107 protein-coding genes and 1 riboswitch are annotated in these 112,512 nt (G+C 65.2%); of the genes, 68 read left to right on the top strand and 39 right to left on the bottom strand.

The window, feature by feature from the left end; all coding sequences use genetic code 11:
* The first annotated feature begins 88 nt into the window (after positions 1-88).
* From BA190_RS14140 to BA190_RS14130, 3 genes are all read left to right on the top strand, one after another.
* Positions 89-949, top strand: coding sequence for a transporter substrate-binding domain-containing protein (locus BA190_RS14140; protein WP_156771514.1), 861 nt, complete (start codon positions 89-91; stop codon positions 947-949).
* A gap of 279 nt (positions 950-1,228) precedes the next feature.
* Positions 1,229-1,771 carry a GcrA family cell cycle regulator gene (locus BA190_RS14135; RefSeq protein ID WP_068288114.1) on the top strand — a complete coding sequence of 181 codons (543 nt, stop codon included), beginning with the start codon at positions 1,229-1,231 and terminating at the stop codon, positions 1,769-1,771.
* Between the two features lie 213 nt (positions 1,772-1,984).
* Positions 1,985-3,355, top strand: coding sequence for an RtcB family protein (locus BA190_RS14130; RefSeq protein ID WP_068288111.1), 1,371 nt, complete (start codon positions 1,985-1,987; stop codon positions 3,353-3,355).
* Between the two features lie 90 nt (positions 3,356-3,445).
* On the opposite strand, the gene BA190_RS14125 is transcribed toward BA190_RS14130, so the two are convergent.
* Positions 3,446-3,877 carry an N-acetyltransferase gene (locus BA190_RS14125; RefSeq protein WP_068288108.1) on the bottom strand — a complete coding sequence of 144 codons (432 nt, stop codon included), beginning with the start codon at positions 3,875-3,877 and terminating at the stop codon, positions 3,446-3,448.
* 11 nt (positions 3,878-3,888) lie between these two features.
* On the bottom strand, positions 3,889-4,836 hold the full coding sequence (locus tag BA190_RS14120) for an alpha/beta hydrolase (RefSeq protein ID WP_068288105.1): 948 nt from the start codon (positions 4,834-4,836) through the stop codon (positions 3,889-3,891).
* Positions 4,837-5,021: 185 nt separating this feature from the next.
* Here BA190_RS14120 and miaB point away from each other — a divergent pair, with 185 nt between their 5' ends.
* The 8 genes from miaB (at position 5,022) to trmB (ending at position 13,636) form a co-directional block, all read left to right on the top strand.
* Positions 5,022-6,458 carry a tRNA (N6-isopentenyl adenosine(37)-C2)-methylthiotransferase MiaB gene (miaB, locus tag BA190_RS14115; protein WP_082979728.1) on the top strand — a complete coding sequence of 479 codons (1,437 nt, stop codon included), beginning with the start codon at positions 5,022-5,024 and terminating at the stop codon, positions 6,456-6,458.
* 26 nt (positions 6,459-6,484) lie between these two features.
* Positions 6,485-7,519: a PhoH family protein gene (locus tag BA190_RS14110; protein ID WP_068288102.1), complete on the top strand. Its 1,035-nt coding sequence runs from the start codon at positions 6,485-6,487 to the stop codon at positions 7,517-7,519.
* On the top strand, positions 7,516-8,019 hold the full coding sequence (gene ybeY / locus BA190_RS14105; RefSeq protein WP_068288100.1) for an rRNA maturation RNase YbeY: 504 nt from the start codon (positions 7,516-7,518) through the stop codon (positions 8,017-8,019). The genes BA190_RS14110 and ybeY overlap by 4 nt, the downstream gene beginning before the upstream one ends.
* 11 nt (positions 8,020-8,030) lie before the next feature.
* Positions 8,031-9,170: a transporter associated domain-containing protein gene (locus tag BA190_RS14100; protein ID WP_068288097.1), complete on the top strand. Its 1,140-nt coding sequence runs from the start codon at positions 8,031-8,033 to the stop codon at positions 9,168-9,170.
* Between the two features lie 47 nt (positions 9,171-9,217).
* Positions 9,218-10,777 (top strand): apolipoprotein N-acyltransferase, encoded by a 1,560-nt coding sequence (gene lnt / locus BA190_RS14095; protein WP_156771520.1) that lies wholly within the window; start codon positions 9,218-9,220, stop codon positions 10,775-10,777.
* A gap of 230 nt (positions 10,778-11,007) precedes the next feature.
* Entirely contained in the window at positions 11,008-11,421 is a 414-nt protein-coding gene (locus BA190_RS14090; protein WP_068288091.1) for a helix-turn-helix domain-containing protein, read from the top strand.
* Positions 11,422-11,625: 204 nt separating this feature from the next.
* A complete protein-coding gene (metK, locus tag BA190_RS14085) occupies positions 11,626-12,822 on the top strand; it encodes a methionine adenosyltransferase (RefSeq protein ID WP_068288087.1) in 1,197 nt (398 codons plus the stop codon).
* A 121-nt stretch (positions 12,823-12,943) separates the two neighbouring features.
* Positions 12,944-13,636 (top strand): tRNA (guanosine(46)-N7)-methyltransferase TrmB, encoded by a 693-nt coding sequence (trmB, locus tag BA190_RS14080; RefSeq protein WP_156771519.1) that lies wholly within the window; start codon positions 12,944-12,946, stop codon positions 13,634-13,636.
* A 223-nt stretch (positions 13,637-13,859) separates the two neighbouring features.
* Here trmB and BA190_RS14075 read toward each other — a convergent pair whose 3' ends face one another.
* Positions 13,860-14,501, bottom strand: coding sequence for a TetR/AcrR family transcriptional regulator (locus tag BA190_RS14075; RefSeq protein ID WP_082979727.1), 642 nt, complete (start codon positions 14,499-14,501; stop codon positions 13,860-13,862).
* A 113-nt stretch (positions 14,502-14,614) separates the two neighbouring features.
* On the opposite strand from BA190_RS14075, the gene BA190_RS14070 reads away from it, so the two are divergent.
* Both BA190_RS14070 and BA190_RS14065 read left to right on the top strand, forming a co-directional pair.
* The gene (locus BA190_RS14070; RefSeq protein ID WP_068288084.1) at positions 14,615-15,076 is read left to right on the top strand and encodes an ABA4-like family protein; all 462 of its coding nucleotides are present in this window, start codon (positions 14,615-14,617) and stop codon (positions 15,074-15,076) included.
* Entirely contained in the window at positions 15,073-15,927 is an 855-nt protein-coding gene (locus BA190_RS14065; protein ID WP_082979726.1) for a hypothetical protein, read from the top strand. Before BA190_RS14070 ends, BA190_RS14065 begins: the two co-directional genes overlap by 4 nt.
* Positions 15,928-15,942: 15 nt before the next feature.
* Here the strand turns inward: BA190_RS14065 and BA190_RS14060 are convergent, their stop codons facing one another.
* Positions 15,943-16,449: a carbon monoxide dehydrogenase subunit G gene (locus BA190_RS14060; RefSeq protein WP_068288080.1), complete on the bottom strand. Its 507-nt coding sequence runs from the start codon at positions 16,447-16,449 to the stop codon at positions 15,943-15,945.
* Between the two features lie 241 nt (positions 16,450-16,690).
* Between BA190_RS14060 and BA190_RS14055 the strand changes: the two genes are divergently transcribed.
* Positions 16,691-17,368, top strand: a complete 678-nt coding sequence (locus BA190_RS14055) for an alpha/beta hydrolase (protein WP_082979738.1) — start codon at positions 16,691-16,693, stop codon at positions 17,366-17,368.
* A gap of 14 nt (positions 17,369-17,382) precedes the next feature.
* On the opposite strand, the gene BA190_RS14050 is transcribed toward BA190_RS14055, so the two are convergent.
* Positions 17,383-17,904 (bottom strand): MmcB family DNA repair protein, encoded by a 522-nt coding sequence (locus tag BA190_RS14050; protein ID WP_068288318.1) that lies wholly within the window; start codon positions 17,902-17,904, stop codon positions 17,383-17,385.
* 160 nt (positions 17,905-18,064) lie between these two features.
* The gene (gene rpoN / locus BA190_RS14045) at positions 18,065-19,594 is read right to left on the bottom strand and encodes an RNA polymerase factor sigma-54 (protein ID WP_068288073.1); all 1,530 of its coding nucleotides are present in this window, start codon (positions 19,592-19,594) and stop codon (positions 18,065-18,067) included.
* A gap of 221 nt (positions 19,595-19,815) precedes the next feature.
* Between rpoN and upp the strand changes: the two genes are divergently transcribed.
* The 4 genes from upp (at position 19,816) to BA190_RS14025 (ending at position 23,322) form a co-directional block, all read left to right on the top strand.
* Complete coding sequence (gene upp / locus BA190_RS14040; RefSeq protein ID WP_068288071.1) at positions 19,816-20,445, top strand: uracil phosphoribosyltransferase; 630 nt, start codon at positions 19,816-19,818, stop codon at positions 20,443-20,445.
* Between the two features lie 75 nt (positions 20,446-20,520).
* Positions 20,521-21,189: a response regulator transcription factor gene (locus BA190_RS14035; RefSeq protein WP_068288068.1), complete on the top strand. Its 669-nt coding sequence runs from the start codon at positions 20,521-20,523 to the stop codon at positions 21,187-21,189.
* Positions 21,189-22,514 carry an ATP-binding protein gene (locus BA190_RS14030; protein WP_068288065.1) on the top strand — a complete coding sequence of 442 codons (1,326 nt, stop codon included), beginning with the start codon at positions 21,189-21,191 and terminating at the stop codon, positions 22,512-22,514. The genes BA190_RS14035 and BA190_RS14030 overlap by 1 nt, the downstream gene beginning before the upstream one ends.
* A 226-nt stretch (positions 22,515-22,740) precedes the next feature.
* Positions 22,741-23,322: a tyrosine-protein phosphatase gene (locus BA190_RS14025; RefSeq protein WP_068288315.1), complete on the top strand. Its 582-nt coding sequence runs from the start codon at positions 22,741-22,743 to the stop codon at positions 23,320-23,322.
* Positions 23,323-23,344: 22 nt separating this feature from the next.
* Here the strand turns inward: BA190_RS14025 and BA190_RS14020 are convergent, their stop codons facing one another.
* The gene (locus tag BA190_RS14020) at positions 23,345-24,586 is read right to left on the bottom strand and encodes an aminopeptidase (protein ID WP_068288062.1); all 1,242 of its coding nucleotides are present in this window, start codon (positions 24,584-24,586) and stop codon (positions 23,345-23,347) included.
* A 333-nt stretch (positions 24,587-24,919) separates the two neighbouring features.
* Here BA190_RS14020 and dapD point away from each other — a divergent pair, with 333 nt between their 5' ends.
* Together dapD and dapE are read left to right on the top strand one after the other, a co-directional pair.
* Positions 24,920-25,786: a 2,3,4,5-tetrahydropyridine-2,6-dicarboxylate N-succinyltransferase gene (gene dapD / locus BA190_RS14015; RefSeq protein ID WP_068288059.1), complete on the top strand. Its 867-nt coding sequence runs from the start codon at positions 24,920-24,922 to the stop codon at positions 25,784-25,786.
* 54 nt (positions 25,787-25,840) lie between these two features.
* Positions 25,841-27,010, top strand: coding sequence for a succinyl-diaminopimelate desuccinylase (dapE, locus tag BA190_RS14010; protein WP_068288056.1), 1,170 nt, complete (start codon positions 25,841-25,843; stop codon positions 27,008-27,010).
* Positions 27,011-27,062: 52 nt separating this feature from the next.
* Here dapE and araD1 read toward each other — a convergent pair whose 3' ends face one another.
* Positions 27,063-28,061, bottom strand: coding sequence for an AraD1 family protein (araD1, locus tag BA190_RS14005; RefSeq protein ID WP_371260321.1), 999 nt, complete (start codon positions 28,059-28,061; stop codon positions 27,063-27,065).
* Between the two features lie 333 nt (positions 28,062-28,394).
* On the opposite strand from araD1, the gene BA190_RS14000 reads away from it, so the two are divergent.
* From BA190_RS14000 to BA190_RS13970, 7 genes are all read left to right on the top strand, one after another.
* On the top strand, positions 28,395-29,651 hold the full coding sequence (locus BA190_RS14000) for a cyclopropane-fatty-acyl-phospholipid synthase family protein (protein WP_068288050.1): 1,257 nt from the start codon (positions 28,395-28,397) through the stop codon (positions 29,649-29,651).
* Positions 29,652-29,846: 195 nt separating this feature from the next.
* On the top strand, positions 29,847-31,331 hold the full coding sequence (locus BA190_RS13995) for an MDR family MFS transporter (RefSeq protein WP_068288047.1): 1,485 nt from the start codon (positions 29,847-29,849) through the stop codon (positions 31,329-31,331).
* Positions 31,332-31,425: 94 nt separating this feature from the next.
* Positions 31,426-32,319 (top strand): acetylglutamate kinase, encoded by an 894-nt coding sequence (gene argB / locus BA190_RS13990; RefSeq protein WP_068288044.1) that lies wholly within the window; start codon positions 31,426-31,428, stop codon positions 32,317-32,319.
* 209 nt (positions 32,320-32,528) lie between these two features.
* A complete protein-coding gene (locus BA190_RS13985; protein ID WP_162275109.1) occupies positions 32,529-33,503 on the top strand; it encodes an ABC transporter substrate-binding protein in 975 nt (324 codons plus the stop codon).
* Between the two features lie 5 nt (positions 33,504-33,508).
* Entirely contained in the window at positions 33,509-34,540 is a 1,032-nt protein-coding gene (locus BA190_RS13980; RefSeq protein WP_068288038.1) for an iron ABC transporter permease, read from the top strand.
* Position 34,541: 1 nt separating this feature from the next.
* On the top strand, positions 34,542-35,576 hold the full coding sequence (locus BA190_RS13975; protein WP_068288035.1) for an iron ABC transporter permease: 1,035 nt from the start codon (positions 34,542-34,544) through the stop codon (positions 35,574-35,576).
* Between the two features lie 8 nt (positions 35,577-35,584).
* Entirely contained in the window at positions 35,585-36,385 is an 801-nt protein-coding gene (locus BA190_RS13970; protein WP_068288032.1) for an ABC transporter ATP-binding protein, read from the top strand.
* A 21-nt stretch (positions 36,386-36,406) separates the two neighbouring features.
* Here the strand turns inward: BA190_RS13970 and BA190_RS13965 are convergent, their stop codons facing one another.
* A complete protein-coding gene (locus BA190_RS13965; RefSeq protein WP_068288029.1) occupies positions 36,407-37,099 on the bottom strand; it encodes a bifunctional 2-polyprenyl-6-hydroxyphenol methylase/3-demethylubiquinol 3-O-methyltransferase UbiG in 693 nt (230 codons plus the stop codon).
* A gap of 169 nt (positions 37,100-37,268) precedes the next feature.
* Here BA190_RS13965 and BA190_RS13960 point away from each other — a divergent pair, with 169 nt between their 5' ends.
* On the top strand, positions 37,269-37,991 hold the full coding sequence (locus tag BA190_RS13960) for a pyrimidine 5'-nucleotidase (protein WP_068288026.1): 723 nt from the start codon (positions 37,269-37,271) through the stop codon (positions 37,989-37,991).
* Positions 37,992-38,131: 140 nt separating this feature from the next.
* Entirely contained in the window at positions 38,132-38,791 is a 660-nt protein-coding gene (locus tag BA190_RS13955) for an SH3 domain-containing protein (protein WP_068288023.1), read from the top strand.
* A 202-nt stretch (positions 38,792-38,993) separates the two neighbouring features.
* Here BA190_RS13955 and BA190_RS13950 read toward each other — a convergent pair whose 3' ends face one another.
* From BA190_RS13950 to dnaK, 3 genes are all read right to left on the bottom strand, one after another.
* A complete protein-coding gene (locus tag BA190_RS13950; protein WP_068288019.1) occupies positions 38,994-39,863 on the bottom strand; it encodes an SDR family oxidoreductase in 870 nt (289 codons plus the stop codon).
* 99 nt (positions 39,864-39,962) lie between these two features.
* Positions 39,963-41,099 carry a molecular chaperone DnaJ gene (gene dnaJ / locus BA190_RS13945; RefSeq protein ID WP_068288016.1) on the bottom strand — a complete coding sequence of 379 codons (1,137 nt, stop codon included), beginning with the start codon at positions 41,097-41,099 and terminating at the stop codon, positions 39,963-39,965.
* Positions 41,100-41,310: 211 nt separating this feature from the next.
* Positions 41,311-43,212, bottom strand: coding sequence for a molecular chaperone DnaK (gene dnaK, locus BA190_RS13940; RefSeq protein ID WP_068288013.1), 1,902 nt, complete (start codon positions 43,210-43,212; stop codon positions 41,311-41,313).
* Positions 43,213-43,610: 398 nt separating this feature from the next.
* On the opposite strand from dnaK, the gene BA190_RS13935 reads away from it, so the two are divergent.
* Both BA190_RS13935 and BA190_RS13930 read left to right on the top strand, forming a co-directional pair.
* Complete coding sequence (locus BA190_RS13935) at positions 43,611-43,949, top strand: helix-turn-helix transcriptional regulator (protein WP_068288010.1); 339 nt, start codon at positions 43,611-43,613, stop codon at positions 43,947-43,949.
* A complete protein-coding gene (locus BA190_RS13930) occupies positions 43,946-44,413 on the top strand; it encodes an SRPBCC domain-containing protein (protein ID WP_068288009.1) in 468 nt (155 codons plus the stop codon). The genes BA190_RS13935 and BA190_RS13930 overlap by 4 nt, the downstream gene beginning before the upstream one ends.
* 99 nt (positions 44,414-44,512) lie before the next feature.
* Here BA190_RS13930 and BA190_RS13925 read toward each other — a convergent pair whose 3' ends face one another.
* Positions 44,513-44,899: a methylglyoxal synthase gene (locus BA190_RS13925; protein ID WP_068288004.1), complete on the bottom strand. Its 387-nt coding sequence runs from the start codon at positions 44,897-44,899 to the stop codon at positions 44,513-44,515.
* 179 nt (positions 44,900-45,078) lie between these two features.
* On the opposite strand from BA190_RS13925, the gene BA190_RS13920 reads away from it, so the two are divergent.
* The 5 genes from BA190_RS13920 (at position 45,079) to BA190_RS13900 (ending at position 50,460) form a co-directional block, all read left to right on the top strand.
* Positions 45,079-46,089, top strand: a complete 1,011-nt coding sequence (locus tag BA190_RS13920; protein WP_068287994.1) for a BMP family protein — start codon at positions 45,079-45,081, stop codon at positions 46,087-46,089.
* Between the two features lie 292 nt (positions 46,090-46,381).
* On the top strand, positions 46,382-47,899 hold the full coding sequence (locus BA190_RS13915; RefSeq protein WP_156771513.1) for an ABC transporter ATP-binding protein: 1,518 nt from the start codon (positions 46,382-46,384) through the stop codon (positions 47,897-47,899).
* On the top strand, positions 47,896-49,068 hold the full coding sequence (locus BA190_RS13910; protein ID WP_082979724.1) for an ABC transporter permease: 1,173 nt from the start codon (positions 47,896-47,898) through the stop codon (positions 49,066-49,068). The genes BA190_RS13915 and BA190_RS13910 overlap by 4 nt, the downstream gene beginning before the upstream one ends.
* A 4-nt stretch (positions 49,069-49,072) precedes the next feature.
* On the top strand, positions 49,073-50,044 hold the full coding sequence (locus tag BA190_RS13905) for an ABC transporter permease (RefSeq protein ID WP_068287990.1): 972 nt from the start codon (positions 49,073-49,075) through the stop codon (positions 50,042-50,044).
* The gene (locus BA190_RS13900; protein ID WP_068287989.1) at positions 50,044-50,460 is read left to right on the top strand and encodes a cytidine deaminase; all 417 of its coding nucleotides are present in this window, start codon (positions 50,044-50,046) and stop codon (positions 50,458-50,460) included. The genes BA190_RS13905 and BA190_RS13900 overlap by 1 nt, the downstream gene beginning before the upstream one ends.
* Positions 50,461-50,611: 151 nt before the next feature.
* Here BA190_RS13900 and BA190_RS35920 read toward each other — a convergent pair whose 3' ends face one another.
* From BA190_RS35920 to deoA, 3 genes are all read right to left on the bottom strand, one after another.
* On the bottom strand, positions 50,612-50,749 hold the full coding sequence (locus BA190_RS35920) for a hypothetical protein (RefSeq protein ID WP_156771512.1): 138 nt from the start codon (positions 50,747-50,749) through the stop codon (positions 50,612-50,614).
* Between the two features lie 139 nt (positions 50,750-50,888).
* On the bottom strand, positions 50,889-52,103 hold the full coding sequence (locus tag BA190_RS13895; RefSeq protein WP_068287984.1) for a phosphopentomutase: 1,215 nt from the start codon (positions 52,101-52,103) through the stop codon (positions 50,889-50,891).
* Between the two features lies 1 nt (position 52,104).
* Positions 52,105-53,430: a thymidine phosphorylase gene (deoA, locus tag BA190_RS13890; protein ID WP_068287982.1), complete on the bottom strand. Its 1,326-nt coding sequence runs from the start codon at positions 53,428-53,430 to the stop codon at positions 52,105-52,107.
* A 326-nt stretch (positions 53,431-53,756) separates the two neighbouring features.
* Between deoA and BA190_RS13885 the strand changes: the two genes are divergently transcribed.
* The 4 genes from BA190_RS13885 (at position 53,757) to fabI (ending at position 58,516) form a co-directional block, all read left to right on the top strand.
* Positions 53,757-55,112, top strand: a complete 1,356-nt coding sequence (locus BA190_RS13885; RefSeq protein ID WP_068287979.1) for a caspase family protein — start codon at positions 53,757-53,759, stop codon at positions 55,110-55,112.
* 196 nt (positions 55,113-55,308) lie between these two features.
* A complete protein-coding gene (fabA, locus tag BA190_RS13880) occupies positions 55,309-55,815 on the top strand; it encodes a 3-hydroxyacyl-[acyl-carrier-protein] dehydratase FabA (protein WP_068287971.1) in 507 nt (168 codons plus the stop codon).
* Positions 55,816-56,257: 442 nt separating this feature from the next.
* Positions 56,258-57,484, top strand: a complete 1,227-nt coding sequence (gene fabB, locus BA190_RS13875) for a beta-ketoacyl-ACP synthase I (RefSeq protein ID WP_068287960.1) — start codon at positions 56,258-56,260, stop codon at positions 57,482-57,484.
* A 192-nt stretch (positions 57,485-57,676) separates the two neighbouring features.
* Positions 57,677-58,516, top strand: coding sequence for an enoyl-ACP reductase FabI (fabI, locus tag BA190_RS13870; RefSeq protein ID WP_068287953.1), 840 nt, complete (start codon positions 57,677-57,679; stop codon positions 58,514-58,516).
* A 137-nt stretch (positions 58,517-58,653) separates the two neighbouring features.
* Here fabI and BA190_RS13865 read toward each other — a convergent pair whose 3' ends face one another.
* The 3 genes from BA190_RS13865 to BA190_RS13855 form a co-directional block, all read right to left on the bottom strand.
* The gene (locus BA190_RS13865; RefSeq protein ID WP_068287950.1) at positions 58,654-59,436 is read right to left on the bottom strand and encodes a molybdopterin-dependent oxidoreductase; all 783 of its coding nucleotides are present in this window, start codon (positions 59,434-59,436) and stop codon (positions 58,654-58,656) included.
* Between the two features lie 11 nt (positions 59,437-59,447).
* A complete protein-coding gene (locus BA190_RS13860; RefSeq protein ID WP_068287943.1) occupies positions 59,448-60,065 on the bottom strand; it encodes a cytochrome b/b6 domain-containing protein in 618 nt (205 codons plus the stop codon).
* Between the two features lie 73 nt (positions 60,066-60,138).
* Positions 60,139-60,708: a fasciclin domain-containing protein gene (locus BA190_RS13855; RefSeq protein WP_068287940.1), complete on the bottom strand. Its 570-nt coding sequence runs from the start codon at positions 60,706-60,708 to the stop codon at positions 60,139-60,141.
* A 355-nt stretch (positions 60,709-61,063) separates the two neighbouring features.
* On the opposite strand from BA190_RS13855, the gene BA190_RS13850 reads away from it, so the two are divergent.
* The 7 genes from BA190_RS13850 (at position 61,064) to BA190_RS13820 (ending at position 68,416) form a co-directional block, all read left to right on the top strand.
* Positions 61,064-61,636, top strand: a complete 573-nt coding sequence (locus tag BA190_RS13850; RefSeq protein WP_245314718.1) for a sigma-70 family RNA polymerase sigma factor — start codon at positions 61,064-61,066, stop codon at positions 61,634-61,636.
* Positions 61,629-62,333, top strand: coding sequence for an anti-sigma factor domain-containing protein (locus tag BA190_RS13845; RefSeq protein WP_068287938.1), 705 nt, complete (start codon positions 61,629-61,631; stop codon positions 62,331-62,333). Before BA190_RS13850 ends, BA190_RS13845 begins: the two co-directional genes overlap by 8 nt.
* A gap of 318 nt (positions 62,334-62,651) precedes the next feature.
* Positions 62,652-63,656 (top strand): LacI family DNA-binding transcriptional regulator, encoded by a 1,005-nt coding sequence (locus BA190_RS13840; protein ID WP_068287935.1) that lies wholly within the window; start codon positions 62,652-62,654, stop codon positions 63,654-63,656.
* A 75-nt stretch (positions 63,657-63,731) separates the two neighbouring features.
* Positions 63,732-65,093: a sugar ABC transporter substrate-binding protein gene (locus tag BA190_RS13835; RefSeq protein ID WP_156771511.1), complete on the top strand. Its 1,362-nt coding sequence runs from the start codon at positions 63,732-63,734 to the stop codon at positions 65,091-65,093.
* A gap of 229 nt (positions 65,094-65,322) precedes the next feature.
* Positions 65,323-66,219 (top strand): carbohydrate ABC transporter permease, encoded by an 897-nt coding sequence (locus BA190_RS13830; RefSeq protein ID WP_068287932.1) that lies wholly within the window; start codon positions 65,323-65,325, stop codon positions 66,217-66,219.
* On the top strand, positions 66,212-67,054 hold the full coding sequence (locus BA190_RS13825; protein WP_068287925.1) for a carbohydrate ABC transporter permease: 843 nt from the start codon (positions 66,212-66,214) through the stop codon (positions 67,052-67,054). Before BA190_RS13830 ends, BA190_RS13825 begins: the two co-directional genes overlap by 8 nt.
* Positions 67,055-67,222: 168 nt before the next feature.
* Entirely contained in the window at positions 67,223-68,416 is a 1,194-nt protein-coding gene (locus BA190_RS13820; protein WP_068287924.1) for a glycoside hydrolase family 172 protein, read from the top strand.
* An 83-nt stretch (positions 68,417-68,499) separates the two neighbouring features.
* Here BA190_RS13820 and BA190_RS13815 read toward each other — a convergent pair whose 3' ends face one another.
* On the bottom strand, positions 68,500-70,671 hold the full coding sequence (locus BA190_RS13815) for an anthranilate synthase component I (RefSeq protein WP_068287923.1): 2,172 nt from the start codon (positions 70,669-70,671) through the stop codon (positions 68,500-68,502).
* Positions 70,672-70,981: 310 nt separating this feature from the next.
* On the opposite strand from BA190_RS13815, the gene BA190_RS13810 reads away from it, so the two are divergent.
* Genes BA190_RS13810 through BA190_RS13800 form a run of 3 tightly spaced genes read left to right on the top strand, consistent with a single transcriptional unit; the run spans position 70,982 to position 73,561 of the window.
* A complete protein-coding gene (locus BA190_RS13810) occupies positions 70,982-71,959 on the top strand; it encodes an aliphatic sulfonate ABC transporter substrate-binding protein (protein WP_371260322.1) in 978 nt (325 codons plus the stop codon).
* Between the two features lie 10 nt (positions 71,960-71,969).
* Positions 71,970-72,809: an ABC transporter permease gene (locus tag BA190_RS13805; RefSeq protein ID WP_068287922.1), complete on the top strand. Its 840-nt coding sequence runs from the start codon at positions 71,970-71,972 to the stop codon at positions 72,807-72,809.
* A complete protein-coding gene (locus tag BA190_RS13800; RefSeq protein WP_068287921.1) occupies positions 72,809-73,561 on the top strand; it encodes an ABC transporter ATP-binding protein in 753 nt (250 codons plus the stop codon). The genes BA190_RS13805 and BA190_RS13800 overlap by 1 nt, the downstream gene beginning before the upstream one ends.
* A 98-nt stretch (positions 73,562-73,659) precedes the next feature.
* On the opposite strand, the gene BA190_RS36580 is transcribed toward BA190_RS13800, so the two are convergent.
* Positions 73,660-73,836 (bottom strand): hypothetical protein, encoded by a 177-nt coding sequence (locus BA190_RS36580; RefSeq protein ID WP_202908468.1) that lies wholly within the window; start codon positions 73,834-73,836, stop codon positions 73,660-73,662.
* A 243-nt stretch (positions 73,837-74,079) separates the two neighbouring features.
* Positions 74,080-74,277, bottom strand: a complete 198-nt coding sequence (locus BA190_RS13795) for a hypothetical protein (RefSeq protein ID WP_068287917.1) — start codon at positions 74,275-74,277, stop codon at positions 74,080-74,082.
* Positions 74,278-74,528: 251 nt separating this feature from the next.
* Here BA190_RS13795 and BA190_RS13790 point away from each other — a divergent pair, with 251 nt between their 5' ends.
* Together BA190_RS13790 and BA190_RS13785 are read left to right on the top strand one after the other, a co-directional pair.
* Positions 74,529-74,771 carry a DUF3297 family protein gene (locus BA190_RS13790; RefSeq protein WP_068287914.1) on the top strand — a complete coding sequence of 81 codons (243 nt, stop codon included), beginning with the start codon at positions 74,529-74,531 and terminating at the stop codon, positions 74,769-74,771.
* The gene (locus BA190_RS13785) at positions 74,768-76,201 is read left to right on the top strand and encodes a DEAD/DEAH box helicase family protein (RefSeq protein WP_068287910.1); all 1,434 of its coding nucleotides are present in this window, start codon (positions 74,768-74,770) and stop codon (positions 76,199-76,201) included. The genes BA190_RS13790 and BA190_RS13785 overlap by 4 nt, the downstream gene beginning before the upstream one ends.
* A gap of 18 nt (positions 76,202-76,219) precedes the next feature.
* On the opposite strand, the gene BA190_RS13780 is transcribed toward BA190_RS13785, so the two are convergent.
* Positions 76,220-76,453: a tautomerase family protein gene (locus tag BA190_RS13780; RefSeq protein WP_068287905.1), complete on the bottom strand. Its 234-nt coding sequence runs from the start codon at positions 76,451-76,453 to the stop codon at positions 76,220-76,222.
* 137 nt (positions 76,454-76,590) lie between these two features.
* Positions 76,591-77,199, bottom strand: a complete 609-nt coding sequence (locus BA190_RS13775; RefSeq protein WP_068287903.1) for a LysE family translocator — start codon at positions 77,197-77,199, stop codon at positions 76,591-76,593.
* A gap of 124 nt (positions 77,200-77,323) precedes the next feature.
* Between BA190_RS13775 and gcvA the strand changes: the two genes are divergently transcribed.
* Positions 77,324-78,238: a transcriptional regulator GcvA gene (gcvA, locus tag BA190_RS13770; protein ID WP_068288300.1), complete on the top strand. Its 915-nt coding sequence runs from the start codon at positions 77,324-77,326 to the stop codon at positions 78,236-78,238.
* Here gcvA and BA190_RS13765 read toward each other — a convergent pair.
* The gene (locus BA190_RS13765; protein ID WP_068287901.1) at positions 78,220-79,386 is read right to left on the bottom strand and encodes a serine hydrolase; all 1,167 of its coding nucleotides are present in this window, start codon (positions 79,384-79,386) and stop codon (positions 78,220-78,222) included. The genes gcvA and BA190_RS13765 overlap by 19 nt on opposite strands.
* Positions 79,387-79,452: 66 nt before the next feature.
* Here BA190_RS13765 and BA190_RS13760 point away from each other — a divergent pair, with 66 nt between their 5' ends.
* Positions 79,453-80,085: a TetR/AcrR family transcriptional regulator gene (locus BA190_RS13760; protein ID WP_371260320.1), complete on the top strand. Its 633-nt coding sequence runs from the start codon at positions 79,453-79,455 to the stop codon at positions 80,083-80,085.
* 61 nt (positions 80,086-80,146) lie between these two features.
* Here BA190_RS13760 and BA190_RS13755 read toward each other — a convergent pair whose 3' ends face one another.
* Entirely contained in the window at positions 80,147-81,859 is a 1,713-nt protein-coding gene (locus BA190_RS13755) for an APC family permease (protein WP_068287898.1), read from the bottom strand.
* A gap of 352 nt (positions 81,860-82,211) precedes the next feature.
* On the opposite strand from BA190_RS13755, the gene BA190_RS13750 reads away from it, so the two are divergent.
* From BA190_RS13750 to BA190_RS13720, 7 genes are all read left to right on the top strand, one after another.
* Complete coding sequence (locus BA190_RS13750; protein ID WP_068288294.1) at positions 82,212-83,624, top strand: acyl-CoA dehydrogenase family protein; 1,413 nt, start codon at positions 82,212-82,214, stop codon at positions 83,622-83,624.
* Between the two features lie 161 nt (positions 83,625-83,785).
* A complete protein-coding gene (locus tag BA190_RS13745; RefSeq protein ID WP_082979720.1) occupies positions 83,786-84,322 on the top strand; it encodes a flavin reductase family protein in 537 nt (178 codons plus the stop codon).
* Positions 84,323-84,387: 65 nt separating this feature from the next.
* Positions 84,388-86,661, top strand: a complete 2,274-nt coding sequence (locus tag BA190_RS13740; RefSeq protein WP_068287895.1) for a DUF1989 domain-containing protein — start codon at positions 84,388-84,390, stop codon at positions 86,659-86,661.
* A 165-nt stretch (positions 86,662-86,826) separates the two neighbouring features.
* Positions 86,827-87,954 carry an aminomethyltransferase family protein gene (locus BA190_RS13735; protein ID WP_068288288.1) on the top strand — a complete coding sequence of 376 codons (1,128 nt, stop codon included), beginning with the start codon at positions 86,827-86,829 and terminating at the stop codon, positions 87,952-87,954.
* Positions 87,955-88,051: 97 nt separating this feature from the next.
* On the top strand, positions 88,052-88,657 hold the full coding sequence (locus BA190_RS13730; RefSeq protein ID WP_068287892.1) for a dimethylamine monooxygenase subunit DmmA family protein: 606 nt from the start codon (positions 88,052-88,054) through the stop codon (positions 88,655-88,657).
* The gene (locus tag BA190_RS13725) at positions 88,654-89,619 is read left to right on the top strand and encodes a PDR/VanB family oxidoreductase (RefSeq protein WP_068287891.1); all 966 of its coding nucleotides are present in this window, start codon (positions 88,654-88,656) and stop codon (positions 89,617-89,619) included. Before BA190_RS13730 ends, BA190_RS13725 begins: the two co-directional genes overlap by 4 nt.
* Before the next feature lie 128 nt (positions 89,620-89,747).
* Positions 89,748-90,788: a DUF3445 domain-containing protein gene (locus BA190_RS13720; protein ID WP_068287888.1), complete on the top strand. Its 1,041-nt coding sequence runs from the start codon at positions 89,748-89,750 to the stop codon at positions 90,786-90,788.
* A gap of 173 nt (positions 90,789-90,961) precedes the next feature.
* Here the strand turns inward: BA190_RS13720 and BA190_RS13715 are convergent, their stop codons facing one another.
* Both BA190_RS13715 and BA190_RS13710 read right to left on the bottom strand, forming a co-directional pair.
* Positions 90,962-91,426 (bottom strand): thioesterase family protein, encoded by a 465-nt coding sequence (locus BA190_RS13715; protein ID WP_068287885.1) that lies wholly within the window; start codon positions 91,424-91,426, stop codon positions 90,962-90,964.
* 94 nt (positions 91,427-91,520) lie between these two features.
* Positions 91,521-92,498, bottom strand: coding sequence for an L-carnitine dehydrogenase (locus BA190_RS13710; protein WP_068287878.1), 978 nt, complete (start codon positions 92,496-92,498; stop codon positions 91,521-91,523).
* Between BA190_RS13710 and BA190_RS37215 the strand changes: the two genes are divergently transcribed.
* The 3 genes from BA190_RS37215 (at position 92,497) to BA190_RS13695 (ending at position 95,172) form a co-directional block, all read left to right on the top strand.
* Positions 92,497-93,090: an ArsR/SmtB family transcription factor gene (locus tag BA190_RS37215; RefSeq protein WP_371260319.1), complete on the top strand. Its 594-nt coding sequence runs from the start codon at positions 92,497-92,499 to the stop codon at positions 93,088-93,090. The two genes, BA190_RS13710 and BA190_RS37215, sit on opposite strands and share 2 nt — an antisense overlap.
* A 110-nt stretch (positions 93,091-93,200) precedes the next feature.
* Positions 93,201-93,728 carry an SRPBCC family protein gene (locus BA190_RS13700; protein WP_068287874.1) on the top strand — a complete coding sequence of 176 codons (528 nt, stop codon included), beginning with the start codon at positions 93,201-93,203 and terminating at the stop codon, positions 93,726-93,728.
* Between the two features lie 556 nt (positions 93,729-94,284).
* Complete coding sequence (locus tag BA190_RS13695) at positions 94,285-95,172, top strand: DMT family transporter (protein ID WP_068287872.1); 888 nt, start codon at positions 94,285-94,287, stop codon at positions 95,170-95,172.
* A 3-nt stretch (positions 95,173-95,175) separates the two neighbouring features.
* On the opposite strand, the gene BA190_RS13690 is transcribed toward BA190_RS13695, so the two are convergent.
* The 4 genes from BA190_RS13690 to BA190_RS13675 all read right to left on the bottom strand — a co-directional run bounded on the left by BA190_RS13690 (position 95,176) and on the right by BA190_RS13675 (position 98,867).
* Positions 95,176-96,084, bottom strand: coding sequence for a DMT family transporter (locus BA190_RS13690; RefSeq protein ID WP_068287870.1), 909 nt, complete (start codon positions 96,082-96,084; stop codon positions 95,176-95,178).
* 158 nt (positions 96,085-96,242) lie between these two features.
* Positions 96,243-97,004: a precorrin-4 C(11)-methyltransferase gene (cobM, locus tag BA190_RS13685; protein ID WP_068287867.1), complete on the bottom strand. Its 762-nt coding sequence runs from the start codon at positions 97,002-97,004 to the stop codon at positions 96,243-96,245.
* 235 nt (positions 97,005-97,239) lie between these two features.
* Entirely contained in the window at positions 97,240-97,632 is a 393-nt protein-coding gene (locus BA190_RS13680; protein ID WP_068287865.1) for a cobalamin biosynthesis protein, read from the bottom strand.
* Positions 97,629-98,867 carry a bifunctional cobalt-precorrin-7 (C(5))-methyltransferase/cobalt-precorrin-6B (C(15))-methyltransferase gene (locus tag BA190_RS13675; protein ID WP_068287863.1) on the bottom strand — a complete coding sequence of 413 codons (1,239 nt, stop codon included), beginning with the start codon at positions 98,865-98,867 and terminating at the stop codon, positions 97,629-97,631. Before BA190_RS13675 ends, BA190_RS13680 begins: the two co-directional genes overlap by 4 nt.
* 20 nt (positions 98,868-98,887) lie before the next feature.
* Between BA190_RS13675 and BA190_RS13670 the strand changes: the two genes are divergently transcribed.
* Positions 98,888-99,631 (top strand): cobalt-precorrin-6A reductase, encoded by a 744-nt coding sequence (locus BA190_RS13670; protein ID WP_068287861.1) that lies wholly within the window; start codon positions 98,888-98,890, stop codon positions 99,629-99,631.
* 116 nt (positions 99,632-99,747) lie between these two features.
* Here the strand turns inward: BA190_RS13670 and cobJ are convergent, their stop codons facing one another.
* From cobJ to BA190_RS13635, 7 genes are all read right to left on the bottom strand, one after another.
* Entirely contained in the window at positions 99,748-100,497 is a 750-nt protein-coding gene (cobJ, locus tag BA190_RS13665) for a precorrin-3B C(17)-methyltransferase (protein WP_202908466.1), read from the bottom strand.
* Positions 100,494-101,237, bottom strand: coding sequence for a precorrin-2 C(20)-methyltransferase (locus tag BA190_RS13660; RefSeq protein ID WP_068287859.1), 744 nt, complete (start codon positions 101,235-101,237; stop codon positions 100,494-100,496). The genes cobJ and BA190_RS13660 overlap by 4 nt, the downstream gene beginning before the upstream one ends.
* Positions 101,234-101,863 carry a precorrin-8X methylmutase gene (locus BA190_RS13655; protein WP_068287856.1) on the bottom strand — a complete coding sequence of 210 codons (630 nt, stop codon included), beginning with the start codon at positions 101,861-101,863 and terminating at the stop codon, positions 101,234-101,236. Before BA190_RS13655 ends, BA190_RS13660 begins: the two co-directional genes overlap by 4 nt.
* 76 nt (positions 101,864-101,939) lie before the next feature.
* On the bottom strand, positions 101,940-103,295 hold the full coding sequence (gene cobG / locus BA190_RS13650; protein WP_156771510.1) for a precorrin-3B synthase: 1,356 nt from the start codon (positions 103,293-103,295) through the stop codon (positions 101,940-101,942).
* Positions 103,292-106,786, bottom strand: a complete 3,495-nt coding sequence (gene cobN / locus BA190_RS13645; RefSeq protein ID WP_068288282.1) for a cobaltochelatase subunit CobN — start codon at positions 106,784-106,786, stop codon at positions 103,292-103,294. The genes cobG and cobN overlap by 4 nt, the downstream gene beginning before the upstream one ends.
* Before the next feature lie 147 nt (positions 106,787-106,933).
* Positions 106,934-107,968: a cobalamin biosynthesis protein CobW gene (gene cobW / locus BA190_RS13640; protein ID WP_068287853.1), complete on the bottom strand. Its 1,035-nt coding sequence runs from the start codon at positions 107,966-107,968 to the stop codon at positions 106,934-106,936.
* Positions 107,965-108,348, bottom strand: coding sequence for a DUF1636 domain-containing protein (locus BA190_RS13635; protein ID WP_068287850.1), 384 nt, complete (start codon positions 108,346-108,348; stop codon positions 107,965-107,967). The genes cobW and BA190_RS13635 overlap by 4 nt, the downstream gene beginning before the upstream one ends.
* 107 nt (positions 108,349-108,455) lie before the next feature.
* A riboswitch (cobalamin riboswitch) is annotated at positions 108,456-108,674 on the bottom strand.
* A 95-nt stretch (positions 108,675-108,769) separates the two neighbouring features.
* Between BA190_RS13635 and BA190_RS13630 the strand changes: the two genes are divergently transcribed.
* The 3 genes from BA190_RS13630 to BA190_RS13620 all read left to right on the top strand — a co-directional run bounded on the left by BA190_RS13630 (position 108,770) and on the right by BA190_RS13620 (position 112,179).
* Positions 108,770-109,135: a hypothetical protein gene (locus BA190_RS13630; RefSeq protein WP_068287846.1), complete on the top strand. Its 366-nt coding sequence runs from the start codon at positions 108,770-108,772 to the stop codon at positions 109,133-109,135.
* Positions 109,136-109,529: 394 nt separating this feature from the next.
* A complete protein-coding gene (locus tag BA190_RS13625) occupies positions 109,530-109,985 on the top strand; it encodes a (2Fe-2S)-binding protein (RefSeq protein WP_068287843.1) in 456 nt (151 codons plus the stop codon).
* A 4-nt stretch (positions 109,986-109,989) separates the two neighbouring features.
* Complete coding sequence (locus BA190_RS13620) at positions 109,990-112,179, top strand: xanthine dehydrogenase family protein molybdopterin-binding subunit (protein WP_068287840.1); 2,190 nt, start codon at positions 109,990-109,992, stop codon at positions 112,177-112,179.
* Positions 112,180-112,512 lie beyond the last annotated feature (333 nt).

Genomic DNA, 112,512 nt, shown 5'->3' with positions numbered 1-112,512 from the left:
TAGCCAACTCCGAGAAACATCCGTGGACGCATCCATGGACCCCGCCGGAAAGTCCTGCCCGCCCCCGCTGCAATAGGAATATGGCCTGTTGAAATTCGGTGCCTTCTGGACGCTCTTGCTCGGACTGATGCTCGCCATCCCCGCCCATGGCGACGGCATGGCGGCCCCGACCTCCACCGGCCCCTACGGCCTGTGGGATCCACACCGGCGCCCGGAACGACCGGATCTGAAATCGGTAAGGCGGATCCGCTTCCTGACCGAGGACGATTTTCCGCCTTTCGACTTCCAGGGATCCAGCGGCGCCCTGGAAGGCTTCAATGTCGACCTCGCCCGCGCGGTCTGCCGGCAACTGAAGGTCCCTTGCACCATCCAGGCCCGGCGCTGGGACACCATCGTCGCAGCCCTGGAGGAGGGACAGGCGGATGTGATCGCCGCCTCGCTCGTGCCGAGCAAGGAAGCGCGCGAAAGGCTGCAGTTCTCCCGCCCCTATTACATGCGCCCTGCCCGCTTCGCCATGCGGCGCCAGGAGCCGCCACCGGCCCTCACGCCGAAGGGGCTGGCCGGTCGCCGCATCGGCGTCGTCGCCGACACGGCGCATGCCGCCTATGCCAAGGCCTATCTCAAGACCGCCAGCCTTGTATCCTTCGCCAATGACGCGGCGCTGCGCGAAGCCCTCAAGCGCGGGGAAATCGATCTTGCCTTCGCCGACGGCATCGGCCTGTCGCTCTGGCTCAACGGTTCGGACGCCGGCAATTGCTGCAGCTTTGCGGGCGCGCCTTATCTCGACGGCCACTTTTTCGGTGACGGTATCGGCATGGCCATGCGACGCGAGGACGGGGATCTCAAGCAGGCCATCGACTACGCCCTTTTCCAGATCTGGGAACAGGGCGTCTATGCCGATCTCGTGCGCCGCTGGTTTCCTGTCGATCCCTTTGCAGGCCTTCCGTGACGTAAACGGAAACCTGCACGCCCTCCGCTGTTACCGAAAAGACTCACTTTGTCGCCGAAGCTGGGGAAAACGCACCCCACGTCAGCAGGACTCTTGCGCGAGAGTCACTGCCTATTGTAGTTAAGGCTTCGTTAAGCACGACATCTCGTGCGGCGTCTCGTAACTCCTGTCAGCTCATGGCGTGCATGCGCAACGATGTTCTGTCGACATCGTGGCTGATGGGAAAGGATTCGGCGTAGCGAATTCGGGCGAAAACAAGGCGGAAGGCAGGAGAGGCTGATGCACTGGACAGACGAGCGGGTAGAACTTCTGAAAAAGCTGTGGTCAGAAGGTCTGTCTGCTAGCGCCATTGCCACAGAACTTGGCGGCGTCACACGCAATGCCGTGATCGGCAAGGTGCATAGACTCGGTTTGTCTGGCCGGGCCAAGGCGCCTGCGCCGGCACCACAGCGTCGCATCAAGCCCACGCGGGCTCCCTCGCATCCGCTCCGCACCCAGACCTCCGCGCCGGTGGTGCGGGGCAATACCGCCCTCGCTCCACAGATCATGCCGCTCGTCGCCATTGAAGAACGCCCCGAACCCGCCCTGCGCCCGGTCGAGGAAGTCGTCATTCCGATGTCCGAGCGCGTCACCATCATGGAGCTGCGCGAGCATATGTGCCGCTGGCCGCTGGGCGATCCCGGGCGTGAGGATTTCCGTTTCTGCGGCAGCCGCGTCGGGCCTTCCGGCCCCTATTGCCCCCATCATGCCTCGATCGCCTACCAGCCGGTACTCGACCGCCGGCGGGACCGCGACAAGGAGCGCCGCGCCGCCCGCGCCTGATCGCAGGATTTCATCCGATCCTTTCAAAGGCAGGGATTTCCCTGCCTTTTTCTTTGCGTCGTACTGGTACCTTTCCCAAAGGGAAATCGACTTGCTTTTAGCGGCGCATCGGCCTAAACGCCGGTCCGCCCCAAACTCTTGTTGCGCGGCGTTGCAAGACAACACACCGGAACCAGAGCTATGACACGGAATGTGGACGGGGCATCTCCCGACATGACCGCAACCACAGGCGCCATCGATGGCACGACGCTGATTGCCTGGGGCTTTCAGCCCGGCAGGTGGTTCGGCCCGGCCCTGGCCGAGGCCAATCGCCTGCGCCGGGCCGGCGCGGATGACGATACCATCTTCATCGCCCTGCAGGCCATGCAGCCGGTCGAGACCCTGCTGCGCACCAATGGCCTGCCCTATGGCATCTTCCTGGACGCCGAAGGCGAGCTCGAACGGGCCAACCTCGCCGCCGTGACCGCGCATATGGACGCGCTCATGCGGGTGCCGACCATCGTTGCCGGCGCCGTGATGCCCGACGCCTGCCCTTCCGGCACCGCTCTCGGAACCATTCCGGTCGGCGGCGCGGTCGCCTGCGAGGACGCCATTCATCCCGGCTTTCATTCCGCCGACATCTGCTGCTCGGTGGCGATCACCGTGTTTGCGCGCAAGGATGATCCCAGGCGCATCCTCGATGCCGTCCAGGCCGTGACCCATTTCGGCCCCGGCGGTCGCAAGGCGATGATCGTCCCGGATTTCGCGCCCGATATCGATGCCACGCTGCAGGCCAATCCCTTCCTGCACGGGCTCGGCAACATCGTGCTCGGCCATTTCGGCTCGCAGGGCGACGGCAATCACTTTGCCTATGTCGGCCATCTCGGCTCCAGCGGCCAGTCGGCGCTGGTGACCCATCACGGCTCGCGCGGACTTGGTGCCCAGCTCTACAAGCGCGGCATGGCCGCCGCCCGCAAGCACACCCAGATCGTGGCGCCGCGGGTGCCTGCCCATAATGCCTGGCTGAAGGCCTCGAGCGATGAGGGCCAGGCCTATTGGCAGGCCCTGCAATTCGCGCGGAGCTGGACCAAGGCGAGCCATTTCGCCATTCACGACCTGGCCGCGAGGTCGCTCGGCAATGCGGTGGCGGACCGGTTCTGGAACGAGCACAATTTCGTGTTCCGGCGCAATGACGGGCTCTACTATCACGGCAAGGGGGCGACGCCGTCCTGGCCCGGCTTCTCGCCGGACGATGACGGCCGCACGCTGATCCCGCTCAACATGGCCGAACCGATCCTGATCACGGCGCATCGCGACCGCAAGGAGGCCCTCGGTTTCGCTCCGCACGGGGCGGGCCGCAATCTCAGCCGCTCGGCCTTTTTGCGTCAGGAAAAGCCGGACCTGCCCGAGGGCATCGACGTGCGCTTCTATTGCGGCAAGGCGGATCTGTCCGAATTGCCGCAGGCCTACAAGAATGCCGCCGCGGTGCGGGCCCAGATCGACAAATACGGCCTCGCCGAGGTAATCGACGAGGTCCTGCCCTATGGCTCGATCATGGCCGGCGACTGGGAACAGGACGCACCCTGGCGCAAGAAGCGGAGTTGAGACTGCGAACTCGCCGGCATCTTGCCCGTTCCTGCACCCTTGCCTTTTCCGCGCGGGAAAAACGGACAAGATGCCGCGTGGCAGGCTGCATCATCGTTTCAATGGTTTCACCATCATGATGTTGGCATGTCCCCGCGGATAGTCCTCGATCGATGCCAGCCGCCGGAACCCGCACTTCTCGTAGAAGGCGGGCGCCTGGAAGGTGTGGGTCGTCAGCACGATCTGACAGCAGCCCCGACGGAGCGCCTCTTCTTCGGCCGCCGCCAGAAGGCGCACACCGAGCCCCTGCCGACGACGGTCTTCGGCAACCCAAAGCGTCTTGATCTCGCAGCAACCGCCCCAACTATGCCCGTGCAGCCCGGCATAAAGCTCTCCCTCGGCAGAGCGCAGCAGAATGGCCAGGATCCGTGCATCGCGGATGCCGGTGCGTTCGATATTGTCCTGGTCCAGCAGATCGTCGAGCCGCTGGAGATCCGAGGGAGCAGGATCGTCGAAAACCGAAATCGGGCCCTCGTCAGGCATGGACTTTGCCTTCAATGCTCGTTGAAGAAGGTGATCTCGTCGGCGAAGGCCTCCTGCGCCATTGGAAAGTCGAAGCCCTGGAAGACATGGCAGCCGCCCGGCCACAGCCTGAGCGTCGTGGCATTACCAGCCGCTTCCCAGCGTCCCGCCATGAACACGCTATCATCCAGCAGGGCGTCATAGGTTCCGACGGAGAACAGGGCCGGCGGCATGCCCTTCAGATCGCCATAGAGCGGGGAAACCTCGGGCGAGCGCAGATCGACGCCATCGGGCACGCAGGCCCGCACGAATAGCGCGATGTCGCGCGGCGTCAGGATCAGCTTGCCTCGGTCGAAGCTGCGCGCGCTCGGGGTCATGCCGAGATCGTAGCAGCCGGCGATGAGGTTGGCCCCCGCGAAGGGCGTGAGGCCATGCCGATCGCGCAGGCGCTGCAGCGTCAGCGCCGAGAGATGGGCGCCGGCGCTCTCGCCACCGATAAAGAAGCGCTTGGTGCGGAAACACCGGCTGCCTTCCGACGCCAGCCACAGCGCCGCCGCCTCGCAATCGTCCGGTCCGGCGGGAAAGGGGTGTTCCGGCGCTAGGCGATATTCCACCGAAATGCAAGCCATGCCGGTGGCCGCCACGATCTTCTCAAGGCTCTCGTCCTGGAAGTCGGATTGGTTGAACATCCAGCCGCCACCATGGATATGCAGATAGACGCCGGTCGGCGCCTCCGGCGCGATGATGCGGAGCGGCACCTTGCCCTGCTTGCCGTCGATCTCCAGCACTTCCGCCCGGGAGCTCTTGCCCTGTAGCGGGAAGATTCCCTTGCCCTGACGCCGGGTCTCGCGGATCAGTTCGGGCGGGAAGGACCACAGATCCGGCAGAGCGCTCATCTTGGCGATGATGTCGGCATTGAGCGCCGCCGTGGTCTCGGCCACGGCATCGGGAGCAAACACGGCAGGGTCGACAGAGGGCATGAGCTTGAATCGCCTTGATGGGATGGCGCACAGTGCCGGGAACCGGCAAGGTCGGCAAGGCCCCCACCTCCCCCCTCGGGTGGCCTTTCGCAACAGGAAGGACCCGGGCGCGGCAACTCAACCCTTCTCATCGGACCGGAAAACCGCTATCCCTAGCACCTTGAAAGGTGGCAATAGCGAGACCCATGATTCCTGACGAGACAGAGATCGAACGCCCGCAGAACCCGCATGGTGACGCCGGCTCCGGGGATGCTCGCGCCAAAACCGTCTTCATCAAGTCCTATGGCTGTCAGATGAACGTCTATGACAGCCAGCGCATGGCCGACACGCTGGCGCCGACGGGCTATGTGGAGACCACCAATCCCGACGAGGCCGACCTCGTCATCCTCAACACCTGCCATATCCGCGAAAAGGCCGCCGAGAAGGTCTATTCGGAGATCGGACGCCTGCGCGTGGCGCGCGACGAACGCCGCCGGCAGGGTGGCGACCTCAAGATCGCCGTCGCCGGCTGCGTCGCCCAGGCCGAGGGCCAGGAGATCCTCAGGCGTGCGCCCGCCGTCGACCTGGTGGTCGGGCCCCAGGCCTATCACCGCCTGCCGGAGTTGCTCGCCAAGGCGGACGGTACGGCCAAGCCCGTCGATACCGACTTTCCGGTCGAGGATAAATTCACCATCCTGCCGGCACCGCGCCGGGAGAAGACCCTGGCACGCGGCCCTTCCGCCTTCGTGACCGTGCAGGAAGGCTGCGACAAGTTCTGCACCTTCTGCGTAGTGCCCTATACGCGCGGTGCCGAGACTTCGCGGCCGGTCGCCGCCATCGTGGCCGAGGTCGAGCGCCTGGCCGATGCCGGCGTGCGCGAGATCAGCCTGCTCGGCCAGAACGTCAACGCCTATCATGGCGAAGGCCCGGACGGGCGCGCCTGGACGCTGGGCCAGCTCGTGCATCGCCTCGCCCGCATCGAACCGGTGGTGCGTCTGCGCTACACCACCTCGCATCCGCGCGACATGGACGACAGCCTGATCGAGGCCCATCGCGACCTGCCGGCGCTGATGCCCTTCCTGCACCTTCCGGTGCAGTCGGGCTCGGACCGCATTCTGGATGTCATGAATCGCAAGCATACAGCAACCGACTATCTCAGGCTCATCGAGAAGATTCGGCAGGCCCGGCCCGACATGGCATTTTCTTCCGACTTCATCGTCGGCTTCCCCGGCGAGACCGATGCCGATTTCGAGGCGACCCTGCGGCTGATCGAGGAGGTCACCTATGTGTCGGCCTATTCGTTCAAATATTCGCCGCGCCCGGGCACGCCGGGCGCAGGCATGACGGATCAGGTCGACGAAGCGGTAAAGGCCGCCCGCCTTGCACGGCTGCAGGCCCTGACGGAAAGCCAGCAGAAGGCCTTCAACCAGGCCAGCATTGGCCGCACCATGGATGTGCTGTTCGATCGCAAGGGCAAGCGCCCGGGCCAGATCGCCGGCCGCACTCCCTATCTCCAGGCCGTGCAGATCGAGGCGGATGACAGCCTGATCGGCACGGTGGCGCCCGTCGAGATCACGGCCACGGGCGCCTGGTCGTTGCATGGCGCACTATCCGGCGCCGATCTCCGGGAGGCCGTTGCTTGAAAGTGGACGAGGAACGACGGACACGCATGACAACGCAATCCCCATCCCTGCCGACGGCAGACACCACCGCGGAAATCGTCACGGCCTTCGAGGACAACCGGCTCGCCACGCTCCTCTTCGGCCAGCATGACCAGAACCTCGCCTTCATCGAGCGCAAGCTCGGCATCGAGGCGACGGCCCGGGGCAATCATGTCGCCTTGCGCGGCGCCCGGGATAGCGTCGAGCAGGCCAAGCGCGTGCTGGAGAGCCTGTATCAGCGCCTGCGCTCCGGCCAGCAGATAGCGCTGGGCGATGTCGACGGCGCCCTGCGCATGGCCGGCTCACAAGGCGTGCTGTTCACGCCGGAAGGCAAGCCGAAAGTGGCCACGACCGGCGGCGCAGCCTCCGTCGGCACCCGCAAGAAGACGATTGCCGCCCGTACCCCTGCGCAGGACGCCTATATCAGGGCGCTGCAGAAGCATGAGCTGGTGTTCGCCACCGGCCCTGCCGGCACCGGCAAGACCTATCTGGCCGTGGCCCATGCCGCGGCGTTGATCGAGAAGGGCGAGGCCGACCGGCTGATCCTGTCCCGCCCCGCCGTCGAGGCGGGCGAGAGGCTCGGCTTCCTGCCCGGCGACATGCGCGAGAAGGTCGATCCCTATCTCAGGCCGCTCTATGACGCGCTCTACGACATGATGCCGCCGGAGCGTGTCGAGCGCGGGCTGACCTCGGGCATGATCGAGGTGGCGCCGCTCGCCTTCATGCGCGGGCGCACGCTCGCCAATTCGGTGGTGCTGCTGGACGAGGCCCAGAACTGCACCTCGATGCAGATGAAGATGTTCCTCACGCGCCTGGGCGAAGGCTCGCGCATGATCATCACCGGTGATCCGACCCAGATCGACCTGCCGCCCGGCCAGAAATCCGGCCTGATCGAAGCGGTCGACCTGTTGAAAGACATCCCGGAAATCGCCATCTGCCGATTCAACGCTGCCGATGTCGTGCGCCATGAACTGGTCGCCAAGATCGTGCGGGCCTATGAGGCGAAGGATTCCAGCAAGCCCTCGGGCGAAGCCAAGTCATGAGCGATGCCATTACCATCGAGATCGCTCAGGAGAGCGATCTCTGGCAGGATGCCGATGCCATCGAAGCCCTGATCACGCGTGCGGTGGCCAGGAGCGTCGATGTCGCGGCACTTGCCCATGCACCGGGGGCCGAACTCTCGATCGTCCTGACCGACGATGCCTCCATCCGGCAGATCAATGCCGAATGGCGTGGCAAGGACAAGGCCACCAACGTGCTGTCCTTCCCGCAGGCCGTGGGAGACGCGATCGCAACGGCACCGATGCTGGGCGACATCATCTTCGCGCATGAGACGATCGCGCGGGAAGCCGAGGAATCCTCCGTGAGCTTTGCCGACCATCTCAGTCACCTCACCGTGCACGGCCTCCTGCATCTGTTCGGCCATGATCATTTGAACGATGCCGAAGCCGAGGTGATGGAAGCGCTGGAAGTTCGCATTCTTGCCGATCTCGGTATCGCCAATCCCTATGCCGACGCGCCCTTGTTGCGCGAAGCGAGCTAACGCGCAGAGCCATGTCCGACAGCAACGATCGAAGTAGCAGCCAAGCCAACACCTCCCAGGAGCCCCAGCAAGAGGGCCTATTCGGGCGGATCAAATCCGCGCTCGGGCTGAAATCGGCTCCATCCATCCGCGAGGATCTTGCCGACGCGCTGGAGAATACGCGCGCCGGGGAGGATTCCAGCTTCTCCCCGGAGGAGCGCGCCATGCTCAAGAACATCCTCGGCCTGCGCGGCAAGCGCGTCGACGATGTGATGGTGCCCCGGGCCGACATCGTGGCAGTACCGCTGGACATTTCTCTGGGCGACCTGCTCAAGGTGTTCCAGACGGCAGGCCATTCGCGCCTGCCTGTCTACAACGAGACGCTGGACGATCCGCGCGGCATGGTGCACATCCGCGATTTCGTGGCCTGGCTGGCGTCGAGAGCCGCCATCGCCGCACGCCGGAGCCGCAAGGTCCGTGAGAGCGACGCCGCCAAGGACGGCGAGGCTGCCAAACCCTCGCCCAAGGAAGCGGCCCTCGCCCTGGGCAACATCACCCTGTCGACGCCGCTCAGTTCGGTGAAGTCCCTGACACGGAACGTGCTGTTCGTACCGCCTTCGATGCCCCCGATCGACCTGCTCGCCAAGATGCAGGCCACCCGCACCCAGCTTGCTCTGGTGATCGACGAATATGGCGGCACGGACGGCCTGGTCTCGATGGAGGACATCGTCGAGATCGTGCTCGGCGACATCGAGGACGAGCATGACGAGGATGACGGCGACATGATCGTCGCCTCCGGCGAAGGCATCTTCACCGCCGATGCCCGCGCCGATCTCGATGACGTCGCCGCCGTCATCGGCCTGGAGATGCACGAGGACGAGATCGAGGCCGACGTCGACACGCTCGGCGGCTGGCTGGTGACACTGGCCGGCCGCGTGCCGGTGCGCGGCGAGATCGTGCAGGGACCGGGTCAGCTCGAATTCGAGATCCTCGACGCCGATCCGCGCCGGGTGAAGCGGGTCCGCATCCACATGGCCGGTAGCGGCATTACCCGGCCGCGCGATGGACGCAAGCGCGAGAAGAAAACGGCCTCTCCTGTCGGTGAAGCAATGACTGCGACCGGCGAGGAGCGGACCCCGGCGAACGAAACCAGCGGCGACGGCGCCACGTGATCGCTGCACTTGCGTCCCGTCTGGCCGGGCTGCGGGGCTGGCGACGCATGGCCGTCGCCTTCCTGGCGGGTGCCGTTGCGGCGCTGGCCATGGCCCCGTTCAATGCCTTTCCGGTGCTGGCCGTCAGTTTCCCGGTGGCGATCTGGCTGTTGGACGGTGTCGCCTTCCCTGCTCCGGAGAGTCCGCCCCGCCGTTTCTGGCGCAGCATCGGCTCGGCGGCTCAGCTCGGCTGGTGCTACGGCTTCGGCTATTTCCTGGCAGGCTTGTGGTGGATCGGCAATGCCTTCCTCGTCGATGCCGACCAGTTCGCCTGGCTGCTGCCCTTTGCCGTCATACTCCTGCCCGCTGGCCTTGCCTTCTTCCATGCCGCCGGGTTTGCGCTGGCGCGCCTGCTATGGTCGCGGGGGATTGCCCGTATCCTCGCCTTTGGCGTTGCCATGGCCGCTGTCGAATGGCTGCGTGGCCATATCCTGACCGGTTTTCCCTGGAACCTGTTCGGCTACGCCCTCGCCGAGGAACTCCATCTGGCGCAAAGCCTGTCCCTGATCGGGGCCTATGGGCTCACTCTCGTGGCGCTCATCCTGTTCTCCACGCCTGTCGCCTTGGTGCGGCGCGGCGGCTGGCGCTGGCCGGCCTTGTCCGTCGCTGTCCTGGTCGCGATGGCCGCCTTCGGCATATGGCGCCTCGGCCAGCATCCCACCGGCTTCGTCGACGGGGTGCAGCTGCGCATCATGCAGCCCGACCTGTCGCAGGATGCCAAGTTCAATCCGGCCCTGCGTAATGAAGTGCTGACGCGCTATCTCGCGCTGTCGCGCCGGCCGGCCGCCGACGGCAGCGACGGCCTTGCCAAAACAACCCACCTGATCTGGCCGGAATCGGCCTTTCCCTTTCTGGTCGCGCAGGATCCCGAGGCCCTCAAGGTACTCGGCGACCTGGTCGCGCCCAAGGCCGTGCTGCTGACGGGAGCCGGCCGGGCAGAGGAGAATCTCGATGACGGCAGCTGGCGTTTCTTCAATTCCCTGCATGTCATCGACGCCACCGGCACCATCATCGGCAATTACGACAAGGTGCACCTCGTCCCCTTCGGCGAATATCTGCCCTATCAGTCCGTGCTCGAATCCCTCGGCTTCGAGCAATTGACCAAGCAGCGCGGCGGCTTTTCGACCGGCCCCGGCCTGCGCACGCTCGACATTCCCAACGCGCCGCCCGCCGGCATCCTGATCTGCTACGAGGCGATCTTTCCGGGCGAGGTGATCGATCCGGCCAATCGTCCGGGCTGGCTGCTCAACGTCACCAACGACGCCTGGTTCGGCATCACACCGGGGCCCTACCAGCATTTCGCCGAGGTAAGGGCGCGGGCGATCGAGGAAGGGCTTCCCGTGGTCCGCGCCGGCAACAACGGCATTTCGGCCGTGATCGATCCGGTGGGGCGCATCGTCGCCAGCCTGCCGCTCGGCACCAGCGGCGTGCTCGATTCGCGCCTTCCCACCGCCTTGCCGCCACCTGTGTTTGCCGCGGCCGGCACCGGTATTGTTGCCGGATTGTTTCTGATTGCCTTAATCGGTGCAGGCCTTGGTTGCCGAAACCATCGCCGACAGCTGCGGTAACACATATTTGTTACATCAGCGCCAAGCGGAAAGCGCGAGACCGACTGGATTTTCCCGCATAAGGAGGTATAGTCACCCGGCTGGTTGCAGGATGCATTTGAACTACTTCAGATTGCGCTGCCGTAATTGTATCTCTGGCATATCGTGCTTCCGCCACGTTGCGGCCGCAATTCATTTTCAAATTCGTCGCTGTATTTTCAAATATTTACTAGTGATCTGGAGTTAATATTATGATCAAGAAAGTACCCAATCCCATTGATCAGCACGTCGGCAGCCGCGTCCGTATCAGGCGTGTCCTGGTAGGCATGAGCCAGGAGAAGCTCGGCGAGGCACTTGGCCTTACCTTTCAGCAGGTACAGAAATATGAAAAGGGCACCAATCGCATTGGTGCGAGCCGGCTGCAGCAGATCGCCTCGATCCTGGGCGTCACCATTTCCTTCTTCTTCGAGGGCCTTCCACCCGAGACCGGCGCCGTGCACACGGCTGAACATGCCGACGAGAGCGATACCTCGCACGTCATCGAATTCCTGTCGACCACCGAGGGTCTGCAGCTGAACAAGGCCTTTGCCCGCATCAAGGATCCGAAGGTGCGCCGCCGGGTCGTCGACCTCGTCTCCACGCTCAGCCAGGAACACGCTGCCTGAGCCACGGAACGGGCCCGAAGGCGCCCTTCTGGCTGCGCTGCATTCTGCTTGGTTTGGCAATATCGCCAGACTAGGCAGAGTGACGAAAAATCGCTCCAGCGTTCCTTTAAACGAACAAAACGTACGATTTGCCGCTTGACGACGAAGCCTCCCCTCGCCAAAACGGGATGATACCAAGTTCCATTTTGGCGTGGAGAAACATTCGTGTCCCGTTCCGACTATTTGTTTACCAGCGAGTCGGTCGCTGAAGGCCACCCCGACAAGGTCTGCGATCGCATCTCCGACGAAATCGTCGACCTGTTCTACCGCGAGGCGGCGAAGACCGGAATGGACCCCTCCCAGGTGCGCGTCGCCTGCGAAACCCTCGCCACCACCAACCGCCTGGTGATCGCCGGCGAATATCGCGGTCCCGAGACCGTCACCAAGGGCAAGATCAAGAGCGCCGCCCGTCGCGCCGTCAAGGCGATCGGCTATGAGCAGGACGGCTTCCACTGGAAGAAGGCCAAGATCGAGGTCCTGCTGCACGGCCAGTCCCCCGACATCGCCCAGGGCGTCGATATTTCCGGCAACAAGGACGAAGGCGCAGGCGACCAGGGCATCATGTTCGGCTATGCCTGCCGCGAGACGCCGGAGCTGATGCCGGCTCCGATCTACTACGCCCATAAGATCCTCGAGGACATCACCAAGGCCCGCAAGTCGGGCGAGCTTGGCATGCTCGGCCCCGACGCCAAGAGCCAGGTCACGGTGAAGTATGAGAATGGCAAGCCGGTCGGCGTAACGCAGATCGTGCTCTCCACCCAGCATCTCGACGAGAAGCTTACCTCCGGCGACATCAAGAAGCTGGTCGAGCCCCATATCCTCAAGACCCTGCCGGAAGGTTGGGTTACCAAGGACACGGTCTGGCACGTCAACCCCACCGGCAAGTTCGTGGTCGGCGGCCCGGACGGCGATTGCGGCCTGACCGGCCGCAAGATCATCGTCGACACCTATGGCGGCGCGGCCCCCCATGGCGGTGGTGCCTTCTCCGGCAAGGACCCGACCAAGGTCGACCGCTCGGCCGCCTATGCGGCGCGCTACCTCGCCAAGAACGTGGTGGCGGCCAAGCTGGCCGATCGCTGCACCATCCAGCTCGCCTACGCCATCGGCGTTTCCGAGCCGCTGGCGATCTATGTCGACCTGCACGGCACCGGCAACGTCTCCGAGGAGAAGGTCGAGAAGGCGCTGCGTGACGTGATGAGCCTGACGCCGCGCGGCATCCGCGAACACCTCAACCTCAACAAGCCGATCTATGCCCGCACCTCCGCTTATGGCCATTTCGGCCGCAAGTCGGCCCGCGACGGCGGCTTCTCCTGGGAGAAGACCGATCTCGCCGACGCGATCAAGAAGGCCGTACGCGCCTGATCCGAGGCCGGCAATCGACACAAAGCCTCTCCCGCTTGCCGGGAGGGGCTTTTTTCATAAGGCTTTGCTTCGGTGGGTATGGGTCGTGACTGAAGACGACAAGGACAAGTTCGGCAACGGCATGGATGCCCCGCCTCGCGGCCATGGCGCCTTCTTCGGCCGCCGCAAGGGCAAGACCCTGCGGCCAGGGCATGCCGATTTGGTGTCCGGTTCGCTGCCGCATTTGCGTCTCGACCTCACCGCCCCGGCTCCCACGGATCTTGGCCCTCTGTTCCCGGGGTCCGTTGGCGAGATCTGGCTCGAAATCGGCTTTGGCGGCGGCGAGCACCTCACCCAACGCGCCCGCGAGAATCCGCAAATCGGCTTCATCGGCTGCGAGGCCTATGTCAACGGCACCGCCAAGATGCTGGCGCAGATCGAACAGAATGGGCTCGCCAATATCCGCTTGTGGGACGACGACGCCAAGGCAGCAGTGGACTGGCTGCCGGCCGGCTCGATCGCACGCATCTATCTGCTCTATCCCGACCCCTGGCCCAAGCGGCGCCATCGCAAGCGCCGTTTCCTGGGCGAGGAGATGCTGACGCGCCTGGCGCGTATTCTCAAGCCGGGCGGGGAGCTGCGCTTTGCCACCGACATCGACGATTACGCCGCCTATGCCCTGGCGCGCGTAGCGCGCTCGTCCGAGTTCGAATGGACGGCCGAGCGCCAGGCCGACTGGCTGACGCCCTGGGAGGGCTGGCGCTCCACCCGCTACGAAGCCAAGGCGTTGAGGGAAGGCCGGCGCGGCGCCTATTTCACCTTCAGGCGGGTGTAGCCTTATACCAAGGCGCGAAAAGATCGCCTCGTTGGCGCGATGCACTCTGTCATCCCCGGCGAGGCCGAAGGCCGAGGGACGGGGATGACAGGTCGAGGGATTTCGCAACCTGTCGTTAGAGCTTGGAGCAAAGCGCGTTCAGGCGAAAATGCTCTTTTGCTCTCACTCTTTGGTTCGACGCATCTTTGCGATTCCCGGCGATTCCGCCAAATCGCAAAACGCTTTAGCGCGCCGTCAACCGGGCCAGCACGCCTTCCAGGGCGGCATCCGCCGCAGCGTCCCCACCGCCCTTGAGGGGCCCGTCGAGCTGCCCCGCCAGCAGGAGATGGGCATAGCCGTGCACGACCGACCAGGTCTGCAGCAAGACGTCGAGCTGGTCGTGCTCGAGCGGGCCGTCACCGGCCTTGGTAACCAGGCGAATGGCGATCTCGAGCTCGGCGAAGGCTTCCTGCCCGGCGGCCCTCAGGGCCGGATCCGCAATATTGAGCCGATGCCGGTTGAAGGTGAGCCGGAATCTCTCCGGATATTGGCGAGCGAAGGTGACATAGCCGCGCCCGATCGCCCGCAATCGGGCCTCCGGCTCGTCGATGCCGGCGCGGGCCTGGCGCATGAAGAGCGTGAGCGTCTCGAACCCCAGCGCCGCCACCGCGGTCAGCAGGCCGGCCACGTCGCCGAAATGATGCGCGGGCGCAGCGTGAGAGACACCCGCGCGGCGGGCGCACTCACGAAGCGTGAAACCCTCGACACCGCGTTCGGCCAGGACGAGTTCGGCGGCAGCGAGCAGCGCAGCCCTGAGGTCACCATGATGATAGCCGGCCTTATGCGCCGCCGATCCCTGTTGCTCCACTTCCTTCCCGCTCCGCATCACCGGCACCGACGCTCCATTGCTCGGCACCGACGCTACTATCGATCACGATCTTGACAATGTCAAAATTGCTGCCATCCTAATCTTGACACTGTCAAGTTGAGGGTACCGACATGGTTCTCGACCAAGCTTTCACGCTCGACCAGGCCTTCTCCTGGGCCGGAATGCTCGCTCTCTGCGGCTGGATCGTCCTTGCCCTGTCGCCCTTGCGTCCGGCCCTCGCCCAGTTGATCGCCGCCAGATTCGTTCCGATCGTGCTCGGCCTTGCCTATGCCGTCCTGCTCTTTCGCTTCTGGGGTGAGGCTGCAGGCGGTTTCGGCTCTCTCGAAGATGTCGCCGTATTGTTCAGCCATCGCGGCCTGCTCCTGGCCGGCTGGCTGCATTACCTCGCCTTCGACCTGCTGGTCGGAGCCTGGGAGGTGCGCGAGGCGCGACGGTCCGGATTGCCGCATCTGGCCGTCCTGCCCTGTCTCGCCCTCACCTTCCTGTTCGGTCCCGTCGGTTTCCTCACGTTCCTGGTCCTGCGCGGCGCCTGGCTTCGGGGCCACTCCCGCCGCCAAGGAGAGCTCGCATGACGACGAACACGCCAAGGCTTCGCCTTGCCTATCGCCCGCATGTGCTTGCCCGGGCCGTGATGGATGACCTGCTGAGACGCGAGCGCCTGCTGGCACAAGGCGGCTTCATCCTCCTGGCGCTGATGGTCCCGACCTTCATAGCGCTGGGGATCGACGACAGGACGCTCAACGGCATCTCCGTCTGGATCAAGCCGCTGAAATTCCAGTTCTCCGTCGCCCTCTATCTCCTGACCCTGGCCTGGTTCGTCGGCGCCCTGCCCGAAGAGACGCGCCGCGGGCGGACGGTCAGGATCCTCGTCAACCTCGCCCTTGCCGCAAGCACCTTCGAGATCGGCTACATCGCTCTCCAGGCCGCCAGGGGTCTTGCCTCGCATTACAATGTGGCCGATCCGTTCCACCAGCTGATGTATACATTGATGGGCATCGGTGCGGTGACGTTGACGGCCGCAAGCCCTGCCTTGGCGGTCTTGTTGCTGCGACACCGCCCCCAAGCCTGGTCGACGGCGTTCTGGCTGTCGGTCCTGCTCGGGCTGACGCTCACTTTCATGCTCGGGGTGGGCTCCGGCAGCGTTCTTTCCGCCGGCAACGGCCATTGGATCGGCGGCGTGCGCACGGATGCGACGGGCGTGCCGGTCTTCGGCTGGTCGCGCACCGGCGGCGACCTCAGGGTGGCCCACTTCCTCGGGCTGCACGCCCTGCAGATCATGCCTGTCCTGGGCCTGGTCGCCGAGCGTTGGGCGCGAGGCCGCACAGCCTCTTTCATCGTCTGCGCCGCGGCGCTCGCCTATGGCGCGGCCACCCTTTTCGTCTTCGTCCAGGCCTTGCGGGGTATTCCCTTCATACCGGCGTGAGAACGGGCGACCGGCTCACTTCTTGCGGCCGAACCAACCCTTCTTTTCCGGCTCGGCCGGGGCCTCCTCGCCTTCCGGCTTGGGCGAGATCGCCTGGCCGAACTTCTCGAAGAAGTCGCCGGCCAGCTTCTTGGCGGTGCCGTCGATCAGGCGGGCGCCGAGTTGGGCGATCTTGCCGCCGACATCGGCCTTGGCTTCGTAGTGGAGGATGGTCGCGTCTTCGCCATCGGCCTCGAGGCGTACGGTGGCCCCGCCCTTGGCAAAACCGGCGACACCGCCCTGGCCCTCGCCCGAAATGGTGTAGCCGTTGGGCGGATCGAGATCCGACAGTGTCACCTTGCCGTTGAAGGAGGCCTTGACCGGACCGATCTTCAGCACAGCCTTGGCGGTCATCTCGGTCGGCGAGACCAGTTCGATCGCTTCGCAGCCCGGAATGCATTGCTTGAGGATCTCGGGATTGTTCAGGCCTTCCCAAACCTTCTCGCGTGAGGCCTCGATGCGCTGCGAACCGCTCATATCCATGGAACTGCTCCTCCCGGGCCATATGCCCTTTTGCTTCATAGATCATGACCGGCTGCCAGGGAGCAAGGCAAGGATGTAAATTTGATGCTGCATGCTGTCGTCACGCCCGGCCTCCCGTAATCCAGCCGCAACCCTTGTTGCCTATCGGTAGGCCACAACGAGGACAGTTCGAATCATGAATCGAAACATATCCCCTGGCGGACGGGCAGCCGTAGCCAGCGGTTTCTTGGGCCTGTTGCTGATGAATGGTCCCGTTTTCGCCCAGACGGCTCCCATCGCCAGCGGTGGCGAGACCGTGACCATCGCCGGCATCGAGAACATCCTGATCCGGCATCCCCAAGCCAAAGGCAGCATCATCCTGCTCACCGGCGGCGATGGCCGGCTCGAAGTCGGTCCCAACGGCCAGTTTCGCACCGGCGCCGACAATGTCCTCATCCGCAATCGCGATGGCTTTGCGGCCAGGGGCTATAATGTCCTGCTGGTCGACAAGGGCACCAACCTTGTCACGGCGGTCGATACCATGGCGGGCCTGAAACGGCCGGTCACGGTCGTGGCCACCTCAGCCGGCACGCCGCGAACGGCCGAGGGCCTGGCGAAGGGAGCCAAGCCGGACCGGCTGGTGCTGACTTCAGGCTTCCTCAGCAAGGAGTCCGGTCCCTCGCCGAGCGTCATGGCCATCCTCGGTTCCCCAAGGCTGCTGCCTCCCACCCTGGTGGTGCATCACCGGCAGGATGGCTGCCGCTTCACCAAGCCGGCCGGCGTCGCGCCCTTCCAGGCCTGGGCCGGCGAGCGGGTCACGGTGACATGGCTGGAGGGCGGCCGGCAAACCGGCAATCCCTGCCGGTCCCGCGCGCATCACGGCTTCAACGGCCAGGATGCGGAACTGGTCTCGCTCATCACCTCATTTGCCGGGCAATAGCACCTTCGGGCACGTCATTCGCCGAAACCGAACGCACCTTCGGGATCCATGGCCTGATGCAGCCGTCCGGCTGCCAGCCGGGCGAGCAGCAGGGTCAGGACCTTGCGCGTCGGCGCCGCCAGGCGCTGCTCGGGCGCATCCCGCAGCAACGTGCCGCCATAGGCATCGGCCACGATGCTGCCGGCCTCCTCGGGTAGCAGGGCCAGCGGAAAATCCGGCCCGACGGCGAAGAAAAGCCGGTCGCAATAAGCCAGATAATCGGGCCATTTGTGGTCGACCTGGAAATCCGTCACCGAGGACTTGATTTCCACGATCCAGATCTCGCCCTTGCGCCCCACCGCGAGGAGATCGGCACGGCGACCATTGGGCAGCGTCACCTCCGGCACCGGCGTCAGGCCGTATTGGCGTAGCAGCCGGCTGGCCCCGCGCTGGATCGTCAGGGCCATCGCGGATTGGCGACCGTCTATGGGCAGGACCGGCAGCGACACCGTCAGGTTCCCTCGCTTCGAAAAACCGGCCTCATCGGCCCGATGCAGTTCATTCAAGCGCCTTCGAGTTTGCACGACTTTGTCATTGCCGGGCTTGACCCGGCAACCCAGCTCTTCCTGCCGGTTGCGCCCGTGCCTTCTGGATAGCCGGGTCAAGCCCGGCTATGACAAATCGGCGTTTTTTCCCCCAAGTGAGCTGCGCTAGGCCTCATCGTCCCGCCTTTTCCCGTCGCCTCTCCACCGAGGAAGCGATCCGCATGGATTCGCGATATTTGGCCACGGTGCGCCGGGCGATGTCGATGCCGTCCTTGCGCAGCAGCGCGACGATGGTGTCGTCGGACAGGATGGCATCGGGTGCTTCGGCGTCGATCATCTGGCGGATGCGGTGGCGCACGGCCTCGGCCGAATGCGCTTCGCCCCCTTCCGCGTTCGAAATCGAGGCGGTGAAGAAATATTTGAGCTCGAACAGGCCGCGGGCCGAGGCGATGAACTTGTTGGCGGTGACACGCGACACCGTCGATTCATGCATGCCGATAGCATCGGCCACTGTCTTGAGATTGAGCGGGCGCAGATATTGCACGCCGAGGGCGAAGAAGGCGTCCTGCTGGCGCACGATCTCGGTGGCGACCTTGAGGATGGTGCGCGCACGCTGCTCCAGGCTGCGGGTCAGCCAGTTCGCCGTCTGCAGCGCCTCGGTCAGGAAGGTCTTGTCGGCCTCGCTGCGGGCCGTGCGTGCCACCCGGGCATAGTAGTTCTGGTTGACCAGCACGCGCGGCAAGGTATCGGGGTTGAGCTCCACCATCCAGGTTCCGTCGGGTGCAGCGCGCAACAGCACGTCCGGCACCACCGGCTGAACCGGCGTGGAGCCGAAAGCCAGGCCCGGCTTGGGGGTAAGGCCGCGCAATTCGGCGATCATCTCGGCCACATCCTCCTCGTCGACGCCGCACAGGCGCCGCAGGGCCGGGATGTTGCGCTTGGCCACCAGCTCCAGATTGTCAAGCAGCGTCGCCATGGCAGGATCGAGCCGGTTGCGCTCCTTGAGCTGGAGCGCCAGGCACTCCTTCAGCGAACGGGCGCCGACGCCACTCGGCTCGAAGCCCTGCACGAGGGCAAGCACGGCCTCCACCTCCTGGAGCGGTGCCCCCAGGCGTTCGGCGAGTTCCGTGAGATCACCGACGAGATAGCCGGTCTCGTCGATCATATCGATGATGAAATGGCCGATCAGCCGGCGCCTGGGATCGCGGGTCGCCAGAGCGAGCTGCGTCTCCAGATGATCGGCCAATGAAAGATCGGCCGCGGCCATGCCCTCGTAATTGACGTCGTCGCCGCCGCCATGCCCGCCCGCGCCGACATTCGACCAGGACGAGACATAGGGGTCGCTTCCGGCCAACTGTTCGATCGCCGCCGGCGCTTCCGGCCTGTCGGCCGGCCGCTCGTCGGGAAAGACGTTGTCGAGATCGGTGCCGAGCCCCGCTTCCATCGCCTCGCGGGAGGGGGCCATGTCGTCCTTGAGCCAATCGCCCGCAGCGGGATCGGCGGGCGCTGCCGCAAGCGTCTCGGGTTCGCGCGCGGTCTCGCCATCGGCGCGGTCCAGGATCGGGTTGCGCTCCAGTTCCGCCTCGACATAGGCGGTGAGATCGAGGTTGGACAGTTGCAGAAGCTTGATCGCCTGCATCAATTGCGGCGTCATCACCAGCGACTGGGTCTGGCGGAACTCAAGCCTTTGCGACAACGCCATGAACGCGGACGATCCTGATTATTGGTCTTGTTGCGGGCAGCATCCTGCATGGACAGCGGCCAGAAGCAAGTTTCACGCCAGATTTTTCGATACGCAAGCTTGCAAAAACGGAAAACCTTAAGCGTAAGCCGCGACGAAAGGCGTGGAAGGCGCGCTATGATGCCTTACCCCAGCCGAGAAATCGGCTAGGTAAGGGTGGAATGTGAAGAAGGGAAACTCCGATGGAAGGCGTCATCGTCGTCGATCACCCGCTGGTGCAGCACAAGCTCACTTTGATGCGCGACAAGAACCGCTCGACCAAGGGGTTCCGGCAGTTGCTCAACGAGATCGGCCGCCTCCTCTGCTACGAGGTCACCCGCGACCTGCCGCTGGAAATGGTCGAGATCGAGACGCCCTTGACCAAGATGCAGGCGCCGCGCGTGGCCGGCAAGAAGCTGGTGCTGGCACCGATCCTGCGTGCCGGCGAGGGCTTCCTCGAAGGCATGCTCGACCTCGTGCCCTCGGCCCGCGTCGCCCATATCGGGCTTTATCGCGACCCCGAAACACTGAAGGCCGTGGAATATTACTTCAAGGCGCCGCCCGATGTGGCGGAACGCCTGGTGATCGTGCTCGACCCGATGCTGGCCACGGCCAACTCCGCCGTCGCCGCCATCGAGCGGCTGAAGGCGCGCGACGTCAAGGATATCCGCTTCGTCTGCCTGCTCGCGGCGCCCGAAGGCATCAAGCATCTGCGCGAGGCCCATCCCGACGTGACGATCTGGACGGCGGCCATCGACAGCCATCTCAACGACCACGGCTATATCGTGCCGGGTCTGGGCGATGCCGGCGACCGTATCTACGGAACGAAGTGAGGCGGGCCGCTTCCTTGATCAGCCCTTAATTGCTTGCCATCCTCGCCGAGTTCACCTTGTTTCCACGGCGGCCGCATGCGCATTCTTCTGATCGAGGACGATCCAATGATCGGAAAGGCGCTGCTGCAGGCGCTTGGCGATGCTGGCATGGCGGTGGATTGGGTCCGCGACGGCCCTGATGGTGAAGCCGCCCTGCGGCAACACGGCTATTCCGTCGTGCTGCTCGACAACGGACTGCCCGGCAAGAGCGGGTTTGAACTGCTGCGCGATCTCCGGCGGGCCGGCGACACCACCCCCGTTTTGATCATCACCGCCAGGGACGATCTCGACCATCGCGTCGACGGCCTCGACCTCGGTGCCGATGACTACATCGTCAAGCCCTTCGAGATACGCGAGCTGCAGGCCCGGATCCGCGCCGTGCTGCGTCGCCGCCATGGCGGCCAGGCCGTCTCCACGCTGGTCCATGGCGACCTCGAGCTCGACCTCGAAAGCCACCGCGTCACCTATCGCGGCCAAAGCCATGTGCTGACCGCGCGGGTGTTTTCCCTGCTGCTGGCGCTGATGGAGCGTCCCGGCGCAATCGTCTCGCGCAGCCAGCTGGAGGAGCGCCTCTATGGCTGGGGCGAGGAAGTCGAAAGCAATGCCGTCGAGGTATTGATCCATGCCATCCGCAAGAAATTCGGCAAGGATATCATTCGCAATTCGCGCGGAGCAGGCTGGATGGTCGCAAAGGACGCTCCCTGATGTCGCTGCGCTGGTCGAGCCTGATCGCCATCGCTGCCGTGCTGCTGGTGGTCGGCATCGGTGCAGCCCTCGCCTCCTACTTTGCCGTGCGGCGCGAGGCCCATCGCTTCCTCGACAAGCAGTTGCAGCAGGTCGCCGTCTACGCCCTCGATGCCCGCAGCCTGCGCCCCGCCATCAAAAGCACACGCAATCGCGAGGATGATCTCCTCGTTCAGGTCTGGGACGGCACCGACGCGCCGATGCGCTCGACCAATCCCGCCATCGCAATTCCACGCAGCAGCGGTACCGGCTTCTCGAACGAGACCGTCGCCGGGCATGACTGGCGGGTCTACACCCTGGTCGAGGGCGAGCGCACCGTTCAGATCGCCCAGCAGATCGAAGCGCGCACGGAACTGGCCGAGCACGCGGCCCTCGGCGCGGTGCTGCCGATCATCATCCTCATCCCGGTCGCCTGGCTTTTTCTCGGCCTGGTCATCTATTGGGTGATGAAACCGCTTGGCCGTATCGCCACCACCCTGGCCGCGAGATCGGCCGCCGACACCACGCCTATTCCGGTAGCCGGGGTGCCATCCGAGGTCCTGCCGCTCGTCGCTGCGATGAATCAATTGCTGTCCCGCCTGCAACAGACGCTGGAACGCCAGCGCCGCTTCATCTCCGATGCCGCGCACGAGTTGCGCACCCCGCTTGCCGCGCTCACCCTGCAGATCGGCAATCTCAGGCCCCTTTCCCGCGGTGCGGCATTGCACACAAGGCTCGACGACCTCGAGGCCGGTGCCAGGCGCGCCACCCATCTCACCAACCAGATGCTCCAGCTCGCGCGCGTGGAAGCCGGCACAGGCGGCCAGAACCGCACGCCCCTGGACTTCGGCGTACTGGCCGAGGCTTGCGTTACCGATCTCGAACCGATCGCCAAGGCCCGCGGACTGCATCTGAGCATGCAGCGACGCGGTGAGGTTCCGCTTGTCGGCGACATCAGGGAATTGCGGACGCTGCTCACCAATCTGATCGAGAACGCGCTGCACTACACCCCCTCGGGAGGTGCGATCACCGTCGAGACCTTCGATGATGGCAGGCGCGGCATCCGCATCACGGATAGCGGACCGGGGCTCGATCCAGGCCTGCTCGAACGCGTCTTCGAACGCTTCTTCCGGGCCGCACCGCAGCATGTCGAGGGAACCGGACTGGGGCTGGCGATCGCCAGGTCCATCGCCGACGGCCACGGCATCGCCCTCACCCTGGCCAATCGGGCGGATCGCAGTGGCCTGGTGGCCGAGTTCGTAGTCCCTCCCGCGACGGCATGGAATACAAACTCGCATAAAGTTTGACCCACCAACTCCGTCATTGCGAGCGAAGCGAAGCAATCCAGGGGTTTGAATGCGCAGAGTTTACAGCCCCTGGATTGCTTCGCTTCGCTCGCAATGACCGGCCTGTCTCTATGGTCCCCGGTATAAGTCTGCCCTAAGTCTGCAGGATTAGAACACGCCGACGACAGATGGTCGGAGGCGAAGGTTGCGTAGCGGTTCTGTGTACAAATCCTTGGCCGGGCGCGGCATGGCGGCTGCCGCCCGGTTGAGGGGCATTCTCCTGGCCGTGAGCCTAAGCGGCGCCGCCATCCTGGTCGCCGGCGCGACCTATCTGGGCCTGCAATATCTCGGCGGCAATTTCCACACCGTGGTGGCCGGTGAACTCTATCGCTCCGGCCAACCCACGCCCGGGCGACTCAGGCACTATGTCCACGAGGCAGGCATCAGAACCGTGATCAATCTGCGCGGCAGGAACACCGGCGCCGCCTGGTACGACGCCGAGATCGCCGAATCGGCCCGGCTCGGCGTCACCCATGTCGATTTCGCCATGTCCGCGTCACGTGAACTGAACGGCCTGCAGGCGGACGCCCTGGTGCAAGTGCTGCGCAATGCGGAAAAACCCATCCTGATCCATTGCGAAGGCGGGGCGGATCGCAGCGGCCTCGCCGCCGCGCTTTATCTGGCAGCGATCAGCAAGGCGAGCGAAGCGCAGGCGGAAAGCCAGATGTCCTTGCGCTTCGGGCATTTCTCGCTGCCCTTCCTGCGCAGCTACGCCATGGACGACACCTTCGAGAACCTCGAGGCGAGCCTCGGCTATACGAAGAGCTGAGGCCGCCCACCCGCAAGATCGCCTAAACCCACTCGCCCTTGCGCATCAGGGGTTCGGCCTTGCCGTCGGCACCGATGCCGTCGATGTCGATCTCGCCCGAGCCGATCATCCAGTCGATATGGATCAGGCTGTTGTTGGCGCCGCGCGAGGCGAGTTCTTCGGGGCTCAGAGAACCGCCATTGACGAAGCACTGGCTATAGGACTGTCCGAGCGCGATGTGGCTGGCGGCATTCTCGTCGAACAGCGTGTTGTAGAACAGCAGGCCGCTCTGGGAGATTGGCGAGGAGAACGGCACCAGTGCGACTTCGCCGAGGTGCCGCGCGCCCGCATCGGTATCCAGCACCTTGGCGAGCACGTCCTTGCCGGTGGCGGCATCGGCCTCGACGATGCGTCCCTCTTCGAAGCGCACGGCGATCTTGTCGATCAGCGTGCCCTGGTAGGACAAGGGCTTGGTGGCGGAGACATGACCGCTCACCCGGTCGCGATGCGGCGTGGTGAAGACTTCCTCAGTCGGGATGTTGGGATTGCAGGTGATGCCATTCTTGGCCTTGGACGAGCCCCCGAGCCATTCATGCCCGTCGGCGAGACCGATGGTGAGATCTGTACCCGGGCCGGTGTAATGCAGCGCGGCATAGCGCTTGTCGTTGAGATAGGCGGCACGGGCATGCAGGTTGCGGTTATGCTCGGCCCAGGCCGCGACCGGATCGTTCGAATCGATGCGCGAAGCAGCGAAGATGGCATCCCACAACTTGGCGACGGCAACCTCCTCCGCCTCGTTGGGGAACACGGCCTTTGCCCAGGCAGTGGAGGCGTAGGACACGATGTTCCAGTTGATGTCGAAGCCGACGATGCGTTTCTGCGCCGGCTTGTAGGCGGCCGAGCGCGCCTGATTGGCCCGCGCGATCCTGGCCGGATCCTGGCCTGCCAGCAGCGAGGGGTCTTCACCGGCGATGGCGAGGCGGGCGGCACCGCGATCAAAGGCCGCGGCCATGCCGTCGAACAACCAGCCCGAGGCGGTGTCAAAGGCGGCATCCGGTGCGAAGCGATAGCGCGCCAGTGTCGACTCCTCGTCCGAAAACAGCGTGGTGACCAGGCTGGCGCCCGCCTTGTAGGCGTGCTCGGTGATCCGGCGCACCAGGGGCAGGGCCTCGATCGAGGCCGTCATCACCAATTCCTGGCCGGGCGCGAGGCCGAGGCCGACCTTCACGGCCGTCTCGGCGAGCTTGTCGAGACGCTTGGAATGGCTCTCGGAGGGACTGGACATGACAAACCTCAAAAGGAAACAATCGAGCGCGCAGACCAGCAATGATGCCCTGCGCCGTCAAGCCCTTTGTCGGCACAACGGTGCCGAGAGGAAAATTAGCACTACAGTTACGTTTGCATGACGGAGCGCGGGCCATGCGGAGTGTCAGCCTGCCCGCTGACATCCCATTGCCAATGAGCGCTTCTTTTCAAGATGTCAGCCGGCAGGCTGACACTCCAAATCTCCCTCGGACGAAAACCACAACTGCAATATTAGGCCAATTCAGGGCGGTCTGGAACTTGACAGTGCCGGCTTTCGCGCGGCATTTGCGGCTGAATTATGTGAGGAGACGCCATGGAAATCGCCCGCCTGCAGACCGTGATCGACGCCGCCTGGGAAGACCGGGCCCAGTGCAATTTCGAGACCAAGGGCGAGATCCGGGCAGCCGTCAATCATACGCTCGGCCTGCTCGACGAGGGCAAGCTGCGCGTGGCCGAGAAGGTTCCCGGCGCGACCGGCCGTGAATCCTGGCACACCCATCAATGGCTGAAGAAGGCTGTGCTGCTGTCCTTCCGCCTCAACGACATGACCACCATCGCCGGCGGCCCGGGCGGCACCCTGTGGTGGGACAAGGTTCCCTCCAAGTTCGAAGGCTGGAGCACGACGGAATTCCGCCAGGCCGGTTTCCGCGCGGTGCCCAATTGCGTGGTGCGCCACTCGGCCTACATCGCGCCCGGCGTGGTGCTGATGCCGTCCTTCGTCAATCTTGGCGCCTACGTCTCCACCGGCACCATGGTGGACACCTGGTCGACCGTCGGCTCCTGCGCCCAGATCGGCAAGAACGTGCATCTGTCCGGCGGCGTCGGCATCGGCGGCGTGCTGGAACCGCTGCAGGCCAACCCGACCATCATCGAGGACGACTGCTTCATCGGCGCCCGTTCGGAAGTGGTCGAGGGCGTCATCATCGGCGAAGGCTCGGTGATCTCGATGGGCGTCTATATCGGCGCCTCAACCACCATCATCGACCGGGCCACCGGCCAGACCTACAAGGGCTATGTGCCGCCCTATTCGGTGGTGGTCTCCGGCAACCTGCCCGGCAAGCCGCTGCCGGACGGCCGCCCCGGTCCCTCGCTCTATTGCGCCGTGATCGTCAAGACGGTCGATGCGCAGACCCGTTCCAAGACCAGCATCAACGAATTGCTGCGCGACGGAAACCACTGATCCTGGCAACGCCCCGCTTTACCCTCCCCCGAAAGGGAGGGTAAAGGGAACGTCATGACTGATCTCAGCTTCGATCCCCGCGATCCCGTCGCCCTCACCCAGGCCCTCATCCGCTGCCCCTCCGTCACACCGGCCGAAGGCGGCGCCTTGACGCTGATGGCCGAAGTGCTGCAGGCAAACGGCTTTGCCGTCCATCTGGTGCCGTTCAGCGACGAGGACACACCCGATATCGTCAATCTCTATGCGCGCATCGGGCCGCCGGACAAGCCGGCCCTGATGTTCGCCGGCCATACCGACGTGGTGCCGCCGGGCGATGAGGCACGCTGGCGCCATCAGCCCTTTTCGGGCGACATCGTCAACGGGCAGCTCTACGGCCGCGGCGCGGTGGACATGAAGGGCGGCGTCGCCGCCAGCGTTGCAGCGAGCCTGCGTCATCTCGACGCCCATCCCGAGGCGCCGATCGCCTTCCTGATCACCGGCGACGAGGAAGGCCCGGCCATCAATGGCACGGTGAAACTGCTGGACTGGGCCGTCGCCAAGGGCGACCGCATCGGCCATTGCATCCTGGGCGAACCGACCAACCCCGACGCCCTCGGCGACATGGTCAAGATCGGCCGGCGCGGCTCACTGTCGGGCATCATCACCGTGCATGGCAAGCAGGGGCATGTCGCCTATCCGCACTTGGCCATGAACCCCGTGCCGCAGATGGTGCGCCTGCTCGCCGCCCTCACCCAGAGCGAGCTCGACCACGGCAGCGATCACTTCGATGCTTCCAATCTCGAAGTGGTGTCGGTGGATGTCGGCAACCCGGCCTTCAACGTCATTCCCGCCGATGCCCGCGCGACCTTCAACATCCGCTTCAACGACCGCTGGACCCGGCAAAGCCTGGAAGAATGGGTGCGCGGCAAGCTCGACGGCGCCGCCGGCAACGAAGTGGCCTACGACCTCGTCTTCGAGCGCTCGGCTTCCGAATCCTTCTTCACCCCGCCCGGCGCCTTCGTCGATGCGATCGTCTCCTCGATCGAGGCCGAAACCGGCCGCCGCCCGGTGCTGTCGACCTCGGGCGGCACCTCGGATGCCCGCTTCATCAAGAATGTCTGCCCGGTGGTGGAGTTCGGCCTGGTCGGCAAGACGATGCACCAGATCGACGAGCGCGTGGATATCCTCGACCTGGAAAGCCTGACGCGAATCTACCAGCGCATCCTCGGGCAATATTTCGGGTGATCCGGAGCGCGGACATCGCGACAGGCTCACCTGTCGCGGTGTCCCCGCTTCCTTACAAAACCTTCACCGTCGGCCATGGCGCGTTCACGCGCCCGATCGGATTGGCGAGCGGCAGCCCGAACGGCTCGGCCGCGATCTCGAAGACATCGCCGGGCTCGGTCACCACGCCGTCGGAGACGCTCAGCGTCGCCGTACCGTAATAATGCACGTTCACCTGTCCCGGCTGGCGGAAGAGCTGGTACTTGAAGTGATGGCCTTCGAGATTGGCGATGGTGTGCGACATGTTCGCCTCGCCGGTGAGGAAGGGCTTTTCCCAGATCACCTTGCCCTGGCGCAGGATGCGCGAGGTGCCGCGGATATCGGTAGGTGCCTCGCCGACCAAGAGCTCCGGCCCGATGGCGGAGACGCGCAGCTTGGAATGAGCGAGATAGAGATAGTTCTGCCGTTCGGTAACATGATCGGAAAACTCGTTGCCGAGCGCGAAGCCGATGCGCCAGGGCGTGCCGTCGGGCCCGTTGACATAGATGCCGGCCAGTTCCGGCTCCTCGCCGGCGTCGAGGGCAAAGGACGGTGACGGCAAGCTGCCCTGCGGGGCGATCAGCGTCGAGCCATCGCCCTTGTAGAACCATTCGGGCTGCACGCCCTCCTTGCCCGGTGCCGGCCGGCCGCCATCGAGCCCCATGCGGAACATCTTCATGGAGTCGGTGGCCTTCGACAGGTCAGCCAGGTCCTGATGCATCTTGTCGCGGCCCTCGGCGCTGCCGAGATGGGTCAGGCCGGTGCCGGCGACCATGACATGGCTGGGGTCGGGGTGATCGATCGGCGCCAGCACCTCGCCGGCGGCAAGCGCGGCAGCGAGGTCGACGGTTTCGCCCAGGCCACGCTTCTCGATCTCGGCCCGCAGGCTGTGACCCGAAACGATCGCGGCATTGGCGAGGTCCAGCACCGTCGCAGTATCGCGAATGAGGCGCGAGACACCCTCGCTGGTGGCGACGACGACGCGCCGGCCCTGATGGCGCAATTGGGCAAGGCGGAGGGGAGTAGGAGACACGCGGTGCATTCCTCAGACAAATTAGCGGATGCGCATCATAGAAAGCATTCGACAGAGCGCAACGGTAAAATTCGCTGCGCCATCAATTGCCGGCCCGCGCCGACAAGCCGAATTCTGATTCCGGGAAAATATTCGAAGGCGGCATCGTGTCGCGCTTTTTGATTTTGTTTAGGGTGGGCAGAAAAACAATTGCATCCCTGCTCAAATTGCGTTCAATTTGGGAACGGTTCGTGTCGAATCTGCCAGCCGGCAAGTGGTGGTCCTCCCTGCGTGATGAGAGCGGCAGGCGACCGAAAGGGCTCCCGCGATGCGAAACCGCTGGGGTTTTTGCAGATGTTTATTCTCGATACTATGTTGAAGCGCCTGATTAAAAAGGGTGCACTTACGGTTATTGATCCCGAAGGCCACGTTCACACCTACGGATCCGGCCAGGATTTTTCGAGCACTATTCGAATTGTAGACAAGGCAACGGCCTGGAAGCTTCTCACCAATCCGGAACTGGAAGTGGGCGAAGCCTTCATGGACGGGCGCCTCGTCATCGAAAAGGGCGATGTCTACGACATGCTCGCCCTGTTCATGCAGAATATCGGCTGGTCGATCTCGATCGGCCCGCTGAGCAACATCGCTTCCACGGCTCGCAAGATCAGCCGACGCATCGCCCAATACAACCCGGCCGGAAAGTCGAAGAACAACGTCGCCCATCATTATGACCTGAAGGACGAATTGTTCGATCTCTTCCTGGATGCGGATCGACAGTATAGCTGCGCCTATTTTCCCAGTCCGGATATCACGCTGGAAGAAGCACAGGCCTACAAGAAGCGGCACATCGCCGCCAAGCTGTTGCTGAAGCCGGGCGTGAAGGTGCTCGATATCGGCTCGGGCTGGGGTGGCATGGGCCTCTACATCTCCGACGTGACCAAGGCGGATGTCACCGGCATCACCCTCTCGGAGGAGCAGCACCGGGTTTCCAACGCCCGCGCCCAGGCCGCCGGCATCGCCGACCGCGTGCGCTTCGAGCTGATCGACTACCGAGCCCTCGACCGGAAATTCGACCGCATCGTCTCCGTCGGCATGTTCGAGCATGTCGGCGTCAACCATTACGATGCTTATTTCCGCAAGATCGCCGCCTTGTTGAACGAGGACGGCGTGGGCCTCGTGCATGCCATCGGCCGTTCCGACGGGCCCGGCGCCACCAACCCGTGGATCCAGAAATATATCTTCCCCGGCGGCTATTCGCCGGCGCTGTCGGAAGTGCTGCCGGCAATCGAACGTGCCGGGCTTGTCGTCACCGACATCGAGATCCTCAGGATCCATTATGCGGAAACCCTCAAGCACTGGCGCGAGCGCTTCAACCATCATCGCGACCAGATCCGTTCCTTCTATGACGAGCGCTTCTGCCGGATGTGGGACATGTATCTGGCGGCTTCCGAGGCCACTTTCCGCTGGGGTGGCCACATGGTCTTCCAGATCCAGGTGGCGAAGTCCGTCAACGCCGTACCGCTGACCCGCGACTATATAGGCGAGGCCGAGCGCCGCCTGCCGCTCGACCTGCAGCCGGTCCCCGCGCCAACCCGCGAGGCAGCCGAATAGCCCTGCCGATTATCGATGGCGGGTCTCTGAAGAACGCCATTTAGGCCATTTGCAAGAAGAGGCGGGTCTTCGGGCCCGCCTCTTCTTTCCGCTCCAGGCACGTCCCTCTTTGTCGTCAAAGCCCGTGATCAGGAGGAATGTGCAAGATAGTTTGCATAGATTAGGAAGCCCCGACCGAGCTTCCGGAAAGCAGTTATGACCCAGTCCGAACCGGCCAGTTCCGCGCTGAGCCCTCACGAGATACGCTCGATCATCATCGGCGTGCTGGTGGCGATGTTCCTTGCGGCGCTCGACCAGACCATCGTTGCCACGGCAATGCCGACGATCGGCCGCGTACTCGGCGATTTCGAGAACCTGCCCTGGGTCGTCACCATCTACCTGCTGACCTCGACGGCGGTGACGCCGCTCTATGGCAAGATGGCTGACATCGCCGGCCGGCGCGTGACGCTGTTGGTGGCGATCGGCACCTTCGTGGCCGGCTCGATCCTGTGCGCCCTCGCCCCGACCATGCTGACCCTGATCCTGGCGCGGGCCCTGCAGGGCCTCGGCGGTGGTGGACTCATCTCGCTGGCACAAACCATCATCGCCGATATCATTCCGCCGCGCGAACGCGCTCGTTATCAGGCTTATTTCGCCACCGTCTTCGTCTCCTCCAGCATCGCAGGACCCGTCCTTGGCGGATTCATGGCCGAGAAGCTCCACTGGTCGGTGATCTTCTGGATCAATCTGCCGCTCGGCCTGCTCGCCTTCTGGATGACGAATTCGGTGCTCAAGAAGCTGCCGCGCCACGAAAGGCCGCACAGGCTCGATTTTCTCGGCTCGGCACTGATGGCCGTGGCCACCATCGCCCTGCTGCTCGCCCTCAGCCTGGGCGGGCCGCATTATGCCTGGAACTCGGCGCCGATCCTTGGCCTGTTCGGCCTTTCCGTCCTGTTCTGGGTCGGCTTCATCATTCGCCTGCGTACGGCGCCCGAACCGCTGATCCCCACCGAGATCCTTGCCAATCCTGTGGTGGCGGCGGGCACCATCGCCGCCTGTTTCGGCATGGGCGTGTTCATCGGCATGACGATCTACATGCCGATCCTCCTGGAAGGCGTCTATGGCCTGACGGCGAGCCAATCGGGCCTCGCCTTGATTCCGATGATGGTCGGTACCGTCACGGGGGCGACGCTGTCGGGCCGCCTGATGGCACGTATCACGCACTACAAGCGCCCACCCCTGATCGGCCTCGCCGTCTCGACCGTCGCCTTCGCCCTGATCTCGATCAACCCGCAGGCCCTGCCTCTGGTGGTGCTCGAAATCCTGCTGACCCTCGCCTCCCTCGGCATCGGCACCATGCTGCCGGTCACCACAGTGGCGATCCAGAACGCCGTGCTGCAGCACCAGATGGGCACGGCGACCGGCGCCATGAACTTCTTCCGCTCGCTCGGCGGTGCCCTGATCGTCGCGGTGTTCGGCGCCATCGTGATGGGCGGCCTGCCGGCCGACCTCGCCGCCAACGTCACCATCGAGACCTTGGCGAAGTCGATCGCTGCCGCCGGCAGCGACATCGGCTCGGTGTTCCGCTGGGTGTTCCTGGCCGCCGCTTTCGGGTCGCTCGCCACGCTTTGCGCCCTGCTGCGCATGGAAGAGCGGCCGCTCAGAACCAAGGTCGAGCCGGCCTCGGTGGCGATGGAGTGACTGCCCGGGCATCTTGCGATTTGGCGCAATCGCCTCTTTTCATGCCCGCAGCATGCTGTAAAAGCGCTTCCAGTCTCTTTCGGATCCCGTAGCCATGAGCCCTAATTTGAGCGTCCACGACAAGGCCGAAATCCTCTCCGAAGCCCTGCCCTACATGCAGCAGCATGACGATGCCACCATCGTCGTCAAATATGGCGGCCATGCCATGGGCAGCGAGCAGCTCGCCCGCGATTTCGCCCGCGACATCGTGTTGCTCGAACAGGCCGGCCTCAATCCGGTGGTGGTGCATGGCGGCGGCCCGCAGATCTCCGAAATGCTGCAGCGCCTCGGCATCAAGTCCGAATTCGCCGCCACCGGCCATCGCATCACCGACGCCGCCAGCGTCGAGGTGGTGGAGATGGTGCTGGCCGGCTCGATCAACAAGCAGCTCGTCGGCTTCATCAATGCCGCGGGCGGGCGCGCTGTCGGGCTGTCGGGCAAGGACGGCCGCATGCTGACCGCCAAGAAGGCGACCCGCACGGTCTACGATCCCGATTCCGCCATCGAGAAGGTGGTCGATCTCGGCTTCGTGGGCGAGCCCGACAAGGTCGACACCACCGTGCTCGACCAGATCATCCATTCGCAGATCATTCCGGTGCTGGCGCCGGTGGCGGCGTCGGAGGATGGCGGCACCTTCAATGTCAATGCCGATACGTTCGCCGGTGCCATCGCCGGGGCGCTCGGCGCCACCCGCCTCCTTTTGATGACCGACGTGCCGGGCATCCTCGACAAGGACAAGAACCTGATCGAAGAGATCGACGTGGAAGGTATTCGCCGCCTGATCGCCGACGGCACCATCACCGGCGGCATGATCCCCAAGGTGGAGACCTGCATCTATGCCCTCGAAAAGGGCGTCGAGGCCGTGGTGATCATGGACGGCAAGGTGCCGCATGCCGTGCTGCTGGAGCTCCTCACCAATCACGGCGCGGGTACGCTGATCCGGCGCTGAGCGCCGCAGCGCACAGTCCACAGCTTCCCCGTTCCGCTTTCAGCCCGCACCGGCATTCGCCGGTGCGGGCTTTTGTTTGCCCCACCCTCCGATCTCGTCCCTCGGCCTTCAAGTAAATTCTCTTGAAGGCAAAGATATTGCCTTGTAAATCGACCCTATGATGCGCCGAGTTGGCGTAATTTTAATTAGAATAATTAAAATCTGGGTACATCTTGTTCAGAGCGATCACGATACTACTGAAAGCGAGCCTCCTATCTCTGCTTTTTGGCGGCGCGGTCCTGGCCGAGGAAGCCAAGCCCATCGCGATCACGGATGATCGTGGCATCAAGGTCGATGTGCCGGCCACGCCAAAGCGCGTGGCAGCGATCTCCTATTTCGGCGTGGACCTGATGCTCGCTCTCGGTCTCAAGCCGATCGCCACCACCTATATGGTCAAGGGCCGGGAGCCCGACTTCCTGCTCGGACGGACGGGTGACCTCCCCCAGATTGGCCAGCGCGCCAAGCCCAATCTGGAGCTGCTTGCCGAGGCCAAGCCCGACCTGATCGTCGCCATGCGCCGCTACACCGAGGGCAATGCGGCGCAATACCAGAAGATCGCCCCCTATCTGGCCTATAATCTCGAACTCTACGACGACAGCGACCGCACCATCCTGCAGCTTGCCACCCTGCTTGGAAAAAAGGAGCGGGCTGAACAGCTCAATGCCGAGTTCAAACAGGATCTCGCCGCCTTCGCCGCCAAGGCGCCCAAGGGCGTACATCCCCGCTTCCAGGTGATGTGGGCGGGCGATGCGCCCTGGACCTTCTACAACGAGAACATGACCGCGGCGATCCTCACGGCCCTGGGCGGCGAGAACATCGCCGGCAACAATCCTGCCCCCTACAAGGTCGACAACTTCGGGGTTGAGATGAGCCTCGAAACCATGCTGGAGAAGGACCCCGAAGTCATCTTCGTCTATGACTACGGCCCGGATCGCCCCAATGAAAACAATCCGATCTGGAGCAGCCTGTCCGCCGTCAAGAACGGCCGGGTCTATTATGTCGGCGACCAGTGGGTGGAGGCGCACGGCCCGATCGCGCGTGAGGTCGTTCTGCGCGAGGCGGCGCATTACCTCTATCCGGATGTTTTCCCCAAGCCCGACGTCAAGGCGGAAGCGGCCAAGCTGATCCCCGCCGCCCCGAAATGAGAGGAATGGCGGCAAGACAGCCCACAGGAGCGGCCAGCGGACACCTGCCCGCTTTCGCCCTGGTGGGCCTGTTCCTGCTGATCGCCACCCTGGCCGGCTTCGGCGGCCTGCTGGTCGGCGCCAAGCCCATGCGTCTCGACGCTGCGCTCAACGCGATCTTTGCGCCCACCACGAACATCGACAGCACCATCGTCTGGACCCTGCGCCTGCCGCGCAGCATCGCCGCCTTCCTGGCGGGCGGGGGCCTCAGCCTGTCGGGCTATCTGCTGCAGTCGTTCAGCCGCAATCCCCTGGCCTCCCCCGATCTGACCGGCGTCACCGCAGGCGCCGTCGCCTCGATCGTCGGCTGCTTCGTCTTCCTGCCCTGGCTCTCCTCGATCTATTACGCGCCGATCGGCCTTGCCGGTGGACTCGCAGCCGCGGCAACCACCTTCTGGATCGCCCGCGGCGGCCGCACCTCGCCGCTGCGCCTGGCTCTCGGCGGCGTGGCCGTCGCGCTCTTCCTGGGCGGTATCACCACCTACATGCTGCTGCTGGGCGGCCCGCAATCGCCGGCCGTGCTGTTCTGGCTCTCCGGTGGCCTGCAGGGACGATCCTGGAGCCACATCGCCTTCATGCTGCCCTGGATCGGGGCCAGCCTGATCGGGGCGCTGCTCTGCCACCGCGTCGTCGCCATGCTGTCCCTCAGCGATCAGGCCGCGGCCGGCATGGGTCTCAATCCTGCCCTATGGAAGCCCGTCCTGCTCGTGCTGGCGACACTGCCGGTCGCCGGCATCACGCCGGTGGCCGGGCCGATCGCCTTCATCGGCCTCGCCGTCCCCCATATCGTGCGCCTGTTGCGCCCGTCCGGGCCGGCGACAGCCGTCATGCTCAACCTAGCGGCGGGCGGCATGCTGCTGGTGGCCGCCGACGTGCTGGCGCGCAGCCTCGCGGCCCCACGCGAGATTCCCGTCAGCATCATCACTGCCCTGATCGGCGGCCCCTATTTCGTCTATCTGACGCAAAGGCCGAATTTCGGCGCTGGCCGGGAGCGCTGAGATGACGAGGCCGTTGCCCCGGAGATCGCCTGCCGCACGAAGCTGGCTCACCCTGCTGCTCGGGGCCCCGCTGCTGGTGGCCGTCGCCGCCATCTTCCTCGGCGCCAGCCATGTCGCGCCTGCCGACGTACTGGCCGCCCTGACGGGACAGGGCAGTCGGCAAGCAAATCTCATCATCGGCGATTTCCGCGTGCCACGGGTGATCACCGGCATCCTGGCAGGGATTCACTTCGCGCTGGCAGGCCTGCTCCTGCAGAACATCACCCGCAATCCCCTCGCCGATCCCACGCTGATGGGCGTCTCGCAGGGCGCAACGCTCGCCGTTACCCTCTTCCTGCTCGCCACCGTCTACGGAACGACTGGTGGCAGCAACATGCTCTATCAGCTCCCCGTCGCCTGGCTTCCCGCCGCGGGCCTGATCGGCGGCCTCGTCGCCGGCGGCATCATCTATCTGCTGGCACTCCGGCACGATCTCGGCCCCCTGCGCATCACGCTCTGCGGCATCGCCGTGGGGGCGGTCCTCCATGCCCTGGCCATCGGCCTTATCACCGGCTGGGGTTCCGCGCGTATCGAGATCCTGCTGGAATGGCTTTCCGGCAGCCTCTATGCCCGCAGCTGGGAGCATGTGCTGTTCCTGCTGCCCTTCACGATCGCCGGCTTGGCCGCCCTGCCCTTCCTGCACCGCTCGATCGACATGCTGCGGTTCGAGGCGCCGGTGGCGCGTTCCTTCGGCCTCGACTACAGGCGCCACTTCACCCTGGTGCTGATGCTGGCCTGCGGCCTTGCCGCCAGCGCGGTGGGCGCAGTCGGGCCGCTGGTCTTCGTCGGCCTGGTGGTGCCCCATCTCGCCCGCATGCTGGCGGGCCGGCATGGCGGCGCCGTAATACCGCTCACCATCCTTCTCGGCGCCATGCTGGTCACGGCCGCCGATCTCATCGGCCGCCTGATCGGGCAAGCCGACGAGATCCCCATCGGTGTCGTCACGGCCATCGGCGGCGCGCCGATCCTCGTCACCCTGCTGCGTCGCCTGCCATGAGTGCCGCCATGATCCTCTCCTGCTCCGCCCTTTCCGTCTCCTATGGCAGCCACAAGGCACTGCAGGGATTCGACTTCAAGCTGGAGCGCGGTGAGATCCGCGCGTTGATCGGTTCCAACGGCTCGGGAAAAAGCACCGCGCTGCAGGCGGCCGCCGGGCTGATCCAGCCCAACCAGGGGCGGGTCACCCTCGATGGCCGGACCGTGTCGACGATGTCACGCCGGGAGCTCGCCCGGCGCCTGTCCTTCATGCCCCAGCAGCCGCAGGCTCCCGACGAGATGACGGTGGAACAGCTGGTCCGGCAAGGGCGCTTTGCCCATGTCGGCCTGCTGCGCAGCTATGGCACGGCCGATTTCGACGCCATCGACTGGGCGCTCGAAAGCACCGGCCTGACGGCCCTGGCCCAGCGCAGCCTGCGCCAGCTTTCCGGCGGCGAGCGGCAGAGGGCCTGGATCTCGGCGGCCCTGGCCCAGCAGGCCGACATCATCATGCTCGACGAGCCGACCTCCTTCCTCGACATCGGCCATCAGGTGGAAGTGCTGGAGTTGCTCACGCGCCTCGCCCGCGAACGGGCCGTCACCGTGGTGATGGCGCTGCACGACCTCAACCAGGCCATGGCCGTCTGTGACCGGATATCCCTGCTCGAAAAGGGCCGGCTGGTGTTCGACGGCACCGCGGAGGCCCTGGCGGCGAGCGGCCTGATCGAGCGCGTGTTCAACGTGCGCGGGCGCTTCGTCAGCCTCGGCCCCGGCAGCGCCCCGCATTTCGACGTCGAGATCGGCACACGGCCACCGAGCGTGAGTGGATAGCACGCTTCACGCCAACACGGTTCAGCGCGGCTTGACCAGGCGAAACAGGATCTTGGTCTGCCCGTAATAGTCGAGTTCGTCGGCAAAGTCGGGCATCCAGCCGCTTTCGCCCGAATAGGGAAGGAAGCCCTCGAAACGCAGCCGGCGCCCGGCAACCTCGAAGCCGGCCTCGCTGAAGACGCGAGCATAGTCGGTGATCGAACGGTCCTGGACGACGGTGTTCGTCCGCTCCGCCACGAGCTTGCGCCAGCGCGGCCAGAGCGGATTGTCGGTATGGCAGCCCGTCACCGCATAATAGACGCCGCCCGGCTTGAGGGCCGAAAAGATATCGGCGGCATGCGCGGCGATATCCGGAATGAGATAGATGACCTCGTGGCTGAAGGCGATGTCGAACCGGGCGTCCTCGCCCCGCATCGTCGAGCGAACCTCGTAGCGGATCGGCAGGCCGGCCCGAAGCTCATTGGCTCTCTCGATCGACTTTGCGGCGATATCGACGCCGAGCGCCCGCTTGAAGGGCAACATGGCATGGAGGTGGCGCAGGAAGCCGCCCTGGTTGCAGCCGAAGTCCAGGACAGTACAGTCGCTGAGGTCGCGCTCCATCACCTGTCCGATGAGATGGCGCCAGATCGGGGCGTGGCCCTCGCCCATGGCGTTCTCGGCCTCCAGGTCGACATACCAGCTGTCGATAGGCTTGACTTCACCGCGCGCTGTCATTGCTGCCCTTCCATTCCATTGCGGCTCCCTTCGGAATCAGGGGCGCGCCGGATTTGATAGCATCCCGCAGGCAACCGATGACAGGACAAGCGCGAAATGCCCCCTCTTCGCGCGCAATCCATCCTTAACTTTGCCACTCGATGCTGGCATAAGGATGATAGAGACGAGCATGGATCAGAGCGTAGCCACAATCAGGGAAAAGCTGTCGGCGGATTTCGCCCATGTCGACACATGGGTCTTCGATCTCGACAATACGCTTTACCCTCACCACGCCAATTTGTGGGAGCAGGTCGACAACCGCATCACCACCTGGATGGCGAATTACTATGGTGTCGACGGCCTCACTGCGCGCGGGCTGCAGAAATATTACTATCAGCGTTACGGGACTTCGCTGCGCGGCCTGATGATCGACGAAGGCGTGGATCCCGCGTATTTCCTCGAATTCGCACATGATATCGACCATTCCCCGCTGGAGCCCAACCCGCTGCTCGGCACCGCGCTCAGCCTGCTGCCCGGCCGCAAGCTGATCTTCACCTCGGGTACCACCCGGCATGCCCTGAACATCGTCAAACGCCTGGGCGTGGAGGAGCATTTCGCCGACGTCTTCGACATCGTCTCGGCCGACTACCTGCCCAAGCCCGCCGCCGACACCTATGCAAGCTTTTTTGCCCGTCATGACGTCGACCCCAGCCGCGCCGCCATGTTCGAGGATCTTTCCCGCAATCTGATCGTGCCGCATGACCGGGGCATGCGCACCGTGCTGGTTCTGCCTAGGCTCGATGCCGAGATCGTGCGTGACGCCTGGGAAATCGAGCGAGTGCAGGCCGAGCATGTCGACTATGTCACGGACGACATTGCCGGCTTCCTGACCGATCTGTCGGCTTCGCTCTGAACCGCCATCACGGTCAATCTACCGAATAATACCGGAATATTCGGCTTGCCCGCTTGGCGAAGACGTCTGCGCGTTGCATTGTCAGGCGCGTCAGGCCGCCCCGGCTTTTCTGCAGGGCGGCTTCCACTGCATGGGGTTGCATGATGCCCTCACCTCAGTTCGATATCCCGGGCCTCCTCATCCGTATCCCGCTCCTGGTCCGGACTTTGCTCATCGCCATCCTGGCCGGCAGCGGCGTCCTCCTGGTGGCGGGCGGCGCGCAGGCGGCCGTGCGGGGCTATGCCACCGCCAATGTCAACCTGCGTGCTGGTCCCGGCACCCAATATCCCGCCGTCACCACGCTGCGCCCGGGCGAATCAGTCCTCATCCATGGCTGCCTCAGCGATCGCTCCTGGTGCGATATTTCCGTACGCGGCGAGCGGGGCTGGTCGGCGAACAAATATCTGTCCGCCGCCGCGAACCGCAATGTCGGCATCGGCGCCCTGGCGATACCGGCCATCGTCTTCAGCTATGCCTATTGGGATCGCTATTATGTGCGGCGTCCCTGGTACAACACCTGGTGGGGCCATGGCCGGCCGCGGCCGCCCCATCACGGGCCGGGCTGGCGCCCACGACCGCCCGTCATCGGCCCGCCCGGGACACGCCCGCCAGTGGTCCGTCCTCCTGGAGGCCGCCCACCTGGCGTTCGTCCGCCCGGAGTGAGGCCTCCCCATCATGGCGGCCCACGTCCGAAGCCGGTCTTCCGTCCCGGCCGGCCAGGACGGCCGATTGGCAGCACACGGCCGGTCATTCCGCAATGAGCGGAGCATTGGCTGGTCGAATCCACACTCGACAACGGACGGAAATGAATGCCGCCTTAGTCATTGCCGGGCCTGACCGGCAATCCAGCCCCCTTCCCGTCTAACGGATAGCGGCGTTCCGGATGCCCGGATCAAGCCCGGGCATGGCAAAGACCTGCGTTTCCGGCGCTGCAAATCGGAAAGAAGATCGGCTCAAGAACGATCACGCATCCGCGTCGAAACAGGCGCGGATGCCCTCGCGATAGGTCGGATAGCGCAGCGCATAACCCAGCTCCTCACGGACCCGGCGGTTCGAGACGCGCTTGTTCTCGCCATAGAAGGACCGGGCCATCGGTGTCATCTGGGCCTCGACATAGGCGATCTCGACCGGCGGCGTCATGCCGAGCAGCTCGGCGGCATAGGTGACCACGTCCTGGGGCGGGGCCGGCTCGTTGTCGGTGACGTTAAAGGCTGGCCCCGCCCCGGACTTCTCCATGCCGGCGGCGACCGCACCGGCGATGTCCTCGACATGGATGCGGTTGAACACCTGCCCCGGCTTGACGACGCGCCGGGCGGAGCCGCGCTTGAGATTGACCACGGCGTTGCGCCCCGGCCCGTAAATGCCGGCCAGGCGGAAAAGCTGCACCGGCAGGTCCCTGCCGCGGCCAAGCTCGAGCCATTCCTTCTCGACGTCGACCCGCATGGCATTGCGGGCCATGGTCGGGCGCAGCGGCGCGGTCTCGTCGATCCAGGCGCCGCCGGCATCGCCATAGACCCCGACGGTGGAGAGATAGCCGATCCATTGCAGCTTCGGCGCCTGCCGGAGGGCCGAGCCGAAATGCCGCAGGACGGGATCGCCATCATCGTCGGGCGCAATGGAGGTGAGGATGTGCGTCGCCTCGGCAATCGCCGCCTCAACCGCTGGCGAACCGGCAAGGCCGTCGTAAGAGAGGCGCGTCACACCAGGCAGGTCCGGTAGCTTCTCATGCGGCGCCGTCGAGCGGAAAGTGCCGGTGATCTTGGCGAAGCGCTCGCCATAGCGGGCCGCGAAATGCGAGGCGGTGTAGCCGAGGCCGAAGATCAGGAGATTCATGGAGACCATTCCTGGGAGCGCGGACGTCCCCGTCCGCCTCTTGGAAACGCTGGAGATGCCGGACAGGAAGAGCGGGCGAGGACGCCCGCGCTCCCAGGCTTACTGCCCCAATCCGTCGAAGAAATCACGGACCTTGGCGAAGAAGCCGGCGCTTTCGGGCTGGGTTTCCTTCGACGATTGTGCGTCGAATTCGGCCAGCAATTCGCGCTGGCGGCGCGTGAGGTTCTTGGGCGTCTCGACGAAAAGCTGGACATACATGTCACCATGCTCGCGCGAGCGCAGCACCGGCATGCCCTTGCCGCGCAGGCGTACCTGCCGGCCGGTCTGCGTCCCCTCGGGCACCGCCACCTTGGCCTTGCCGCCATCGACGGTCGGCACCTGGAACTCGCCGCCGATGGCGGCCGTCACCATCGAGATCGGCACCCGGCAATGCAAGTCGGCACCGTCGCGCTGGAAGAATTCGTGGGGCGCCAGCGACAGGAAGATGTAGAGGTCGCCCGCCGGCCCGCCGCGCGAGCCGGCCTCGCCTTCATTGGCGAGGCGGATGCGCGTTCCGTCCTCGACGCCAGCCGGGATGTTGACCGAGAGGGTGCGCTCGCGCGTGGTGCGCCCGGCGCCGCCGCAGGATGGACAGGGATTATCGATGACCTCGCCGCGGCCCTGGCAGGTCGGGCAGGTGCGCTCGATCGAGAAGAAGCCCTGGGTGGCGCGCACGCGGCCATGGCCGGCACAGGTTCCGCAGGTCTTGGGCTTCGACCCGGCCTTGGCGCCCGAGCCGGAACAGGCATCGCAGGTGACAGAGGTCGGGATCTTGATGGTGGCGGTCTTGCCGTTGAAGGCCTCCTCCAGCGTGATCTCCATGTTGTAGCGCAGATCGGCGCCGCGCTCGCGCCCGCCCGAATTGCTGCGCCCACGGCCGCGCCCGGCCAGATCCTCGAAGATGTCGTTGAAGATGTCGGAGAAGGAACCGAAGCCCCCGCCTCCGCCGAAGCCGCCTCCACCGCCGCCCTGTTCGAAGGCGGCGTGGCCGAAGCGATCATAGGCCGCGCGTTTTTGCGGGTCCTTGAGGGCTTCATAGGCCTCGTTCACTTCCTTGAACTTGGCCTCGGCATCCTTGTTGCCGGCATTGCGGTCGGGATGATGCTTCATGGCCTGCTTGCGGAAAGCAGCCTTGAGTTCGATTTCGGTTACTTCGCGAGTAACCTCGAGCACTTCGTAATAGTCACGCTTGGCCATAGGAATCGCTCAAAGCATCCCAGCGAAAGCGTCTTGCGAAGGGCGGCAGATCACCGGCGCTCGCCAAGACGTGTTGAAACAACCAATTCGAGCGAAGGGCGCTTCCGCTTGAACGCGCCTTGCTCCCGAAGGTGCGCGAAAGCCCCCGCCATGTCCGGTGCAAGCTTTGGCTTGCACCGTTTGGCGAGGGCTCGCACACGATCGTCAGAGATTACGCACGCTTCTTGTCGTCGTCGACTTCTTCGAAGTCGGCATCAACAACATCGTCATTCTTCGCGCCGGCCTCGGCGCCCGCTTCGCCAGCGGCCTGCTGCTGCTGATAGAGGGCTTCGCCCAGCTTCATGGCAGCCTGCTGCAGGTCGTTGGTGCGGGTCTTGATCAGCTCGGCATCCTCGCCTTCCAGCGCGGACTTCAGGGCAGTGATCGCGGACTCGACGGTCGACTTGTCAGCCTCGGAGATCTTGTCGCCAAGCTCCTTGATCGACTTCTCGGCCTGGTGCACCGCCGCATCCGCATGGTTGCGGACCTCGACGAGCTCACGCCGCTTCTTGTCTTCCTCGGCATTGGCCTGGGCGTCCTTGACCATCTTCTCGATGTCCGCATCGGAAAGACCACCGGAAGCCTGGATGCGGATCTGCTGTTCCTTAGCTGTCGCCTTGTCCTTGGCCGAGACATTGACGATGCCGTTGGCATCGATGTCGAAGGTCACCTCGATCTGAGGCATGCCGCGGGGCGCCGGCGGAATGCCGACGAGATCGAACTGGCCAAGGGCCTTGTTGTCCTGTGCCATTTCGCGCTCGCCCTGGAAGACCCGGATGGTCACGGCCGTCTGGCCGTCCTCGGCGGTCGAGAAGGTCTGGCTCTTCTTCGTCGGGATCGTGGTGTTACGCTCGATCAGACGGGTGAAGATGCCACCCAGCGTCTCGATGCCCAGCGACAGCGGGGTCACGTCGAGCAGCAGCACGTCCTTGACGTCACCCTGCAGCACGCCGGCCTGGACAGCGGCACCGATGGCGACCACTTCGTCCGGGTTGACGCCCTTATGGGGCTCCTTGCCGAAGAACTGCTTCACGACTTCCTGGATCTTGGGCATGCGGGTCATGCCGCCGACCAGCACCACTTCGTCGATTTGGCCAGCAGCCAGGCCGGCATCCTTCAAGGCCTTGCGGCAGGGCTCGACCGTGCGCTGGACGAGATCATCGACCAGGCTTTCGAACTTGGAGCGCGAGAGCTTGAGAGCCAGATGCTTCGGACCCGAAGCGTCGGCCGTGATGTAGGGCAGGTTGATCTCGGTCTGGGCCGTCGAGGACAGCTCGATCTTGGCCTTTTCGGCCGCTTCCTTCAGGCGCTGGAGAGCGAGCTTGTCCTTCTTGAGGTCGATGCCCTGCTCGCGCTTGAACTCATCCGCCAGATACTCGACCAGGCGCATGTCGAAGTCCTCGCCGCCGAGGAAGGTGTCGCCGTTGGTGGACTTCACCTCGAACACGCCGTCGCCGATCTCCAGGATCGAGACGTCGAAAGTGCCGCCGCCGAGGTCATAGACCGCGATGGTGCCGGCCTTCTTCTTGTCGAGGCCGTAGGCGAGCGCAGCCGCCGTCGGCTCGTTGATGATGCGCAGCACTTCCAGGCCGGCGATCTTGCCGGCGTCCTTGGTGGCCTGGCGCTGGGCATCGTTGAAGTAGGCGGGAACGGTGATGACGGCCTGCGTCACCGGCTGGCCCAGATGAGCCTCGGCCGTTTCCTTCATCTTTTGCAGGGTGAAGGCCGAAATCTGCGACGGGGAGTAGGACTTGCCGTCCGCCTCGACCCAGGCGTCGCCATTGCCGCCCTTGACGATCTTGTAGGGCACCAGGCCCATGTCCTTCTTGGTCATGGGATCGTCGTAGGTGCGGCCGATCAGGCGCTTGATCGCAAAGAAGGTGCGCTCGGGATTGGTCACAGCCTGGCGCTTGGCCGGCTGGCCCACGAGGCGCTCGCCATCGTCGGTGAAGGCGACGATGGAGGGCGTGGTGCGCATGCCCTCGGAATTTTCGATGACCCGGGCGCTCGTGCCTTCCATGACGGCCACGCACGAATTGGTGGTGCCGAGGTCGATACCAATAACTTTAGCCATAGTTCTCATCCTTCCTATTCAGCAGACCGGCGCGCCCCGAAGCAGCAGCGCCTAGGCCGGGAAAGCCCTCAGGAACCCGGCCGGTCCCTATCGGAAACCCCGTGACTGACGTTGGATTAATCACGGGTTCGGCGGGTATATAAGGGGGGCTTTCACAGGCCGCAAGGCGCGAAAGCTGCCTGTCCGCTAAGGAATTTGCGTCTTCGTCACAATTCTTGGACGAAGCGCCGGCCGTCTCCGGCCAAGGCAAGCCAACAGGCGGTATAGCGATACATCAGCCAGCATCCCCGGTCACTCGATTTCGCCGGCCTGCCCTCACGACGAAGGCAGGCGAAAATCACCTTGAATATAACAATATTGTTATATAACAAATTTGTTATCAAGAAAGCACAACCGCCATGCTCGACCTCGATCATACCTTTGCCGCCCTGTCCGATCCGACCCGCCGGGCCATCCTCAGCCGCCTGGCACTCGGGGAAGCGACGGTGATGCAGCTGGCGGAACCCTTCGCGATGACGCAGCCCGCCATCTCGCGCCATCTCAAGGTTCTCGAAGGCGCCGGGCTGATCGTCCGCCGCGCCGAGGGAACGAGACGGCCGTGCCGGCTCGCTCCGGAGGGCATCGCGGCCATCGACCAATGGCTGGGCCTGCTACGCGAGGCCCTGGCCCGCAATTACGACCGGCTGGATGCGCTGCTGGCCGCAGGACTTCCCGAGAAAACAGAGGAAACCCCATGACCAAGCTCACGATCCGAACCGAAGGCGAAACCCATGTCGTGGTGACCAGGCGCTTCGCCGCCCCGCCCGAGGCGGTCTACCGCGCCCACACCGAACCGAAGCTCATCCAGCAATGGATGCTTGGGCCGGACGGCTACACCATGCCCGTCTGCATCAGCGATGCCCGGCCCGGCGGCAGGATCCGCTTCGAGTGGCGGGACGCCTCGGGAAGCGGCGGCTTCTACCTGACGGGCGAATATGTCGAGCTCGAGCCCCATAGCCGCATCGTGCATGTCGAGCGCATGCATCTGCCCGATCCCACGCCGGACAACCATGTCGAGACCCGCTTCGCGGCGGACGGCGCGGGCACGCTGATGACCCTGCGCATGACCCTTCCCAGCGCCGAGGTGCGCGAGCAGATGCTGGCGACCGGTATGGAGCATGGCATGGAAGCCAGCTATGCCCGGCTCGAGGGTATTTTGTGAGGATCGATGCTGACCTTAAGGGTCGGGCGAGATGAAGGTTCGATGCGAGGGGGCGCGAATGTCGCGTTCTTCGCCCGCCAAGCCTTTGCCTCTCCCTCCTCAATCCACCAACTGGCCCACGATCATGTGCGCCGTCGAGGCATTGAGGGCCATGGGGATGTCGTAGACCAGCGCCAGCCGGGTCAGGGCCTTGACGTCGACATCGTGCGGCAAGGGCGAGAGCGGATCGACGAAGAAGAACAGGCCATGCACCTGCCCCTCGGCGATCAGGGCGCCGATCTGCTGGTCGCCGCCGAGCGGACCGCTCTTCAGCGGTGTCAGCGACAGTTCCGGGCAGGCGGCCAATATGCGGCTGCCGGTGGTGCCGGTGGCGACGAGATTGAAGCGCGCCAGAATGGCCCGGTGCGTGCGCGCGAACTCGACCATTTCGTCCTTCTTCAGATCATGCGCGACGAGCGCCAGAGTGCGCCGGACCAGCTTTGCCATCTCATATCCTCATTTCCAACCGGCGTTTCCCACCTGATTCCATGTGAAAATCAGGGGCAACCGCACAACGCCTCTTCTCAATAGCGCAATCGGCATGCCATGTTGACCATAAGGTCTGCACGGGAAGCCTTTCCCGCGCGGCCCCCATCCAAGAGCGAGAACGAGCGCGGGAGAGCGTGATGAAATCGACCCTTCTTGGCCTGGCCGCCATTCTGGCGGCCGGCACTGCGGGATTTGGCGCGGCACAGGCAGCCGACAAGCCGGGCCCGGCGGTCATCTATGACCTCGGCGGCAAATTCGACAAGTCCTTCAACGAGGGAGCCTATAACGGCGCCGAGCGCTGGAAGAAGGAAAGCGGCAAGACCTATCGCGACTTCGAAATCACCAATGCTTCCCAGCGCGAACAGGCACTGCGCCGCTTCGCCAAGGACGGCAACGATCCCATCATCGTGATGGGCTTTGCCTATGAGGACGTGCTGGCGAAGGTGGCCAAGGCTTATCCGAAGGTGCATTTCGGCATCGTCGACAGCGTCGTCGACCTGCCCAACGTCGCCTCCTACGTCTATCGCGCCGACGAAGGCTCCTATCTCGCCGGCTATCTCGCCGCCAAGACCACCAAGACAGGCACGATCGGCTTCATCGGCGGCATGGACGTGCCGCTCATCCGTAATTTCGGCTGCGGCTATGTCCAGGGCGCCAAGGCCGCCAATCCGCAGATCAAGGTCATCCAGAACATGACCGGCACCACGCCGGCGGCCTGGAACGACCCCGGCCGCGGCGCCGAACTCACCAAGGCGCAGATCTCGCAAGGCGCCGACATCGTCTATGCCGCCGCCGGCCAGACGGGCCTGGGCGTGCTGCAGGCGGCCGCCGACGGCGACAAGCTCGGCATCGGCGTCGATTCCAACCAGAACGGCCTGCATCCCGGCAAGGTGCTGACCTCGGTGCTCAAGCGGGTGGACGAGGCGATCTATCAGGGCTTCAAGGACGGCGAGGAAGGCAAGTTCAAGGCCGGCACCCATGTGCTCGGCATCAAGGATAGCGGCGTGGCCCTGGCCATGGACGACAACAACAAGCCCCTGGTCACCGACGCCAACAAGGCCGCCATCGAGGCGGTGACCAAGGACATCGCCGACGGCAAGGTGGTGGTGCATAATTACGAGAAGGACAATGTCTGCCCGGTGAACTGAGCGGGCGACAGACCATTTTTCGTAAGCTGAAAGGCGGGTCCCCGGATTTAGTGCCGTTCACTCAAGCGTCTTCGAGACTGCACGACCTTTGTCATTGCCGGGCTTGACCCGGCAATCCACCTCCCGACCGGTTGCGCGTGGGGTTCCTGGATAGCCGGGTCAAGCCCGGCTATGACAAATCGGAGCGTTTCCTCTCTAAGTGAACCACATTGGGCCCGGGCTCGCCTTTCAGCTATGAACCGCCGCCTTCGCCGATCCGGGATCGGCCCCTATTGCTCCCGCGAGGCTCCCTTTGGCAACTGCCCTCGAACTGAAGCAAATCGACAAACGTTTCGGCCCCGTCCACGCCAACAAGGCGATCGACCTCGTGGTCGAGAGAGGCACCATCCACGGCATCATCGGCGAGAACGGCGCCGGCAAATCCACGCTGATGTCGATCATCTACGGCTTCTACGAGGCCGACAGCGGCGAGATCCACGTCAACGGCGCCGTGAAGGCGATCCGCTCCTCCCAGGATGCCATCGATGCCGGCATCGGCATGGTCCATCAGCACTTCATGCTGGTTGATCCCTTCACGGTATTGGAAAACGTCATGCTCGGCGCCGAGGGCGGCGGCCTGCTGGCGAAGGGGCGCGAGCATGCCCGCACCGAACTGGCACGGCTGGAAAAGAGCTATCACCTGGAAGTCGATCCGGATGCCGTGGTGGGCGAACTGCCTGTCGGCGCCCAGCAGCGCGTCGAGATCCTCAAGGCGCTCTATCGCGGTGCCGACATCCTCATCCTGGACGAGCCCACCGGCGTGCTGACCCCGTCCGAGGCCGACCAGCTCTTCGAAATCCTCAAGGTCCTGCGCGAGCAGGGCAAGACCATCCTCTTGATCACCCACAAGCTGCGCGAGATCATGGCGATCACCGACCGCGTCTCGGTGATGCGGCGCGGCGAGATGGTAGCCACCGTCGATACCGCCAAGACCAATCCCACCGAGCTCGCCGAACTGATGGTCGGGCGCCGGGTGCTGCTGCGTGTCGACAAGGCCGAGGCCAAGCCGGGCGACGTCATCCTCGAAGTGAAGAACCTCACCGTCAAGGACGAGAAGGGCATCATCCGCGTCGACGACGTCTCCTTCACCGTGCGGACCGGCGAGATCGTCGGCGTCGCCGGTGTCGCCGGCAACGGCCAATCGGAGCTGCTGGAAGCCATTGCCGGCATCCGGCCGGTCTTTTCCGGCGAGATCCGGCTGCGGGGCAGCAATGCCGCGGCCGCGGACCCGGCGGAGCTGCGCAAGCTCGGCTTGGCCCACGTGCCCGAAGACCGCATGAAGATGGGCCTGGTCAAGCCCTTCGCCGCCTATGAAAGCGCGATCCTGGGCTATCAGAAGGATCGCAAGCTCGGCAGCGGCCCCTTCCTCAATTACCGCCGCATCATCGCCGACCTCACCGACAAGATGGAACGCTTCGATGTGCGCCCGCGCGATCCGAAACTGAAGACGGCCAATTTCTCGGGCGGCAATGCCCAGAAGATCGTGCTGGCCCGCGAGATGGAGCGCGACCCGGCTTTGCTGATCGTGGGGCAGCCGACGCGCGGCGTCGACATCGGCGCCATCGAGTTCATTCACCGCCGCCTGATCGGCATGCGCGACGCCGGCAAGGGCATCCTGGTGGTTTCGGTCGAGCTCGACGAGATCATGGGCCTCTCCGATCGCATCCTGGTGATGTGCGGCGGGCGTGTCACCGGCGAGTGCCTGGCCAAGGACGCCACCGAGAACGGCCTCGGCCTCCTGATGGCCGGCGTTTCGGGAGAAGCGGCATGAGCGGGCAGACCACCACGCCCGGGGCCTTTCTGGGGGCGATCTTTTCGGGGCGCAGCGGCGCCAGCCTGATCACCCTGCCCTGGTGGGCCGACACCATCATCCTGCCGCTGCTCAACGTCTTGGTGGCCTTCATCGTCTCCGGCATCGCGGTGTGGATCATCGTCGGCGCCGACCCCTTGACCGTCGGCGTCACCATGATCGGCGGTGCGTTCGGCGATGCCAACGCCGTGGGCACCACCCTCTATTACGCGACCACCTTCATCTTCGCCGGCCTTGCCGTCGCCGTCGCCTTTCATGCCGGATTGTTCAATATCGGCGTGGACGGCCAGGGCCAGATCGCCGGCATCGGCATCGCCTGGGCCTGCCTGCATCTGGGCGGCCTGCCCTGGCCCCTCGCCATCCCGCTCGGCATGGCCGCCGGCATGCTCTTCGGCGCCGCCTGGGCCTTCATTCCGGGCTACCTCCAGGCCAAGCGCGGCAGCCATGTCGTCATCACCACCATCATGTTCAACTACATCGCCACCGCGCTGGTGCAGTATCTCCTGGTGAATGTGATGATGAAGCCGGGCTCCGGCGAGCCGAAGTCCGAGCTTTTTCCCGATTCGACGGGCATGCCCTTGCTCAGCGATCTCCTGGCCGGGCTCGGCATCCAGCTCGACCTCACCCTCGTCAATCTCGCCTTTCCGATCGCCCTGGTCGCCGCCGTACTGGTCTGGGCCCTGATCTGGCGAACGCGGCTCGGCTATGCGATGCGCACGGTCGGCCACAACCAGACGGCCGCCGTCTATGCCGGCATCTCACCCGCGAAAATCATCGTCGTCGCCATGCTGGTCTCGGGGGGCCTGGCCGGCCTGATGGGCGCCAATGTGCTGATGGGCGAGCAACACCGCATGATCATCGACTACACGGCCGGCGCCGGCTTCATCGGCATCGCCGTTTCGCTGATGGGCCGCTCCCATCCGGCCGGCATCGTGCTCGCTTCCATCCTGTTCGGAGCGCTGATCCAGGGCGGTCAGGAGCTTTCCTTCGAAAACCCGGTGTTCGACAAGAACATGATCGTGATGATCCAGGGCATCATCATTCTCTTCGTCGGCGCTCTGGAAACCATGTTCCGCCCGCAGCTCGCCGCCTTGTTCCAACTGTTCACCCCCACCGGCAAGGGAGCATGACGCCATGGATACCGTGATCATGCTGGCCAGCGTGGCCGCCGCCGCCATCCGCATCTCCACGCCCTATCTGCTCTGTGCCCTCGCCGGCCTCTATTCGGAGCGTTCTGGCATCGTCGACATCGGACTCGAAGGCAAGATGCTGGCGGGTGCCTTCGCCGCCGCGGTCACCGCCGCGACCTGTGGCTCGGCCTGGCTCGGCCTGGTGGCCGCCATCATCGTTTCCATCGGCTTTGCGCTGCTGCACGGCATCGCCTCCATCCGCTATCGCGGCAACCAGATCGTCTCGGGCGTCGCCATCAACATCCTGGCGCTCGGCAGCACCGCCTTCATCGGCAATGCCTGGTATGGCGAGGGCGGCCGTACGCCGAGCCTGAGCGGCGATGCCCGCTTCCAGCCGATCGAGCTGCCGGGGGCAGAGGCGATCAAGGGCGTGCCGGTGATCGGCCAGCTCTATGCCGACGTGCTCTCCGGCCATTCGATCCTGGTCTATTTCGCCTTCGTCTGCGTGCCCGTGACGGCCTGGGTGCTCTACAAGACCCGTTTCGGCCTACGCCTGCGCGCCGTCGGCGAGAACCCGCAGGCCGTCGACACTGCCGGCATCTCGGTGGCCTGGCTGCGCTACCGGGCCGTGCTGATCTGCGGCCTGCTGACCGGCATCGCCGGTGCCTATCTCTCCACTGCCGACTCGGCCGCCTTCGTCTCGAACATGACGGGCGGGCGCGGCTATATGGGCCTGGCCGCCCTGATCTTCGCCAAATGGCGGCCCTGGCCCGCGCTCGGTGCCTGCCTGCTGTTCGGCCTGCTCGACGCCATCTCGATCCGCATGGGGTCGGGCTTCGTCATCGCGGGCATGCTGGTGCCCTCCGAGCTGATCTCGGCGCTGCCTTTCATCCTCACCGTGCTGATGCTGGCCGGCTTCGTCGGCGCGGCAACGCCGCCCAAGGCCGCCGGCATTCCCTATCTCAAGGAACGCTGATGAACGCGCTCGCCGATCTGTTCGAAGCCGCCAGGGCGGTGCGCGAGAAGGCGCACGCCCCCTATTCGCGCTTCAAGGTGGGAGCGGCCATACGCGGCCGCTCGGGCCGGATCTATGCCGGCTGCAATGTCGAGAATGCCGCCTATCCGGTCGGCGCCTGCGCCGAAGGCGGCGCCATCTCGGCGATGGTGGCGGATGGCGAGACGGGAATCGCCGAAATCCTGGTGCTGGGCTGGACCGACGCCCATCCCGACGCGCCCGGCCTGACCACGCCATGCGGGGGCTGCCGCCAGCGCATCCGCGAATTCGCAAGGCCGTCGACACCGATCCATGTCGCCGGGCCCGAGGGCATCCGCCGCAGCTTCACGCTCGACGAACTGCTGCCCGAGAGCTTCGGGCCGGAGAATCTGGGATAGAACCTCATACCAATAGTCGCGATGTTTGACTCAGGCGTCATTGCGAGCGCAGCGAAGCAATCCAGGTGCCATGGCCACCGCGTTTTTGGGCCCTGGATTGCTTCGCTGCGCTCGCAATGACGGTGTTCGATCGGTCGAGCATCAAGAGGTATCAGATCGAGACCAGGTCGAGGAAGCTGGCGCACAGCAGCACGAGGGTGGCGACGGCCAGCGTCAACCCCACCCAGAACTGCGCCCGGTCCTCGGCGGAAATGCCGCCCTTCAACACCATATGCATACGCTCGATCATAACCGACCCACCTCGAAACGGGGGTCATGATGGAAGCGTCGCGGGTGCTCGCACGTTAACGCGGCGCGATTTCGCCACGCCGTCTGGAATCATGGTTGAGAAGAGGTGAGCGGGCGTCCGGGCGCCCGCGCATCCAGGACTACAGAAATGACTTTCCTGCCCCCTGCCAATCCAGCCTGAGGTGCTCCGCCACGCTGGCGGCCATGTCCGCGAAGCTGTCGCGCCGGCCGATCGGTCCCGTACGCTTGCCCAGGCGCGCCAGCACCGGCACGAATTCGCGCGTATGGTCCGTTCCCATCCAGGACGGGTCGCAGCCATGATCGGCCGTGATGATCAGCAGGTCATCCTCGGCCAGCCGGGAGAGGATCTGCGGCAGGCGCATATCGAACTGCTCCAGGGCACCGGCATAGCCGGGAATGTCGCGGCGGTGGCCATAGAGGGTGTCGAAGTCGACATAATTGGCAAAGAGCAGGCCACCATCGGGCAGGCGCCCCATGGCCTCCAGCGTGCGATCGATCAGCGCGTCGTTGCTCGGGCCCTTGACGATCTCGCCGGTGCCGCGATGGGCGAAGATGTCGCCGATCTTGCCGATGGTGATGATGCCCCGCCCGGCGCGCTCGGCCACGTCGAGCAGCGTGTCGGCCGGCGGCGGCACGGCATAGTCGCGCCGGTTGGCGGTGCGGGTGAAACCGCCCGAGGCATCGCCGACGAAGGGCCTGGCGATCACCCGGCCGATATTGAGGTGATCGACGTGCCGGCGGGCGATCTCGCAGAGGAACAACAGTCTTTCCAGCCCGAACGCTTCCTCATGGGCGGCGATCTGCAGCACGCTGTCGGTGGAAGTGTAGAAGATCGGCTTGCCGGTCTCGATGCTCTCGGCACCGAGCTCGGCGATGATCTGCGTGCCCGAGGCATGGCACTGGCCGAGTACGCCGCCAAGCCCGGCTTCCTTGACGATGGCGGCGATCAGCTTGGGCGGAAAACAAGGCACCTCCCTGGGGAAATAGCCCCAGTCGAACGACACGGGATAGCCGGCAATCTCCCAATGGCCAGACGGTGTGTCCTTGCCCTTGGAAATCTCCGCCGCATAGCCCCACAAGCCCTCCGCCACACCGCCTTCCAGGCCAGGCGGCAGCGTGCCCGTTGCCGCCTGTGCAGCCGCACCAAGGCCCAGGCTGGTGAGCACGGGCAGGCGCAGGGGGCCGGTGCGATGCTCGTTCTCGCCGGCCCGGCCCGCCGCGCAGGCCTCGGCGATATGGCCGAGCGTATCCGCCCCTGCATCGCCATAGCGCTCGGCATCGTCAGCCGAGCCGATACCGAAGGAATCCATCACCAGAAGGAGCGCGCGACCCATCTCAGCTTCCTCCAATGCGTTCGAGTACCGGCGGCAGGGCTTCCTCTCCCTCGCCGATGCGATAGGCTGCGCGCAGGCTGGCGGCGGCGGCCGCGGCCGCCGCGTCGCTGCGGGCATGCACGAAGCCGAGGGGATGGTCAGGCCCGACCTCGGCACCGAGTTCGGCAAGGCCGGTAAGGCCCACGGCATGGTCGATCGTATCCTGCGGGCGGGTGCGCCCGCCGCCCAACGCCACCACCGCGAGGCCGACGGCCCGCGTATCGATGCTGCCGACCTGCCCTGCCTGCTCGGCGAAGACGGGTTTGATCACAGGTGCAGCGGGCAGATAATGCTCGGGACGCTCGACGAAGTCGGCCGGCCCGCCGAGCACCGAGACCATGCGGGCGAAATGTTCGGCCGCCCGGCCGCTTGCCAGGGCCTGCTCGATGCGCGCCTGGCCTTCGGCGGTATCGCGGGCAAGTCCGCCGAGCACCAGCATCTCGGCGCAGAGATCGACGGTGACCTCCAGAAGGCGCAGGTCCCGATGGGCACCGGTGAGAAAATCCACGGCATTGCGGACCTCCAGGCCATTGCCGGCAGCGCTGGCGAGGGGCTGGTCCATCGCCGTGATCAGGGCAGTGGTCGGCAGCCCGGCGCCCGTGGCGACGGTCGCAATCGATTCGGCCAGGTCGCGCGAGCCCTCCAAGGTGGGCATGAAGGCGCCGGAACCCGTCTTCACGTCCATCACCAGGGCCTGGAGCCCGGCCGCGAGCTTCTTCGACAGGATCGAGGCCGTAATCAGCGGGATCGATTCGACCGTGGCCGTGACGTCGCGGATCGAATAGACGGTCTTGTCGGCCGGGGCGAGGTCGGCGGTCTGGCCGATGATGGCGGTGCCGGCCTCGCGCACGGCCCGGCGGAACAGGTCGAGATCGGGCTGGGTGGTGTAGCCCGGCACCGAATCGAGCTTGTCGAGCGTGCCGCCGGTATGGCCCAGGCCCCGGCCCGAAATCATCGGCACGAAGCCGCCGCAGGCCGCCACCAGCGGCCCGAGCATCAGGCTGACATTGTCGCCGACGCCGCCCGTCGAGTGCTTGTCCACCACCGGCCCCGGCAGGTCGAGCCCGCGCCAGTCGAGCACGGTGCCCGATTGGGTCATCGCCCGCGTCAGGGCAATGCGCTCGTCCATCGCCATGCCGCGGAAGAATACGGCCATGGCAAAGGCCGCGACCTGGGCATGGGTGACGCTGCCGGCCACCAGCCCTTGCACGAAACTCTCGATTTCAGCTGCGGACAGGGCAGCGCCGTCGCGCTTCCTGCGAATGATTTCCTGGGGAAGAAGGGTCACGGATCGGGCTCCCTGGGGCAGAACGCGGTCAAGCTGTAGGCGTCTTTGCGATTCCCGGCCGACAGCCGGATCGCAAGACGCCTTGGCGGCCCCGTCCCTGCGTGGCCTTTCGATTTCGGGCCGCGACGATAGCCTCCACGATCCGCGAAGGAAAGCCATGCGGAGGAAAGTGTGCGAGCGTTTACAAATCCATTGCGGGGAGGCAACGGCCTGGTGCCCTGGCGTCCCCCCTGTTCCCCGCGAACTGGCCAGCGCCTGGCGGGCGTGCCACAATCGGTGCGGTGCTGCCGTGAATCCGGGGTGGGGCGATGATCCGGCGTTGCTTGATGTTGTTGTGTCTGTTCTGGCTGGCCGGGGCCACCGCCGCGCTCGCCGACAAGCGTGTCGCCCTCGTCATCGGCAATGGCGACTATCGCACGCTGGGCCGCCTCGCCAATCCCGTCGCCGATGCCGACGCCATCGCCAGGCTGCTCGCCGGCGGCCCGCTCGGCTTCAAGGTGGTCCGCGCCAGCGATGCCGACCATGCCGCCATGCTCAAGGCGATGGCCGAATTCGGCAACGAGGCCACCGATGCCGATATCGCCCTGGTGTATTATGCCGGCCACGGCATGCAGGTCGACCAGCGCAATTTCCTCATTCCCGTCGATGCCGACATCAAGAGCCGCGTCGATCTCGCCACGCAGACCGTCAGGCTCGACGACATCAGCGACATCCTGAGCGCCTCCGGCGCCAAGGCCAAGATCCTGCTGGTGGATGCCTGCCGCAACAATCCCCTGCCGGCGAGCGCCACACGCGGCGCCTCGCGCGGCCTCGCCCGGCTCGACGCCGCCAGCACCGGCACGCTGGTCGCCTTCGCCACCGGCCCCAATGCCGTCGCCGACGATGGGGACAACGGCCATTCTCCCTTCGCGGCCGCCTTGCTGAAGCGACTGCCGGAGGCCGGCATCGAGATCCGTCGCATGCTGGCGCTGGTACGCCAGGACGTCCATGCCGCCACGAACCAGCGCCAGACGCCCTGGGTCGATGAAGCGCTGCTCGGTGATCTCTATCTGTCGGGCACCGCCATATCCGCTTCGCCCCCCATCGCCACGCAGCAGCCGTCCCCGGCGCCGGGAAGCCCGGTCCCCGACAAGGCGGACATGGCGGCCTGCACCGATCTCGGTACCGATCCCACCCCGATCAAGCTCGAAGCCTATCTCGACAATTTTCCCAAGGGCTATTGCGCCGCCTCGGTGCGCCGGCGGCTGGAAGCGCTGGCCAAGCCCGCGGCCGGGCCGGCGCCGATCTCCGCCTCACCTGCGTCCGCGCCCGCCCAATCCGATCCGCCGCCCTACACGGTCTCGAGCTATTGGAACCATAACGGCTCGCGCGTGGCGCTATCGGCGAGCGAGGGCAACCGCCTGTTCTACTACGAGGCGCCCCGCCCGGGCCTGGCAGAGGTCGGGGTGCGCAAGGGAGCACTGCTGTTCAAGGGGACGGCCAGCGGCGGCGTCTATCGCGGCCAGGCCTATGTCTTCTCGCGCGAGTGCGGGCCGATCTCCTATCGCGTCGAGGGCTCGGCGGCCGGAGAGCCGCCGACCATCACTCTGCGCGGCAAGGCTCCCCGGCGCGCCAGGGATTGCGCGCAGACCGGCTGGCGCGACGACACGCTGGTATTCCGCTACGATTCGGCAGCGCGATAGCAGGCATAGCCCGCCCGGCCGGCCTGTCCGTGGTCCGACAAAGCCGCTTGAGTCCTTTTTAAGGGGGCAACATCGCCCCCGCGACCCTTCCCCCGCTTTCGGCTGCGGGATTGCTATGTTAAGGGGAGGCCGTGGAGCGGACAGGCTCGCCTGCCCGGACACACGGTTTTGACTGGTCGATGAGGACTGAGACGCAATGGCGGAACGCCGTTCGAGCTTTGAATACGAAGATCTCCTGGCCTGCGGGCGTGGCGAGATGTTCGGCCCCGGCAATGCGCAATTGCCCCTCCCCCCCATGCTGATGTTCGATCGCATCCCGGAAATCTCCGAGACCGGCGGTCCAAACGGCAAGGGCTGCGTACGCGCCACCCTCGATGTCAAACCGGACCTTTGGTTCTTTTCCTGCCATTTCCAGGGCGATCCGGTGATGCCGGGCTGCCTTGGCCTCGATGCCCTCTGGCAGATGACCGGCTTCTTCCTGGGCTGGCTCGGCCAGTCCGGACGCGGCCGCGCCCTCGGCGTCGGCGAAGTCAAATTCACCGACCAGGTGCTGCCCAGCGTCAAACAGGTCGAGTATGGCGTCGACCTCAAGCGGGTTTTCAAGGGTAAATTGATTCTCGGCATTGCGGATGGCTGGCTAAAGGCCGATGGCCGCACCATCTATGAGGCCAAGGATCTGCGCGTCGGCCTGTTCCAGGCCTGATTTCTGGTACCGAGCCTGATTTCTGGCCCGAGCGCGGCGCCGGTTGAGCGCATTTTCAGGCATGCCCGCATTGGCTTGCCCTTAACGATGTGCTTTGAGAACGCAGGATGCGGCCCCGACGACGCTCGACGCGCTGACGGGGTCGATGCTTTGTTAGGCTGTCCGTGTCCGGGTCCTGCCCGTCCGCAGGCAGCGAGCATAATTTCCGAGCTTGCCCAAAACCGGGTCGCTTGCGAAATTCTGCTCAAGCGTTTTGCGATGAGATGCAATTGCCTCAAATCGCAGGGACGCTCCCGCCAATCCGTCGGATTGGCTTGGAAACAAGGAGCTAGGGCAAGTGAGCGTTCACATTGAACGCGCTTTTCTCTAGGGAACGCAGTGCCGGCCTGGCGATCTCCTCGGAGAGGATCGTGGGGCGGTCACGAAACTGGAAGGGATCGCCATGAGACGTGTCGTCGTTACCGGCATGGGTATCGTGTCTTCGATCGGCAACTCGACGCAGGAGGTTCTCTCCAGCTTGCACGAGGCCAGATCCGGTATCACGCGCGCCGAGCAGTTCGCCCAATACGGCTTCCGCTCTCAAGTCTATGGCGCGCCGACGCTCGACCCCGCCTCGGTGGTCGATCGCCGCGCAATGCGCTTCCATGGCGGCGGCACCGCCTGGAACCATGTGGCGATGGAGCAGGCCATCCTCGATTCCGGCCTCGAAGCCAACGAAGTTTCCAACGAGCGCACCGGTATCATCATGGGGTCCGGCGGCCCCTCCACCCGCACCATCGTCGAGGCTGCCGACAAGGCGCGCGAGTCGGGCAGTTCCAAGAAGGTCGGCCCCTTCGCCGTGCCCAAGGCGATGTCGTCCACGGCCTCCGCCACGCTCTCGACCTGGTTCAAGATCAAGGGCACGAACTATTCGATCTCCTCGGCCTGCGCGACCTCGAACCATTGCATCGGCAATGCCTATGAGCAGATCCAGTACGGCAAGCAGGACGTGATGTTCGCCGGCGGCTGCGAGGAACTCGACTGGACGCTGGCCGTGCTGTTCGACGGCATGGGCGCGATGTCGTCGAAATACAACGACACCCCCTCCACGGCCTCCCGCCCCTATGACAGGAATCGCGACGGCTTCGTGATCTCCGCCGGTGCCGGCGTGCTGGTGCTGGAAGAGTTGGAGCACGCCAAGGCCCGCGGCGCCCGCATCTATGGCGAGATCGCCGGCTATGGCGCCACCTCCGATGGCCATGACATGGTCGCCCCCTCGGGCGAGGGCGCCGAGCGCTGCATGCGCATGGCGCTCGCCAACATCAAGGCGCCGATCGACTACATCAATCCGCACGCCACCTCGACGCCGGCCGGCGATCCGCCTGAGATCGAGGCCATCCGCAAGGTGTTCGGCTCGGGCGACAAATGCCCCCCGATCGCCGCGACCAAGGCGCTGACCGGCCATTCGCAGGGCGCGACGGGCGTGCAGGAAGCAATTTATTCACTTCTCATGATGAATAATGGCTTCATCTGCGAGAGCGCGCATATTGAGGAGTTGGATCCGGCCTTTGCCGACATGCCGATCGTCCGCAAGCGTATCGACAATGCCAAGCTGAGCCATGTCCTTTCCAACTCGTTCGGATTCGGCGGCACCAACGCGGCCCTGGTCTTCAAGCGGCTCGACGCCTGAGACCCGTTCCTGCCCGCCTGTTCCGGTCGGTATATCGCGTAACAAAGAGACAGATAAAGTGATCCGGGAACCAAGCAAATCCCCGGCTGCTTTGTCAAAACGTGGTAAAGAGGCGGAAATGCGGGCTGATCGGCCGATTCTGGTCTGATTGCGCCCCGAATGACTGATGACCAGGATTTGGAGTTGCAGGCCATGACAGGGCTCATGCAAGGTAAGCGCGGTCTGATCATGGGCGTGGCCAATGATCATTCGATCGCCTGGGGTATCGCCAAGAGCCTCGCCGACCAAGGCGCCCAATTGGCATTCACCTATCAGGGCGAGGCCCTGCGCAAGCGCGTGGAGCCGCTGGCCAACAGCGTCGGTTCCAGCCTGCTGGTGCCGTGCGACGTCGAGGATATCGCTTCCGTCGACGGCGTCTTCGCCACGCTGGCGCGGGAATGGGGCAAGATCGACTTTCTCGTCCACGCCATCGCCTATTCGGACAAGAGCGAGCTCAAGGGCCGCTACGCCGACACCACGCGTGACAATTTCGCCAAGACCATGGTGATCTCCTGCTTCTCCTTCACCGAGATCGCCAAGCGCGCCGCCGATTTGATGCATGATGGCGGCTCGATCCTTACCCTCACCTATGGCGGCTCCACCCGGGTGATGCCGAACTACAATGTCATGGGTGTCGCCAAGGCTGCGCTCGAGGCATCGGTGCGCTATCTCGCCTCCGATTTCGGCCCGCAGGCCGTCAGGGTCAATGCCATCTCGGCCGGCCCGATCCGCACCCTCGCCGGCGCCGGCATTTCTGATGCCCGGCTGATGTTCAACTACCAGCGCGCCCACGCCCCGTTGCGCCGCACGGTGAGCATCGAGGAAGTCGGCGGTTCGGCGCTCTACCTGCTCTCGGATCTGTCCACCGGCGTCACCGGCGAAGTACATTTCGTCGATTCCGGCTACAACATCATCTCGATGCCGCATCCCGAAGCCCTCAAGGCCCAGGAAGCTGCCGAAGCAAGCGTGACGACGAAGGCGGCCGCCGAATAGGTCTGCCTGTCCGCGTAGCGGAAGCACTGGAAGCGAAGTATCCATGGACATGCGGGCGTCGTCGCCCGCATTTTCTTTTCCATGAGCACAGAGCTTCCAGGTACATCGAGGACCTTGGCATTTCCAGGAAGTGGCGATTACAGCCCGCTGAACCAGTTATAGCCCTGGCTCTCCCAGGTGCCGCCGAGATAGTCGTTGCTCACCTCGATCTCGCCGATGAATTTTGGGTTCTTGAAGCCGAGCTTGGTGGGCACGCGCAGTTTCATCGGGAAGCCATAGGTACGCGGCAGCAATTGTCCATCGAACCAGAAGCTCAGCTGCGTCTGCGGATGCAGGGCGGTGGGCATGTCGATGCTGGTGACGTAATTGTCGTCGCAGCGGAAATTGACGTAGCTTGCGGTCAGGTCGGCACCGACCCGGCGCAGAAAGTGCGAGAAGGGCACGCCAGACCAGCTGCCGATCGCGCTCCAGCCCTCGATGCAGATATGGCGGGTGACCTGGGTGACGCGCGGCAAAGCGTGGAGTTCACGCAGCGTCCAGTGCTCGCGACGCTCGACTAGGCCGGTGACATCAAGCCGGTAGGTCTCGGGATCGATCACCGGCGCCTGGTCCGGCGTATTGGGTTCGTAGAAGGAATTGAAGGGGAAGGGCCGGGTGATCAGGCTTGCCGGATATTCCCGGGCCAGGCGCGCCGGCGAGAACAGCCAGGCCTGGACGCGGTCGTTGAAATCTGAGACCCGGCCGAGCATGGCCTCGGCGCTGAGGCCGTCGGTGACGTCGCAGCCGGCCAGCAAAGTGAGGCTTCCCAAGCCGAGCATCTGGCGCAGGAAATGGCGCCGCGTGGTGAGATCGAGCCGGCCGGCCGCCTCCTTGAGGATCGCGCCGGTATCGGCATGGGGCTTTTTGGGCTCGCGCAGCATGACCCCCTCCCTCAGCGACCACGGATCATGGCGAGCAGGCTGCGCGGCACCAGCAGGGCCATCGCCACATGCACGGCCAGGAAGGCGGCGATGATCGACATGGCGCCGAAATGGATCAGGCGGGCCGTGTCGAAATCGCCGAGCAGCATCACCAGCGGGCGCAGTTGCACCGGCTTCCAGATGGCGAGGCCCGACGCCACCACCAGCACGCCATCGGCGATCACGCCGAGATAGAGCAGGCGCTGGATCGCATTGTACCGGCTGAGATCCTCGTGGCCGAGCCGGCCGGCCAGGGCCGCCTTCAGATCCGAAAACACCGCCCGCGGCGAGATCGGCAGCAATTTGCGCCGGAACCGCCCCGAGGCCAGGCCGTAACAAAGATAGATCAGGCCGTTGGCCACCAGCAGCCACATGGCGGCGAAGTGCCATTGCAGGCCGCCGATCAGCGATCCGCCGAGGGTCACCGCGGCCGGAAACAGGAAAGGCAGCGTGGGATAGGCATTGTGGATGGCCCAGCCTGAGGAAATCATCATCAGCATCGTCGCGGCATTGGTCCAATGGGTGATCCGGACGATCACCGGGTGGACCGGCGCGGCGGCCGGGACCGGCAGGGTGTGAGATTGCGTCATGGCGACGGGCTCCCCGAACAGGACGACAGAGGCACCGGACCGCGGAGGCACGCCCGCGGTCCGGCGCAAGCGATCACTGCGGCAGCAGCACGGTATCGACCACGTGGATGACGCCGTTGCTCTGGTTGACGTCGGGAATGGTCACGGTCGAGCGGTCGCCCTTGGCATCGATGATGTCGAGCTTGCGGCCGTCCTGCACGACGGTGAGCGTGCCGCCCTGCACGGTCTTGAGCGTGGCCTTGCCGCCACCGGCCTTCACCTCGGACATCAACTCGGCGGCCGAATGCTTACCGGCCACGACGTGATAGGTGAGCACGGCCGTGAGAGTGCCCCTGTTCTCGGGCTTGAGCAGCGTGTCGACCGTGCCCTTGGGCAGCTTGCCGAACGCCTTGTTGACCGGCGCGAACACAGTGAAGGGGCCGGGGGTCATCAAGGTATCGACCAGGCCGGCGGCCTTGACGGCGGCGACCAGGGTGGTGTGGTCTTTCGAATTGACGGCGTTCTCGATGATGTTCTTGGAAGGATACATCGGAGCGCCACCGACCTTGACGGTAGTCTCGGCAAAGGCGGCGCCCGTGTAGAACACCGAGGCGGCGAGAACCACACCGATGACGGCGGCGTAAGAGGAGGTGCGACGGGTCATGATAGATCTCCGAAAGATTGCACCGGTCGTTGCGAGCGGTGGAGCACGGGAATGTCCGCGTCTCGTGAAGATCTACGCCTCGATTTTACGAGGGTTTCAGATTTATAAAATTATTCTTCAATTTTATTTTCAATGTCTAAATAATTCTAAAATATACATATACGACACACCTCACGTGAAGTTTCATTTCGATCAATAAAATTATTTTTATCTTCGAGCGAAACCTTCGTGCAGCAGCAACGTAGGCGCGCCCTCGCCGGATTTGGTGAAGGAAATCTGTTTCACCAGGCGGCGATTTATTGTTTGATTGCGGCGAGCGATCAGTCCAGGCCAGGCAGGAAACGGGGCAATCGGCTTGAGCAGTAGCAAAGGCATCGACGAGAGGGAACGGACATCGCTGGAAAGCCGGCTGCGCGCCGTCGCTGCGGGCGACAGGGCCGCGTTTCGAAACCTCTATGATGCGACACAGTCGAAACTTTACGGGGTGGTGCTTCGTATCCTGCGTGACAGGCCTCAGGCCGACGATGCGTTGCAGGAGATTTACGTGAGGATCTGGGACAAGGCGGCGGATTTCGATCCCAACAAGGCCTCCGCCATGACCTGGATGGCGACGATCGCCCGCAACCGCGCCATCGACCTGCTGCGCAGCGCGCGGCCCTTGGCCGGTGCCGATGCCCAGGAAATCGAGGACCTGCCGGCCGAAGCCAGCGAACCGCTCGAGGCCCGTCATCGCAGCGAGGAACTGCAGCGCCTGCTCGCCTGCCTTGCCGGCCTCGACGAGGAGCGGCGCCAGATGATCCTGCTCGCTTATTATCGCGGAGCCACGCGCGAGGCTCTGTCCCGGCGTTTCGAACGGCCGGTGCCCACGGTGAAGACGCTCTTGCATCGCGGCCTCGCCCAGCTGCGGGAGTGCCTCGGCCATGACTGAGCGCGACGATCTCGACCTCCTTGCGGGCGAGTATGTGCTCGGCACACTCGATGCGGCCGAACGGGCCGCCGTCGCGGCCCGGCGGCAGCGCGAGCCCGATCTCGATGCCGCCATTACGGCCTGGGAACGCCGTCTCGCCCCGCTGACTGAGGCCATCACGCCCGTGGAGGCGCCTGCCACGACCTTCCCGGGCATCCTCGCGCGGCTCGATGCCGGCGAGTACCCACTGATAACCACGCTCGAACGCCGGCTGCGGCGCTGGCGCCTGGCGGCGCTGGGCGCCAGCGCCCTGGCGGCGGGGCTGGCACTGTTCGCCATCACGCCTCGGCTGCGGACGCCGGAACAGCCCGGCAGCTTCGTCGCCGTGCTGCAGAAGGATGCCGCCTCTCCCGCTTTCATCGTCTCGGTGAATGTCGAGGCGCGCTCCCTCACCATCCGCCCCGTCGCCGCCCGGCCCCAGCCGAACAAATCCTATGAATTGTGGCTGGTGAACGACAAATTGCCCGGCCCGCGATCGCTCGGCGTGATCGGCGACCGCCCCTTCACGGTGGAAAAGGCGCGCCTGTCCAACGTATCAGAGCAGGTCGTGCAGCAGGCGGTTCTGGCCGTGACGCTGGAACCGGAAGGCGGCTCGCCCTCCGGCCAACCCACCGGGCCCATTCTCTATTCGGGTGCACTGGTGCAGGCCACGCCCTGATCCTCCGGGTGGCCAGTGTTTCCACTTATAGGCGCTAACTTTGCGGGGTTTGGCGCAAACTTGGTGGGTCGATCTCCAGATCGACCATCATGGAAACACCGCGTTTCCGACAGGAAGATGCCGATCTGGAGATCGGCACACCGAGGTTCGCGCGCCTTCGCTCGCAAAATTAGCACCTATAGACGTCCCGTCCGCTCTTCCTATCCGAAATCTCGGCGCTTCCAAGAGCGGGCGAGACGTCCGCGAATCCGAAAATATTATGCGCAATCGTTATGCAAATCGATTTGCAAATGCATTCATCCTGCGTATCATGCCCCGGTGAGCACTATATCAAAAGTGGCCGAGAGAGCTGGCGTTTCACGCACGACCGTGTCGCATGCGATCAATCATGCCGACCGTGTCTCCAAGGAGCTGCGCGAGCGCGTCGAGCAGGCGATCCGCGAATTGGGCTACCGGCCCAATCCCCAGGCGCGCAGCTTGCGCACCGGGCGCACCGACACCGTCGCCATGCTGATCCCCGACATTCGCAATCCCTTCTATCCCGAGCTGGTGAAGACGGCGCAGTCGGAGCTCGAGAATGTCGGCCTGGATATGCTGATCTTCAACACCGACGTGCCTGGTGGCCACTCCCAGGATCATGGCCGCGAATATCTCAAGCAGATCCGCAACCGCCGGGTCGACGGGCTGATCGTCGGTGACTTCGCCCTGCACGGCATGCATGAGGTGCTTGAAGACATCGACATTCCCACCGTCTTCATCGGACACCTCCCCAACCAGGCCGTCGACAGCATCCGGCTCGACGATTTCGGCGGCGGCTATCTGATGGGCGAATACCTCGCCCGCCAAGGGCATCGGCGCATCGCCCATGTCACCGGCCCGGACTTCTTCTCCGAGGCGATGGCGCGCGCCGACGGCTTCGAGAAGGCCTTGAGCGACAATGGCGTCGCCATCGATCCCGCCCTGCGCTTCACCGGCAGCTATCTCGCGCCATCGGGCCGCGAGGCCGCCGCCTGGCTCAAGCGCGAGCACGGCTATGCCCTGCCCACGGCGGTGTTCTTCGCCAATTACCTGATGGCCTCCGGCGCCCTCACCGAATTCTACGACAGCGGCATTTCGGTACCCGGGCAGCTCGCGGTGGCCGTGTTCGACGACCTGCCCCAGCTCGAATATGTCCGCCCGCGCCTGACGCGGGTGGGCAACAGCCCGGCCACCCTCGCCCGGCAGGCCACCACCATGCTGCTGGAACGCCTGAACGGCAGCTTCACCGGTCCGGCGCGCACCGCGACCGTGCCGTCCATCCTGCACCCCTACGATTCAGCCTGACGGGAACGCGGCACGCGCCGCGCCCGTTGAGAACGACAAGCCGGTGGCACGACAACCGGCAACAGGGAGGAAATCATGACTGTGAAGGACAGGTTTTCCGGAACGCTGCCGGCAAGGGCGGGCATCAGTCGGCGCGGCCTCCTCGTTGCCGGCGCGGGCCTGGCCGGCGGGCTGCTCAATGCCCCCTATCTCAACCGCTCCGGCGCGCAGGCGCAGGATGCCACCCTGAAATTCTGGCAGTTCTATGCCCCCGGCGGCGACGTGAAGCCCCAGGTCAAATGGTTCCAGGATCTGGTGGCCGCCTGGAATGCCGATCATTCCCCCAAGGTCGAGCTCGAATATATCGTCAACAGCGAATACATCTCCGGCTCCAAGCTCGCCACCGCCTTCGCCTCGGGCCAGGGCCCGGACATCTTCCTGATCAGCCCCGGCGATTTCCTGCGCTACTACAATGGCGGCGTGCTGGCCGACCTCACGCCGCATATCGAGGAAGCGGCCCGCACCGATTTTCCCGACAGCGTGATCGCCAACCGCAAGGTCGACGGCAAGATCTATGGCGTGCCTATGGAGGTCGAGCCGATGGCCTTCTATTATTCGGTCAAGGCCTTCGAGGAAGCCAAGCTCAACGAGAACGACGTGCCCAAGACCTGGGACGAACTCCTCGAGATTGCCAAGAAACTGACGACCCCGAACCGCTATGGCGTGCTGTTCGAGACCACGCCCGGCTACTACCAGAACTTCACCTGGTATCCCTTCCTCTGGCAGGGCGGCGGCGAGATCCAGGGCAAGGACGGCAAGAGCGCCTTCGATTCACCCGCGACCGTGCAGGCCCTCAAGCTCTGGCAGGACGCCATCAAGTCGGGCGCCGCACCCCGGCAGGTGGTCGGTGGCGGCTTCGACGTCGTCTCCAATCTCGGCGCCGGCCTCACTGCCATGCAGAATGTCGGCATCTGGGGCATCGCCGCCATGGAGAACAACGCCAAGGACACGCCCTATGGCGTGTTCAAGCTGCCGGTTCCCGCGGGCGGGAAGTATGTCACCGTCGGCGGCGGTTGGGCCTTCGTCGCCAATGCCAAGGGCCAGAATCCGGATGCCGCGGCCAAGTTCTGCGCCTGGGCCCTGGCCTCGATGGACAAGGGATCGGTCCAGCGTGTGGTCGACTGGTGCACGACCGCCAAGAGCGACATGCCCCCTCGCGCCAGCGCCCTCGCCGCCGGCTCGGCCGCCTTCCAGGCGGGCCGGATGGGCCTGTTCTCCAAGGAGATCTATCCGGGCACGCGGGCCGAGCCGCGCGTGCCGCCCGAGGTCTACAAGATCATCTCCGATGCGATCCAGGCCACCCAGCTCGGCGGCACCGATCCCCGGGAAGCGGCGACCGCAGCCAGCCAGCAGCTCGACGCCTTCCTCGCCGGCTATAGCGGCGCACCGATTCTGTGAGGGGCGGGGTGGGTTGCAACAAACCAGGACGCGCGAGGCGCAACCAGCCTTCTCCCCTTGCGGGAGAAGGTGCCCCGAAGGGGCGGATGAGGGGTGTTGGCAGATACCTTGCAAGGTCGCGGATCTCCCCTCATCCGACCTCGCTGCGCTCGGCCACCTTCTCCCGCAAGGGGAGAAGGCTGGTCGCGCTCAATTCGGATCTCCTGATCCCCGGGTCGGGAGCCGCGTCATGACATCAGCCTCCCCTTCCCGCCGCGACATCCTTGCCGGCTATCTCTTCGTGCTGCCCGACGCCCTCGGCCTTGCCGTGTTCGTCGGCCTGCCGATGTTGCTGGCCCTCGCCATCGGCTTTTACGAGGTCGACGGCTTCGGCGGCTATCGTTTCGTCGGCCTAGCCAATTACTGGCGGATGTGGCGCGACCCGCTGTTCTGGACCTCGCTCAGGGTGACGCTGCTCTATGCCGCCCTGCTGGTGCCCGCGCTCTATGTCAGCGGGCTCGGCCTGGCCTTGCTGGTGCAGCGCGGCGGACGCTTCGAAACCGTGATCCGCTCGATGTTCTTCGCCCCGCAGATGGTCAGCCTCGTGGTGGTCGCCATGGTCTGGCAGATCCTGCTGGTGGAGAAGGTCGGCATCCTCTCCCGCCTCCTCGCCTCACTCGGCCTGCCCGGGCTTTCCCTGCTGGGCGATCCGAACCTGGCATTGTTCACCCTCGTGGCCATCAGCGTCTGGTTCATGATGGGTTTCTACATGCTGATCTTCCTCGGCGGCCTGCAGGACATTCCGGCCGAATATTACGAGGCCGCCGAGCTCGACGGCGCTGGCCCGCTCGGGCGCTTTCGCTACATCACCCTGCCCCTCCTACGTCCGACCAGCTTCTTCGTGGTGCTGGTCTCGGTGGTGATGGCGGCAGCCGGCGGCCAGGTCTTCGATCTCATCTATGTCATGACCAAGGGCGGCCCGGCCAACGCCACCTCCGCTTTGATCGTCTACATCTATCGCCAGGCCTTCCAGTTCGGCGCCTTCGGCTATGCCTCGGCCATGGCCTCACTGCTGGTGGCGCTGTTGATGGCCGTGACCCTCATCCTGTTCAGGCTGACGCGGGGCGGGCGCTTCCACCATGCCTGAACGCAACGCCTCTGCCCTCGCCTCGCCGGGCCAGCTCGTGCGCCTGCTGTGGATGCTGGTCAGCCTCGTCCTGGCGCTGATGACGGTGTTCCCGCTGGTGTGGATGCTGGTGGTCTCCTTCAAGCCGCCGGCCGAGGTATTCCTGCCCGGCCTGGTGCCGCAGCGGCCCACGATCGGCAATTACCTCTATGTGCTGACCGAGATCCCCTTCCTGCGCTATCTCCTCAATTCCTTCCTGGTCTCGGCGGTCGTCACCCTCGTCGCGCTGTTCTTCCATTCCATGGCGGGTTACGCGCTGGCGCGGCTCACCTTCCCCGGACGGGACGCGATCTTCCTCGCCATGTTCTCCACCTTCCTGGTCTCGCTGCCGGTGATCATCGTGCCGCTCTTCATCCTGGTGCGGGCGATGGGCATGCTCAATTCCTATGCCGGGCTGATCGTGCCCTCGATCTTCAACGCCTTCGGCATCTTCCTCCTCAGGCAATACTACCTGTCGTTGCCGCGCGAATTGGAGGAGGCGGCGCTGATCGACGGCGCCGGGCGCTGGCGCATCTATTGGAGCATCGTGCTGCCGCTGAGCCGGCCGATCCTGGCGGCGCTGGCCATTCTGTTCTTCCTGGCCAATTGGAACGCCTTCCTCTGGCCGCTCACCGTCGCCTCCGATTCCAGCCTGTGGGTGGTCCAGGTCGCGATCGCCAATTTCCGCAGCCAATATGCCGGGGCCTGGAACTATGTGATGGCCGCCTCGACCATCGTCGCGCTGCCCATGCTGATCCTGTTTGCCGTGTTCCAGCGCCAGATCACCGAATCCATCAAGACCAGCGGCCTGAAATGAGCCGAATTGTGCGATCTCAAAAACTGTCATTCCCGGCGTTGCCGCAGGCAACGGGAAGGGAATCCAGGGGCTATCGCTCGACAGCCCTGGATTCCCTTCCCTCGCCACCATGTGGCTCGCCGGGAATGACAGCGGCGTTTCAAGTACCATCCCATTGAGGAAGTGAGCATGACCCAGTCCGGACTTTCGCCCCTGCGCGGCCTCGCCAAATTGCGCGAGGGTCGCTCCCGCCGCTTCTCGAGCTATGACCGCACCGGCGGCAACGACGACAGGCTGCATATCGAGCCGGGGCAGACGGTTGTCATCGCCGAACATGCCGGCGCCGGCATCGTCACCCATATCTGGGCGACGCTCGCCTGCAAGAGCGAATTGTTCCTGCGCAAAATCGTGCTGCGGGCCTATTGGGACGGCGAGGACCATCCGAGCGTGGAGACGCCGATCGGCGATTTCTTCGGCATGGGCCATGCCGCCACGCGCAATTTCGCCAGCCTGCCGGTGCAGGCCAGCCCCGAGGACGGCAAGGCCTTCAACTGCTATTTCCCGATGCCGTTCGCCAGCCATATGAGGCTGACTGTTACCAACGAGGCCGAGGACGACCTCTTGTTCTACTATTATGTCGACCTCGAACTGCACGAAGAGCTCGAGCCGGGGCTCGGCCGCTTCCATGCCCAGTATCGCCAGGACCGCCCCGAGGGCATCGACGAAGCGGGCCTCGCCAACGAGCAGTTCCTGTTCGGCGGCGAGACCGTCGACGGCAAGGACAACTACACCATCCTGGAGGCGGAGGGGCACGGCCATTATGTCGGCGTGCTCTACAGCGTCTATTCGCGGCGCCGCTCGGACCTGTGGGACTGGTATGGCGAAGGCGACGACATGATCTTCGTCGATGGCGAGCCGGGCCTGTCAGTCCCCGACACGGTGCGCAAGCCCGATCCGCGCATTGGGCCCAAGGCCGAGCCGATCGCGCCACGCAGCGAGAGCAGCCCCGGCGCCAACGATGCCTGGCCGCCCACTCTGCACGGCACCGGCACGGAGGACTATTTCAACACGGCCTGGTGCCCGACGCAGGACTATAGCGCGCCCTATCACGGCATCATCGCCGCCGGCGGCCCGAACTGGACCGAGCCGGTGACGCTCTATCGCTGGCACATCGAGGACCCGGTGATCTTCCACAGATCGATCCGGGTCAGCATCGAGCACGGCCACGCCAACCGGCGCTCGGACGACCTCTCCTCGGTGGCGTTCTGGTACCAGGCCGAGCCGCACAAGCCCTTCGCGCCGCTGCCTCCGGTCAAGCAGCGCCTGCCGACCTTCCGCCGACCCTACGAGACCTGGAACCTGCGCATGGGAAATGAGGGCTGAGGATGCAAGACCTACCCTCCCCTGGAGGGGGAGGGTAAAGATACATGCCGCATCGACCGGCCACCGCTGGCCGTAACGCCCGATCATTCAGCCGCCACCGCCTTCACCTGCCCCCCGATCATCGTCAGCACGTTCTCGATAAGACGATGGCCGATCTCCGGCCGGGTCATCACCGATTCCGGGTGGAACTGCACGGCGGCCAGAGGCAGGCTGGCATGCTCCACCGCCATGATGACGCCGTTGCCGTCTCGCGCGGTGACCCGCAGCTCCGCCGGCAGGACCTGCGCATCGGCATGGATGGAGTGGTAGCGCCCCACCGGGAAGCTGCCGGGCAGGCCGGCGAAGAGCCTGCCGTCCTCGACCTCCACCCGCGAGGCCTTGCCATGCATGGGCCTTGCGAGCAGGTCGAGCCGACCACCGAAATACTCGACCATGCCCTGCAAGCCGAGGCAGACGCCGAAGACCGGCAGCCCGCGCTGCAAGGCAAGCGCCAGGGTCCGGTGCATGGCGAAATCCTCGGGCCGTCCGGGACCGGGCGAAAGCACCAGGAGGTCCACCGGCTCCCCATCCGCGAGCTTCTGCCGCGCCAAGGCCGGGCGCAGGGTGACGACCTCGGCGCCGGCAGCGCGGAAATAGCCGGCCAGCGTGTGCACGAAACTGTCCTCGTGATCGACGAGCAGCAGGCGTGGCCCGGGACTGGCCTGACGGACCGGAGCCATCAGCCGATCGGCCGTGGTGGTTCCCTCCTCCAGCACGGCCAGCATGGCCGAGGCTTTCAGCCGGGTTTCCGCTTCTTCTTCCTGCGGGTCGCTGTCATACAGCAAGGTGGCGCCGACGCGGACTTCCGCCACCCCGTCCTGCAAGCGAATGGTGCGCAGCGTCAGGCCGGTATTCATGGCCCCGTCGAAGCCGATCGAACCGAAGGCGCCGCCATACCAGCGCCTGGCGCTCTTCTCTTCGGCTTCGATATGGCGGATCGCACCGCGTTTGGGCGCGCCCGTCACCGTCACCGCCCAGGCATGGCTGAGAAAGGCATCGAGCGCGTCATAGCCGGGCCGCAACAGCCCCTCGACATGGTCGACGGTGTGGATCAGGCGCGAATAGAGTTCGATCTGGCGCCGACCGATCACCTTGACGCTGCCGGGCTCGCAGATGCGCGACTTGTCGTTGCGGTCGACATCGGTGCACATGGTCAGTTCCGCCTCGTCCTTGGCGGAGTTCAGGAGCTCGCGGATGCGCTCGGCATCCTCCAGGGCGTCGGCGCCGCGGCGGATGGTACCCGAGATCGGGCAGGTCTCGACGCGCTGGCCCTCGACCCGCACGAACATTTCCGGCGAGGCCGCCACCAGGAATTCCCCCTCGCCGAGATTGATCAAGGCGCCGAAGGGCGAGGGATTGGCGATGGTAAGCCGGCGAAAGACCGCACTCGGACTGTCCGCGCAGGGTTTGGAGAGCAATTGCCCCAGCACCGCCTCGAACAGGTCGCCGCGTGCGAAGGCGGCCCTGGCCCGTTCGACCATGGCGGCATATTCGCCGGGCGCGTGGTCGCTCTCGGGCGGCAGGTCCGGGCCGGCCAGCCGGCGATAGGGCTGGGGCTCGGTGGCACGGGGCAGGTTGCGGGTCGAACGACCGTCGACGCTGAAATCATAGCTCAGGCGTTGCGCCCGCTGGCGGGCGTGATCGACCACCACCAGTTCGTCGGGCAGATAGAGCACGAGATCGCGCTGGTCCTCGGTCCGCGGCAGGGTCAGGCTCATCGGCTCGAACTGGAAGACGAGGTCGTAGCCGAAGGCGCCATAGAGACCAAGATGGGGCTCGTCGGGCGCGGCGAAGAGCTCGATCACCGCGCGGAGCAGCGAGAACAGGCTGGGCTGGCGGCTGCGCTCCTCCTCGGCAAACCCGCCTTCGGTTTCGCGCACCGCGCCCGTGAGATATCGTTCGCCGCTGGTGAAGGTCTCGAAGAGATCGAGCGGGCGCAGACGGCCCTCGATCGCCGGGAGGAGGCAGGCACCGCGCTGGTTGAGGGCCTCGATCCGAAAGCGCCGGCCCTTGCCGGTGATGGCGAGCGGCGGATCGACAAAGCCGATTTCCCCGCGCCGGTAGCGACCCGGCACCTCATAGCCCGAGGAGAACAGCGCGCCCCGCTGCCGGTCCAGGCTTTCTGCGAGGGGCGACATGTCATGGGGATAGTCGAGGTCGTGGCAGATGCGATGGACGCGAACGCCGCCGGCCGTGTGGTAGATATGGTCCGTCATGGAGCCAACTCCGAGTTACGGCCGTCTCGGGTTGGGTGCTCCTGCGCTGATCTTCAAAAAATCAAAAGCCGCCCCTCCCGGGACGGCCAGATGAGCAATGATCATGCGTGGCCGTCCGTGCTTAGACGGGCCACCACCAGCTTGCTGAGAAAGACGAAATGCGCATGGCGGGATGCTAGCAGCCATGCCTGGGGAGAACAATCCCCTTCCGGGAGGCCAAGCAAGGCATTTTTGTATATTTTATCTATCATCTTTATGTATTAATAGGGCAAGGATCTGTTTTCGGAGATATGCCGTGTCCCGCCCCGCTCTGCCGACCCGCCGCCGTTTCATTGCCGGTCTTGCCTCTCTCGTCGCGGGCGGCCTTGCGGCACCTCGGATCGCCAGAGCCGCCGGCAATCCATCCGAACTGCGGATCGACTACGCGACCTACAATCCCGTCGGCCTGCTGATCCGCGACAAGGGCTGGCTGGAGGAGGAACTCAAGGCAGATGGCATCGCGGTGCGCTGGGTCCAGTCCCTCGGCTCCAATAAGGCCCTCGAATTCCTCAATGCCGGCAGCATCGATTTCGGATCGACGGCAGGTGCGGCCGCCCTGATCGGCCGCATCAACGGCAACCCGATCAAATCCGTCTATGTCTATTCGCGCCCCGAATGGACGGCGCTGGTGACACGCTCCGACACCGGCATTGCCGCCGTCGCCGATCTCAAGGGCCGGCGCGTGGCGGCCACGCGCGGCACCGATCCTCACATCTTCCTCATCCGCGCGCTGGCCTCCGCCGGGCTGAAGGAAAAGGACATCACGCTCGTGCCGCTCCAGCATGGCGACGGCAAGGCTGCCCTGATCCGCGGCGATGTCGACGCCTGGGCGGGGCTCGACCCGATCATGGCCGGTGCCGAGGTCGAAAACGGCGCGAAACTCTTCTTCCGCGACCCCGCGCTCAACAGCTGGGGCGTCTTGAATGTACGCGAGGCCTTCGCTGCGGCCCATCCCGAACTCGTGCGCCGCGTGCTGGCCGTCTATGAAAAGGGTCGCCAGCACGCCCTCGCCAACCCCGCCGATCTCAAGCAGAGCCTGATCGCCACTGCCAAGCTGCCGGATGCGGTGATCGAACGCCAGCTCACCCGCACGGACCTGTCGACCGGCGCCATCGGGGACGCACAGCGACAGACGCTGGTGGCGGCCGGACAAGCGTTGCAGGGTGCCGGCGTGATCAAGGCCGAGATCGACGTGCCCGCGGCGGTGAACACACTGATCGACCCCCGTTTCGGCGCCCAGACGCAGTAAAGGCGGTTTCATGACGGCCTTCGAAAGCCCCGCTGCGTCCGAGGGATTGGTGGAACGGCGCCCGGCGAACAGACCTCGCCTGAGCCAGGCCCGGCACTATGCCGGGCTACTTCTGCCCCTCGTCCTCGCCCTGGCATGGGAAGGGGCCATCCATGCCGGCTGGAGCGACGGACGGCTGCTGCCGCCGCCGAGCCGCATCGCCGCGACGCTGCTGGAGTTGGCCCGCGGTGGCGACCTGGCGAGCCACATCCTCGCAACCCTGGCCCGCGTCGGAGCCGGCTTCTTCTTCGGCGCTCTCGCTGGCATCGCGCTCGGAGCGGCCTCCGGCTACTCGTCCCTGTTCCGGACCCTGGTCGACCCCACGCTGCAGGGTCTGCGCGCCATTCCTTCGCTTGCCTGGGTGCCGCTCTTCATCCTGTGGTTCGGTATTTTCGAGGAATCCAAGGTCATCCTCATCGCCGTCGGTGTGTTCTTTCCGGTCTATCTCGGCGTCTCCAGCGCGATCCGCTCGGTCGATCGCAAGATCGTCGAGGTCGGCCAGGTCTTCCGGCTGAAGGGCCTGCAGCTGGTACGGCGCATCCTGTTGCCGGCGATCCTGCCGCAGGTCGTCACGGCCCTCAGGGTCGGCCTTGGTCTCGGCTGGATGTTCGTGGTGGCTGCCGAGATCATGGGAGCCTCCGAAGGGCTCGGCTATCTGCTCGTCGATGGCCAGCAGCTGGGCAAACCCGACGAGATCGTCGCCACCATCATCTTGTTCGCACTGATCGGCAAGGCGAGCGACATGATCCTCATCGCGCTCAGCCACCCCTTCCTGCGCCACGAAGACAGTTTCACCGGTGGGGACCGCTGATGTTGTCCCTGCGCAAACTCGACAAGACCTATGCCAACGGCACGCAGGCGCTGAGCGGCATCGAGCTTTCCATCGCGCCCGGTGAGGCTGTCGCCATCATCGGCGGTTCGGGGAGCGGCAAGAGCACGCTTCTGCGCCTGATCGGTGGCCTGGAAGCCGCGACCCGCGGGCGGGTGGAGATCGATGGCATGCCCGTCGGCGGCCCGGCGGAGACCGTAGGCTTCGTCTTTCAGGAGCCGCGCTTGCTGCCCTGGCTGACCGTCGCCGGGAACGTCGCTTTCGGCCTCGCCGGCCTGCCTCGGCAGGAGCGCGACAGACGGGTGGACGAAGTTCTCGTGCGCGTCGGCCTGGCGGGACAGGGAGGAAGATGGCCCAAGGAATTGTCCGGCGGCATGGCCCAGCGCGTCGCCATCGCGCGGACCCTGGCGGCGCGGCCGGGCATCCTTCTTCTCGACGAGCCCTTTTCCGCCCTCGACGCGCTGACCCGCGCGAGCCTGCAGGATCATGTCGCCCGGCTTTGGCTGGAGGACCGGCAGACTCTCCTCCTCGTCACGCATGACATCGAGGAAGCGTTGCTGCTCGCTGATCGCGTCGTCATCCTCAAGCCGAAGCCGGGGCGTATCGAAGATACGGTCAGCGTCGACCTACCCCGCCCGCGCGATCGCGACAGTGCAGTCTTCGAACAGGCCAGACGCGAGTTGCGCAAGGCTCTCGATCGCTCACTGCACGGCCAGATACTTGCTACGACCTAAGGTCGACGGGAAGCAACCCGGCTCCCCAAAGCAGAACGCGCCACCTTCAGGGAAGAAGGCGGCGCGTTCGAAATTCGTCAGATGACGGCTGGCGGGGTTCAGGCAGCCACACCGTAGACCTGCTGGCGAGCGTGACGGATCATTTCCATGCGGTCGGCGCGCAGATCACGAAGATCGCGGTCGGACAGGCTGTTGATCTCATCGAGCAGGCGCAGAAACTCGGCCTGCTTGGCCATGCGGTCCTTAAAATAAGCAATGATGCTTGCGAAGATCATGATGACTACTCCTTTGTTGCCAGGGAGTATCCACCTTCTCATGTTGCGGTGCAACATACATCGTCGCAATGCCGAATTGCATAGCTCGCATGGCTAGTGGGCCAATTATGGCGAGTTCTTAACCAATTCGCTTAACACGTATGCAATATTGCATTCCTGACACAAATCGGCAATCCAATTGACATCTTCGCAGGCAGGTCGTGCCGCGCTTTGCGGCAGGCTGCCACGACAATGGCATTGGCCTCACTGCTTGGCGGCGGCGAGCTCCGCCTCGATGGCCGCGATCGATTCCCGCAGCTTGGCGACGCGCTCTTCCGCCTCGCGGGCCAGGCGCTCGTAATGGGCGCCGCGGTTCTTCTGCACCGCCAGGACCTTGGCCTGCTTCTGGATGCTGGCGATCTCGGCGAGCATACGGGCCTTCTTCATGGGCCGATCATCCATCGCGCCACTCCTTGTTTCGTTAGATCAGGCTTTTCCTTAGAGCAAAGCGCCTTTAGACGGAAACGCTGCTTTGCTCTAGCTCTATAATTCGACGCGTCTTTGCGATTCTTGGTGATTCCACCAAATCGCAAAACGCTCTGGACGTCCTTGCGGCGAAAGGCACGCCCGATGGCATAAAATTCACATCAGGCGTTGGCATTCCGGCCCTGGGGCGCTAATCCGGCGTCTGACATCTTCATGAGAGAGACGTGATGACCGATAGCCCGCCCGACCGCCTCGCCGCCAATCCCGACAGCCCCTTTTTCGACCAGGCGCTGATGGAGCGCGGCGTCGGCATCCGCTTCAACGGAGCCGAGAAGACCAATGTCGAGGAATATTGCGTCAGCGAGGGCTGGATCCGGGTCGCCGCCGGCAATGCCAAGGATCGGCGCGGCAATCCCCTGACCATCAAGCTCAAGGGCACGGTCGAGCCCTATTTCCGCGACGAGGCGTGAGCCCGACACCCCACCTCGTTCCCCGCCCGCACCAGATCGAGGCGAGCGAGGCCATCCTCGCCGCCCGCCGCGCCGGGCGGCCGGGCTTCCTGCTGGGTGACCTGACCGGCCTCGGCAAGACGCTGTCGGCCTGGCTGGCGCTGAGCGCCATGCCCGAGGAGGAGATCCTGGTGATCTGCCCGAAGGGCGCCATCCCGCAATGGCGCCTGACCATGGCGCAGGCAGGCCTGCCTGCCAAGGCGGTCACCGTGATGAATTTCGAGCGCACGAAGACGCTGATGGCGCCGCCCGCTACCAGCACCAAGCGCTCGACCCGGGCCAAGAACAACGAGCTCGCCAAGCTCGGCACGCCGAAACGCACCTGGCCGCTGGTGGTGATCGACGAAGCGCATCGCATCCGCAATCCCAATTCGCAGCAGGGGCTGGTTTGCCGCCAGATGGCGGCGGCGGCCGATTTCACCCTCTATATGAGCGCCACCGCCGGGCAGGCGCCGCATGAACTTTCCTATCTCGCCCGCCTGCTCGTGCAAGAGGGCGACAGGCGGAAGGGCGAGGGCCTCGGCGCCGACCTCGACGGCTTCCGGGCCCTGATGAAGCGGCTCGGGATCGGGCGCGCCAAGGGGCGCTGGAAGAACTGGTCCTGGGAGCCGAACGAGGACGACCGCCGCACCATGTCCTCCCTGCTCTACAAGGGAGAGGATGCCATCGGCCTGCGTCGCCGACCCGAGGAGATCGCGGGTTGGCCCGAAGTGCAGCGTGAGGTAACCCCGACTGCGCTCGATGCCGAGAACCGGCGCCTCTATGAGGCGACCTGGCGTGAATTCCGCCGGGAACTCGGCTTGGCAGGCGGCTCGACCCGGCGGGCGGCGGGCTGGGCCGCCGATCTGCGCTTTCGCCAGAAAGGCAGCCTCCTGCGCATCGCCGGCACCGCGGATTTCGCCGACGACCTGATGGACAATGGCCAGCAGGTGGCCATATCCGTGGCCTTCCTGGAGACCAGCGCCCTCCTGGTCGAGAAACTGCAGGGCCATGGCTGGCGCGTCGATGCCATCAACGGCACCCAGAGCGGCGAGCGAAACGAGGCTGTCAGGCTCGCCTTCCAGCGCGGCGAACTCGATGCCGTGGTGTTCACCGTCACCGAGGCGATCTCCCTCCATCGCGGCGAAATGCCGGGCGGAGAACGCGAGCGCTCGCTGGTGGTGCACGACATGCGCCACAGCGCCATCCAGCTCCAGCAGATCGAGGGGCGCTGCCATCGCGACGGCCAGCGCGCCGTGATCTACTACGCCTATGCCGAGGACACGGTGGAGGAAAACATCGCTGCCACGGTGATCGGCCGCATGGCCGACATGGACGGCATGGCCGGCGACGACACCGCCATGCTCGACGCCATCGCCGGGGTGATCGAAGAAGCCGCCGAAGCGCGTTGAGCGCCGATATGTCCGCCGTCAGGCGAACGGGTCGTAGCCGGGCTTCTTGTAGACCAGATCCGGCTTGTCCTGGATGTCGGGGATGTAGACCTTCTGCGTCCACTCACTCTCCGCAATGTCTTCGATCGACACCGAGATCGACTTGTCCTGGCTGTTCAAGGTCTCGATCACCGCCTGGGTCAGGGCATCGGCGAGCTTGCGCTTCTGCTCCTCGGTCCTGCCGGGCAGCATCTTCACGATGAGGTGGGGCATGTCTGTCTCCGCTTTCCGGTGCCCGGCGAATACAGGCACACTTCCGGCAGCGCTCATAGACCGGTTGGGCCAGCTAGGCCAGAGCCGCTTATGATGCATCCTCCCGAGGTTGCGGAGAATAGCTGCGTCGCACCACCTCAATTGATCGCCGTAAAGGCCGCGACCAGCAGCATGCAGGTGCCGAACGTCCAGCCCTGGGCCCGCTGGGCGCGTTCGGAGCGGAAACGTCCGAGCAGACTGGCTCCGGCATAGATCCAGAGAAAGTGACAAAGCACGGAGATCACCACGAAGCCGGCCGTGAGCTGGACGACGATGCCGGTGACACCGGCGGCGGGATCCAGGAACTGTGTGAACATCGCCAGCACCATCGAATGGATCTTGGGATTGACGGCGACGGAGAGGATGCCGTCGACCAGGCCGAGATGCGGCTGGCGCTTTTGCTCCGGACGGGCGGCATGGCTCGCCGACCGGAAGAAGCTCCAGGCCAGATAGAGCAGATAGACTATTCCCACCAATTTCAGCCCGAATGCGAAACTGGGATGGGCACGAACGACCTCGCCGAGACCGAAGCCATAGATCAGGCAGAGCGCCAGATTGCCGATCTCGAACCCCACCCAGAAGCGCACGGAACCGCGCACGCCATATTGGGCCCCCATAGCGGTCAGCACGGTGTTGCCCGGGCCTGGGCTGACGACCAGCGGCACGGCATAGCCAACGAAGAGAATCCAGACATTCCAGACAAGCATGACGATCTCATTTCAACACGCCGCGCCGGGCAACAGCCGAAGCGGCGGAGCGATGGAAACACCACTTTCCGGGCTGGACAAAACGATCTATTTTCAGCCCCTTCATGAATTGGATTCATCGAGCATGCGTCGCCTTCCACCGCTGGTGGCCGTCCGCGCCTTCGAGGCGGGTGCCCGGCACCTCAGCTTCACCCGGGCCGCCGACGAATTATGCGTGACCCAGACGGCGATCAGCCATCAGGTGCGGCAGCTCGAGACCTGGCTGGGTGTCCGGCTGTTCGAACGCGCGGGCCATGCCTTGCGGCTGACCGGGGCCGGACGTACCTATCTTGCCGAAGTTGGCGAGGTGCTCGATCGCCTGGCGACGGTAACCGAGGCGGTGCGCGGCCGCCGCGACGGTCCCCTGCGCATCACGGTGCTGCCCTCCTTCGCTGCCTGCTGGCTGGTGCCCCGTCTCGGGCGTTTTCGCGCCCTGCATCCCGATATCGAGCTGAAGCTGACGAGTTCACCCGAAACCTCCGCCTTCACAGAGGACCGCTTCGATCTCGGCATTCGCTCGGGCCTCGGCCGCTGGCCTGGGCTCAAGGCCGACCTGATCGCCCAGGAGATGCTCAGCCCTGTCTGCAGTCCGGCGATCGCAGCAGGGCTGCCTTCTCCCTGCTCGCCGTCGGACCTGCTTGCCAGCCATCTGCTGCACGACACGCCCAAGGATGCCTGGTCGCGCTGGTTCCGTCATGCCGGCCAGCCCGAAGCCGCCCTTGCGGCGGGCCATGCCTTCGACGACCACGGCCATCTGCTGCAGGCGGCCGCCGAGGGACAGGGCATGGCGCTCGGCAAGCTGTTCCTGGCCGAACACGCCTTGCGGGAAGGCCGCCTGGTGCGCCCGGTCGATCTTATCCTGCCGAACGACTACAGCTACTGGCTGGTCTATCCCCGCACCGTCGCCGGACGGCCGGACGTGGGCCGCTTCCGCACCTGGCTGCTCGCGGAGGCCAAGGCGACCGCAGCCGCTCTCATGGCTCAGGGCGCAGTGCCATAGATCGCGTCGCGGACATCCAGCGAGAACGCGCCGGACATGCCTTCAAAGGCCGTATTGGTCAGGACGACGACGCTGAGCCCACTCTCCTTGTCGATGAACCAGTTGTGGCCATAGGCGCCACCCCAGCGGATCGTGCCCTTGGTCTGGGGCGACAAGGCCAGGCCGGGATCGTCGAGCACCGCCCAACCGAGCCCGAAGCGCCAGCCCGGCCCCTGCGCTTCGCTGCCGATCTGGTCCGTCATCATCATGCGCACCGTCTCGGCCTGAAGCAGCGGAGCGCCGTCCCGCCGGATCGCCTCCAGGAGGGCGAGAACCTCGCCGGCCGTCCCCGCCATGCCGGCTCCCCCCGACGGATAGGCCTCAGGATCGAAGATCCGGCTCGGCGCGAAGCGCACCGCCTGATCCCAGAGCGGCACGTCCATGCCGTCCTCGATCAATCGCGGCTCGGGGTCGCCGTCGGCATAGGCTATCGCCAGGCGGGACCTGTCCGTCACCGCGAAGCCGGTATCGGCAAGGCCGAGTGGCTGCGTGACCAGGCGGCGCACCAGGGACGGCAGGCTCTCCCCGCTCGCCTGCTCCAGCACGGCACCGATCACGTCCATGCCCAGCGAATAGCGCCAGGCGGCACCGGGCTCGAAGGCGAGCGGCGCCAAAGCCAGACGCCGTAAATTCTCCGACAGCGTCAGGCCGGGATGATGGTCGAGCCCGTCGGAGACGCCGAGCTGGTGATAGGGCGTGCCCTGCGGCTCGAGGAAGCCATAGCTTAGGCCGGCACTGTGGCTCATGAGATGCCGCAGGCGAATCACCGGCTCGATCCCGTCGGCCATGCGGGGGCGGAAACCAGGCAGCCAGCGCGACACGGGATCGTCGAGGCCGATCACGCCCTGCTCGACCAGGCGCAGGGCCGCCACCGTGACGAAGGGCTTGGTGATCGAGGCGAGCAGGAAAATGGTATCTGCCGCCATCCCCCGCCTGGCCTCGCGATCCGCCAGGCCGGCTGCGCGCTCATAGACACGATCGCCGTCTCTGGCGACGAGCACGACCGTACCGACGATGCGCTTTTCGGCCAGTGCGCGGTCGATCACGCCATCCAGGCGGTCGAGGAACGGATCGACGGAAAGGGCTGCGACATTTGGCCGAAGACTCATGAGCGGACATCCACTATTATCACAGTGATCATTCCTGAATACAGCAAGCCTTCGGATATTTCTAGAGTGAGCATTGTGAAAAATAACGAAGCTGAAAAACGCCCCCGCGGGCGTCCCCGCAGCTTTGATCGCGAAGAAGCGCTTGCCGCCGCCGCTCATACCTTCTGGGCCCTCGGCTATGAGGGGGCGTCGATCACCGATCTCACCGAGGCGATGGGCATCACGCCGCAGAGCCTTTATGCCGCCTTCGGCTCCAAGGCCGAACTGCATGGGGAGGCCCTGATCTGGTATCGCGGCCATGTCGGTGCTTTCGGACCGCAGATATTGGCACAGGAGGTGGATGTAGTCCGGGCCTTCGAGCGCGTATTGCTCACCTGGGCCGACCAATATGCCCGCAAGGAACACCCTCGAGGCTGCATGATCTCCACCGCCGTGCTGCGCTGCGCCAGCGAAAACAGGCCGGTGGCCGAGCATGTCTCTTCGCTACGTCTGGGCGCTCTTGCCCTGTTTCGCGAACGCCTGGAGCGCGCCGTCAAGGAGGGCAACCTCAAGCCGGACACCGATACGGCCGCTCTCGCCCGCTTCCTCGGCGCCCTGGTGCAGGGCATGTCGGTGCAGGCGCAGGACGGCGCCAGCGGCGAAGAACTCGCAGGCATCGCGCGGCTCGGCATCGCGCAGCTCGAACGCTATCGAGCCTGATCGGCTCAAACAAAACGGGGCGCCGAAGCGCCCCGTTCGTCGTCAAGGCCGTATGGCCTTGTCAGAGGACGAAGTACCAGTTCGCCAGCAGCACCACGGCCAAGCCGGCCACGAGGGTAAGGTAGGGCAGGATGCCCGCCTTCTTCTGCTGGAGGTCGACGGATCTGAGGCCGAGATCGTCGAGCATGTGCTCGGGGAACTTGCCGCCATCCTGAATGTAATGCCGATAGCAGAACACCGGGATGATGAGGGCGGCCGTGCACAGGCCCGCCCACAATGCCAATGGGTTCCAGACCTTCGCACCTGCGCCCATGAACATGGCGTTCACATAGGCGAAGATGGCACCGATCGCGATGACGAAGGTCGGCGCCTTCCAGGGCCTGTTGATGTGGCCGTTGTCCATCCGGTGGATCCAGCCGGCATTGAGGTTGAGGAAGTTGAAGATGATGTAGCCGCAATTCGACACGGCCAGGATGAAGAAGAAGCTGGTGGCATCGGCCGCAGCGATGGCGAGCAGCATGAGGTTGAAGATGAGGTCGGTCCACATCGCCCGCGTCGGGGCGCCGTGCGAGTTCACATGGCTCAGATATTTGGGCAGCCAGCCATCCACCGAGCCCTGGTAGAGCGTACGGGAGGAACCGGCCATCGCGGTCATGATGGCCAGGATCAGCGCCAGGATCATCAGCATGACCAGCAATTGGCTGATGATGGCGCCGCCATGCACCATATCGGCCATCGCCGCCGCCACGCCCGAACCGTCCACGATGGGAGTCGCCAGCATGCCGTTCAATCCGAGCACGCCCTGGAAGGTGAAGGGCACCAGGATGAAGAGCAGCATGCACAAAAGGCCGGAATAGAAGATGGCCTTGAAGGTATCCCGGCCTGGATCCTTGAATTCGCTGGTGTAGCAGACCGCGGTCTCGAAGCCATAGGTCGACCAGGCCGCGATGAACATGCCGCCGAGCACCAGGGTCCAGCCCGCGACGTTCCAGCTTCCCGGCGCCGGCGCGTAGGCGGTGGCGAGCGGTACCAGCGGGGAATAGTTCGCCCAGTTGATCTGGCCGGTGATGATCGGCACGATGCCGACGATCAGCATCGGGATGATGACGATCAGGCCGATGATCTTCTGGGTGTTGGCCGTGCCAAGGATGCCGCGATGCTGGATCGCGAAGGTCAGGAGCATCAGCGCGGCGCCGATGAAGAAGACCGAATTGAGCGAGAAGCCGAAGAGCGGGAAGGTGTGGCTGAACAGCGTCCAGGTCCGGATCGCCGGTGTCGCCGCCGCTGTCACCGCCGTGATGGCGTCAGCCGGGGCCGTGCCAGCATGGGCGGCGATATAGGCCAGGACTTCGGGTGAACTGTCCGTGAAGACGGGAATCGGAAAGAGGGCATTGAGAATGTAGCCGGCGGCAATGGAGCAGCCGAGCGACAGCACGGGTGACCAGGCGAACCAGTTGCACCATACCGACAGGGGCGCGATGAATTTGGAGTAACGCAGCCAGGCCGTGGCGCCATAGACGGAGGAGCCGCCCGACTTGTTGGGAAACAGGCCGGCGATCTCGGCATAGGTGAAGGACTGGATGAAGCCCATGATCATGGAGGCCGTCCAGATCAGGAAGGCCGGCGTGCCGGTGGTGCCGGCAATGCCGCCGATCGAGAACAGCACGAGCGGCGGCACGCCGCTTGCCACCCAGAAGGCTCCTCGCCAATCGATATGGCGCAGCAGTTGGCTCTCGCCCCCTGCGCTCGTATTTGCGTCAGTTGTCGCCGTCATTGTGTTCCCCGGTCTGATCGACTGCACTGGATGCTGGGGCGGTGCTGGCTGCGAGAGTTCCACGACGGCTCTCGTCTTCACCCACCGTCTCTCTTTTTTACTGCGAGTGAAGATTGACACACTCTGAGGAAGCGTCAACCCTTAGTTTTCTGCGATTCCCCGGGAAATAACGGAATTTCTGCCTATTTTTTGAGCACGACAGCAATCTGATTGGAGGCCTCCAACCGCCACCGAGCAAAAAGAATTCGGGCTGATAAAATTTCCTGCTGGACAAACTTGTTTCTTCTCTGGAAACTTCAGACGTCACCGCGCAAGCAAAATGCGCGGGACGAACCATTCGAAGGATGCCCGTATGTCGTCACGCAAGATGTGGGGGAATGAGCCGTTCTGGGGCCTCGGTTTCGAGTGGGATCCGCAATGGATGCTGACCGACCGCCAGAAGGCGTTGCAAGCCAAGCTCATCGAGCTGTGCCAGACGGAGATGCGTGCCAACGCCGTCGAGAGCGACAGGAACCGCGCCTATCCGCGCAAGAATTTCCAGATCCTGGCCGATCACGGCTTTCTCGGCCTGATCGTGCCCAAGGAGCTCGGCGGCCAGGGCGAGAATCACATCTGCGTCGCCATGGTGGTAGAGACGATCGCCCGCTATGGCTGTGCCTCCACGGCCATGTGCTACACCATGCATACCGGGGCCGTTGCAGCGGCCCTGCTGCGCCATCACGACAATGCAGCCCTGAAGGACATCCTGCGCCGTCTCGACAAGGACTGCCTGATCGGCACCCTGTCCTATTCCGATCCGGAGACCGGATCGCATTTCTGGTATCCGATCTCCTCGGGCGTCGAGGAAACCAAGGAAGGCTGGCACGTCCGCAAGAAGGCGTCCTGGACCACCTCGGGCGGCTTTGCCGACTGGTATATCGTGCAGACGACCTCTCCCAACTTCAACGGCAACTACGCCGACCTCTCCTGTTTCCTCATCCTCGGCGACGAGATCACCAGCGATCCCGGCAGCTGGAACGGCCTTGGCCTGCGCGGCAACCAGTCCGGCCCTCTGGAAGTCAACAAGGTGGTACCGCGCAACCGCCTGGTCGGCCCGGTCGGAGACGGCGCCCGCTCCAATGACGAGATCGTCGACCCCTTCTTCCTGCTGTGCTCCTCGGCCTGCTGGAGCGGCATCGCCATGGGCATGATCGACATCGCCAAGGCGCACACCACCAAGAAGACCCACAAGGATGTCGGCATGCGGGTGGCCGACTACGCCACCATCCAGGATTACGTCGGCGAAGCGATCATCGACACCAATGTGGTGCGCTCGATGGATTTCCTCATCGCCAAGGCGCTCGACGACGCCACCGGCAACAATGACTGGTCGATCCACAAGAACGATGTTTCCTTCCTGCCACGCGCAGGCCTGCTGCACTGGCTCTGGCAGCTGAAATTCGCTGCCGCCAAGAACGTCGCCGCCGTCTCGGACAAGATGCTGCATGCCTGCGGCGGCACCGGCTACAAGCCCGAGCTGCAGATCGAGCGCTATCTGCGCGACGCCAAGGCTGGCTGGGTGATGGGTCCCACCAACGAGGTGCTGCGCCAGTTCGTGGGCAAGACCTCGCTGCTGGGCTTCGAGGCAGTCGACTATTGGAACACCTCGATCAACGAGCGCGTTCTCAACAACGAGATCAAGAAGATGGATGTGGACGCCAAGCGCGCTCTGGCCGAGCGGCTTCTGGCGGAAATCAATCCCCCTGCCATTCGGAAGACGGCGTAAGATGCGGCTGGAAACGCAATCCCCGGCAGGAAATGCGGTCCATTTCGGTTTCCGCCCCGACGAGGCGGCAATGGTTTCCGGCCGCCTCCCGGATTCGAACGAATCCGGGGTATACCGGTGTCGGAGCGCAAGCACCGACGTCGGTAAGGGTATGAGGCAAGATGGTCCAGGGTTCTGCAACAAAGCCGGCGAAAGCGGATATCGTCCCGGAATCCATCGATCCCCTGCGCTTTCGCGGGGCGCTCGGACTGTTTGCCACCGGCGTCACCGTGGTGACCGCCGCCCATCCGACCGCCGGGCTGATCGGCATCACCGCCAATTCCTTTTCCTCGGTCTCGCTCGATCCGCCGCTGGTATTGTTCTCCATCGCCAACAAGGCACGCAGCCTGTCGGCCTTCCTGGAAGCCCCAGGGTTCTGCGTGAACGTCTTGCGCAAGGAACAACGCGCCCTTTCGGCCCGCTTTGCGCGGCAGAGCCAGGACAAATGGGCGGATGTGGCCTATACGGCCGGGCGCTTCGGAGCGCCGATCCTGCCGGACACCATGGCGGCCTTCGACTGCCTGCACCATGCCCAGTACGAGGGCGGCGACCATCGCATCATCGTCGGCCGGGTGGTCGACATGGAGCACAATGTCGAGGGCGAGCCGCTGCTCTTCTTCGGCGGCCGCTACCGGGTGCTGGGAGAGGAAGCCGAGTAGCACTGCATATCACCAATCATCCGGGCTCGTCCTGCCCGTTCGCTTGCCTGTAGGAGTGGTTTGCCATGCCTGAAGCCGAAATGCTTCGCGTCGCCGGCGGATCGAGCCAGGTCTTCGCCCTCGGCAAGGGCGATCGTCTGCGCCTGACCGATCTGGAGGGCGGCCAGAACGCCCTGCTCTATGCCTTCGCGGCGCAGGAGAGCCTGCCATCGGGCCATCCTGCCGCCCCGCGCGATGCGCTGGCGGGCCTGATCGCCGCCAATGAGAATGCCGCCGCCACCCATCACCAGCTCGCGGGCCATGATCTTGCCAGCGCCAGCGGCATCCTGATTTCGGGACCCGATGGCCCGGCAGGCGAGGCCCTTTCGCTGTCGGCCGATCGCGACATGACCTTCGTGTTGATCGTGCCGGCTGGCGATTCGACTGCCGATGCAGTGGTGCCCGCCACCGACTTCCACCTGGAGATCGCCCGCAGCGATGAAAGCGTGAACCGCGCTCCGCAGAGCCAGCCGGCGCCCCCGCTCGCGGCGCCCGTCCAGGATTTCCGCGTCAAGGCCGCCACCGCCGAGCGTTTCGAGGTCAAGGCCGGCCAATATATCCAGATCATGGACATTGACGGGCGCCAGTGCTCGGATTTCCTGGCTTTCGACTCAGAACTGCTCAAGCAGGGCATCGAATGCGGCCTCGACGCCACCGCCACCCGCACCCTGATGGGCCGCGCCTATCCGGGTCCCGGCCTGTTCTCGAAATTCTTCGACCAGCGCATGCGCGCCACGGTGGAGGTGGTGCAGGATACCTGCGGGCGGCACGACACCTTCGGCCTCGCCTGCACCATGAAATATTACGACGACATGGGCTATCCGGGCCATGATTCCTGCTCGGAGAACTTCAACAGGGTGCTGGCGCAGGACGGCATCGCCCCCCGCCCCGGCTGGCCGGCGATCAACTTCTTCTTCAACACGCAGGTCAACCATGACGGCACCATCAGCGCCGACGAGCCCTGGTCGCGCCCCGGCGACTATGTGCTCATGCGCGCCCTGATCGACCTCACCTGCGCCGCCTCCTCCTGCGCCGACGACATCGACCCGGCCAATGGCTGGAACCCCACAGACATCCAGGTCCGCGTCTATGACGCACATCACGAATTCCCCAAGGCGATCGCTACGCGCATGACACCCGATTCCCCTCCGGTCTTCACCAAGGAGACGGCGTTCCATTCGAAGGTCGCTCCCCTTTCGCGCCGCATGGTCGAATATCGCGGCTATTGGCTCGCCAACTCCTTCCTTGCCGACGGCGCAGTGGCCGAATATTGGGCCTGCCGCGAAAAGGTGGCGGTGATCGACCTCTCCGCCCTGCGCAAATTCGAGGTGCTCGGCCCCGATGCCGAGGCACTGCTCGACTACGCCGTGACGCGCGACATCACCAAGCTTTCGGTCGGCCAGGTCGTCTACACCGCCATCTGCTACCCGCATGGCGGCATGCTGGACGACGGCACCGTCTTCCGCTTGGGACCACAGCAGTTCCGCCTCGTCTGCGGCGATCCCTATGTCGGCGTGCACCTGCGCCAGCTCGCCGAGGAGAAGGGCTTCAAGGTCTGGATCCGCTCGTCGACCGACCAGTTGCACAATCTCGCCGTGCAGGGCCCCAAAAGCCGCGACCTCATCGCCAAGATCATCTGGACGCCGCCGGCCCAGCCGGCTGCCAACGAGATCGGCGTGTTCCGCTCCACCGTCGGCCGCCTCGGCCATGCCCAGGGCCCGGCCGTCGTGGTCTCGCGCACCGGTTATACCGGCGAGCTCGGCTACGAGATCTTCTGCCATCCCCGCGATGGCGAGGCGGTGTGGGACGCCGTCTTCAAGGCCGGCAAGCCGCTCGGCGTCGTGCCCATGGGGCTCGAAGCGCTCGACATGCTGCGGATCGAGGCCGGGCTGATCTTCGCCCATTACGAGTTCTCCGACGAGACCGATCCGTTCGAGGCCGGCATCGCCTTCACCGTGCCGCTGGTCTCCAAGAAGGGTGACTTCGTCGGCAAGGAGGCCCTGGTCAAGCGCAAGGCCGAGCCGCAGCGTAGGCTCGTCGGCCTGGAGATCGAGGGACGCGAGACCGCCCATCACGGCGACCATGTCTATGCCGGGCGCGCCCGCATCGGCGTGGTCACTTCAGGCATGCGCTCGCCGATCCTCGACAAGAACATCGCCCTCGCCCGCGTCGACATCGGCTCGGCCGAGATCGGCACCGAACTCGAAATCGGCAAGCTCGACGGCCACCAGAAGCGCCTCAAGGCCAAGGTCGTGCGCTTTGCCCATTACGACCCCGACAAGACGAGGGTGAGGATGTAACGGTCATCCCGGACGAGGAGCGGCACAACGTGACGCGACGAAGATCCGGGACCGCGAAGACAAGAAGGCACCACAAAATCAGACGGTCCCGTGTCTGCATCGCATCATTTCATGCTGCGACGCGCACGGGATGACAAACCAAAGAAGGGAACATCCATGAGTGTCATGTCCTGGCGGCGTTCGCCGCTCGCAGCCCGCCACCGAGCCCTCGGCTCCACCCTGGAAGACTGGAACGGGATGGAGACGGCCTGGACCTATACCAAGTCCGACCTTGCCGACGAGCACGAGGCGATCCGCACCAAGGCGGCGCTGATGGACGTGTCGGGCCTGCGCAAGTCCCATCTGGTCGGCCCGCATTCGCACCAGGTGCTGCAGCGCCTGACCACGCGCGACGTGCGCAAGATCGTGCCCGGCAAGTCGGCCTATGCCTGCGTGCTCAACGACGCCGGCAAGTTCACCGACGACTGCATCCTCTACCGCACCGGCCCCAACAGCTGGATGACGGTCTATGGCTCGGGCACCGGCTTCGAGGACATGGCACGCGACGCCGCCGGCAAGAACGTCGCCGTCATCTTCGACGACGATCTGCAGGACCTGTCGCTGCAGGGCCCCCTGGCGGTGAAATACCTTTCAAAGCACGTGCCCGGCATCAAGGACCTCAAATATTTCCACCACATGCAGACCACCTTGTTCGGCAAGCCGGTGATGATCTCGCGCACCGGCTATACCGGCGAGCGTGGCTACGAGATCTTCTGCAAGTCGGAAGACGCGGTGGAGATCTGGGACACCATCCTGAAGGAAGGCAAGCGCATGGGCATCGTGCCCGCCTCCTTCACCGCGCTCGACTGGCTCCGGGTCGAGAGCTATCTGCTGTTCTACCCCTATGACAATTCGCAGATGTATCCCTTCGAGAACGAAGGCCCCGGCGACACGCTGTGGGAACTCGGCCTCACCTTCACCGTCTCGCCGGGCAAGACCGGTTTCCGCGGCGCGGAGGAGCATTACCGCCTCAAGGGCAAGGAGCGCTTCAAGATCTTCGGCGTCCTCGCCGACACCGACAAGATCCTCGATGCCGGCGACGAGCTCTGGGCCGGCGGCAAGAAGGTGGGCGTGGTCACCTGCGGCATGTATTCGCGCCTGACCAACCGCTCCATGGCAATCGCCCGCATGGCCGTCGACGTCGCCAAGCAGGGCACCAAGCTCGAGGTCAAGGGCAAGAATGTGCAGTGCTCGGCCATCGCCCACACCATCACCTTCGACGATCCGGAGAAAAAGAAGCGTACGGCGCTGTAAGGTGCCTGGCCCTCTCCCACGGGAGAGGGCCCCTCATACGTGATAGCCAGATCCTGGCTGCGTCTGTTTCCGTTCGCGCTGGAGTTTCGATAGAACCATGCTCGTATCCGGCATCAAGAGCCGTCCTGTCTATGGCACGCTTGCCATCCGCCCCGGCGCCAAGCGGCACCTGTTCGTGGCGGATGCCGAGGGTGCGCAGGCGATCCTCGACGCGGCCAAGACGGCCGAGGCCGCCTTCCTCGACAGGGCCCATATCATCTATGTGCCCGGCGGAGCCGCTGCCAAGAATTTGGGCGAGGCGCTCAGGGCACTCGGCCCCGACATGTTCTATGAGGGCCCGAGCATCGCCGCCGCCCTGCCGCGCCTGGCCCAGACGCTGGCGACCGCCCATATGGGCACCCAGATCTATCTGGCCGGCACCGAGGGCCTGATCGGCCAGGCGATGAAGCTTGCGATCGAGGCCGGCGTCGACCATCTTTCCATCCAGACCGAGCATCGCGGCTCGGAAGAACGCCGGGTGCAATGCGTGCATTGCAAGGGCATCACCGAGCACGTGCGCACGCAGCCGGTCAAATGTGCCCATTGCGGCCTGACTCTGCTGGTGCGTGACCATTATTCGCGCCGCATAGCCGCATTCCAGGGCGTGTGCATCGACGCCGAAGAGCCCGGTGTCGTTCCGCCGACCGAGGAGGCCTTTCCATGAGTGACAAGACGCCCAAGATCGAGGTGCGCGTCAGCGAGATCCATCAGGTCACGCCCGAGATCAAGCGCTTCCATTTCAAGCCCGTCGACGGCTCGCCCCTGCCCAATTTCTCGGGCGGCGCCCATGTGGTGGTGGAGATGGAAGACGGCGCCACACTCCGGCGCAATCCCTATTCGCTGATGAGCCGGCCGGGCGACACCGCCTGCTACACCATCAGCGTCAGGCGCGATGACAATGGCCGTGGCGGCTCGCTGTTCCTGCATGGCAGGGTGCGGCCCGGTGACATCATCCGCATCAGCCATCCCGTCAATTTGTTCCCGCCGGACCAGCGCGCCAAGAAGCACCTGCTCTTTGCCGGCGGCATCGGCATCACCCCCTTCATGGCGATGATGGCCCAGCTTTCCGACGAGGACCGCCCCTTCGAGCTGCATTACGCCGTGCGCTCGGACGAGCACGGCGCCTATCTCGCCCATCTGGCCGAGCGCTATGGCCGCCGGATCCACATCTATCGCGACGCCAAGAGCGAAGCGATCCCCCTGGTGGACCTGCTCGCCCGCCAGCCCCTCGGCACGCATCTCTATGTCTGCGGGCCCGGCGGCATGATCAAGTGGGTTCTCAACACCGCCCGCAATGAAGGCTGGCCGGAGCAGAACCTGCACAACGAGCAGTTCCTCGCGCCGGCTTCCGGCAAGCCCTACGAGATCACCCTGGCCCAGTCGGGCAAGAAGGCCCAGGTCGGCCCGCACCAGAGCATGCTGGAGGCGATCGAGGCGGCCGGCGTCGACGCGCCCTATCTGTGCCGGGGCGGGGCCTGTGGCCAGTGCGAGACGCGGGTGCTCGCCTGCGACGGCACGCTCATGCACAACGACCACTACCTCTCGGACGCCGACAAGGCTTCCGGCACCAAGGTCATGCCCTGCGTCTCGCGCTTCGAGGGCAAGGAACTGGTGCTGGATCTGTAATGCTCGTCATTGCGAGCGCAGCGAAGCAATCCAGGGGCCGGCGGTGCCCCCAACACAAAACCGGATTGCTTCGCTGCGCTCGCAATGACGGATGAGTTCGACTTTTTGCGACGATCAGGAGCTTCACCATGGGCATCCAATTCCGCCAGGAAACCTTCCGCGACGACTTCACCTTCCGCAATTCGGAAACGGGAATCCGCCGTTTTCCCTTCCCCTTCGACAAGGACAACTACATGTATGCGGTCAATATCGAACCGCATACGGCCGGCCCGAAGGGCTCGGTGTTCGAGCACCCCATCGACGTCGACGAGCACTATGTCTCGGAGATGGCCGACCGGGCGCAGGTCCTCAAGGAAGACCCGCTGCGCTGCCAGTCCCTGCCCCACATGACGCTGGCGGGCTGGGACCTGCTCGAACTCCTGATGGAGAGCATGTCGACCTCCTATCCCGAGCATTTCACGCTCGAGCGGAACGGCGACCAGTGGCACTGGATCAACCGTCCCCTAGGGATCGACGACCGCTTCACCTTCGGTGACGTCGCCACCCTGCCCTATGGCCCGATGGAGTACATCACCCGCCAGGCCCAGGGCGATTTCTGCCTGCTCGACCAGCGCGACGGCAATCTGTGGATGGATGCCGGCATCGTCACCACCCAGGCGGACTGGTCGCTCGATTTCGACATCGGCATGAACTTCATGGAATGGCACGGCCCGGTGCCGCTGGCCCACCAGCTCGGCGTGTTCGAGCGCGCGCTCAAATTCATGCTGAACCTGCGCCAGGGCTCGCCCACGCGGCGGCTTAACTGGACGATGACGGTCAATCCGCGGCTCGATACCTCGCCCGAGAACTATCACAAATGGGGCAAGGACCGCACCACGCTGACGCTGGACAACATCGGCAACAAGCTGCATCTGCGCGTCGAACTGCAGACCTTCTTCCGCCTGCCGCGCTCCAACGCCATCGTCTTCCCGATCCGCTGCTACCTGATCAAGCTGGAGGAACTGGTGACCGTGCCCAAATGGGGCCGGCGCCTGCCGCGCATCCTGAAGACCCTGCCGCCCGAGCTGGTCGACTATAAGGGCCTCACCCGCTTCCGCGACACGGCGGTGGAGTGGCTGTCGAAATATGACGACGGCGCCGAAACCAGCCCGGGCGGTTGGCCGGATTGAGGCGTCTTGCTTGTGGGATAGGAAGTACGGGCAAGATGCCCGTGCACCCGGGAGATGACATCTTTCCGGGTGCGCGGACGTCTCGTCCGCTCTTGGAAACACCACACCTGGAAAACGAGAAGGAAGGACATCGCGACATACAAATAAGTCGCGATACCTTATCGCGGGTTTTTCTACCGCTTGATGCCGATGCTGCGGCCGGCATCCTTCGGCATCGGCAGGGTGGCATGCTCTTTCAGCAGGCCCTCCAGCACTGCCATGCTCTGCGGCAGCCAGGGCGCCGCGTGCGGCTGCTCGGTCTGGTCGATCGACATCAGGAGTTGCTCAGAGGTCGCCACCACGAGGTTGCGCACCTTGTCGTACATGCTCAGGAAGATGCGGACGCGTTTGGCGTCGAGGTCCAGCACCTGGCAGGTCACCGAGACGGGCGTGCCGAGCTTGACCTCCCACAGGAAGCGGACATGGGTTTCCATCGTGTAGATGGTGTGGCGCGTCGTCTCGCGCACCGCCGGCGTGAGGCCGACGCGGGGGAGGAACTCGTCCACGGCCTTGGCGAAGATCACCGCGTAATAGCCGTCATAGAGGTGGCCGTTATAGTCGATCCATTCCGGGCGGACGGTTTCGTCGAGAAGATGCATGACTGTCTCCGGGCGCGCGGACGTCTCGTCCGCTCTTCCCTGCTAACTAGCTTTCCGATTCCAGGAGCGGACGAGACGTCCGCGCATCCGGGAATCAGATCCTCCCTTCGAGCCCCTCGGCCTCCGGCCAGTACTTCTTCGCCAGTGCCATCACCTCAATGAGGAAGTCGTCGCGGCGGCGCTCGAGTGCCTTGATCGAACGACCGGCGGCCTGGTGCTCGCAGCCATCGGCGACGCGGTCGATCAACTCCTCCGTCAGTTCGGGCGCCACCAGCTTGGTCCAGGGCAGCTTCAGGGCCGGGCCGAACTGGTGCAGCATGTGGCGCATGCCGCCCTCGCCACCGGCGAGATGGAAGGTGAGGAAGGTGCCCATCAGCGACCAGCGCAGGCCGCAGCCATACACCACGGCTGCGTCGACCTCCTCGGTGGTGGCGACCCCGTCATTGACCAGCCAGAGTGCCTCGCGCCAGAGCGCCTCCATCAGCCGGTCGGCGATGAAGCCTTCGATCTCCACCTTGACATGCAACGGGCGCATGCCGATCGAGGCATAAAACGCCTTGGCGGCCTCGACCGTCTCGGCCGACGTCTTCTCGCCGCCGAGCACTTCCACCAGGGGCAGGAGATAGACCGGATTGAAGGGATGGCCCACCACCAGACGGGTCGGATCGGCCATCTTGGCCTGCAGCCGGCTCGGCAGCAGGCCCGAGGTGGAGGAGCCGATGATGGCGCCCGGCTTGGCGGCGGCATCGATCTGCGCCAGCAAGTCCTGCTTGAGTTCCTCGCGCTCGGGGGCGTTTTCCTGGATGAAATCGGCTTGGCCTGCGGCCTCGGCCACCGAGTTGGCGAAGCTCAGGCGCTTGCGATCGGCACCGGCGGCCAAGCCCTGCTTCTCAAGGGCCGGCCAGGCATTGTCGATGGCCGCACGCAGCTTCTCCTCGGCGCCCGGAGCCGGATCGTAGGCGACGACGTCGAGGCCGTGCGCGAGCGCCCGGGCCGCCCAGCCGGCACCGATGACCCCGGTTCCGACGATTGCAAATGTCTTGATTGCGGACGTCTTGGCTGCTGCGGCCATGGAATTCTCCCTCTTGCTGGTGGCGAATAGACAAGGCCTTGCCGGAAACGCCTTTGCATGGCGCGACATCCCAGGTGCCGAACGCGACGGAAATATCGAGCATTACCCACAAAGTGGACGCCGGTTTTCGGAAGACGGTGCGACGACCAAACCGACGGCATCGAACCCCATTTCGAGATCGGGTCCGATGCTGTCGTCAACCATTTGGTTGACAATTAACGGGCAAAGGCAGATATTCAACCACATGGTTGAATATCAAGATCCGCTCGACGCCGTCTTTCATGCCCTGGCCGATCCGACCAGGCGGGCCATGCTGCGCAGCCTCGCCGCCGAGCCCCGCAAGGTGGGCGAACTCGCCCATCCCTTCGCCATCTCGCTGGCCGCTGCCTCCAAGCATATCAAGGTGCTGGAGAGGGCCGGCCTGGTGGAACGCCGTGTCGAAGGACGCACCCATACCTGCCGGCTGAATCCGCGGCCTCTGCATGCCGGCCTGGAATGGATGCGTTTCTACGAAAAACTCTGGAATCAGCGGCTCGACACGCTTGATGCCTTGCTGATCGCGGATGCGATCGCCAACCCTCAAGGGAGCTGAGCCTGAAGCAGTCGCAAAGACGCTCCAGCCAATCCCGTTGGATTGGCTGGAAAACAAGCATCAGAGAAAACAAGCGCTCATGAAAGCGCTTTACTCCAGGGAGTTGAACCATGTCCGACTACGGCGTGATCATCGATACCGAGACCGTGCGCATCGAACGCGTTCTTTCCGGACAGATCGAACGCGTCTGGGCCTTCCTGACCGAAGCCGAGAAGCGCCAGCAATGGCTGGCCGGCGGGGAGATGGACTTGCAGCCCGGCGGACGGGTCAACCATGTCTTCCGCAATGGCGACCTGTCGTCGCCCGACGACCCGCCGCCGCCCAAATATGTGCATCTGAACGGCACAGTCGAAATGCACGGGCGTGTGATTGCCTGCGAACCGCCGACCCTGATCGAATATGCCTGGGGGGACGGCTCGCAGGTGCGCATCGACCTCAAGCCGGAGCTCGGTCGCACCCATATCACCATCACCCATAGCCGCCTGCTCACCCGCGACGAACTGGTCAGCGTCGCCGCCGGCTGGCACACCCATCTCGACATCCTCGCGGCCCGCCTCGGAGGACACGCACCGCCGAGCTTCTGGGGCCTGCATACGCGGCTCGAGGCCGACTACGAAAGCAAGATGAGCGCCGGCTGAACCACAAGTGATCTCGCGAAGACCCGAGGGTCATTCCGTGCGCGACGCGAAGTCCTGCGTCGCAGACACGGAACCGCCCTGTGAAAACGTTCTCTTGCGAATAATCTCAGCACCACCCCGAAGATCTGATGCGGGCCATAAGATGAAACACACGCTCCATTCGGAGAACGGTCCCGGATCTGCACCGCATCCGGGATAACATCTGATACCAACTTGCATAAAGTTTGACGCACCAGCTCCGTCATTGCGAGCGAAGCGAAGCAATGACGGGGCAGCCTTTATGTTCCCTGATATGAGTGAGAGAGGTCGCTCTATCGGATAGGGGAAGTTGTCAATGTCACGCTTTCGCGGACAGCAAGCGAAGGATGCCGGGATAGCGCAGAAATAGCGCAGCCGCCGTCTGTGTCATCAAGCTTTTCTTGTCGTTCAAGATAGCTTTCCTCCCTTGAACGAAGCATCGGAAACAAGGAGATTGCAGCGGATCACACCTTCATCGGCCCGTTGGGAGTGCCGCTGAAAATCATGTGAGTTGCGTCCTCCCACCCCCGGTTTTCCGATGTCCGCCATCACCGCCTCGCCCGACGCCCGTTCCGTTCATCGGCTCGGTGTTTTTCTCGTCGTCGCCTCCGCCATCGCCTGGAGCATCAGCGGCATCTTCGCCCGCATGCTCACGGTGGACGCCTGGACGACCGTGTCGCTGCGCGCGGCGATCGGCGCGATCTACATGGCGGTCGGTCTCGTCTATGTGCATCGAACCGACAGCCTGGCCGCCATCCGCTCGATCGGCTGGTTCGGCATCGTCATCGCGGCCTGCGCCTCGCTGTCGATGTTGTTCTTCGTCGGTGCGCTCTATCACACCACCATCGCCAACGTATCGGTGATCTATGCCACCACGCCCTTCCTGGCGGCGGGCCTTGCCTGGCTGATCATGCGCGAGAGGGTCTCCCGGCGCACGCTGATCGCCTCCGCCGGTGCGCTGGTCGGCGTGGTCGTGATGGTGGGCGGCTCCTTCGGATCCGGCCACCTCTTCGGCGACGCGATGGCACTCGGCATGGCCGGCTCCTTTGCCATCGTGGCCGTGGTCGCGCGAGCCCGGCCTGGGCTGGAAATGCTGCCGGTCAATCTGTTCTGCTGCCTGTTCACGGCGCTGGTGGGCCTGCCCTTCGCCTCGCCCGCGGCGGCCACGGCGCAGGACTGGGTGGTGCTCACGCTGTTCGCCTTCACCTCGATCCCCCTGGCCTTCTTCATGTTCCTGGCCGGCGCCCGCCGGATCCCCGCCGCAGAATCCGGGCTGATCTCCACGCTCGACGTGGTGCTGGCACCGCTGTGGGTCTATCTGATCTTCGCCGAGGATCCGGGTATGGCCGCGATCATCGGCGGCGCCATCGTGCTGTCGGCTGTGATCTGGCACATTCTCGGGGGCTGGCGCCTGAGATCGTCCTGAGCGTCACACAGAGGCACGGGCCGCCATCTCCGCTTCCTCCTCGCGGGCGAAGCTGCGTCCGAGGGCCGCGACGAGCACGCCGGCAAGCAGCACCGCGCCCCCCAGGACAGTGGTCAGGCGCGGCGCCTCGCCGAAGAAGAGATAGACCCAGACCGGCCCGAGGATCATCTCGGTCTGGGCCAGCAAGGTGAGTTGTCCGGCGCCGACATGCCGGGCCGCCGTATTGAGCAGATACATGCCGCCGCCGATGAAGACGGCACCATGGATCATGGCATAGGCGTTTTCCTGCATCGGCGTGGCGATGGTGATCCCTCTCGCGGCCATGAAGGCACCGCAGGTGAGGATGGTCAGCACCGCCCAGCCCGTCACCACGCCCGACATGTCCCTGTCGCGCCCGAGCCGGGCAATGATGGAATAGAGGCCATAGGCAAAGCCCACGCCGAAGGCGGCGAGATTGCCGATCGCATTGCCGCTGCCCAGCTCCCCCCAGGTCATGATGAGCAGGCCGGCAATGCCGATCGCGATGCCGCACCAGGTGGCGACGAGGATGCGCTCCTTCAGGATCAGGCGGGCCAATATGGCCCCGATCAGCGGCGCCGCGCTCGAGAACAGCAGCGCATTGGCGATGGTGGTCGTCTTCATGGCGAAGATGAAGAGATCCGCCATCACCGTCATGCACAACGCGCCGCCGAGCCCCAGCCAGCCGCCCGAGATCAACTGCCGCAGAGGCGACTTGCCCTGCAGCAGCGCCACGCCGACGACGAGCGGCAGCAGGCCGAAGCTGCGCCAGATCAGATATTGCACGGCATCCAGATGCGGCGACTCGCGAATGGTGATGCTGCCGAACGAAAACACCGTTCCCGCCGCAAGGGCGAGGAACGCACCGAACAGGTGGGAGCCACGGGAAGACATGACGAGGACGCGACCAGGAGAGAGGACATCCACAATGCCGGGAATGCGAACATCCAATAGTCCAGGCGCGACATTTCTGGCTGATCTAAGCCGGAATACACCATCCTCTCGGGGCTTTCAAAGCCCGACACGCTGAGAGGGAGCGTGAAGACCGCTCGTCACCCCTCGAAGCCGCGATAGCGCCGCTTGTAGTCGGTGTCGTAGAGCGCGCTCTCGCGAAAATCCTCGGTGGCCAGCGTGCGCCCGATCAGGATCAAGGCGGTGCGTTCCATCGGCTCGGCCGCGATCTTCGCCTCGATGTCGCCGAGCGTGCCGGTGACGACGCGCTCATCGGGCCAGCTTGCCCGGAAGACCACCGCAACCGGACAGGCACTGCCGTAATGCGGCGTGGTCTCGGCCACCACGCGCGCCAGCGCATGGATGGAAAGATGCACCGCCAGCGTCGCGCCGGTCTGCGAGAAGGCCTCCAGCGTCTCACTCTCCGGCATCGCCGAGGCCCGGCCCGAGGTGCGCGTCAGCACCACCGATTGCGCCACTTCCGGCAGGGTCAGTTCCTTGCCGAGCACGGCCGCCGCCGCCGCGAAGGAAGGCACACCCGGGGTGACGGTGTAGGGAATACCGAGGGCACGCAGGCGGCGCGTCTGCTCGCCCAGCGCGCTCCAGATCGACAGATCCCCCGAATGCAGCCTCGCGATATCGAGGCCCTTTTCATGCGCCCGCTCGATCTCGGCCATGATCAAATCGAGAGTCAGCGGCGCGGTATCGACCACGCGCGCGTCTGCGGGTGCCAGCGCAACGATCTCAGGCGGCACCAGCGAGCCGGCATAGAGGCAGACCGGACAGCGCGCCACGAGGTCGCGGCCCCTGACAGTGATGAGGTCGGGCGCGCCGGGACCGGCGCCGATGAAGTGAACGGTCATGTCAGGTGCTCGAAGGAGAAATGGGTTGTCGCAGCGCAGAAGAAAAGGCGCAACATCAGCCACCCCTTCGCCCCGTTCTTACGGGGTATCGTCAACTCTCTTGAGTTGACTAGAGGTAAGGATGAGGGGCTGTGCCACGGTGCAGAACAAGCCTCGTCGAGGAACCCCTCACCCGTACCCTCTCCCCGCAAGCGGGGCGAGGGGGCGGCTAGCGTCGCGTTGAATTTTAGCCTTCTCATCCACCCTCTCTCACGGCAATGGCGCAGGTGGCATTCGCACTGGCGATGCGCGCCCGCTTGAGTGTGGATTGCGGGCCGGCGCCGGCGAGCGCTGCCGTCTCGGCCACGCTGCCGAGACCGGTCAGGGCGACCACGCGCTCCGACCGGGTCAGCACGCGCGGCTCCGCCGCCTCCAGCGCAGCCTGGGGGATCAGCACCAGAGGCACGCCGAGGCGGGTGGCGGCCTCCGCCAGCCCCGCCTCGCCCTGCTTGAAGGCGGGCGCGAACAGGCCCGAAAGCGCAGAGAGCTCGAAGCCGGCCTCCTGCAAGGCCAGCCGGACGAGAGCGGTGATTTCCTCGGCCAGGCAGCCTTTGCGGCAGCCAAGGCCGGCGGCGACGAACGGCTTCATTGTCCAGGACTTCCTGGCTTCACCACGCTCCATTGCGTCACCGGCATCGCCGGGCGCCAGCCATGCATGCTGCCGATGGGCACCAGGCGCTCCACGTTCAGGCGGATCAGATCGCCGCCATGCCGGGTGAAACGCCGGGCCAGGGCCTGCTCGCTCTCCAGCGTGACGGCATTGGCGACGAGGCGCCCGCCAGGGCGCAGGGCGGCCCAGGCTGCCTCGAACACGGTATCGTCACCCGTGCCGCCGCCGATGAAGACGGCATCGGGGCTATCAAGCCCTGCCAGCGCCGCCGGCGCGGCACCGGAAACGAGACGCAGATGCGGCACGCCGAGACTGACGGCATTGACCAGGGCCCGCGCCGCCCTGTCGGCATTCTCCTCGATGCCGATGGCGCGGTTGGACGGGTGGCGCAGCAGCCATTCGATCGCCACAGACCCCGCCCCCAGGCCGATATCCCAGAGCAGTTGGCCCTTGAGCGGGGCCAGTGCCGACAGGGTGATGGCACGGATCTCCCGCTTGGTGAGCTGGCCGTCATGCTCGAAGAACGCATCGGGCAGGCCACTGGCTAGCGGTAGTGGCCGGGCATCGGGGCCGGCAACTGCCTCAATGGCCAGGACGTTGAGCGGATCGATGCCGTCGAGATCGAAGGTTTCGGCCCGGGCGGAGCGGATCCTCTCATCGCTCCCGCTCATGCGCTCCAGCACCGTCAGGCGGGACGGGCCGAAACCAAGCTCGGTGAGGCGGGCCGCCGCCTTGGCCGCGGTGCGGCCGTCCCAGGTCAGCGCCAGGATGCGGGCATGGGGCTGGACATGCGGCACCAGCGTCTCGAAGGGCCTGCCGTGCAACGAGATCAGGGCACAATCCTGCTGCGCCCAGCCCAGCCGCGCTGCCGCCAGGGAAAAGGACGAAGGCGCGGGATGGCAGGCCATCTCCTCGGACGGGATGAAACGCGACAGCGTGGCGCCGACCCCCCACAGGAATGGATCCCCGGAGGCCAGCACGACGACGCGGCGCCCGCGGGCCGCCTTGATCGGGCCGATGACATCGGTCAGCGGGCTCGGCCAAGTGAGCCTTTCGGCCGTTCCTTCCGGCACCATGGCGAGATGCCTGGCGCCACCGACCAGCAGTTCGGCCCTGTCGACCACGGCGGCAGCCAGCGGTGACAGGCCCGCCATGCCGTCTTCGCCGATGCCGACGATGGACAGCCAGCGATCCGAGTGGTTGATAGGGCTCATCCGACCCTCAAGAGACGACAATGCATTCCCATCTCCATGTCCTACTGCTCGGCGGCACCAGCGAGGCCTCGGCCCTGGCCAGGCTGCTGGCCGCACGCCCCGACGTTCCGGCCATGGTGTCCCTTGCCGGGCGGACGATCAATCCCACTCCGCCGCCGATCGCCCATCGTATCGGCGGCTTCGGCGGCGTCGAGGGTCTTTGCGCCTTTATCGAGGAGCATGCGGTCACCGCGCTCGTCGATGCCACCCATCCCTTCGCCGAACGGATGTCGGCCAATGCCGTGGCGGCGACCCGGCGCGCGGGTGTACCGCTGCTGGCCCTGCGGCGTCCGGCCTGGCAGCCCCGTGACGGCGATCGCTGGAGCGAGGTGCCGGACGCGCGGGCGGCCGTGCAGGCCCTCGGCCCCGCGCCGCGCCGCGTCTTCCTGACCACTGGCCGCCTCGAACTGCCCGCCTTCCTGGCCGCGCCCCAGCATTTCTATCTGGTGCGCTCGGTCGATCCGCCGGAAGAGCTGCCGCCCCGCGCCAGGCTGATCCTTGCCCGTGGCCCCTTTGCGGAGGCGGACGAAATCCGCCTCATGCAGGAGGAGGCCATCGACATCCTGGTCACCAAGAATTCCGGCGGCAGCGCCACCTACGGCAAGATCAGCGCCGCGCGCCGCCTCGGCCTGCCGGTCATCCTGCTGCGACGACCGGAGACGGCCGAGGTGGAGACGGTGGCGACCGCGCAGGAGGCTTTGGCCTGGATCGAGCGGCAGGGATAGCTTCCGGGATCGCAGGCTTCTCAGCGACATGCTTGCATGTCGCGATACCTGCTCTTGGAAACGTAACGCTTGCCGAGAGGGCAAGGAGCAGGCTGGAAGCCTGCGATCCCAGGGTCTCACGCGTCCCACCGGCGGGGCGAGTAGATCCAGGGCTCGGCATCGCCGCGCTCGATCAAGCGGGTCTGCGAAGAGCCGATCAGCACGAGCGTACGCATGTCGACCTGTTCGGGCTTCACCGCCGACAGGCTGGTCACGATGATGTCCTCGTCCGGCCGGCCGACGGCCTTGGCGAGCACGACGATACGCTCGCCCGCCTGGCGGCGCAGCACGTCGAAGGCCCTGCCGATCTGGTCCGGCCGGGCCTTGGAGGCCGGGTTGTAGAAGGCGAGCACGAAATCGCCCTCCACCGCCGCGACCAGCCGCTTCTCGATGATGGACCAGGGCTTGAGATTGTCCGAGAGCGAGATCACGCAGAAATCGTGCCCGAGGGGTGCGCCGAGCCGCGCGGCGGCGGCGAGCACGGCGGTAACGCCGGGAACGACCACGATATCGAGGTCGCGCCAGGCCGGATCCCCCGCCTCGACCGCCTCGAAGACCGCCGCCGCCATGGCGAAGACGCCGGGATCCCCGCCCGAAACCACGGCGACATCAGCGCCAGCAGTCGCGAGTTCGAGGGCATGGCGGGCGCGGTCGACCTCGACCCGGTTGTCGCTGGCATGGCGCCGCGCCGGGCTCGGCGGCACGCGATCGACATAGGGGCCGTAGCCGATGATGTCGGTCGCTTCGGCGAGCAGCGCGCTGGCTTCCGGCGTGACCCATTTCGCAGGCCCCGGCCCGAGGCCGATGATCATGACGCGGCCGGTCACAGCAGCCGTCCCTGGCCGGGCACCAACAGCATGGCGAAATAGGGCACGCCGGTGAAATCGGCCGGCGGCAGCTTCATGATCTTCTCGCCGGCCATGGTGCCGCGCTCGACATAGACGGCACGGGCGGCGAGACCCAGTTCCTCCAGCACGGCACGCACTTTCGGAAAATGCCGGCCGAGCTTCATGATCACCGCCGCGTCGGCCAATTCGAGATGGCGCTTGAGCGCCGCCGCGTCCAGCGTCGCCGGCAGCACGGTAAGGATGTCGTCGCCATAGGTGATGGGGGTGCGGGCCCGTGTCCAGCAGCCCGCCATGCCCGAGACGCCGGCGACCACCTCGGTCTCGTAGGAAGAGGCAAGGCGATGGAAGATCGGCATGAAGGACCCGTAGAAGAAGGGATCGCCTTCCGACACCACCACGACGTCGCGGCCGGCGTCGAGGTGACCGGCGAGCCGCCGGGCCGATTCGTCATAGAAGCCGCCGAGGGCCGAGTGATAGGCGGGATCGGCGGCCGGCACTTCGGTCGTCATCGGATAGGCGAGCTTCTCCTCGATGACATCATCGGCGAGGAAACCCTCGATGATGGTGCGGCCATGGCCGCGCTGCCCCTGCTTGCAGAAATAGGCAACGACCGGCGCCGAGCGGAGGAGCCGCGCCGCCTTCAAGGTCATCAGTTCGGGATCGCCGGGACCGACGCCGACGCCATAGAGACGGCCCAAGGAAGACGTCGAATTCGTCATTCGATTTCGCTCGCCAGCGCGTTGATCGCCGCTGCGGTCATGGCGCTGCCGCCCTTGCGGCCGCGCACGATCAGCCAGGGCACCTTGCCCCAGGCCTTGAGCTCGTCCTTGGACTCGGCGGCGCCGACGAAACCGACGGGAATGCCGAGAATGGCGGCGGGCCTCGGTGCGCCCCGGTCGATCATGTCCATGAGATGGTAGAGCGCTGTCGGCGCATTCCCGATGGCGACCACGGCGCCGCCGAGACGGTCGCGCCAGAGCTCCATGGCGGCGGCGGTGCGGGTATTGCCGATCTCGCGGGCGAGTCCCGGCGTGCGCGGGTCGTCCAGCGTGCAGACCACGTCATTGTCGGCCGGCAGACGGGCGCGGGTCACGCCATTGGCCACCATCTTCGAATCGCACAGCACGGGCGCACCGGCCCTGAGCGCGGCGCGTGCGCTCGCCACAAGATCATCGGACATCTCGACATCGGCAGCGACCTCGACCATGCCGCAGGCATGGATGATGCGCACGACGAGGGGGGCCTCGAGGGCCGAAAAGCGCGACAGGTCGCTTTCGGCACGGATCATCGCGAAGGAGCGGCGATAGATCTCGGCACCGTCACGGATATAGTCGCGTTCAGACATGGTCACTGCTCTTGAAACTCTTCTCGACCGGAGAAATTGCGCTTCCATCGAATCGCACTGTCTCCAACCCCTTGTTCTAGCGCATTTTCTTAATCGAAAAGTCGCCCAACTTTTCCGGAAAATGCTGTAGCCGCTTGGCCAAAAACGCCGTCAATTCGCCCAAGGACATCGGTTCCGCCTCGCTCGGCGCCTTGCTGTCGGCGTCGAAGGCGATACCGTAGCGTCCTGCCTGCCCCACCAGCGTGATGGAAGCCGGTGCGCGCCGCGCGCAGCCCTTGGCACAGCCTGAGACATGCACGCTCGCTCCCTTTTCGACGAAACCGGCCAGCACGGGCGCCAGCCTGGCGGCATCGGCCTGCGCCGGCGCTTCGCCGGATAGACAAGAAGGGCTGCCGGGGCAAGCGGCAATGGCAAGACGCGGGTCGCCGGGATCGACGACGAGGCCAAGGGACGACACCTCTGCGGTGACGTCTACGGCAAGCGGCGCCAGCAGGATGGAGCGCCAGGGCGTCAGGCGCAATGTCGCGCCATGCCGGGCCGCGATGGCGGCGAGGCCCTCGAGCTGGCCGGCATCGAGCCGTCCGAAAGGAGCCGCGGCAGTGAAGAAGCCGGCGGCGTGGGGACCGGCAAGGTGACGCATCCTACTCTCCCCTGGAGGGGGAGGGTCGGCCGAAGGCCGGGGTGGGGTGGGAACCTCCACGCCCTCCGCTTCCCACCCCACCCCGACGCTACGCGTCGACCCCAGACCATTCCAAGAGGAATGGTCGACCCCTCCAGGGGAGGGTAAAGGCAACCGCTCCACCATATCGCGCATGCGGCGCTCGTCGGGCTGGCGCAGGGCCAGGAAGCGTTCGGCAACGCCGAGGGCGGCCTCCAGGGCTTCCTCCACCCTCACCCATCCGAGGGTCTCCCCACCGGCTTCCAGGCGGAAATGCCCATCGTCCTCGGCCCGAAGGGCGATATCGGCTTCGATACCGTCAAGCGACAGCACGCCGCCGCCGTCGAGCAGGAAACCGAACTTGGCCGGCAGGATATGGAAACGTTCATTTCCAATCAGCCTGAGCTCCAGCGCCCGGATCAGAGGCTGTATGTCGATCGGCGCGCTCGGATCGAGCCCGGTCAGCGGGTTCGCGATCACGTTGCGGACCTGTTCGGCGGCAGCGCTGGCATCGAGCAGGCCGAGCTCGGCGAGCCGGTCGAGCAGCGGTTGCAGCGTGTCGTCGCTGACACCGCGCATCTGCAGATTGGCACGGGAAGTCAAGTCGACAAGGCCGTTGCCGAAGCGCCGGGCCGCCTCGGCCAGCGCGGCCGCGCGTTCGGGGGTAAGGTCCCCGCCGGTCAGGCGCACCCGCACGATCAGGCCGTCGCCGGAGCGCATCGGCCTGAGCGCCCCTGGGCACCAGCCCTTGACCTGGCCTGACGATCCGCTCACGCCGCCCTCCCAGCCTCATCGAGCAGAAAACTCGCAGAATTGCGACGCGGCTGCCACAGGCCGCGGCGGATCGCCTCGGCCAGCCGCGCCCGGATCGCCCGGCCCGCGGCGGGATTGGCCGAAGCGAGGAAGGCCGCGACCTCCTCGTCCTCGACATAGGCTTCGTGCATGCGGTCGAAGGCGGCATTGGTGACGATGCCGGCCGTTGCCGAGAAGGCAAACAGGCAATCCATGGCATTGGCCATCTCGGCGGCGCCGGCATAGCCATGCGCCATCATGCCGTCGATCCAGCGCCGGCTGGCGGCCCGGCCGTGCACGAGGCGGCCGACCTCCTCGCCGAGGCTGCGCAGGCGCGGCTTGTCCGGATCGGAAAGATCGGCGTGATAGAGGGCAGCCTTGGCCCCGAGCGCCTCCAGCGCCGCCGCAAAGCCGCCCTGATGGGCGGCGAAGGTGACATCGTCGAGGATGTCGATCTCGCGATGGTCCTGGCCATGGACATGGGCATCGGCGGAGGCGACCCGCTCCGCGAAGACCGCCGGCACGGCGTCGCCCTCGATGCCGGCACCATAGGCATGGCTGCTGGCTGCGAGATAGTCGCGGCCGAGATCGGCCCTGACATCCCAGGCTCCGCGCGCGATGCGATCGGTGATCCCGGCACCATAGGCGGAGGGCGCAGCGCCGAAGATGCGCAGCGGACGCTGGCCGCTTGCCTTCGCCGCGGCGGCGAGCGGGTTCCATTCGGCGCTTTCGTCAAGGGCGGCAACGGCCCTGACCGCCTCGTCGAACAGCGTGATCTGCTGGGCGAACACGTCGCGGAACAGGCCCGAGATGCGCAGGGTCACATCGACGCGCGGCCGGTCGAGCCGGGCCTGGGGCAAGACCTCGAAGCCGGAAACTCGGTTGGAACCGTTGTCCCACACCGGCCTGGTACCCAGCAGCGCCATGGCTTGAGCGAGATCGTCGCCACCGGTGCGCATGGTGGCCGAGCCCCAAAGGTCGAGCACGATATTTTTGGGATAATCGCCGTGATCCTGGAGATAGCGCTGGATAACGGCATCTGCCGCACGCGATCCAATCGCGTAGGCGGCGCGGGTCGGAACCGCGCGCGGATCGAGCGTGGTGAGGTTGCGCCCGGTCGGCAGCACGTCGGCCCGCCCGCGCGTCGGCGCCCCGGCGGGGCCGGGCCGCACGAAGCGTCCGTCGAGGCCGGCGAGAAGGCTGGCCATCTCGCTGTCACCGCAGCTTTCAAGGCGTGCGGCCAGAACCGGCCGCTCCTCCTCGCCGCAGGAGGCGGCCAGGACATCGAGGAGATGGGCGCTCTCCTCCGGCCGGCGCCCGAAGACATGCAGCCCGTCGCGGATCTGGAGTTCCTTGACGTCGCACAGGAAGGCATCGAGGCGCGCCAGCGTCTCGTCCTCGTCGAGGCCGGGCGCGATGCCGCATTCGGCGGTAAGGCCAGTCTCCACGGCCCGCTCGATGATCTCGCGCCTGAGATAGGCCATGCGGCGCTGGTCGAGGCCGTCGGCGCTGGCATATTCGTCGATCAGGCGCTCGACCTCGATGGCACCGCCGGACAGGCCGGCCTCCCGCAAGGGCGGGGTGAGATGGCCAATGGTGACCGCGCCGAGCCGGCGCTTGGCCTGCGCCGCCTCGCCGGGATTGTTGACGATGAAGGGATAGAGCACCGGCACGGCTCCCGCGGCCAGCTCAGGGAAGCACTGGGCGGAGAGCGCGGCGGCCTTGCCCGGCAGCCATTCGAGCGTGCCATGCGTGCCCAGATGGATCATCGCATCGATGCCGAAGGCCTGGCGCAGCCACAGATAGAAGGCGAGATAGGCATGGCGCGGTGGCAGGTCGGGCGAATGATGATCGCCCTTGCGGTCGAGGGCCGAGCCGCGATCGGGCTGCACCGCCACGGCGACATGGCCGCAGAGATGTCCCGCGAAATGGAAGGCGCCCTCGCTGCAGAGGGGATCGGCCGAGGGATCGCCCCATTGGGCCGCGAGCCTGTCGCGGAGGGCAACGGGAAGGGCGCCGAGCCAGCTCTGGTAAACCGCGAGCGGGAAGGAAAGCTCTTTACCCTCCCCTCGATGGGGAGGGTCGGACCGCAGGTCCGGGGTGGGGTGGGAATCACCACGGTCGAGGCAGTCACCCCACCCCGACGCTACGCGTCGACCCTCCCCATCGAGGGGAGGGTATGACTGGACAACCAGCTCCAGCAGATCAGCGCCGCTCTCCGGCAACTCGCCCACCGCATAGCCCTCGTCCCGAAGCCGCTCCAGGATCGCCAGGGCCGAGGCGGGCGCATCGAGGCCGACGGCGTGCGCGAGACGGCCATCCGCGCCCGGATAGTTCGAGAGGATCAGGCCGAGCCTGCGCTCCGCCCGCGCCTTCGTGGCAAGCTTCGCCCAGGCGGCGGCCTTGGCGGCCAAGGCGGCGATGCGCTCGTCATGCGGGGCATGGGCGAGGCGGGTGAAGGCGCCCTCCTCGCGTTCGGCCTTGAAGGAGATCACGCCGGCCGAGAGCCGGCCGTCGAGCTCAGGCAGCGCCACATGCATGGCAAGGTCGCTGGCCGACAGCCCGCGGGTCGAGGCTTCCCAGGCCTCCTGCGCCGAGGAAGAGGTGATCACCTGCAGGACGGGACAGCCGGCCACGTCCAGCGGCGAAGCGCCGTCATCGTCCAGGGCCGAGAAGGCGGTGGCATTGAGGATCACTCGAGGCTGAAGGTCCTCAAGCTGCCGGCGCACCCATTCGGCGGTTTCGCCATCCTTGAGCGAACCGACATAGAAGGCCGATACGGCCAGGCCCTCGGCATCGAGCGCCCGCGCCAGGGCCTCGATGGGGGCGGTGTCGGCCGAGAGCAGGATCGAGCGGTAGAAAAAGATGGCGGCTTGGGGCGCGGACATCTTGTCCGCTCTTGACGCGGCACATTGGTGAGAAAGATGCGGACAGGATGTCCGCGCTCCAAGGAACATCCCATATTTCGGCACGGCGAGCGGCGCTTCCGGCTCGCCGAAATCGAGGCCGCCCAGCCTGGCGGCATAGAGCAAGGAGGCCCGGGCGTTCCGGGGCCCACCCTCGCGCCAGTACTGCGCAAGCCGGTCCAGCGCCTCCTGCGGCACGGTGGAGAGCTGGGACAGTCGCCCATCCGGCCTGGCGTCACCGGGAAGCAAGGCGAGCGCGATGCCGCGGGTGCGCGCCGTCGCCGCCAGTTCCTCCACGCCATAGCGCCAGTAATCGAGGCCGCCGAGCAGGCGCACCACGATCGTCCTGGCGTGGCGGGCCGTCTTGTCGATGTAGAGGTCTGTTGACATCGGATGGCGCAGCTTCTGCAGCGGCGCCAGGCGCAGATCGTCGAGACCGGACGCAGCTGCCAGGGCGAGGTCGCTGTCGGTCAGCGAGGCGAACACGATCGCGCCGGGAGCCTGGTCGAGATCGACGGCGGCCTCGCTGGCATCGAGCGAACGCGTATCAGCCGGCAGCAGATGCATCAGGACGGTTCCGGACCAAAGAACAACGCCCGCGACCTTGTCATTGCCGGGCTTGACCCGGCAATCCAGCTCGCATCGGAGCCGGATGCCCGGGTCAAGCCCGGGCATGACGAACAGGCAGGCGTCGAGCTATATCTCATCTTCGCTTTATCCCTCCAGCGTCTTGCGGATGCCGGCCTGGTCGATGCCCTTCTCGCCGATGATGACGAGGCGGCTCGAACGGGTTTCCTCCGGCGCCCAGGCGCGGTCGAAATGCTGCGAGAAGCGGGCGCCGACGCCCTGGACCAGCAGGCGCATCGGCTTGCCGTCGACAGCGACGAAGCCCTTGATGCGCAGGATATCATGCTCCTCGGCCGCCGCCTTCAGCTTGGCCACCAGGGCATCGGCATCGAGGATGGCCGGCAGGTCGACGATGAAGGTATCGAAGTCGTCATGGTCGTGCTCGGCCTCGTGGTCGTGATGGGAGGGTCGGGCCTCCAGGTCGTTCTCGGCCGCGGCACCGAGCCCGAGCAGCACGGCCGCGTCGATGCGGCCCTCGGAGGTGCGCACCACCTTGACGGCGCGCGGCACGGTCTTCTCGATGTCCTTCTCCACGCTGTCGGCCTCGCCGGCGGAGAGGAGATCGGCTTTGTTGAGCACGACGAGATCGGCGCAGAGGAGCTGGTCTTCATAGACCTCCTCGAGCGGATTGTCGTGATCGAGGGAAGCGTCGCCCTCTGCCTGGCGCTTCAACTCTTCCGGATCGTCGGCAAAACGGCCGGCCGCGACCGCGGCGCCGTCGACCACGGCGATGACGCCGTCGACGGTGACGCGCGAACGGATCGCCGGCCAGTTGAAGGCCTTGACCAGCGGCTTGGGCAGAGCGAGGCCTGATGTCTCGATCACGATGTGCTCGGGCGCGTTCGGGCGTGCCAGCAGCGTCTCCAGCGCCGGCACGAAATCATCGGCCACGGTGCAGCAGATGCAGCCATTGGCGAGCTCGACGATGGCGTCTTCCGGGCAGCTCTCGATGCCGCAGGATTTCAGGATGTCACCATCGACGCCGACATCGCCGAATTCGTTGACGATCAACGCCAGCCTGCGGCCGTTGGCGGTAGCCAGAAGGTTGCGGATCAGCGTGGTCTTGCCGGCTCCGAGAAAGCCGGTGACGATGGTGCAGGGAACCTTGCTGTGTGCGTTCATTCGGCGGCGTCCTTGAGGGTTGGCAGGGGTGGGATGCGCGCGATCATGCTGCGCTTGAAGACGTCGGGACGGCCGCGCCAGGGCATCAGGCCGTCGCTGGAATGGGCAAGGAGATCGATCCCGGTGAGGATGTCGGGGCCGCTCTCGGCAGTGAGATCGCCGAAGACATAGGTCCAGGTACCGGGCGCCGACAAAGCCACCGTGCAGGAACGCTTGCAATTGCCCAGGCACTCGACCGGCTGCAGTTCGACGCTTTCGGGCAGCATGCCCGCGAGCGCATCGCGCAGCCGGGCGCCCTGGCGCGGCGCCTCGGGGTCATCGCCCTCGCGCCTGCAGGTCACGCAGACGAGCAGCCGGACTGGGAGAGTTGTTTCTGGCATCGGCCCTGTTCATCGCCGCCGGAGCGGATGGAGGGCGCGGGACCGACGGCATGGCCGGCGATCGTCCGGGAAGACGGAACCGGCCTCCGAGGCGCCCCGCCCGGACCGGTGACAGCAGTGCGACCGGCAGGTCTCCTGGCTCGCGGCTCATCGCCCCCCGCCGCCTTCCCGGTTGCCCAGTGGCCTCAAGGCGGGACGCTTGCCGCTTACAGTTGCGGGGGCAGCCGCGGCTTTGGCATCCAAGACAGCCCTCAACCGGGCCCCTCTTCATCCGCACCGCATTCCCTCTTCTCTCTTAACGAGAGACCGATCGCGGCTGACATAAGGGGTGCGCGGGCGTGCTTGTCAATGTTCCCGCTTCCAAACCACGCGCAAAATCCGGCATAAAGGCCGGCGACATTGCCACATCAGCGAGGCTGACATGCCCGAAGACAAGCCGCCGGCACCGCCGACCGAGCCGGAGAAGATCGACGTCATCTTCCGCGGCGGTTCGGTGACGGCCATCGGCGTCGTGCTCGCCTTCTCGCTCGGCTTCCTCAACAACTGGGCCTCGCAGCCGGGAACCTGGATCCCGGAGGACCTGGCAGCCGTCTTCCTCATCGGGGGCGGCATCATCTTCCAGGTCTGGGCGCTGGCCGGCATGCTCTCGCCCACTTCGCTGCAGGGGCTGGTCTATCGCCGCATCGTGCGCATCTTCCTGACCGGCCTCATCCTCGTCTCCATCGGCGTTCTCGTCGCCATCGCCGGGGATGCGCTCGGCTACAGCCGGATCTGGTTCAAGCAATAGCCAGGGCGGCTGACATCATAGTCGTGATTTGGTGGAGACATCCGGCTTGCGTCATTGCGAGCGAAGCGAAGCAATCCAGAAGCCATGAGCGACGCGCTTTACCAAAACTGGATTGCTTCGCTGCGCTCGCAATGACGGAGGAAACGTCAGCGCAATTGTAGTGACGACGACTGTAGTCCTCGTCTGCATCTTCATGATCCGCCCATTTTGGTCACCCTCGGCGGCAGTGTTTCTCGATCGCTTCCAGACTGCACAAACTCTCACGTCTGCGTTACCCGTCACCCCAGCGCCATGATTGCCGCCACAATTTCGCCTTCCCGCAATCGCCCACCAGAAGGCCGACGCCGATGGGCCCGGACCTTCTGCCCGGCATCAGCCGCTGGAAGGCCTGCCTATGGTTGCCATCACCGTCAATTCGACCACCCACCGGCTCGACATCGAGCCCGAAACCCCTCTGCTCTGGGTCCTGCGCGATGAACTCGGCCTCACCGGTACCAAGTTCGGCTGCGGCATCGCCCAATGCGGCGCCTGCACCGTCCATGTGAACGGCGCCGCCATCCGTTCCTGCCAGACCCAGGTCGTCGACGTCGACGGCGCCACCATCACCACGATCGAGGGCCTGTCTGCGGACGGCAAGCATCCGGTCCAGCAGGCCTGGCTGGCCGAGGACGTGCCGCAATGCGGCTATTGCCAGTCGGGCCAGATCATGGCCGCCGTCGCCTTCCTGAAGGATACGCCGGCGCCCACCGATGCGGATATCGACAACGGCATCACCAATATCTGTCGCTGCGGCACCTATCCGCGCATCCGCGCCGCCATCCATCGCGCCGCCGAACTGATGAAGGGGTGAGGCCATGAACGCGATCGACCGCACCTCCACCGCACTGAGCCGCCGCAGCTTCCTGGCCATCGGCCTCTCGGCCGCCGGCGGCCTGATGATCGGCGGCTTCATCCCCGATGCCGCCCGGGCCCTTGATATTGCCGACCAGCCTTGGGCCAGCACGGCCACTGAAGGCGAGATCAATGCCTGGATCCTGATCGAGCCCGACGACGCCGTGATCATCCGCGTGGCGCAATCGGAAATGGGCGAGGGCATCTTCACGGCCCTGCCGATGATCGTTGCCGAGGAGCTCGGCTGCGACTGGGCCAAGGTGAAGCCCGAATACGCCTCGGCCAGCCGGAACCTGCGCGAGAACACCGTCTACAAGCGTATGGGCACCGGCGGTTCCGGGGCCGTGCGCCGCTCGCGCGAATTCCTGCAGGCCGCCGGCGCCAATGCCCGCGAAAGGCTGGTGCAAGCCGCCGCTGCGCGCTGGCAGGTTCCGGCCGAAAGCTGCAGCGTCGATGCCGGCAAGGTGCTGCACCAAGCCAGCAATCGCAGCCTGCGCTTCGGCGAGCTGGCCGGCGAGGCCGCCAAGGTCACGCTGGCCAAGGAACCCGCGATCAAGTCACCCGAGCAGTTCACGCTGATCGGCAAGCCGCTGGCGCGCCTGGATACGCCGCCCAAGCTGACGGGCGCGGCGAAATTCGGCATCGATATCCGCCTGCCTGACATGGTCTATGCCGCCGTGGTGACCTGCCCCGTCTTCGGTGGCCGCGTGAAATCCCATGACGAAACCGCCATCAAGGGCCGCCGCGGCATCCTGGCCGTGGTGCCGATCGAGGGCGGCCTCGCCGTGGTGGCCGACCGGTTCTGGCGCGCCAAGGAAGCGGCGCTTGCCCTGCCGGTGATCTGGGAGGAGGGCCCCGCCGCCGAGACGGACAGCAAGCGTTTCGACGCCGATTATGTCGCCGCCCTCGACGGCCCCGCCGTCACGGCGCGCAAGGAGGGCGATGTCGAGGCCGCCCTCGCCCGCGGCAAGCGTGTCGACGCCCTCTACCAGGCGCCGCATCTGGCCCATGCGCCGATGGAACCGCTCAACTGCACCGCCCATGTCCATGACGGCAAGGTCGAAGTCTGGATGGGCACGCAGAACCCCGACATGGCGCTCCAGCTTGCCGCCAAGGCGGCGGGCGTCGCCCCCTCCGAGGTGGAGATCCACAACTGCTTCCTCGGTGGCGGCTTCGGCCGACGCGCCGTCAATGACGAGCTCGTCCAGGCCGTGACGGTGTCGAAGGCGGTGGGCAAGCCGGTCAAGCTGGTGTGGACGCGCGAGGAGGACATGCGCCACGACCGCTATCGCCCGCAAGCAGCCATCCGCTTCCAGGCCTCCCTCGGCGAGGACGGCCTGCCGGCGGCGATCCATGTCCGCACCGCCGTCGGCTCCATCCAGCGCTCGCTCGGCTGGGGAAAGGTAGAGAACGGCGTCGAACCCTCCGCCGTGGAGGGCCTCGCCAACATGCCCTACCGCACCGGCGCGGCCCAGATCGACTGCATCCTCAAGAACACCCATGTGCCGGTGATGTTCTGGCGTTCGGTCGGCTCGTCGCAGAATGCCTTTGCCCTAGAGAGCTTCATCGACGAAATGGCCCAGGCCAGTGGCCAGGACCCCTACCGTTTCAGGCGCAAGCTGCTCGAGGGCAAGCCGGATTTTCTCGCCGTGCTCGACACGCTGGCTGAGAAGAGCGACTGGGGCAAACCGCTGCCCAAGGGCCGGGGGCGCGGCATCGCCATCCACGAATCCTTCGGCACCATCGTCGGCGAGGTGGTGGAGCTCGCCGTCAGCCCCGAGGGCGAAGTGAAGGTCCAGCGCGTGGTGGCGGCCGTCGATTGCGGCCATGTCGTCAATCCGCTCACCGTGGAGATGCAGATCGAGAGCGCGGTGGTCTATGGCCTGTCGGCTGCCCTGTTCGGCGAGATCACCATCGAGAAGGGCGCGGTGGTGCAGGGCAATTTCGACGATTACCAGGTCGCCCGTCTCGCCGACACGCCCCCGATCGAAACTCATCTCGTGCTCAGCGGCGGCAAGAAATGGGGCGGCATCGGCGAGCCCGGCACGCCACCGGTCGCCCCGGCCGTCTGCAACGCGATCTTCGCCGCCACCGGCAAGCGCATCCGCAGCCTGCCGGTCAAGAACACCGACCTGAAATGGGGGCCGGTGTGAGTTCACTTGGAGCGTGGATATTGAAAGCGCATAGGCGCTCCGCTTAGGCGAGAAATGCGACGCCAGCCACGCCTTCGCCCCGTTCTTACGGGGAGAAGGTAAGGATGAGGGGCAGCGCGGCACTCACAAACCAGGCATTGTGCTGCCCCTCACCTCTATCCTTGTAACTTCTCACCTATCGCATCTGCTATGATTGGCGGTGCGGCGTGGGACGGAAGACCGATTATCCTCAGGGAGGCAAAGCCCGTGGGAGAGCAAGGGTCTAAGTCCGTCTTTCCATCGACCCCGAACAGTCGCCAGGGCCGCCGAACAAGCCCGATTAGGCAAGGAAGG

Source organism: Labrys sp. WJW (assembly GCF_001676615.1).
In the GTDB taxonomy this organism is placed as follows: Bacteria; Pseudomonadota; Alphaproteobacteria; order Rhizobiales; family Labraceae; genus Labrys; species Labrys sedimenti.
This window is presented reverse-complemented; position numbering and strand designations above follow the sequence as displayed.

What these genes read in the sequence shown, in the direction of transcription:
- BA190_RS14135 (WP_068288114.1), top strand. Translation starts at nt 1,229, where the DNA reads ATGCACTGGACAGACGAGCGGGTAGAACTTCTGAAAAAGCTGTGGTCA.
- BA190_RS14130 (WP_068288111.1), top strand. Translation starts at nt 1,985, where the DNA reads ATGACCGCAACCACAGGCGCCATCGATGGCACGACGCTGATTGCCTGG.
- BA190_RS14125 (WP_068288108.1), bottom strand. Translation starts at nt 3,877, where the DNA reads ATGCCTGACGAGGGCCCGATTTCGGTTTTCGACGATCCTGCTCCCTCG.
- BA190_RS14120 (WP_068288105.1), bottom strand. Translation starts at nt 4,836, where the DNA reads ATGCCCTCTGTCGACCCTGCCGTGTTTGCTCCCGATGCCGTGGCCGAG.
- miaB (WP_082979728.1), top strand. Translation starts at nt 5,022, where the DNA reads ATGATTCCTGACGAGACAGAGATCGAACGCCCGCAGAACCCGCATGGT.
- BA190_RS14110 (WP_068288102.1), top strand. Translation starts at nt 6,485, where the DNA reads ATGACAACGCAATCCCCATCCCTGCCGACGGCAGACACCACCGCGGAA.
- ybeY (WP_068288100.1), top strand. Translation starts at nt 7,516, where the DNA reads ATGAGCGATGCCATTACCATCGAGATCGCTCAGGAGAGCGATCTCTGG.
- BA190_RS14100 (WP_068288097.1), top strand. Translation starts at nt 8,031, where the DNA reads ATGTCCGACAGCAACGATCGAAGTAGCAGCCAAGCCAACACCTCCCAG.
- lnt (WP_156771520.1), top strand. Translation starts at nt 9,218, where the DNA reads ATGGCCGTCGCCTTCCTGGCGGGTGCCGTTGCGGCGCTGGCCATGGCC.
- BA190_RS14090 (WP_068288091.1), top strand. Translation starts at nt 11,008, where the DNA reads ATGATCAAGAAAGTACCCAATCCCATTGATCAGCACGTCGGCAGCCGC.
- trmB (WP_156771519.1), top strand. Translation starts at nt 12,944, where the DNA reads ATGGATGCCCCGCCTCGCGGCCATGGCGCCTTCTTCGGCCGCCGCAAG.
- BA190_RS14075 (WP_082979727.1), bottom strand. Translation starts at nt 14,501, where the DNA reads ATGCGGAGCGGGAAGGAAGTGGAGCAACAGGGATCGGCGGCGCATAAG.
- BA190_RS14070 (WP_068288084.1), top strand. Translation starts at nt 14,615, where the DNA reads ATGGTTCTCGACCAAGCTTTCACGCTCGACCAGGCCTTCTCCTGGGCC.
- BA190_RS14065 (WP_082979726.1), top strand. Translation starts at nt 15,073, where the DNA reads ATGACGACGAACACGCCAAGGCTTCGCCTTGCCTATCGCCCGCATGTG.
- BA190_RS14060 (WP_068288080.1), bottom strand. Translation starts at nt 16,449, where the DNA reads ATGGATATGAGCGGTTCGCAGCGCATCGAGGCCTCACGCGAGAAGGTT.
- BA190_RS14055 (WP_082979738.1), top strand. Translation starts at nt 16,691, where the DNA reads ATGAATGGTCCCGTTTTCGCCCAGACGGCTCCCATCGCCAGCGGTGGC.
- rpoN (WP_068288073.1), bottom strand. Translation starts at nt 19,594, where the DNA reads ATGGCGTTGTCGCAAAGGCTTGAGTTCCGCCAGACCCAGTCGCTGGTG.
- upp (WP_068288071.1), top strand. Translation starts at nt 19,816, where the DNA reads ATGGAAGGCGTCATCGTCGTCGATCACCCGCTGGTGCAGCACAAGCTC.
- BA190_RS14035 (WP_068288068.1), top strand. Translation starts at nt 20,521, where the DNA reads ATGCGCATTCTTCTGATCGAGGACGATCCAATGATCGGAAAGGCGCTG.
- BA190_RS14030 (WP_068288065.1), top strand. Translation starts at nt 21,189, where the DNA reads ATGTCGCTGCGCTGGTCGAGCCTGATCGCCATCGCTGCCGTGCTGCTG.
- BA190_RS14025 (WP_068288315.1), top strand. Translation starts at nt 22,741, where the DNA reads ATGGCGGCTGCCGCCCGGTTGAGGGGCATTCTCCTGGCCGTGAGCCTA.
- BA190_RS14020 (WP_068288062.1), bottom strand. Translation starts at nt 24,586, where the DNA reads ATGTCCAGTCCCTCCGAGAGCCATTCCAAGCGTCTCGACAAGCTCGCC.
- dapD (WP_068288059.1), top strand. Translation starts at nt 24,920, where the DNA reads ATGGAAATCGCCCGCCTGCAGACCGTGATCGACGCCGCCTGGGAAGAC.
- dapE (WP_068288056.1), top strand. Translation starts at nt 25,841, where the DNA reads ATGACTGATCTCAGCTTCGATCCCCGCGATCCCGTCGCCCTCACCCAG.
- BA190_RS14000 (WP_068288050.1), top strand. Translation starts at nt 28,395, where the DNA reads ATGTTTATTCTCGATACTATGTTGAAGCGCCTGATTAAAAAGGGTGCA.
- BA190_RS13995 (WP_068288047.1), top strand. Translation starts at nt 29,847, where the DNA reads ATGACCCAGTCCGAACCGGCCAGTTCCGCGCTGAGCCCTCACGAGATA.
- argB (WP_068288044.1), top strand. Translation starts at nt 31,426, where the DNA reads ATGAGCCCTAATTTGAGCGTCCACGACAAGGCCGAAATCCTCTCCGAA.
- BA190_RS13980 (WP_068288038.1), top strand. Translation starts at nt 33,509, where the DNA reads ATGGCGGCAAGACAGCCCACAGGAGCGGCCAGCGGACACCTGCCCGCT.
- BA190_RS13975 (WP_068288035.1), top strand. Translation starts at nt 34,542, where the DNA reads ATGACGAGGCCGTTGCCCCGGAGATCGCCTGCCGCACGAAGCTGGCTC.
- BA190_RS13970 (WP_068288032.1), top strand. Translation starts at nt 35,585, where the DNA reads ATGATCCTCTCCTGCTCCGCCCTTTCCGTCTCCTATGGCAGCCACAAG.
- BA190_RS13965 (WP_068288029.1), bottom strand. Translation starts at nt 37,099, where the DNA reads ATGACAGCGCGCGGTGAAGTCAAGCCTATCGACAGCTGGTATGTCGAC.
- BA190_RS13960 (WP_068288026.1), top strand. Translation starts at nt 37,269, where the DNA reads ATGGATCAGAGCGTAGCCACAATCAGGGAAAAGCTGTCGGCGGATTTC.
- BA190_RS13955 (WP_068288023.1), top strand. Translation starts at nt 38,132, where the DNA reads ATGATGCCCTCACCTCAGTTCGATATCCCGGGCCTCCTCATCCGTATC.
- BA190_RS13950 (WP_068288019.1), bottom strand. Translation starts at nt 39,863, where the DNA reads ATGAATCTCCTGATCTTCGGCCTCGGCTACACCGCCTCGCATTTCGCG.
- dnaJ (WP_068288016.1), bottom strand. Translation starts at nt 41,099, where the DNA reads ATGGCCAAGCGTGACTATTACGAAGTGCTCGAGGTTACTCGCGAAGTA.
- dnaK (WP_068288013.1), bottom strand. Translation starts at nt 43,212, where the DNA reads ATGGCTAAAGTTATTGGTATCGACCTCGGCACCACCAATTCGTGCGTG.
- BA190_RS13935 (WP_068288010.1), top strand. Translation starts at nt 43,611, where the DNA reads ATGCTCGACCTCGATCATACCTTTGCCGCCCTGTCCGATCCGACCCGC.
- BA190_RS13930 (WP_068288009.1), top strand. Translation starts at nt 43,946, where the DNA reads ATGACCAAGCTCACGATCCGAACCGAAGGCGAAACCCATGTCGTGGTG.
- BA190_RS13925 (WP_068288004.1), bottom strand. Translation starts at nt 44,899, where the DNA reads ATGGCAAAGCTGGTCCGGCGCACTCTGGCGCTCGTCGCGCATGATCTG.
- BA190_RS13920 (WP_068287994.1), top strand. Translation starts at nt 45,079, where the DNA reads ATGAAATCGACCCTTCTTGGCCTGGCCGCCATTCTGGCGGCCGGCACT.
- BA190_RS13910 (WP_082979724.1), top strand. Translation starts at nt 47,896, where the DNA reads ATGAGCGGGCAGACCACCACGCCCGGGGCCTTTCTGGGGGCGATCTTT.
- BA190_RS13905 (WP_068287990.1), top strand. Translation starts at nt 49,073, where the DNA reads ATGGATACCGTGATCATGCTGGCCAGCGTGGCCGCCGCCGCCATCCGC.
- BA190_RS13900 (WP_068287989.1), top strand. Translation starts at nt 50,044, where the DNA reads ATGAACGCGCTCGCCGATCTGTTCGAAGCCGCCAGGGCGGTGCGCGAG.
- BA190_RS35920 (WP_156771512.1), bottom strand. Translation starts at nt 50,749, where the DNA reads ATGATCGAGCGTATGCATATGGTGTTGAAGGGCGGCATTTCCGCCGAG.
- BA190_RS13895 (WP_068287984.1), bottom strand. Translation starts at nt 52,103, where the DNA reads ATGGGTCGCGCGCTCCTTCTGGTGATGGATTCCTTCGGTATCGGCTCG.
- BA190_RS13885 (WP_068287979.1), top strand. Translation starts at nt 53,757, where the DNA reads ATGTTGTTGTGTCTGTTCTGGCTGGCCGGGGCCACCGCCGCGCTCGCC.
- fabA (WP_068287971.1), top strand. Translation starts at nt 55,309, where the DNA reads ATGGCGGAACGCCGTTCGAGCTTTGAATACGAAGATCTCCTGGCCTGC.
- fabB (WP_068287960.1), top strand. Translation starts at nt 56,258, where the DNA reads ATGAGACGTGTCGTCGTTACCGGCATGGGTATCGTGTCTTCGATCGGC.
- fabI (WP_068287953.1), top strand. Translation starts at nt 57,677, where the DNA reads ATGACAGGGCTCATGCAAGGTAAGCGCGGTCTGATCATGGGCGTGGCC.
- BA190_RS13865 (WP_068287950.1), bottom strand. Translation starts at nt 59,436, where the DNA reads ATGCTGCGCGAGCCCAAAAAGCCCCATGCCGATACCGGCGCGATCCTC.
- BA190_RS13860 (WP_068287943.1), bottom strand. Translation starts at nt 60,065, where the DNA reads ATGACGCAATCTCACACCCTGCCGGTCCCGGCCGCCGCGCCGGTCCAC.
- BA190_RS13855 (WP_068287940.1), bottom strand. Translation starts at nt 60,708, where the DNA reads ATGACCCGTCGCACCTCCTCTTACGCCGCCGTCATCGGTGTGGTTCTC.
- BA190_RS13845 (WP_068287938.1), top strand. Translation starts at nt 61,629, where the DNA reads ATGACTGAGCGCGACGATCTCGACCTCCTTGCGGGCGAGTATGTGCTC.
- BA190_RS13835 (WP_156771511.1), top strand. Translation starts at nt 63,732, where the DNA reads ATGACTGTGAAGGACAGGTTTTCCGGAACGCTGCCGGCAAGGGCGGGC.
- BA190_RS13830 (WP_068287932.1), top strand. Translation starts at nt 65,323, where the DNA reads ATGACATCAGCCTCCCCTTCCCGCCGCGACATCCTTGCCGGCTATCTC.
- BA190_RS13825 (WP_068287925.1), top strand. Translation starts at nt 66,212, where the DNA reads ATGCCTGAACGCAACGCCTCTGCCCTCGCCTCGCCGGGCCAGCTCGTG.
- BA190_RS13820 (WP_068287924.1), top strand. Translation starts at nt 67,223, where the DNA reads ATGACCCAGTCCGGACTTTCGCCCCTGCGCGGCCTCGCCAAATTGCGC.
- BA190_RS13815 (WP_068287923.1), bottom strand. Translation starts at nt 70,671, where the DNA reads ATGACGGACCATATCTACCACACGGCCGGCGGCGTTCGCGTCCATCGC.
- BA190_RS13805 (WP_068287922.1), top strand. Translation starts at nt 71,970, where the DNA reads ATGACGGCCTTCGAAAGCCCCGCTGCGTCCGAGGGATTGGTGGAACGG.
- BA190_RS13800 (WP_068287921.1), top strand. Translation starts at nt 72,809, where the DNA reads ATGTTGTCCCTGCGCAAACTCGACAAGACCTATGCCAACGGCACGCAG.
- BA190_RS36580 (WP_202908468.1), bottom strand. Translation starts at nt 73,836, where the DNA reads ATGATCTTCGCAAGCATCATTGCTTATTTTAAGGACCGCATGGCCAAG.
- BA190_RS13795 (WP_068287917.1), bottom strand. Translation starts at nt 74,277, where the DNA reads ATGGATGATCGGCCCATGAAGAAGGCCCGTATGCTCGCCGAGATCGCC.
- BA190_RS13790 (WP_068287914.1), top strand. Translation starts at nt 74,529, where the DNA reads ATGACCGATAGCCCGCCCGACCGCCTCGCCGCCAATCCCGACAGCCCC.
- BA190_RS13780 (WP_068287905.1), bottom strand. Translation starts at nt 76,453, where the DNA reads ATGCCCCACCTCATCGTGAAGATGCTGCCCGGCAGGACCGAGGAGCAG.
- BA190_RS13775 (WP_068287903.1), bottom strand. Translation starts at nt 77,199, where the DNA reads ATGCTTGTCTGGAATGTCTGGATTCTCTTCGTTGGCTATGCCGTGCCG.
- gcvA (WP_068288300.1), top strand. Translation starts at nt 77,324, where the DNA reads ATGCGTCGCCTTCCACCGCTGGTGGCCGTCCGCGCCTTCGAGGCGGGT.
- BA190_RS13765 (WP_068287901.1), bottom strand. Translation starts at nt 79,386, where the DNA reads ATGAGTCTTCGGCCAAATGTCGCAGCCCTTTCCGTCGATCCGTTCCTC.
- BA190_RS13755 (WP_068287898.1), bottom strand. Translation starts at nt 81,859, where the DNA reads ATGACGGCGACAACTGACGCAAATACGAGCGCAGGGGGCGAGAGCCAA.
- BA190_RS13750 (WP_068288294.1), top strand. Translation starts at nt 82,212, where the DNA reads ATGTCGTCACGCAAGATGTGGGGGAATGAGCCGTTCTGGGGCCTCGGT.
- BA190_RS13745 (WP_082979720.1), top strand. Translation starts at nt 83,786, where the DNA reads ATGGTCCAGGGTTCTGCAACAAAGCCGGCGAAAGCGGATATCGTCCCG.
- BA190_RS13740 (WP_068287895.1), top strand. Translation starts at nt 84,388, where the DNA reads ATGCCTGAAGCCGAAATGCTTCGCGTCGCCGGCGGATCGAGCCAGGTC.
- BA190_RS13735 (WP_068288288.1), top strand. Translation starts at nt 86,827, where the DNA reads ATGTCCTGGCGGCGTTCGCCGCTCGCAGCCCGCCACCGAGCCCTCGGC.
- BA190_RS13730 (WP_068287892.1), top strand. Translation starts at nt 88,052, where the DNA reads ATGCTCGTATCCGGCATCAAGAGCCGTCCTGTCTATGGCACGCTTGCC.
- BA190_RS13725 (WP_068287891.1), top strand. Translation starts at nt 88,654, where the DNA reads ATGAGTGACAAGACGCCCAAGATCGAGGTGCGCGTCAGCGAGATCCAT.
- BA190_RS13720 (WP_068287888.1), top strand. Translation starts at nt 89,748, where the DNA reads ATGGGCATCCAATTCCGCCAGGAAACCTTCCGCGACGACTTCACCTTC.
- BA190_RS13715 (WP_068287885.1), bottom strand. Translation starts at nt 91,426, where the DNA reads ATGCATCTTCTCGACGAAACCGTCCGCCCGGAATGGATCGACTATAAC.
- BA190_RS37215 (WP_371260319.1), top strand. Translation starts at nt 92,497, where the DNA reads ATGGAATTCTCCCTCTTGCTGGTGGCGAATAGACAAGGCCTTGCCGGA.
- BA190_RS13710 (WP_068287878.1), bottom strand. Translation starts at nt 92,498, where the DNA reads ATGGCCGCAGCAGCCAAGACGTCCGCAATCAAGACATTTGCAATCGTC.
- BA190_RS13700 (WP_068287874.1), top strand. Translation starts at nt 93,201, where the DNA reads ATGTCCGACTACGGCGTGATCATCGATACCGAGACCGTGCGCATCGAA.
- BA190_RS13695 (WP_068287872.1), top strand. Translation starts at nt 94,285, where the DNA reads ATGTCCGCCATCACCGCCTCGCCCGACGCCCGTTCCGTTCATCGGCTC.
- BA190_RS13690 (WP_068287870.1), bottom strand. Translation starts at nt 96,084, where the DNA reads ATGTCTTCCCGTGGCTCCCACCTGTTCGGTGCGTTCCTCGCCCTTGCG.
- cobM (WP_068287867.1), bottom strand. Translation starts at nt 97,004, where the DNA reads ATGACCGTTCACTTCATCGGCGCCGGTCCCGGCGCGCCCGACCTCATC.
- BA190_RS13680 (WP_068287865.1), bottom strand. Translation starts at nt 97,632, where the DNA reads ATGAAGCCGTTCGTCGCCGCCGGCCTTGGCTGCCGCAAAGGCTGCCTG.
- BA190_RS13675 (WP_068287863.1), bottom strand. Translation starts at nt 98,867, where the DNA reads ATGAGCCCTATCAACCACTCGGATCGCTGGCTGTCCATCGTCGGCATC.
- BA190_RS13670 (WP_068287861.1), top strand. Translation starts at nt 98,888, where the DNA reads ATGCATTCCCATCTCCATGTCCTACTGCTCGGCGGCACCAGCGAGGCC.
- BA190_RS13660 (WP_068287859.1), bottom strand. Translation starts at nt 101,237, where the DNA reads ATGACGAATTCGACGTCTTCCTTGGGCCGTCTCTATGGCGTCGGCGTC.
- BA190_RS13655 (WP_068287856.1), bottom strand. Translation starts at nt 101,863, where the DNA reads ATGTCTGAACGCGACTATATCCGTGACGGTGCCGAGATCTATCGCCGC.
- cobN (WP_068288282.1), bottom strand. Translation starts at nt 106,786, where the DNA reads ATGCATCTGCTGCCGGCTGATACGCGTTCGCTCGATGCCAGCGAGGCC.
- cobW (WP_068287853.1), bottom strand. Translation starts at nt 107,968, where the DNA reads ATGAACGCACACAGCAAGGTTCCCTGCACCATCGTCACCGGCTTTCTC.
- BA190_RS13635 (WP_068287850.1), bottom strand. Translation starts at nt 108,348, where the DNA reads ATGCCAGAAACAACTCTCCCAGTCCGGCTGCTCGTCTGCGTGACCTGC.
- BA190_RS13630 (WP_068287846.1), top strand. Translation starts at nt 108,770, where the DNA reads ATGCCCGAAGACAAGCCGCCGGCACCGCCGACCGAGCCGGAGAAGATC.
- BA190_RS13625 (WP_068287843.1), top strand. Translation starts at nt 109,530, where the DNA reads ATGGTTGCCATCACCGTCAATTCGACCACCCACCGGCTCGACATCGAG.
- BA190_RS13620 (WP_068287840.1), top strand. Translation starts at nt 109,990, where the DNA reads ATGAACGCGATCGACCGCACCTCCACCGCACTGAGCCGCCGCAGCTTC.